Source organism: Enterococcus sp. DIV2402, assembly GCF_017426705.2.
GTDB lineage: Bacteria > Bacillota > Bacilli > Lactobacillales > Enterococcaceae > Enterococcus_F > Enterococcus_F lowellii.
Genome location: NZ_CP147251.1, coordinates 461371 through 576713, shown reverse-complemented (window position 1 = coordinate 576713; position 115343 = coordinate 461371). Strand labels below are relative to the sequence as shown.

The following is a 115343-nucleotide window of genomic DNA, read 5'->3' as shown; positions in this document are numbered from 1 at the left end:
CTGGTCCATAACCTTCATAAACAACTTCATCATAGTTTGCGCCATCAGTTGAGCTGGTAGCTTTTTTGATGGCACGTTCCACATTATCATTGGGCATATTGGCTGCTTTGGCTTTGTCTAAAGCTAAACGCAATGCCGGATTTGAAGCACTGTCTGCCCCACCATTTTTTGCCGCAATATAAATTTCTCTTGATAGTTTTTGGAAAATTTTGCCTCGTTTTGCATCTTGAGCATTTTTTCTTCCTTGAATATTTTTCCATTTACTATGTCCCGCCAATTCTATCCTCTCCTTTTAGAAAATTCGTTGTTGTCGAAAGCCAATGAATATCCAACATAACAGAACTGCTGTTAACGCGCCAACTGAATCTAACATCACATCTTGAAATAACGGCGTGCGTCCATTGGTCATCATTTGGTGAAATTCGTCCATTCCTGCATAACCCGTTGCTGCCATCCAACCAAAGAAAGCCGACAAACCTAATGAGTTTAATTTAGGAAACAATCCCAAGAAAAAGCTACCACCTAAAACAAAATACGTCCCAAAATGCGCAAATTTCCGCACAAAAAATTCAATAAAAGCAAAATAACCTTTTGCTTGGATACTAACTTCGCTATCTGCATAGATAAAAGAAATTTTACTTAGCCACTCTTTGAACGGTTCATTTTTTAACAACACGGTAAGTAAACCAATTTGAGACTGCTCCTCATAGGATTGCGAAGAGCTATAAAAGAGAACTGCTATCACAACAAAACCGATAATTAAATAGGTATTTCCATTTTTCATACCTTTTTTCACTGTTTCATCACCTCAATATCTCATCTTAGCATTTTCTGTTTAGCAAAGAAACAGTTATGTTATACTGTATACGGAAAACAGAAGGGAGTTTTTTTCATGACTTATGCAATCAACTGGGATTTAGAAACTATTTTTCCAGGAGGAAGCGATTCAGAAAAATTAACACAACGTATGGCACAATTATCAGATGAAATTCATGCGTATCACCAAGCAGTAACGGCTTGGTCACCAACTGAAGATGCAACAGATGCCTTGGTGAAATTGTTACAATTAGCTGAAACCATTAGCAATGGCTTTGGGCAATGTTCGAGTTTCATCAATGCCCTACTTTCAAGTAATGTCAACGATAGTAAAGCAAAAATATTATCTGGCGACTTATACAGTAAATTACCAGAATATCAATTAGCACGTACTATTTTCTCTAAAAAATTAACAGAAATTGACGATAATACATGGACCACACAAATGGCAACGGAACAATTACAACCAGTTGCTTTCCGTCTAACAGAGATTCGTCGTGACGGGAACGAACTATTATCTGAAGCTGAAGAAAACATTATTAATACATTGAAATTGGATGGGTTAAATGCTTGGAGCGAACATTACGATACAATTGTCGCTAGTATCACGATTCCATTTACGCAAGAAGATGGAACAAAAATTCACTTATCAGCAGGACAAGCCTTTAATAAAATGATGGGTGATCCTGATGCCAACATTCGTCAAGAATTATTTGAGAAATGGGAGCAAGCTTGGAATGAAAAAGCTGATTTATTTGCAGATACTCTTAATCACTTAGACGGCTTCCGCTTGTCCACTCAAAAATTGCATGGAATTGATAACTACTTAAAAGAACCATTAGAATATAATCGTTTAGAACAAGCAACGCTAGATACCATGTGGGCAACGATTCAAAAAAATAAACAACCTATCGTTGACTTTTTAACACGTAAGGCGCAATTATTTGGGAAAGAAAAAATGGATTGGCAAGACCAAGATGCGCCTATTATTTTAGGCGAGATGCAAGAACGTACCTATTCGTTTGATGCTGCAGCGACATTTATCGTGGAAAACTTTGAGAAATTCAGTCCAAAAATGTCCAAATTTGCGCAAATGGCATTTGATAACGCATGGATTGAAGCGGAAGATCGTCCAGGCAAACGCCCTGGCGGTTATTGCACTAGCTTACCTGAAACGCAAGAATCACGTATTTTCATGACTTATAGTAATTCTGTCAATGAAGTAGCGACGTTAGCACACGAATTAGGACATGCGTTTCACAGTAGTGTGATGTGGGACTTGCCTAGCTTAAATCAAGACTATGCGATGAATGTTGCCGAGACAGCAAGTACTTTTGCCGAGTTAATTGTTGCTGATGCGACATTAAAAGAAGCAACGACCAAAGAAGAAAAAATAAATTTATTAGACGCTAAAATGCAAAATGCAATTGCAATGTTCATGAATATCCATACCCGTTATATTTTTGAAAATAATTTCTACCAAGCGCGTCAAAAAGGGTTGGTTTCTGCTGAACAGATCACTGAAATGATGTTAGCTGCTCAAAAAGAAAGTTATTTAGATAGCTTAGGTACGTATCATCCCCATTTCTGGGCTGCGAAATTACATTTCTTTATTGATGATGTCCCATTTTACAACTTCCCGTATACATTTGGTTATCTATTCAGCATGGGTATTTATGCGTATGCCAATCAAAAAGGCTCAAACTTTGAAGATGAATATATTGCCTTGTTACGCGACACAGCGTCTATGACAACCGAAGAATTAGCACAAAAACATCTACAAGTTGATTTAACAAAACCTGATTTCTGGCAAGCAGGTATCGATATGGTCTTAAAAGATATCAATGAATTTATGACGTTAACAGAAGAATATATTTAGACAAAAAAATAAACTATCCGGATCATCGAGAAAACGGCTGCGCTTTCGCACCTTTTTCTATCATCTGGATAGTTTTTTTATCTACTTTTTTTAATTTAAAATAGCAATGCCAATACATAAATAGCCTGCAAAGATACACCATAAGAGATACGGAACAAATAAATAACTTGCGAAAGGCTGAATCCGATAAAAAACTTTGATGCACGCTACAATTAAGAGAATCAGCGCAACAATCACGACACTCGCAAGCCAATAGTGACCGCCACCAAAGAAAATAATACTCCATGAGAAATTTAAAACTTGTTGAATAATAAATAACACAATTGCTGTTTGTTTGCCTTTATTAACTTTTGACGTAATTAATAGAAACAAGGCTGTCCCAATCATCGCATAAAGAATCGTCCACATAATTCCAAAGACACCGCCTGCTGGAGACAAGGGTGGCTTTTGCAACTCTTGGTAGACCGTTTGAATATCCCCCGCAAAATAACTAGAAATAAAACCCGTTAACTCAATTCCAATCACACTCAGTAACCAAATAAGCCATTTCATCCAAATGACCTCCTCTTTTCTAGAGTAACACAAGCAAAATAAGAAACCTATCGATAACTATTAATAGAAATACTGGACACACATCAACAACACCATTATGAGAATTCCTGGTAAAAAATTCGACACTCGAATGTAGCTGATTTTCAAAATATTCATTCCAATCCCCAAAATCATAATACCACCAATGGCACTAATTTCACCCATTAATTCGGTCATCAGTTCAGGAGGAATCAAGCGGACTAATACGCTTGCCGCTAAAACAATAGCCCCTTGATATAAAAGAATAGGAATCGAAGAAAATAACACACCAACACCTAAAGAGGCTGTCAACATAATGGATAAAAAGCCATCCATGACTGCTTTTGTGTACAGTGTTGCATGATTTCCAGAAACACCACTTTCAATCGAACCGACAATCCCCATGGAACCAATCACAAAAATAAGCGATGCCGTCACAAAGCCTTCAGCAAAATTACTATTAGAACGCGCAAATTTCTTTTCTAAAAATAGACCCAAGCGATTCATACCCTTTTCAATTCCAAAAAATTCACCAATCATTGCACCAATACACAAACTAATAATGACCATTGTAAAAGATTTGGTTTGAATAGCCATCTGGATTCCCAACGCAACGACCCCTAAACCAATTCCTTTTGTAACCGTATCTTTCATTTCTTCACTAATATTTCGCAACACCGCACCTAAGCAACCACCTAAAATAATTGCTGCACTATTGACGAGTACCCCATTTAACATCGATCTTCTCCTTTACATAAAATAAAAAAGGAGTAAAAATACTCCTCTTTTACACTTGTTCATTTAAAGCTTTAATCCCCGGAATTGTCATTAATACTGTCAAACTAACTAAGTAAATCAACGATAAGAATAAAACAACTGCTTGTAAATCATAATTATCCATTAAAAAGCCAATAACAATTGACGAAAAACCACCGACAGCTCGTCCTAAGTTCATAATGAAATTATTTGCTGTTGCTCGAATGGCTGTTGGGTATAATCGACTAATAATTGCGCCATAACCACCATACATTCCATTAATAAAATAACCAACTATAACTGCTGCGGTAATTAACGTCCACTGATTTCTAGCTAATACTAATAAATAAACTGAAAGTGCGGAACAAATTAAAAAGATTACGTATGAACGTCTGGCACCAATTTTATCCATGATTGTTCCAAAGGTTAACATTCCTACTGACATCCCTAAAATAGTACTAACCATCCATAAAGAAGAACCTGAAACCGACAAGCCCAAACGCGTTTGCATAATTGACGGTAACCAGTTCATCAGACCAAAGTAACCCGCAATTTGGACAGTAACCATTGCAGTTAAACCAATCGTTTGCCATGCTGTTTTAGGATTAGCAAACAATGACCATAAACTCGTGTTACGACCGCTTGCTTTTGTTTCTTCAAACGCTTCGGGTTCTTTCAAGTCCCGACGAATAAACAAGACCATAATGACTGGTAACACACCAATTACATAAAGCATTTCCCAACCAAATGTCGGAATAATCAATGAAGCTAAAATAGCAGCTAACATAGCTCCAACTTGTCCACCAATACCAGCCATTGACGTTGCTTTTCCTAAATGTTTCTTAGGGAATGTTTCGGAAATTAATGACATACATGCGCCATATTCACCACCTGCACCAATCCCAGCGATAAAGCGGAATAAATAGACTAAATAAATATTTGATGCAAAATACATTAATAATGATGCCACTGAAAATAAAATAACTGTTTGTGAGAAAACTTTGACCCGACCATATTTATCCGCCATTAAACCAAAAAAAATCCCACCAACTAACATTCCTAAATTGGTGATTGTTGCAATTAAACCTGCTTGCGTACCTGAAATCCCAAAGGTCGAAATGATAGAGGAAAGTGAAAAAGCCAGAAACATGATATCCATGTTTTCTAATGCGATTCCAGCAGAAGTAGAAACTAAAACTTTTCGTTGATACTTAGACATTGCAAAACCATCCCCAACTTTATAAAATTAATTAAACCTTCAAAATTCTACATGAATTTTCTGAAACTTTCAAGTACTAAAAAGAATTTTCATTATTATTTTCGAATAAAACCACTCAAAAGGAGAAGAAAGATGCATATTCGCCCCATACAAGAAAAAGACAATGCTGCCATTGCTAAAATTATCCGTGAAAATTTAGAATATTACCACTTAGATATTCCTGGAACAGCTTATTTTGATCCTGAGCTAGATCAGTTATCTCAGTTCTATTCGCTACCAAATGCCATTTATTGGGTTCTCGTAGAAAATGAGCAAGTGCTTGGAGGTGTCGGCGTTGCTCCATTTAAAGAGCATGTGGCAGAATTACAAAAACTCTATCTCAGTCATACAGTCAAAGGCAAAGGCTACGGACAACAGTTGATGACTCAAGCTCTTGAATTTGCCAAAGCCCACTATCAAGGAATCTATTTAGAAACATTTTCCACAATGGACAAAGCCATCCACCTATATGAAAAAAATCATTTTGAAAAACTCACCGCACCGTTAGGGTCAAGCGGACACGACACGATGGATTGTTGGTATTTGAAACAATTTTAAAGAAGGAAATTCCTTCTTTTTGCATTATAAGTGACAAAATGTCACTTTTTCGTTACACTCTTTCTAGAAGTGACATTTTGTCACTATAAAACACAAGGAGGAATACCCATGTTTTTAGCAATCAAAGAAATGCGTTACGCTAAATTGCGTTATGGACTAATTATTGGCATGATGCTTTTAATTGCTTATGTCGTCTTTATGCTCTCTGGCTTAGCGCGAGGATTAGCAGAAGAATTTAAAAAAGGAGTGGAAGATTGGCAAGCCCAAGAAATCATTTTATCCGAAGAAGCCAATAAAACACTCACGGCTTCCCAACTGACCATGGATGATTTTGATCAAATTACAGCTAAACAAAAAGCACCAGTTGGTATCTATAATGGTGCCATCAAAGGAGCTGAACAAAATGTTACTGTTTTTGGTACAGCAGAAAAAGCTTTTTTACTCCCTACTCTTATCAAAGGGACAAGATTCAAACAGAACAATGAGATTATCATTCCTGAAAATTTAGCAAAAGATGGCTATCATCTTGGTGATACCATCAAAATTGGTAATTATCCAGAAGCGTTAACCATCGTTGGCATTACTTCAGAAAATTATTACACAGTGACGCCTGTTATCTATACGAATCTTGAAACGTGGACGCAACTCAAATTTGGAGATCAGCCCTTGAATAACCAACCCATTAATGCTGTGGTAACCAAAGAAAAGGCGCAACTTCCGTCTACAAATGAAAAGATGACATCCTTAACAACGCCTGAACTAATTGAAAATATTCCAGGATATTCTGCTCAAAATCTTACCTTGGATGCGATGATTTATTTCTTATTTGTGGTTGCAACCGCAGTGGTGGGAATTTTCATGTACGTAATTACGTTACAAAAAACTGCCATTTTCGGTGTGATGAAAGCTCAAGGGATTCGTAATAGCTTTCTTGCAAATTCCTTAATCGCACAAGCTTTTATCGTAGGGGTAATCGGAGTTGGATTAGCCATTTTCTTGGCATTTGGTACCAGTTTAGTATTACCAGATGCGATGCCTTTTGCCATTATTTGGTCACAGTGGGGCTTATACAGTGGGCTATTGATTAGTGTCGCAATAATTGGCGGGTTATTTTCTATACGAACAGTTACCAAAGTCGATCCCATTACAGCAATAGGAGGATAAAAAATGAAAGATATTTTAGTTATGAAAAATATTGTTAAGAGATTCGGTACCGGACATACTGAGGTGACCGCCCTAAAAGAAATTAATTTTACCGTCAAACAAGGGGAGTTCGTCAGTATTATTGGGCCTTCTGGTTCAGGAAAAAGCACTTTTTTAACAATTTCTGGTGGATTACAGACCGCAACTTCTGGAGACATTTTGATTAATGGACACGCCTTTTCAAATTTAAATGAAAAAAAACGTGCGGATTTACGCTTTAAAGAAATTGGATTTATTTTACAAAGTTCAAATCTCGTTCCTTTTTTAAAAGTTCATGAACAGTTTACTCTAGTAAAAAAAGTCGCTAAGCGAAAAGAAGATAATACACGCTTGGATTCCTTGCTTCGTTCATTGGATATTTATGATTTAAAAGAGAAATACCCACGTGATTTATCCGGTGGAGAACGACAACGAGTTGCCATCGCGCGTGCCTTGTTCAACGAACCAAGTTTGATTTTAGCAGATGAACCTACAGCGAGTTTAGATACTGAACATGCCTATGATGTCGTCAATTTATTGATTAAAGAAGCGCATGAAAAACAAAAAGCGACTATCATGGTCACGCATGATGAACGTATGATTCAACATAGTGACCGCATTTTTCATATGCAGGATGGACAATTAGTAGAACAGCCTTTCCAACAGTGACAAAGAAAATCGTTGCGAGTATAATACAAGGAGACTGTATTGAAAAGGAGAAACATCATGCCAAAAGAAACCTTCCAAAATTTGTCTGTTGAAAAAAAGGCGCATATCGAACAAATTCTCTTGGAAAATTTTTATAATCGCCATGTCAGTCAAGTAAAAGTCTCTGAAATTGTTGAAGCCATGCAAATGTCACGAGGGGCTTTTTATAAATATTTTCAAGATTTAGAAGATGCGTATACGTATCTTATTCATAAATGTTCTATAAGTGTTCATAACGCCATTCTCTCGTCGATTCAACAACATGCGCAAGATTTTTTCTTAGGAATTGAACAATTTCTCATTCATTGTAGCGAACTTGATCGTAATAGTGACTATTGGAAAAAATTACAACTATTAACCCAAAATAACGAATTACAAGCAATGAAGCGTGCTCAGATGTCTCCAAATTCTCCAATGGTTAAGCAATGGTTAACGCTACTTTCTGCGAATCATTTTGTGATGAATTCATTAGAAGAAGCCCTAAGTTTTTTATATTTCATTATGGCTTTAGTGATGAACGCCTTGACTGATTGTGTTGTTAATAACTGGTCAACCGAAGAACTAGTTATTGATTTTCGCTTTAGAAAAGACTGGTTATTGCAAGGAGTTACCAAATAAAGCAAAACGACTACTGAAATTGGCAGTAGTCGTTTTTTCATTGCTGTACATATCTGCGAAATTGAGAATCCCCATTTTTGATTTCTAATAGACCCTTGGATATATCTAGAAAAACAAATTGTAAGCTACTAATTTTTTTCCCACGAACGAAGACAGGTTCGGCAAAACGAAAAATAAAATAGCGATCTTCCATGGCTTCTGTCGCAAATAAATTCAGTAATTTATTAACTGATGGATGGCTATAATCAGCTGTGTTAATTACCATCTCAATAAATTTTTGAAATGTTTCTTGTGGCATATCAGGATGATAGTTGGGAAGTCGCCATAAATAATCACTAATTTGTAAAACGATCTCTGAAAACGTACCTGTTAATTCAATAATTTGTGGATGAACGAGATAATTAATTACTGAACCAAATTTTCGTTTTGAAACAAAAACACGTGACCATAACAAACTAACAAAATTATGGCTTAAGAAAAAGTCAAAAGTCAAAGTGGGAATGGGAATTTTAGAAGTATCATAGTGGTAAGCCTCTGATAAAAAAACAAAATCATAGTTTTTAAAATCTAGGTTTTCTAATTCATAAAAATAATGATAGTGATAGTGTACATTGTATTGACTGTATTGTTTTAATTTATTCATTAAGGTTTCGTTAGCAATTTTTCCGCCCTCATTAATGATAATAATACGAGTTAGTTCATATTCATTTTTTAAACGACAAGCCAAATTGTACAAGTGCATAACAAAGTCGAAAAATAAACGGTCATAAAAATCCGCTTCTTGCCATTGAGGTAGCTCACAGTAAATAGTACTTGCCAATGCAACAGAAGAAGAAAATTTTTTAACAACATGCTGTGTTGACCTTAAGACTTCTAGTTCTGTAAAATGATATGTTTTACGCAATTGAAATTGGTAAAAAAACTGTAATAAATAATTGGAGAAATCTGGATAAGCTGTCAACTGTAAGCCGTATTGCTGATAAATTCGTTGCATAATACGTTGATGCATCGCTGAAACTTCTGGTAAAAGTAATTTGACTGTTTCATCTGTCCATTGACTAACTTCACTATTGTTAAAAAGAAACAAGGCAAATATCTCAATTTCTTGTGGTATGGTTAGCGGTAAAAGCTGTTGAGCAAGAGCGTATGTTGGTAATTGGCGAATCAGTTGGCTTTCTTTTTCAGAAAGGGTGGATTGCAACCCTTCACGTAATGGAAATATCAGTAAATATTTGATTACACGCCGAAAACCACTATCTGTTAATGGATAATTAGTTGCTGCCAAAACACTTCTTGCTTGTGCCATGACCTTTAATACTTCTTCTTTACGTAATCCATATTGCTCCAAACTCATCTCAAAAAACAATGGCGCTTCTGAATAACTATAAATATCTAATAAATCAATCATACATGAACGAATTGCTTGCTCTTGACCTTCGATAATCATGCCATAATAAGGCATCGATTGTAGAGATAGACCATAAAATTTTAAAAAATGACGAACGGCACGCATATCTTTATTTACCGTAGCAACACTCACGTTCATTGCTAGAGCAATATCTTCAATTTTAGTATATTCTCTTGTAGCAAAAAATTCGCGACAAATAAATGCGATTCGAAGGTTTTCACTAAAACGTTTATTCAAAGAAACATTTAAATAGTTTTTGCAATGACGATTGAGCTTTTCAATCCAATTAATTTGCTCCATTGGATAATCTAAAGCATATCCTTTTCCACGCTGATTAATAATTTGAATATCAGGTGATTGCTTAGCGAGAGCATCGTTAATAAAACTAATTTCTGCGTGTAAGGTTCGCAATGATATATTTGATGCTTGCATCAATTCTTCTGCTGAAACAAACTCTTGTGTTAATAAGATATTTAAAAGCTTAATTTCTCTAAATGTGAGTTTTTTCATTGTTACCCCTTTCATTTTTTTAATAAAATAACTGATGAAAGTCGACTTATTGTTCTCAGTCTGCTTCCACCAGTTATTTTAACCTTATTCTTCTTCTAAAAACAACTCTTCTAGAGCAGAAATTTCTTCATCGGAAAGTTCAAGAACGATTTGAGCATATTGCCGAATTGTTCCATAATTTGTAACTATTTTTTCAATTGATGCACAGATAAATTCTTCTTTTGTATCAAAAAGTGAGTATAAATATTGTGCAATTTTTTCATTCCCAGTTTCTTCTAAAAAACGATTATAATAACTGACATTTTTCTTCGCTCGAGCGCGATTCGTTAACATATAATCATAAACTAGAGAAGACGTTGGCACGCCTAAAAGTCCTTCTAAAACCATTAAAGCAAACCCTGTGCGATCTTTCCCACCGCGACAATGTTGCATCGTAGGAATATTTTCTGCTTGTGCAACAGTTTTTAACGTTTGTTTAAAGGCTTCAATACTTGTTGGACTGTCAACAAACGCTAATTGTTGATCAACCATCTGTTGCGCTCCTGTTTCACCGCTGGCAATTGCTTTTAATGCACGCTCTTTCATATCCTCACTTGTATCAAGATTTTGTGCTGATCCAGCAGCCATCGCTACGTGTGCTTGTGGATCAAAATTAAATGCCTGAGCTGCCTCACTAAAGAATGGATTCGGATCCTTATCCACTTCAAATGGACTTCTAAAGTCAATGACTGATTTCAATCCAATACTTCGTAAAAACTCAAATCCATCATCATTCAAATTTTGTAAATGATCTGATCGAAAACCAACACCCCACTTAATACGTTTACCTTCCTCAGTGCGATAGCCACCAATATCTCGAAAGTTATACATTCCTGACATTGGTAAAATTCGATAACCAAATAACAATGGTCGATGGTTTTCAAATTCAATAATAAAATAATTCACACGATCAGTATTATATGCAAATTCAAATGTTTGATTTTTTTGATCAGATTCTAAAATAAATTCTTTATCTTCTGTAAGAGCATTCCTCTCATATGTCCAATAAAGCTGATATTTGCCGATATCTTCTATATCTGTGACAATATTCAATTCATTTTGATTGTCTTCTAAAAAAAATGCTTCAACATAATCAATTCGCATATCTACTCTCCTTTTTTCACTTGACTTATATACGTCAATAACGGTGTGGGTGCATCATAGGCTGCCATTTGATAGTCGATTTTTACGCCTGAATCTACTAATGTTTTTAAAGCTTCTTCTTCTTCTGCGGTAAAGCATAAATCATGATCATAACGAATTGTACGATCATTACGCTCACGCATGCCGCCATAATTCACTTCGGTGATATTCACACCACCTTCTTTTAATTTCAATAAATCCGCCGTACTACCTAAAATTAAAAAAGTAGATTTTTTTATTGGGTTTTTTTGATATACCCGAATGAATTTATCAACTCCAAAAACATGTACCATATAGCCTGGTGCCGCCATTTTTAATACTTGTGCTTGTACCGGATTACTTGCGGCACTATCGCTCACACAAATAATTTGTTCTGCTCCCACATGTCGTAACCATGAGCTTGCTACCTGTCCATGAATTAAACGATCATCAATACGTATCCATTGAATCGCCATCTTCTCCCATCCCCTCTTTAGCTTTTGCCGTAATATCTACTAATGAAACCCCATGTACACTTTCAATAATGTTTTTAGCTTGCTCCATATTTTCTGGATTGCTTAAAAACAACTCTAATAACATCGGGATATTCAAACCTGAATAAACTTGAACATCCTCTTTGGTCAATGTTAAATACGTGGCGATATTTGCTGGTGTTCCCCCAAAAATATCGACTAAAACCAACGTACCATTTCCTTTTTTACTTTGTTGATTGTATATATTTGTTAATTCCTCTAAACATTCTTCAGACGTGCGCCCTGCAGTAATTGATACAACAGCAGCATTTTCTTGTGGCACGCCTAAAATCATTTCAGCTGATTTTAATGCCTCTTGGGCAAACAAACCATGACTTGCAACGATTAGATTAATTGCCATGTAAACCTTCCTTTCTACTCCCTACACTAAAATTCCCATTACTGCTAACACTGTACCAATAGCTAAAATAGCGAAGATTAAATAAGTTAAATATTTTCTTGGCATGTAGCTGTGTAATTTAAATAAACTAATCGTGAATATTAATGGTAATAGTTTTGGTAAAATACCGTCTAATAGACTTTGAATACTGATAACCGTTTCATCCATCTTAATTTCAGTACCAACATTAATTTTCACGTATTGAGCAATTAATGCCCCTAAGACGATAACCCCTACCATGGTAGAAATGTTGATAATTTTTTGCATGACTTTTGCTTGTTCACCACTTTGGATAAATTCCATGCCCTTTTCATAACCAGCAATGATTCCGTAGTATTTTACGCCAATATTTAATCCGTTATAGATTAGAAACATTAAGATAGGCCCTAAGATACTCCCCTGCATCGCATAAGCTGCACCAATACTACCCGCAATGGCTTGAATCGTAATCTTAAATACGCTGTCTCCAATACCAGCTAAAGGCCCCATCATACCTGCTTTAATTGCTACAACAGCTTCTTTTTCATCTTCTTTCGTCGTTTCTTCGACCGCAGCAGTTATCCCTAAAATCATACCCGTCGCAGTGATTTGTGATAAAAAGTAAAGTAAATGTCGACGCATCGCTCTTGCACGTGTTTCTTTGTCTGCATCACCATATAAACGTTTCAATACGGGTGTCATTGCATTTAAGAACCCATTTGCCTGTGTATTTACCATCGTTGACGTTAAATTTAATCCCCAAATTTGTAAACGCCAGAAGACTTTATTTAAATCTTTACGAGTCAATTTTTCATAAGCCACACGTTGAGAACCATTATTCAATTGTTTTTCTTCACTCATAAGTCATACCCCTCATCTTCATCGATCGTTACTTTTGCGTTGGGCATAGCTGCCATCTCATTTTGACGATCGATAATTTCCATAATATAAGAATAAACGATTGCAAATGACAAGGAAATCAACGTAATTGGTAAAATACCTAGCTCAAGATAAGCTGATAGCACGAATCCTAATAATAAAAAGGGCCATAAAACACCTTTCATCATTAGTGTCATCAAAATAGATAAACCGACAGCAGGTAGAATTGCTGAAGCAGTACCTAAACCACCTAAGATATTGTCTGGCACGGCTGATAAAATTTTATCTACGATTCCTGCTTGGAAGTAAACAACAAGAAATGTTGGTACTGCTCGTAATAAAAATTGAATGATAAATGCAACAATATTGATTTTCATCATACCATCCAAGTCACCTTCATTGGCCAATCGATCTGCCCAAGGCTCGAAAAATTGTTTTAAGACACGTGACATCACTAGTAATTGTTGGACTAAAATTGCTACAGTTGTCGCTGCGGCTACACCCGCTGCAATTCCTTCTGGCGTAGCACCTGTCCCTGAAGTAATCGAAACGGTCACCCCTAAAATAGTCCCAACAATCATATCCGGTGTTTGATAACCTGCCATGTTTCCTAAGCCCATCCACATTAACTCTAATGTTGCCGAAATAATTAAACCTGTTGTGATATCTCCTAAAATAATACCGACTAATGGACCAACTAATAATGGTCGACGCAGCATCTGTGGCGCTACATCATCATATGAACAATATCCCGCCCATGCAGCTATTAAAAGCGCTTGAACTAATGTCATGCTTGTTTCCTCCTTAAATTTGATACACTCAGTATATAAATGAAAGCGCTAAACCTCCATGTGGATTTTGTATTTTTTTATTAGCAATTAATTCTAGGGAAGTTTTTGCACATTAATAAGCAAAAAAATATCGCTAAAAAAAAGACATTCACCAATCAGATACTTGATGAATGTCTTTAAGCTTATTTTTTTGGTTTGAATCCTTTTAAACGCAACGCATTTAGCAAAACAGAAACTGAACTAAAACTCATCGCTGCTCCAGCAATCATTGGGTTTAATAACGGTCCACCAAACAGATGTAAAATTCCCATTGCTACGGGTATTCCCAGTACATTATAAGCAAATGCCCAGAAAAGATTTTCTTTAATATTTTTGATGGTCGCACGACTTAACTCAATAGCCGTCGGAACATCCATCAAATCACTACGCATCAAAACAATGTCCGCCGATTCAATCGCAACATCGGTTCCTGAACCAATCGCAATGCCCACATCGGCTTGTGCTAAAGCCGGTGCGTCATTAATGCCATCGCCAACCATCGCAACATGAAGGCCTTCATTTTGTAGATTTTTTACTTCTTTCGCTTTGTCTTCTGGTAACACTTCACTAAATACGCGGTCAATTCCTACTTGTTTCGCAATCGCTTCGGCAGTTCGTTTGTTATCGCCAGTAATCATCGCTACTTGAAGCCCCATTCGATGTAATTTATCGATGGCAGCCACACTATTTTCTTTAATCGTATCTGCAACGGCTACAATACCAATCAATTGCCCCTCTGCTGCCACAAACATCGGTGTTTTTCCATCATTCGCTAATTGATCAGCTCTAATTAGTGCATCTAATAAATCAATGTTGTTTTCTTTCATTAATTTTTGATTTCCTAGCAGTAAGCTCTGATTTTCGACTTTAACAGCAATCCCATGTCCAGGAATTGCTTGGAAATCGCTAGGAGTTTTTAACGACAATCCACGTGTTTGCGCACTTTCGACGATTGCTTCCCCTAAAGGATGTTCTGAACCTGTCTCTGCCGAAGCTGCTAATACCAAAACTTCTTCTTCTGCACTATGATTATAAGTAATGATATCAGTCACAATTGGTTTGCCTTCTGTAATGGTACCTGTTTTGTCAAAAACAATCGTTTGAATTTTTTGCGTTGCTTCTAATGCATCACCACTTTTGATTAAGACCCCATTTTCAGCACCCTTTCCTGTTCCTACCATAATCGCAGTTGGTGTTGCTAAACCAAGCGCACATGGACAAGCAATCACTAACACAGAAATTGTAATGCTTAATGCAAAGATCCACGATTCTTGTCCAAAGAAAAACCATGCCAATCCAGATAAAATTGCCAAAATAATGACTACTGGTACAAATATTCCTGAGACTTTATCGGCCAATTTGGCAATCGGCGCTTTTGAGCCTTGCGCATCTTCCACTAAACGAATAATTTGAGATAAAGTGGTGTCTTTTCCTACTTTCGTTGCTTTGAAACGAAAAGAACCATTTTTATTGATACTCGCTCCAATGACATTGTCTCCTTCACGTTTTTCAACTGGGATACTTTCCCCAGTTAGCATCGATTCATCGACTGTCGAATTTCCAGAAAGTATCCTCCCGTCGACAGGAATTTTATCACCTGGACGTACTACTACAATGTCGCCTGTTTGTACTTGTTCAATTGGTAGCTCAACTTCTTTGTCTTGACGAATAACACGAGCGGTTTTTGGTGCTAGCCCCATCAATTTTTTTATCGCATCAGATGTTTTACCCTTTGAGACTGCTTCAAAATATTTTCCTAATGTGATTAATGCCAAGATAACCCCTGCTGATTCAAAATATAAATCAGGATGGTTTCCATGATGTACGACAATCTTCCCCATTGCTAAAAGTGTCGTCATAACAATTCCCTGTAAAATAGCGGCTGACGTACCAATCGCAATGAGTGAATCCATGTTGGGATGTCCTTTAATTAATGCTTTAAATCCAACTGTGTAAAAAGAACGACCGATATAGACAATTGGCAAAGTTAAAATTAATTGCAACACCGCAAAAGCTGTTACGTTATGATCTGGATGAATAAAATTCGGCAGTGGTAATCCGACCATTGGCCCCATCGCGATGTATAGCAACGGCACCGCAAAAATTGCTGACCACAAAAAACGAGACCACATCTCTTGAATGTGCGCGGCTTTTTTATCAACTTTCGCTGATTCTTCACCAATAATTGCCTTGTAGCCAGCATCTGCAACGGCATTTGCTATCGTTGCAGTAGTCGCTTCTTCTGGATTAAAACGAACCACCATTTTTTCTGTTGCCAAATTGACGGATGCTTCTTTGACTCCTGCTACTTTTTTTGTTGCCTTTTCAACGGTTTGAACACACGAAGCACAGGTCATCCCTTCAATACTAAACGTTTGCTCAACCGTCGAATCAGCGACTTGATAACCCGCATCAGTGACCGCTTGTGCAATTTGTTCTTCACTGACATCTTCTGCGGTTACGCTAAGTTTTTCTGTTGCTAAATTGACAGTTGCTTCTTGTACCCCTTCAATTTTTTGAACAGCTTTTTCAACAGTTTGCGCACAAGATGCACACGTCATTCCTTCGATACTATAGGTTTCTTTCATTATTCTCTCTCCTAACATTGATGGTTTTCAGGAAGACAGTCACAAGTAATTTCTCCAACAACCTCTTTTGCTTGTAAAGCTGTCATCAAATCTGCTACGTCCTCAGCCGTTAATTCATTTTGTTGAATCAAATCCATAATAACTAAAGGGATTTTTTTCGTACACACTTTATTAGAAACGTCCTGACTGATTGCTAACACACTTGCTTCTTCCGTGATTAATGGACTATATAAATAACGATTGCCTGTCTTCTTAGTCGTTACAATATTTTTTGCCACCAAACGCGTCAATAACGTCTTGACTGTGGAAGCCGTCCAATGAAATTTTTCTTGTAGCAACTGCGTAATTTCTTTACTAGTCGTTTGTTCTTGCGACCAGATAATACGCATCACTTGCCATTCTGCATTTGAAATTTGCATACCAAATACCTTCCTTTGTTTACGAATGTAATCTTTATGTATTCACTATACAACTATCGTCTACAACTGTCAACAATTAATATCCCAATTTCTATTTGCTTTTTAAATTATTTCATAGTAGGATATATATAAATTATATATATAAAATATTTATATATATAAAAAGGCTTATCTATCAAGGATGTGAAAGAAATGTATTATCCCGTATCATCTGTTTTGATTGAATGTATCATTTTATCCGTTGTAGAAACAACAGATTCTTATGGCTATGAAATTAGTCAAACCGTTAAATTAGTCGCTGATATTAAAGAGTCTACGCTCTATCCAATTTTAAAAAAATTAGAAAAAAATGGAGACTTAACGACCTATACCCAAATTTTTCAGGGTCGAAAAAGAAAATATTATTCACTGACACCCGTTGGCAAAGAACACTTACAGTTTCTAAGACATGAATGGTCAAATTACCGTGATAGTCTAGATGCAATTATTGAAGGAGGCATTCGAGAATGAATCGAGAAAGCTATTTACAACAACTAAAAAAATACTTAAAAAAACTTCCACATGAAGATTATGTTGATGCCATTGATTATTTCACTGAATATTTCGATGAAGCCGGAATTGAAAATGAACAGATTGTCATTAAAGAACTAGGCACACCCAAACAAGCTGCCAGTGAATTACTCAATCAATTAGTAGAAAAACAAACTCACGCGCCAGTCAAAACTTGGTCAATGAAGCGGACCTTCTGGCTAGCTCTTTTAGCAATTTTTGCGGCACCTATTGGGATTCCGCTTGCATTGACCGCTATTTTATTATTGTTTTCAGGTATCCTCGTTTTGTTTAGCTTGTTAGTAGCATTTATTTCGCTACTCGTTGCTGATTTCCTAGTAGCCGGTAAATTAATTTTGCGTGGTTTGGTGGCATTGCCTGTTTCATTTTCAGGTGGTGTGTCCTTGATTGGCTTAGGCGCTCTATTGATAGGCATTGGACTTTTAGTCTTACCCGTGATTCCTACAATTTGGAAAATTACTAAGCGTTGGAGCTTAAGCACCGTTACTCGTTTAACTAGAAAGCAGGTGATTCGTTCATGAAACAATTTTTACATCGACGAATTGCGTTAACCTTTATCGGTATTGGTTTTGTTTTGATTGCTTTGGGATTTACATTAGGAGGCAGAGAGTATGTCGCATATGCAAATTTGAATGATTTCAGTTCAAAAGGAAAACAAACTGTCACAAAAATTGAGTTAGTCAAAGAACCTTTGAGCACCTTCCAAAATTTGGAAGTCAATTTAGATCTGGCTAACTTTAGTATTGAACCTTCCACTGACAATCAAGCGTATCTTTCCTATAGAAGTACCAATCGTGATGTTGCTTCTCCTTTGAATTACGAGGAAAAAGACAATACATTGATTCTTGAAAAAACACATTCGCGCAACTATTTTATTGATATTTCATTTTTTAACCATTTATTTAATCCTGATAATATCGCTCGGAGCGATCAAATCTCAGTCACTTTATATCTTCCAGAAAAAATGCTTGAAACTGTGACAATGAATATTGAGGCTGGCTCGGCCACAATCCGTAACTTACAAGCCAAACAGGCAACTCTTAGTTCACAAAAATTAACATTGTCAGATTCAAACATTAATTCTTTACAAGTGCTTAACGAAATAGATCATTCTATCTTTAACAATACCCAGATTGAAGAACTGACTATGCGTTCTGAATCGGGAAACTTAACTTTTGAAGAAACAACTGTTCAAAAAGGTGACATACACACTGAATTCGGAACTATCACTTTGACTGATAGCGCCTTTAAAAACACCAAATTTCAAACCGAAAGTGGAAATATCAAAGGTGAACAATTAACCTTTACCGGTGAGAACCATCTAAAAAGCGAATATGGTGACATCACCCTAGGTTTAACTAAAGAAACACGCCAACACACACAATTTTTCTTACAGACAGAATATGGAAAAGTAACCGTGCCTCATTTAGAGGGCAAACAAACCAACACTTCTTTTACAAGTGTAGAAACAGCTAAAAATATTTTTAATGCCACTATTGAAAGTGGCAATATTACGATTAAATAGCAAAAAGCGTGGAATCTCTTCCACGCTTTTTGCTATTTTACTTCATTTAATAAATCTTGCATCATTTGATTTTGTAATTCAACTGTCCATTGATCAATCATTGTTTGTTGCTTTTCTTTATCCGTTGCTAATGATGGATCTTTTTGAATAGCTTCCATCATTTTCGCTTGAATTTCTTTTTGAGCAGCTTCTTTAAAAGAAGCTTGGCGTTCTTTAGCTAATTCGCCAAATTCTTTCATTTGATCGACACTCAACACTTCCCAAGTTTCAGGAATGTTAAAGGTGTTCTCTGCTTCGATAAATTCATGATTATTATTGACAATTCCGAAAAATAATTTATAAAAATCATTTTCATATTCCCAATAACTTTTTTCTGTAACTAATTCTGGGGGCGTACCTTCTGTTACTGTATTCGTCACATAATCTGTATCTGTTGGTTTTAGTTCTTTTGTGTCAGGTGTTTGATACAAATAAACTTTCTCAGAGCCATCTCCTAACGGCTGATAAAGTAACACATCTAGTCCATCCGCACTAGAAACCAACTCAATGGACTGTGTTTCTACTACTTTTTTCATTCCAAAATGACTGACGAAATTGGCCGTAACTAATAGTAAAGATAAGATAAAAATCCCACCGCAAACGACACCCACACCAGTTTGCCAAGATTTTTTCGCAAGTACAAAGGTAAACGCAAAACCGATCACGCTTAAAAGTAGAATAAAAATAATCATGCGTTAACCTCCTTTGGTTCAATTTCGATTGTTTTCTTATTATCTTTAATGAAGAACGCTACAACCACACCAATTAACCCAAAGATAATCGCAACCATGAAGGCTGAATGGTAACCAGACAATGTTGCATTCACAGCTTGTTCTTTATAGGCAAGTGGTGTTTTATCCAACATCGCTTCATCAGGTAAGTTTGCAGTCGTTACATTGGTTAACACACTAATTAAAATAGCTGTTCCAATCGAGCTAGCAACTTGACGGAACGTATTATTGACAGCTGTACCATGACTAATTAAATTCATTGGTAAAGCATTCATTCCAGAAGTAGTAACTGGCATCATTACCATTGAAATCCCAAACATTCGAATCGCATATAATACCATGATATACATAATTGGTGTCTCTGCTGTTAAAAAGGCAAATGGCGCTGTAGCAGCAGTTAGAATAATCATCCCAACAATTGCTAGACGACGAGCACCATATTTATCAAAGATAGCACCAGTTACAGGCATCATAACCCCCATCACTAAAGCACCTGGTAATAACATTAAACCAGAATGGAAGGCAGTCTCCCCATGAATATTTTGAATATATAATGGCACAACCATTTCTGCACCAATCATCGCCATATTAGTGACACCTGATAAAATCGCAGCAATGGTAAAAATAGGTGATTTAAATACGCGTAATTCTAAGAATGGTTGTGGTAAACGTAATTGTCTCCAAACAAAGAGTCCAATTACGACAACACCCAAACTAATATACCCTAAGACTTCTACACTATCCCAGCCTTTGTTTCCGACGCTTGAAAAACCGTAAAGTAAGGCACCAAAACCAACACTTGATAGCAACGCAGAGAAAATATCAATGCTTGGATTGGACAACGGAATCACACTACGCATTAAGAAAAACGCCAAGATTAAGACAATTACGGCAATCGGCAGAATCATGCCAAATAATTCACGCCAAGAATAATGGTCAATAATCCAACCTGATAATGTTGGTCCTAAAGCTGGTGCTAAACCAATAACGACACCAGACATTCCCATTGCCGCTCCACGTTTTTCTGGTGGAAAAATAGATAACATAATATTTTGTAGCAAAGGCATTGAAAGCCCGACACCACAAGCTTGGATCAAACGACCAACTAATAATATCGAAAAATTTGGTGCCATAAAACATGTCAATGTTCCTAATAAAAAGACAGACATTGCAAATAAATACAAGCTTCGTGAGCTAAATTTATTGATTAACCATGCACTAATCGGAATCATAATTCCATTTACTAATAAAAAGCCAGTTGTTAACCATTGAACATCGGATGCTGTAATATCAAATGCCTTCATTAATGCTGGAAAGGCAGTTGTTAACAATGTTTGGTTCAATACCGTACAAAAAGTACCAATTAATAAAATTGCCACTAATAACGTACGGTTATAAGGTTTTCCATAGATATCTAAAGGTTGTTTGTTGCTCATTTGTTCATCTCCTTTTTTCTTGTTCAGCATTGCATACTTTATTCCTTTTTTTTAACTTTGTCAACCAACTTGACACAGATGTAATTAAAAGTACAATAAAGAGAGAGACACGATAGAAAAGAGGAAAAAAAATGAAATCTTCTCTGCTAAAACAATTATTAGATAGTGATCATTTATTGGTAGGTATTAGTGAATTAAGCGACATGAGTGGCACGTCACCCAGACAACTACGCTATTGGGAAGAAAAAGGCTGGATTACTTCAGTTGCTGACAAAAATCACGCGGCCCGTCGTTACCGATTACCAACTGTCGTAAAAGTCGAGCTAATTAAATATTATTTAGACGAAGGTTTTACATTGAAAAAAGCAGTAGAAAAAGCAGATGAACGCATCAAAAAAGTGCATCATATCCGGAAAGTATTGTCTCAATCATTACGTGACATCGAAATTATTGATGACCGCTTTACAGTCTTTTCAATTAATCATTTTGAACCTGAACAAGAGCGTTTAGTTATTTTACATGATGGAAATGACGATACGTTACACTATCGTTTATTCTCCGCAGATCAAACCGTCAATTATGAACAATTGTGTAACGAATTGCATTAAAAAATATCTGAACGAAGGGAATGACACTCCTCTCGTTCAGATATTTTTTCTACCTCACAGTTCGAGGTTTACATCCCGTACACAACGAAATCCCATATTATTACTGGCCGACATGCCGGTATTGCCATTTCTAGCAGCAATTCGGTATCTTTTACAATAAGAAGCATAACATAAAAATGATCCTCCACGAATCCCGTACGCTGCATCGTCTACTTGCTGATACTTTTGCCAAAACTCTGCACCAGTTTTCGTTTGAAATTCTGTCAATGCTATTCTTTGAGGATTGACACACCATTCCCACACGTTACCAATCATTTGATAAAGTCCATAGCCATTTGGTTCAAAGCTTTGAACTGGAGCTGTTGCTAAGAAGCCATCTGCTTGGGTATTTTCATGAGGAAATTTTCCTTGCCAAATATTGCAATGATGCTGATTGTTGGCTAAAAACTCTGCGCCCCACGGATAGCGTTCAAAAGTCGTACCGCCTTTCGCTGCAATCTCCCACTCTACTTCTGTTGGCAAGCGTTTATTCGCCCATTGACAATAAGCCAATGTATCATTACGTGACACATGAACAACAGGGTGATCGAGACGGTTGGCTAAAGTAGCTTCTGGACCTTCTGGATGCCGCCAATTTGCCCCACGGACGGCAAACCAATTGGGATTTTGAGCAATCGAACGCTGCTTATCTTTCTCGGAAACAAAATAAGCAAAAACTGACGACCAACCAAAACGTTCGGAATCCGTTACGTAGCCTGTTTCTGTCACAAATTTTGCAAACTCTTCATTCGTGACGGTTGTTTCATCTATCCAAAAGTCCGTCACTTGTACAAGTATTTGCGGACCTTCGCGATCTTGTAAAAAACCATCGGGACGATTCGTTCCAATCTTGTATTCACCACCAGCAATCAGCTTCATGGGCGCACACCACGCATACGTAATGCTTGATATTCAAAAATCAAGTTATCATTATTTTCTATCATCCAATTATACAAGGCTTGGCGCATTTCTTGGACGATTGACTGATAGGCTTCTTGTTCGATTTTATTATCCATTTCATAAGGATCACTGGCTAAGTCGTACAATTCATCCACATCCCCACAATTAAATACATATTTGATGTCTTTTTTACGAATCATCCGTTGTGAAAATAAAATACTGCCAATCCCTGAACATTCCGTAACAACAGTCTCTGGCCAAACTAGATGGACATTTTCCATCAGTGGACGCATCGATTGTCCGTCGCGTTCGCGTTGTGCTTCCGACACACCCGCATAATCTAAAATTGTCGAATAAATATCGCAGCTCGTCACAAATTCCGTCAATTCTTGGCGAGTTTGTGATTTCGCTGGTTTAACAAACAGGGGAATACTCACCGTTTCATCATACATAAATATCGCTTTATCACAAAGTCCATCATGAATACCTAAAGATTCTCCATGGTCTGCGCTAAAAATAATAACTGTATCATCATATAAGTCATTGTCTTTCAAATAGCGAATAACTTCACCAATTTGATAGTCAATGTGCGACACACCAGCAAAATAATGCTTGACTACAGGTTCAATTTCTTCCCATGTAGTAAAATCTCCCCGTTTAACATCATGAATGCGGGGTTTCAATACGCCTTTATCTTCAAAATTTTCCCATGCAGGAATAGCGACATCTTTATATGGTTCCAAAAATTCTTGTGGCACAAAATAAGGTTCATGTGGTCCCCAAAAATTCAATTGGAAATACCACGGTGCTTGTTCTTTTTGAAATTCAGATAAAATCATCTTGGTCCGATGAACTAAAAAGCTTTCGATAGTCGTTTCAACACCAGTTGTTACTATCCCTGCTTGATGTTGTTGATAAAAACCATTGATAATTTGTTCAATTTTAAAATCTAAGTTGTTTTCTGCTAAATACTCTTGAAATTGTGGGTAATAGTGACCACCAAAGCCATGTCCGGGAAAATCATCGCCCGTATAACCTACTGTCGTGGGCAACGCATCATTGCGCAATCCAAATTCCGCAAATTGAATATCTCCCATATATTTTTGAATATACGCATCTTGTTTCACATTATCTACGCCTGATCCTAAATGCCATTTGCCAGTATAGCCTACTTGGTACCCCATTTTCACCAATTGACGACTCAATAGCTCAGGTGTATCTGCTAGTTCTTGAACCATATTGCCATAGTTATACGAATTCGTTAGCATGCCATGATGCATCGGATATAACCCCGTTTGTAAGGACGCTCTAGCAGGCGTACAAATTGGACAGGTTGTGTAGGCATTCTCAAAAATGTACGATTCCTCACTTAATTTATCCAAATGAGGGGTTGTACACGGTAGATTTCCATAGGCTGATAACGTATCTTTACGCTGTTGGTCAGTTAAAATAAATAATATATTCGGTTGCATTCTTTTTCCTCCTTACTCAGTAACCGCTTTCTATTTATTATCTAGCGTGCCAAGAAATTAGACAACCCTTTTACACTATGTATCTTTTGCATACAAAAAAACTGTCAAACAGAAATTCTGCTTGACAGTTTGATTTTTCGGCTTAATGATATAAATCAAAACGGCCTTTCGCCATTACTTCTTTCACGCCACCTGTTTCAAGTAATGATTTGTTCATAATCATTTTTTTGATGAATGAAGCTGGATAGCCTTTAACGCCAGTTTTTCCAACCATACCAAATGCATGTGTGTTACCAATTGAAGCGACAGAACCTGCCGATTTGAAAACAAATCCTGGTAATGTTTGTCCTTTTGAACGACTAATAATGTGTTTTGCTGCATAATCGCCCATTTTCAACGCAATTTGCGCAGTTGTTGGATAAGGACGATTTGATTCTTTATCCATTACAGCAGCAACGTCACCAATGATGTAAATATCATCTTGTCCTGGTGCAGTTAAGTTATCGTTAACCATTACGCGACCACGACGTTCTTCAAAGCCAGATTCACCCATAACAAAACTTCCACTTACACCTGTTGTCCAGATAATTGTTGCTGCTTCTAATTCTTTTTCAGTGTCGCCATTTGCATAAACAACATGCTCTGGTTTGATCCCTTTAATTGCGCAACCTGTCATCAAATGTACATTCCATTTGTCTAAGTATTTCAAGCAATAGTTAGTTAATTCATCATTAAACATTGGTAAAATAGTTGGCGCTGCTTCCACGCAATAAATTTCGATAGCATCTGGATTGACCCCAGCAATTTTTGCGTAGCCTTTTTTCGCTTCAACAAGAGAACCAACTAATTCGATTCCTGTAAATCCAGCACCACAAACAACTAATTTTAAGTATTTTTTATCTTGTGTTGCTTTGTATTTCGCCATTGCATCTTTGATATGTTCATAAATTTTTACTGCTGATTCGATGTTAACCATTTCTAGGGCGTTTTCTTCTGCACCTGGAATACCGAATGTTTCTGAACGGAAACCTAAACCAACAATTAAGTAGTCATAATGTAAAGGTTTGTTGTTTTTTAATGTAACTTCTTTTTTATCTGAATCAATTTTTACGACTTCATCTTGAATGAATGTTGTTACTTTAGGGTTAACAACATCTTTAATGTCATACGTGATTTTTTCTTTTGGTTGTGTACCGGCAGCAACTTCATGTAAATCGGTTGCTTCATAGTGATACTCATTACGATCCACTAATGTGATGTGAAATGCTCCTGTTGCTTTCTTTTGTAACTCATATAAAGCTCGTAACCCAGCGTACCCAGCGCCTAAAATCGCTACTTCCTTCATAACTTTTCCACTTCTTTCTTTTCAATATTATTTATTATATAAGGATACCTAGCAAGTAGGTGATTACTTGTGCTGCTGAACCTACAGCGAGAATTCGCACGGCACAAATAAATGTTTCCCGTTTTACCTGTTTGTTTCTAAAAAGAGTTATTTGTTTCCAAATAAATGGTGCGACTAGAAATGTTAATAAGACTGTCACCGGTGCAATCTTTAGCACAACGGATAAGATAATTCCTAGAAAAGCTAGGATATTCATGCCCACAAACAAATTAATTGAACGTTGTTTTCCTAAATAATGAACTAAGGTGTAACGTTCATTTTTTTCATCTTCTTCTTTATCACAAATGTTGTTTGCAAGCATTAAATTCGCAATCCACATTGTATTAGGCAACGCAATTATAAAGATACTGAATATTTCAGAAAAATTCCAATGAAATGTTTCGAAAGTATTCAAATACACACAAATAAATGAAATCATAATACCCATAGTCGATCCAGAGAAAAATTCTCCAAGTGGTAGACTTGATAATGGTCTAGGTCCGGAAGAATAAAAAATACCGACTAAGTAGCAATACAATCCCATCCATAATAATGGCCAGCCCACGACAGCTGCTAGTGCAATCCCTAAGATTGCTGAAATAATAATCATGCTCGTCATTAACCAAAACACCAAGCGTAACGATAAATTTTCACGCCCAATAATATTGGTTTTTTGTTTGTAATCATGTCCTTCTGTTGCATGGTGATAGTCATTATAATTATCTAAAATATCTACTGCCATATTAAAAATAAACATTGCAACAAAATAAACGAGAACATAACCAAGATGCAGCGTACCATAATGATACCAACTATAACAAAGTCCTATCAAAAATGGCAGGACACTTGCCGTCTTAGCTTTCATCTCAACGAGCTCAAAAAAAACAGATAGTGACATCAGACACTCCTTTCTAAATTTGGACAGCATTACATTGCCTTTTTAAACGAAAATAAGTTAAAATAGAACTACTATCTAACATCGAAAGGGTTATAAACATGCTATCTTACTGGAACGATTATCCCACTATTCAAAATAAACTCCAAATCGTTTGCTCACTAATAGAGAAACAAATGCGAGTTCGCAATAAAGATATCCAAGAAACGCTGATTGATTTTTCACAAGCTGGCGGAAAATATTTACGCCCGGCTTTCTTTTTGTTATTCGCTTCCTTAGGAGACCCTGAAAAACAAGACGAAGAGCAATTAATCAAGATTGCAGCATCTCTTGAAATACTTCACATGGCAACGTTGATTCATGACGACATTATTGATGATTCACCATTGCGCAGAGGGACGAAAACTGTCCAATCACGCTATGGTAAAGATATTGCCGTTTATACCGGCGACTTATTATTCACAGAATTCTTTAAATTAATCATTGAAGCGATGAATGGCTCGAAATTTTTAGCCATTAATGCTCGTTCAATGCACCGTTTGTTATTGGGCGAACTCGATCAAATGAACACCCGTTATAACAAAACAGAGACCATTCGTGATTATTTACGCAGTGTGAATGGCAAAACCGCTGAGTTATTCTGGTTAGCTTGTGCACAAGGCGCACATTTTGGACATACAGAAGCGTATGTCCAACGTATCGCTGGTCGTATTGGTCGAAATATCGGCATTGCTTTTCAAGTTTACGATGACATTTTAGACTATACCGCCGATGAAGAAACTTTAAAAAAACCAATTTTAGAAGATTTGGCACAAGGTGTGTATACCTTGCCTCTACTCTTAGCGAAAGCCGAACATCCTTCTGTTTTCTTGCCTTATTTAGAAAAAGAAGACAAAATCACCCCTGAAGAATCACAAGAGGTAGCAGATTTAGTTGTAAAATACCAAGGTGTCGAAATGGCAAAAGACATCGCCCGTCGCTATACACAAAAAGCGCTTGTTGATATCGAGATCTTACCTGATGGTGAAGCCAAAGAAATGTTGCAATTATTAACGACACAATTATTGTTACGCAGCTATTAATCAATTTATAGAACAAGACACTATGACAAAAATATCCGAAGATCGAGCGTAAGAAACAATCTGCTCTATCATTCGGATATTTTTTATTTAGATAAACTTGGCAACTATCTTCTTCTATTTTATTGAGAAAAATGGCTAAAAAATAAATAAGCTACCATGATTGAAAAACCTAAATCAACAATCAGAAAAGACATCCCCTCATATAATACTTGTGGCAATAGAATTTTGCCTAGGTACATGACAAAAAAGAAGACAACAATCCCTACAACAACACTTACCATTTGTACAATCAAGTCTTTCTGCTCGATTTTCTTACGTTTTCTATCAGAGGGCAATAAATTTTGTCCGCGACCAATTGGATTTGCTTGTCTTGTCATATTTGTATTATGGCGATCAAACTCACTGCTTTTAAGATACGATTGCTGCTCAAATTTCTTTTGCCGTTCTCTATCACTCATAAGATCAACGCTCCTTTATTTTCTGAACGAGATTTTCCATCAAATAATACCGCAACACCTAACACTGCCTACATTTTGCCTCACTTGTCTTATTTCAGATAAATAACTTTTACGAATCAACAATCTACCGAAACCGATTCTTTGCCAACAAATAGCATGTATATAAAAAATAGTTCTTTTTATCCTATAGAGAAAAATAGTTTCTAACAAAAAACTGCTTGATTAGACATCCTGTTCGCTGTCTAATCAAGCAGTTTCTGATTCTATACCAGGTTAGTTTAACAAATTTTTGTTGCTTATAACCAAAAATACCCTAAACGTAGCAAATTCGTGCCTGAACGTCGTAATTTTGATATTTGTAGCCAAATCAAGCAGAATTAATTGCCTTTTAAATGAAAAATGAGAGCAATAAAGAAACTTTTAGTCGAAACCTTCAAAATTCCCCTTTATTACGCACAAATCATGATATAATTTTGTAAATTGATTCCTTTAATTTCTATAAGAAACAATAAATGATTATATGGAGGAAAAAAATGATTAATGTATTTATTTGTGAAGACAATTTAATTCAGCGAACAAGATTAGAAACAATCATTAATAACTTCCTTTTAATGGAAGATATAGATATGAAATTAGCGTTAAGTACAGCGAATCCGGAAGAATTACTGACCTATTTACATCGCCATCCCCAATCACAAAGCATTTTCTTTTTAGATATTGACTTAAATCATACGCTAGATGGCATTCAACTAGGTTCACAAATTCGCGATTTATGTATTGATAGTAAAATTGTTTTTATTACGACACACAGTGAGTTAGCACCACTAACATTTAAATATAAAGTCGAAGCGATGGATTACATTGTCAAAGATGATCCTGAAGAATTAGCTTCTCGAGTGAAAGACGCATTGAATCAAGCAAAAAAACATTATTTAGCTGAACATAAAAAAGATGAAACACATATCCGCTTGCGAGTGGGTAGCCAAATTCGCTTATTCGAATTAGCAGATATTATGTTTATTGAAACATCGCCTGGTTCTCACAAGCTTGTTTTACATTTAACAAATAGTTTAGTGGAATTCTATGGTACGATTACCGAAGTTGAAAAATTATCCTCAGACTTTGTAAGAGTTCATAAATCATTTGTCGCAAATCAAAAAAATATTTTGCAAGTCGACACTAAGAATCGATATTTAACTTTTATAAATGGTGAAACTTGTTGGGCATCTTTTCGAAAACTGAGCCAGTTAAATAGAACCTTAACAGAAACATAGGCTATTTATATTGCACGCTATATACTAAAAAACATGATTCTGTTGCTTCCGAATCATGTTTTTATTATTGATATATAAACTGTAAAAAAATCATGCTATAATTTCGTAGCAACTGAATTTAGATTGGAGGTAAGTTTGATGTTTTATTTATTGGTGGCTTCAAGTGTTATTCAAATTTTTTGTAATTTTCTTATTTTAGATAAACTTCCTATTTTAAAAAAATATAACCTGTTTTTATCAAGTATTATCCTAATTATTTCATTTAACTTGAGTATTTATATTTCACAAATAGACACACTTGTTTTGTTTGTTCTACTTTTTTCTCTTTCTTACATGAATAATCGAACACAAATGTTTGGAAAAATATTATTTCATTTTGCAATAGCTTATTTTGTAGTCTTCTCCTTTAATTATTTATTCACCGATATAGTTATTAAAATCATATTGAGTGAAAATAGTTTATTAATGTTTCTCTGGTTTTGTTTTACTTTAACCCTCAATATTTCTCTTGCATTTTTTATCCGTCGTTTCTTACTATCCAAACTTACAAATAAGTTAAGTTTATTTGGTGGATACATATTATTCACACTAGTTTTTAGTTATCAGTTATATAAATTAAGTGAGTATGTCCAAATAAGTCCAACTGATTTGAAGCTAGATACACTTTTGCGTATTTTTAACATTTTTATTATTTTGCTAGTTATCAGTGGAATTATTAGTATTGTAATGGTAAAACGTCATCAAAAATTAGCTTTGGAAACACAGAAAAAAGAAATTGAATATCAATCGATGCAACTCTACACAGCAGAATTAAATAAACAGTATCAAGAAATACGAAAATTTAGACATGATTATATTAATATTTTGTCCTCCATGGAAAGCTATATGGAACTGGAACAGATGTCTGAATTAAAAGACTATTATCATCAACATATTCAACCAACGCGAGCCATTTTTTCCGAACACTTTACTAAATTAAATGACTTACAGAAAATTGAAGACCCAGCTATTCGAAGTATTTTTATGACAAAATTAGTATTAGCACAAGAAAAAAATATCTCTGTGCAATTAGAAATCAGCGAATTAATTCAACTTCCGGACTCAATAGATCCCGTCATTCTTGTCCGTATTTTCGGTATCTTATTAGATAATGCTATTGAAGAACTCACTATTTTGAACAAAGGCGAACTAGAAATTGCTATCTTTAAATTAGAACAAGATACTATATTCATAATTCAAAATACAGCACGTGTGAATATTGAACCGTTACATCAACTTAAAACAAATGGTTTCTCAACCAAAGGAAATCATCGTGGTATTGGATTAAGTACTGTAGATAATTTAATTAAACAAGTTCCAAATCTTTTATTAGAAACAATAATTGAGAATCAGTTATTTACGCAAAAATTAACGATTTTAACAGATAGATATCACAAATTACCTAACTAATTTGACGTTCAGGACAGAATAAGCGACGTTTACGACAAATTTCGTTTTTGGTATCTAATCTATAGTACAATCAGCTCAAATATATAAGGAGCTGAACAAAATGAAGAAAATCGTTATTGCTGCACTCATGTTTTGTATTATTGGTGGTAGTCAAGTAGCTCATGCTGAAGAGGTTACTTCTGCAGAAGATGTAACAACACTTTCACTTATCACACCCTTTGACTTTAAGAATTATCCACCTTCTACTTATGCTGGCAAAACTTTAGTAAAAGTAGAAAAAATCAAGAATGGTTATCGAGGCTGGTATATATGATTCGTGCAGTTCTTTCTGTTCTGCTGATTCTCTTGATTATAATGACTGTATTTCAACCATTTAATAGCCATATACAAATATTAATTATGATTGGAATTGCTATATTTGTAGCACTTCTTATGTTTAGAATGGCGCATCTGGAAGAAAACGATAACTAAAAAAAACCAAATGATTTCCCTTGTATTCAAGAGTAATCATTTGGTTTTTTTATATCCCAATCAATGTCGCAAATACGGGTACGACAATAACTGTAATTACGCCAACAACCACAACTGAAATACTTGCCATTGCTGCTTCGGTTTCGCCCATTTCTAATCCTACTGCTACACCAAGGGCATGGCCTGCTGCACCTAATGCTAATCCTTTGGCAACCGGATGCTGGATATGGAACCACTTCAATGCTATGCGACCTAATGCGTACGTCAATACGCCATTAAAGATAACTGTAAATGCAGTGATTGAAGCCACACCACCAACTGATTCAGAAATCGGTACGGCAATTGCTGTTGTTGCCGCTTGGGGTAAAATAGAAGCAATAATACTTGGATTCATTTGAATCAATTTTCCTGCAAGTACTACCGCAATTAATGAACCAAATGAACCGATTGTTAATGCTGTTAAAATTTCAATCCAGTATTTCTTCAAGACATCTCTTTTTTTATACAAAGGAATCGCAAACGCAACGGTTGCTGGTTCTAAAAAGAAACTGATAAATTTCCCCCCTTCATTATATTGTTCGTAGCTGATGCCAGTGACTTTCAAAGTTAGAACACCTAAAATCATCGCAACAAATAAAGGCGTAAATAAGAAAAATCCTTTGCTTGTTTTAAATGCCCAACTTCCAATCCCAAACACAACAAATGAAATGATAATACCTACGTATGGACTCATAATGACACGCCTCCTTTATGCTCTGTAGGAACGTGTTTTTCTGTTTTTTCAGTCGTTCGATTATCTTTAATGTGTAATAAGAACGCGCCTGTCCAACCTGTAGAAGCTAATAATGCTAAGGTTGCGACTAGGATGACAAACAGAATTTGAAAACCATATTGTTTCATAATATCCAATGAATTAATTAACGAAATTCCAGAAGGTACAAATAAGAAAGTAATGACTCGCGATAACGAATTACTCAAATCTTCTACTTGTTCTAATTTAATAATCTTGGTACATAATCCTACAAAAAGTAAAATCATTCCAATTACTGATGCAGGTACGGGAATCGGCATGATTTTAGTTAAACCATTGGCAATTAACATAATCAATGCAAAAATAAAGGCTTGTTGTAAAAATGAATATACTTTCTTTTCCATAAATCCCATCTCCTCTTGTTTTCTACATGTTTAGTATAGAATGGAAACGAATTTTTGGATGCAAAATTTCACGAGTTGCACGAAATCCAACATGAAATGCAAAAATAACCTCCTCACTTGCACAAAAAAACAAGTCTACCTAAATAGACCTGCTTTTCATTACTCCAAACCGACTTGCTCTCTAAAAATTTTCACATACGAACGACTGACAGGAACCCGCGAACCATTTTCCAAAATCACTTGAAGTGTATGATTGAACCACGGTTGAATCTCTTGAATTTTGGTACGATTTAAAATAAAACTACGATGCGTTTTCAAAAATAATTCAGACGGCAGTTTTTGTTCAATTTTATTTAATGTGCCGGTCATTTGATAATGTTGTTCTCTGGTTTCAATATTTAATTGTCTTTCCTCGACAGAGATTAAATAGATGTCTTCCGGCGCAACTAAATAAATACGGTCATTCCCTTGAATCGGAATGGCTTCAAATTTGGATGTTGCGACAACGTGTTGCGGAGTGATTTCTTTCATTGCTTTATCCAAGGCTTGATGAATTTTCTTTTCTTCAAATGGCTTTAACAGATAATCTTTCGCATTTACTTGAAAAGCTTGGAGCGCATAAGCATCATACGCTGTCGCAAAAATTAAATACGGCGCTTTTTTTAAATGAGTTAGTTTTTCTGCCAGTTCAAATCCACTTTCATTTGTTAAATGAATATCTAAGAAGATAATATCAGGTTTTTGGTCCATCATTTCTGCCATTGCTTCTTCGACAGATTCTGCTTCTGCCGTAGAGGTAATTTTTGGATGTTGCAGCACTAAGTAACTTAATTCTTCACGTGCTAACGGTTCATCATCCACAATTAATACGTGCATTTATTTCTCACCTCGGGTCTCTAATTGGAACTGCTAAACGCGCATGACTGCCACCAGTTGGACGATTTTCAATTTGAAATTTTCCATCGCCACCATAAAGATTTTCAATGCGTCGTGCCAAATTTTCCAATGCGGTTCCAGTTCCTTTTTCAGATTTCACTGGTTCTCTACCTAATAATACACGTCTATCTTCGGGAATACCAATGCCATTGTCCCAAACATCAATAATCAAATTTTTTTCAATTTTACGAACAACGACCTTTACATGATTATTCGTTTTTCGATTGCCAAACGCATGTCGGATTGTATTTTCTACCAGTACTTGAATGGCATATGGAGGTACATAATACTCGTCTGTTCCTGTTTCAATATCAAATTCTACTTGATAACGGTCTGGAAAACGAGCCTGTTCTAAAGACAAATACGCACTCACCTGATCAAGTTCTTGCTCTAAAGGAATCGTGGTTTGTACCGCACCTTGTAAATTCCCTCTAAAATACGTGCTTAATTGTAATAACAAACGTCGTGCATGCTCACTGTCTTTACGCATCAGTGCAGAAATTGTATTGATTGCATTGAAGAAGAAGTGCGGATTGACTTGTGCTTGTAAACTTTTAATTTCAGCTTCTTTTAATAATTTCGATTGCAGTTCAGCTTCTCCTAACTCGATTTGTGAAGAAAAAATCGTTCCTAAGCCTTCTGCTAATTGTTCTTCCACGTGTGTTAAATGTGTTGGATCCGTGAAATACATTTTTAATGTACCAACAATTTTTTGATGCGATAATAGCGGAATGACAATAGCCGCTTGCAGGGGACAATCAGGATGAGAACAACCTACCTCTGCTTTAGAATGAGCAATTGTCATCTTGCCAGTTCGTAAGACTTCTTTTGACAACTCCGTAATCACTTCAAGCTCAGGAATGTGGTGGTCATCACCAGCGCCAACATGTGCCAAAATTTGATGATTGTCTGTCATGCTAATAGCGCTAACTTTCGTATAATGTTGAATGATACGAGCGACTTTCTGACACGAATGCTCATTAAGCCCTTCCCGAAAATAAGGCAACGTTTCGGCAGCTAGTTCTAAGACATCATGCGTTTGCACAGCTTTTGCTTGTTCTTCTTGCTTTAATGTTGTGGTTAAAATAGATAGAAAAATAAAGGTTCCCACGCTGTTTAATAAAATCATTGGCAACGCAATTAAACGTACCAGCATCACCCCATCCATGAAACTACCACTAAAAAATAAAATAAAGAGCATTTGAATAACTTCCATAATAATACCCACCATTGCTGCTTGTGTGGCTTTGGGAAATTGATAATCTTTTGTCAATTTTTTCCCAAGAATTCCGGATAAAATACCAACAAGCAAGGAAGCTGGAATATAAAATAGTCCCGTTCCTGCTCCTTGAATCACTCGGTGAATCCCCGCAATTAAACCAACCGCTCCCCCAACAAATGGTCCCCCTATTAAACCAGACACACCAATGACTAAGGTTCGTGTATTGGCAATTGACGCATCGCTACTCAAATACGTTAAAACATTGCTTGGAATAATCTGATTAGCCGTAATCTCAATCCCTGTAAAATTAGAAATAATAGCAAAAACACCAAAAATAAGTACCAATCGAATTTTAGAATGAATGGTTTCTCTACTCAATAAAATCTTTTTAAAATAAGACACATTGACCAATAAAAAAGCTAATAAAATAATTAATCCTACACGTTCCATCATTAAAATAAATAATTCAAACATTCTCACCGCTCCCCCTTCCTTATATTATCATTTAAACAAGGAGATTTAAAATGAACCTATTAATTATATGTGATAAAAATAATTTTTGATAATTGACGAAATTTTCTGTCAATTTAATAAATATATGTTATACTCTTAGTTATTATTTTGATATTAGGAGGAGTCAACATGAAAATTGTTAGTATTGACTTCCAAACACAATCCATTGCGTTGAAAAAACCATTTACGATTGCCTTAGGAACGATTACTCAAGCAGACAATATTTTTGTCAAAATCACTACGGATGAGGGCATCGTCGGACTGGGCGAAGCAGCTCCCGAAACGTTCGTCACTGGTGAAACATTAAAAAGTTGTACAGCAGCGTTAGAACTGCTGACACAAAAATTAATTGGCGAAAATCCTCTAAACATCGCTAAAATTCATGAAATCATGAACCGAGCAATGCTAGGAAATGGTGCCGCCAAAGCAGCAATTGATATTGCTTGCTACGATATTTTAGGAAAAACTGCAAACTTACCATTGTATAAATTGCTTGGCGGACATAGTGACTTTGTACAAACGGATATGACAATTAGTATTGACACACCTGCTGTGATGGCAGCTGAAGCTAAAAAATATGTCGACTTAGGATTTGAAGCCATAAAAATTAAAGTGGGTGTTGATCCAATTGAAGATGTTGAACGAATCATCGCTATTCGAAAAGCGGTAGGACCAGACGTTCAACTCCGTGTGGATGCTAACCAAGGCTGGACACCTAAAGAAGCTGTGCGTGCGATTGAACGAATCAGTCCGTACAATATTGCATTTATTGAACAACCTGTTGCTGCTAAAAATATCGATGGGTTAAAATTTGTGCGTGACCATGTAACCGAAAACATTATGTCTGACGAAAGTGCGTTTGTGCCACAAGACGCCTTTTTATTAGTTAAAAAAGATGTGGTTGATTACGTCAATATCAAGTTAATGAAATGTGGGGGAATTTACCCCGCATTAAAAATTGCGGCAACTTGTGAAAGTGCAGGTGTTGCGTGCATGATTGGTTGTATGAGTGGCGAGACAAATATCAGTGTCGCCGCAGCTGCTCATTTAGCCGCAGCACAGCCAATTATTCGCTTTGCTGATTTAGATGCAACATTTGCTTTGAATCAATTAAACTATTCAGGTGTTATTGCTACTACCCCTGTGCCAGTTATTGATTTAAGTGCGAGTCCCGCTGGCTTAGGGATTCAATTGTAACAAAATTATTAGGAGGTTTTTTTATGGAATCATTTGAGCTAAACGAAATATCTTATCTATCTACCCCGATTCCAGAAGATATTCAACGTGCGAAAGACTATGGCGATACCGCTTTAGCAAAAAAATTAATCGAGCATAAACTCGCAAAAAAAGAAACTAGTCAGACTTTAAAACGTCGCTTAGAAGGTGAATTAGCCATTCTTTCCGTTTTAGAAGCCGATCAATTCCCATTTGATGAGCAAGAAGCCTTACGTTTGATGGCTGATGCTTTTGAAGATTTTGATACACAGGAATTAGAAGATATCGTTGTTTCTGCGGATGTCGAATGGACGTATAAAAACGGACAAAAATATTATCATCGTCGTTTTATCGAGAATTTAGTCAAAACGCGCCGTGATTATTACGAGCGTTACCGTTATGAAGAAGGAAATACTATTGATAACGAACGACAAACAGAGCTAGATGACAATGTTGATTTAATGAAACAAGCCCAAAAACGCACTGCGCGGATTCGTTTCAAACAATCGATTGCTCCCAAAGAAACGCTAAGTAAAGTAGAAGGGCCTTTTTTAGCCCACTTACCTTTACCTCGTAGCAACGGCAATATTCATCACACAAAAATTATTGAAACAAAAGGGAATGTCGTCCATATTGATGATGAAACAGCGATTCAACGAACGATTGCTTTTCAGACTGATGATCCAGAACAATTATTCTTTGAAGTGGTTCATGAATATGAAATTGAAGCAGTCTATCATGATTTATTTGCTTTAATGGAAGATAAATCCTTTCCAAAAAAATTATCTGAACATGAAAAGTTACAATACCAAGACGCATTACAAGAAAAAAGTCCACATATTATGTTTACCGATTTCTTGAAAACTTTATTAGCAGAAATCACTACAGAAGACATGACACTTGTCGAAAAAGCCTTCAAAATTTACGAATTTGTGACTACGCAAGTGAATTATTCCTTTATGCGTGAATATTATACGATTCCAAATATCAGTGAATTTTGTGCGATGAATCAAAAAGGTGATTGTGGTGTGCAAGCCATTTTATTTATTACGTTAAGTCGCATGGCAGGAATTCCGGCTAAATGGGAGTCTGGTATCTATATATCAGAATATACACAAGGCTGTCATGACTGGGCAAAATTTTATCTGCCGACTGTTGGATGGGTATATGCCGATGCGTCATTTGGAGGAAGCGCATACCGAGGAAATAATGAATCGCGCTGGAAATATTACTTTGGAAACTTAGATATTTTCCGGATGCCAGCAAATGATGACATACAGACAGATTTCACGATTAGTAAAAAACAATTACGTGGCGATCCAATTGACAATCAACGCGGAGAATTCGAGAGCAGTCAACGAGGGTTCCGCTACAATGAACTTGATTGGGAAATGTCTTTAGTAGATTTTACATTATTATAAGGAGGAAACAAAAATGAAAAAAAAGGCGATTTGGTTATTCGCTAGTTTGCTGATGGTCGGCTCACTAGCAGCTTGTACAACAGGCAAACAAACAGATGATTCCGGCGAAGCAGCTGGTGAAGAAAAAGTAGTTAATTTAATGGAAGCAAATGAAATTGCTTCGATGAATACTTTAGTAACTCAAGATACAGGAAGTATTAATGCACAGGTTCACGTTTTTGAAGGCTTGTATCAAATCAACGATCAGAATGAGGTTGTTCCGGCAGTTGCCAAAGAACTTCCTGAAATTTCAGAAGACGGAAAAACCTATACTATTCAATTACGTGATGATGCAAAATGGAGTAACGGAGAAGATGTGACTGCAGATGATTTTGTCTATGCATGGCAACGTTTAGCTGACCCAGCGAACCAAGCAAACTATCTATTCTTATTAGAAGGTACAATTTTAAACGGAACACAAATCATTAATGATGGCATGTCACCAACCGAGTTAGGTGTCGAAGCAGTGAATGAAAAAGAATTAAAAGTACAATTGGAAAAACCGGTACCTTACTTCACGTCACTATTGACATTCCCAGCCTTCTTCCCGCAAAATCAAGAATTTGTTGAACAACAAGGGAAAGAATACGGTAATTCAAGCGAACAAATTTTATCAAATGGTGCTTTTAACATTGAAAATTGGGATCAATCATCAATGAAATGGGACCTGGTTAAAAATCCTGAATATTACGATGCAGATAAAGTAAAAATCGAAAAAATCCATGTAGATGTAGTCAAAGAAGCGGTTACTGCCTTTAACTTATTTGAAGATGATCAATTAGATATGGCGGAAATCTTTGGAGAATATGTCAAACAAAATCAAGACAATCCATTGATGCACACTGCACCGATGTCTCGTGTTTATTACTTTAAAATGAACCAAAAAATTGATGGTAAAGATACGATTTTTGCCAACAGTGATGTTCGTAAAGCCTTAGCTTACGCGCTTGATAAAGAATCATTGATTAATGATGTATTGGCTGATGGTTCCGTTGCAAGTTATGGTTACATTCCAAAAGGATTTGTTTACAATCCAGAAACGGGCGCTGACTTCCGTGAAGATGCAGGGAACTTGATGGAAACGGATAAAGACAAAGCGTTAGAACATTGGGATGCAGCTAAAAAAGCAATTGGTGATAACATCCAAATTGAAATGCTAACTTCAGATACCGATGCTGAGAAAAAAGTTGCTGAATTCATCCAATATCAACTAGAAGATGCTCTACCTGGTCTAAAAGTTGAAATTAAAGCTGTACCATTAAACAACTCGATTGAACTTACACGTAACAGCGAATACGAATTAGCAATTGGACGTTGGGGACCAGACTATCAAGATCCAATGACTTACCTAGCAAGCTTACGTTCACCAAACAACACGAATTATGAAAGTAAAGAATACAATGATTTGTTAGATAAAATTGAAAATGATTATGCCAATGATTTAAGCGTACGTTGGGATGCGATGGTTGAAGCTGAAAAAATTCTAGTCGAAAAAGATTCAGCAATCGTACCACTATACCAACAATCACGTGCATTATTGATTAATGAACACCTAACAGGGATTTATTACCCAAGCTTTGGTGCTTCAACCATTTTCAAATATGCTGAATACAACTAATCAAAAAAGAAATTAAATAAATACAAAAACATCCGAGCAATAGGCGACTTGTTAATTTACGACTGCTAAATCACAAGTCTTGCCTCTATTGTTCGGATGTTTTATCTTTTCATGTTAACGACCATCATCAATTGCTTTAAGTTTTTGATAACGGACATTCGTTTTGGCGAGTTCTTGAGGAGAACCGCTCATTTCTAATTGACCATCTTCAATGAAGATAACTCGTTGCATCTTCTCAATGCCTTGTAGATGATGCGTAATCCAAATAACTGTTTTCCCAGCTAATTCTCCAAAGAAGGTATCAATTAACGCTTGTTCGGTAATTGGGTCTAGACCTACAGTTGGTTCATCTAATAAAACAATCGGTGTATCTTTTAATAAGATACGCGCTAATGCCATCCGGTGACGTTCACCACCAGAAAAACGTAAGCCTGCTTCATCTACCATTGTATCCAAACCAGCTGGTAAGTTTGCAACTAACTCTTTTAAGCCAACTCGTTCAAGAACTTCCCACACCTCTTCTACGGTTGCCTGTTCATTACCAATGCGTAAATTATTCAAAATCGTCGTATGGAATAAATACGGTGCTTGCTGGATGACCCCAATATAATCTGAAATCGTATCTCCTAAGCGATAGGTTTCTACACCAGCTAACGTTAACTTTCCACTATTTGGAATCAAATCGCCACGAATTAACGTAGCTAGGGTACTTTTTCCTGAACCGCTACGTCCAAGAATCGCAATTTTTTCCCCTTGAGGAATTGTCAAACTCAAGTGATCTAAAACTTGACGTGTCCCCTGTTCATAACGAAACGAAAGAGCTTGCACCTCAATATCCAATGGACCATTTAGCTTGGTGACTGGTTCACTATCTGTTTTATCAGGTAAATTGTTTAATCGTTCCAACGAATCTTTATAAATATTCGTTTCTTGCGCTGCATCAGGTAACACTGCAAAGGCATCAACTAGCGGGAACACACATAAAACAAAGGCTGCAATCCAGTTCGCTGCGCCTCCATGGTCACCGACAAATTGTTGACTTGTCCAAAAGATGAGTAACACAACGATGAGACCAAAGACACTTTGTAACAATAAATTACGACGACGATTAAATCGGCGCAACTTATCTTGTACATTTAAAAGTCCAGCTTCTGATTCTTCATGTAATTGCACATATTCTTGTCCACGTTGACTGAAGATCCAATCTGAAATCCCTAAAACATTATCAGTTAAATCTGTATATAAGGCATTTTTCAATTGTTTTTCTTTTTCTTGTCGTGCACCATTCACTAAAACTGACCACAACGGCAGCAAGAATGTAACAATAAACAACATCAATGCCATCACTAAAGCAAACCACCAAGAAAAATAACCTAAACCAATAATCAAGAAAGCATACAAAATCCATGCAATGACTGTTGGAAAAATCGTACGTAAATACAAATTTTGAATATGGTTAATATCTTCTGCTAATAACCCTAAAATATCTCCCATTCGGTAGTTACGTTTAAAGAAAATAGCATCTTTTTCTAATGTGGTATACAGCTTCAAACGTAATTCTGAGGTCATTCTCAACACCCAGTTATGACTAACTAAACGTTCTACGTAACGAAAAACTGGTCGACTAACACCAAAGCCTCGTGTGAAAACAATCGGTACATAAATCATCAAAATATTTTCCGGCAACGATGCTGCACGACTAATCAAATAACCTGAGTTAAACATTAATGCTCCCGCAGAGAAAAAGGTTAGAAAACCTAAAACTAACGCAAGAACTAACGCTTTTTTGTATTTTTTCAAAAATGGTTTCACCCAAGTATCTTTTTTGAAAGCTTTAAATAGAGGAATATTATGCATGCTCTTCCCTCCTCATTTGTTGCGTGAGGGCGTAAAAATGACCCTTTTGTGCCGTTAACTCTGCAAAACTTCCTATTTCTACAACTTGTCCTTTTTCGATAACAATAATTTCATCCATTTGATGCATCCAATGCAAACGATGGGTTGCAAAAAAGACTAAACGGTTATCCATTAAAGGCAACATGCGCTCTTTTAATTCTACCTCAGTTTCAATATCCAAATGGGCGGTTGGTTCATCCAGCAAGAAAATTTTACGTTCTTTATCTAAGAATGCTCGTGCTACTGCAATTCGCTGTGCTTGTCCACCGCTTAATGCTCGCGCACCACCACCTAATTGCGTATTCAAACCATCTGGTAATTCGGCAACCAATTCAGATAACCCAGCGACATGCACTGCTTCTAAAATCTCTTCTTCCGTTGCTTCTGGTGTATAAAAGGCAATATTTTCACGTAAAGATGTTTGGAAAACGTAAGGATTTTGTGGAATATAAATCATTTGTTTTTGCCAATCTTGTTGTGCAAAGTTGTTCACTGATTGACCATCCAGCATAATCTCTCCAGAAGTTGGTTGTAAAAAACCACTCAACGTATTGATAAACGTTGATTTGCCAGAACCACTCATGCCGATAATTCCAATTTTTTTAAAGCCCTTCACTTGATAATCCACTGCTAATGCTTCTTGTTCCTCATAAGCTACTTTGACATCGGTTAATGCCAAGGTGGATTTGTTAGACCAGGTTGCCACAGCAACTTGTTCGCCTTCAATTTCAGGATCTTCTAAAATTTCACGAATAGCTGTCATCGCATTTTTTCCATCTAACGTTGCATGATAGTCACTTGCAAAATCACGTACTGGTAAGAAATATTCTGGTGATAAAATTAAAACCGTTAATGCTGGAAACAATAAAATGCCACCTTCAATTAAACGTAGCCCTAACAATACCGCCACAATCGCCACTGATAACGTCGTAAAGAAATCTAACGCAAAGGTTGATAAAATCCCAATACGTAAGGTACTCATTGTTGCCTTACGAAATTGCTCACTTGTTTTAAAAATACTTTTGCCATATTTTTTACTCAAACCAAACATCTTCAATGTATCAATTCCTCGCAAAGAATCGATAAAATGATTGGATAAAATTTGAAAAGCTTTGTATTGTCGATCGGCTTTGGCTTGTGCGGCGTATCCTAAAATAATCATAAAAATAATAATTAATGGGAAAACCAACAACAAGACAACTCCCGATTCAATATCTAAAAAGAACACCACTGCCAAAATTGGCCAAGGAATAATCGTCATATTCATCATTTTTGCTAAAATCAAGTGAATATAATTTTCAACTTTACCAATTCCGTCTAACGCCATGGTAGTCATATTTCCTGTTCCTTGTTTTTGGACAATTTGGGGCCCAACACGGAAGATTTTTTCTAATAACTGCTGACGCAAATAACTCGCTTGTTCAGCTGAATAATGATCCAATAATTTATCACGTAAAAAAGTCACACCATGGCGTGCAAAATAAATCACAGCAAAAGCACCAATCATCAAATATTGATCGGTGATTTTTTCGCCACTCCATAAATTCGTGATAACTGTTGCTAATGTATAAGCTTGCCCAATTATAAAGAGGGCTTGCAAGGCTGAAAGCCCTGCAAGCATCCCCATAATTTTTCGAATATTGGGCAAACCGAGAATCGCTTTGTCCATCATAAGATTAGTACCCCGCTACATTTGTGTGTTTAATACGTTTTCTAAAGATATAATATGACCAAATTGTATAACCTAAAACAAATGGTAATAAGCCAATTGCTACAAAGCTCATAATTTTTAACGTATATGGTGAAGAAGAGGCATTTTCAATTAATAAATCGTATTCTGGACTAATTGAACTAATAATCAAACGAGGGAACAACCCTGTAAATAACAATGCCACTAGTGACACCAATGTTAAACCACTTGCAAGGAAAGCTGTTTTTTCTTTTCCTTTAAACAAGGCTAAGTTTGCGACAACTGTTAAAATAACCATTAACGCTAGGAAGATAACTGTTGATGTCAAACGAACTTCAAAGAAATCAGTGTTAAAGTACAACAAGATTGCAAAAGCCGCAAGTCCAACATACGCAACTCCATATAACGCTTGGGCATAGTTACGCGCACGCGTACGAATTGGTCCAGTTGTTTTTAATGAAATATAGTTTAATCCATGTAAATAAGATAATAAGGTTAATGCTACCCCACCTACAATTGAAAGAGGATTAACGTAATCCGTAAAGGTTGCACTTAAATCACCGTTGGCATTAATCGGCATACCTTGCACTAAACTAGTGAAAAGTAAGCCAAAACAAAATGGCACAATTAAACTCCCAATACTTAATGTCCAGCCCCAAATCCAACGTTTGTCAGCTGGCATGTGGTGACGGAATTCAAACGATACTCCACGAATAATTAAACCGACTAATACGAGTAACAAAATCAGATAATAACCACTAAATAGCGACGCATACCAGTATGGAAACGATGCAAACATTGCGCCTCCTGCAGTAACTAACCACACTTCATTTCCATCCCAAACCGGTCCAATTGTTTCAATCAATTGATCTTCTTCTTTTTCATTGTGTGCTAGTGTTTTCACAGACATCCCAACCCCAAAGTCAAATCCTTCGAGGAAGAAGAAGCCTGCAAACAAGACACCAATTAAAATGTACCAAAATAATTGTAGATTACTCATTAAAAGCACCTCCTGCAAATGGATCGATTGTAGGTTCTTCATGTTCTGCAGCTTCTAATGCATCGGGTCCTTTTTTCAATGTACGAACAACTAAATACACCATAATAGAACCTAGAATAGTAAATAACGTAAAGTACGAAATATTTGAAATGAGTAAGGATGTTGCTGAAACGTTTGGTGACACACTTTCTTCAATTGTAAATAATCCGTAAGCAGTCCAAGGATAACGACCTAACTCTGTTAATAACCAACCAGCTGTATTTGCTAAGAATGGTGCAAAAGTAGTCAATGCCACAATCCAAAGCATCCACGGCTTTTCGTAGAGAATTGGTTTCTTCTTCCGTGTGAAGAATAAGCCAACTATTGAGACCATCAACATTAACATCCCAAACCCTGCCATTACGCGGAAGTTCCAGAATAAAGCATTAACTGGTGGGAAGTAATTTCTTTCTCCATATTCTTCAATTAATCGTTCATTGATGGTGTTCATTCCATCTACTGAACCTGATAATTCATGATAAGATAAAATACTTAAAATATACGGTACTTCAATACCAAAGACACGTTCTTTTTCTTTTTCATTCATCCATGCAACTAGCGTCCAGGCTGCGGGATCTTCTGAATCTTCATACAATCCTTCTGCTGCTGCAAATTTCATTGGTTGTGTTTCCAACATTGCTTTCATTTGGAAGTCTCCTGCTGCTAATACCGCAACTGAACCAACTAAACCGACCCATAAACCGACACGTAATGATTTTTGATATACGGTACGACTAAGCTCTGTTAAGCTGTTTTTCTTCAATAAACGAAAAGCCGCCATCCCAGCCACAGCAATCCCACCTAACGTAATCGCCCCTGCAATAACATGAGAGAACTCATACATTACTTTCGGATTAGTAACTAAGGCCACGAAATCATTCATTTCCGCACGACCATTGTTGATTGTATAACCTACTGGATGTTGCATGAAACTATTGGCAACTAAAATCCAGAATGCTGACATCATTGACCCTACGAAAACCAACCACATAAAAACAACGTGTAATTTAGGGCTAACTTTATCCCAAGTAAACATCCACAAACCTAAGAATGTTGATTCCAAGAAGAAAGCAAGTAAGGCTTCCACGGCTAATGGTGCACCAAAAATGTCTCCCATAAAACGAGAATATTCTGACCAGTTCATGCCAAATTGGAATTCTTGAATAAGTCCTGTCACTACCCCTACTGCAAAACTCAGTAAGAATATATTTCCCCAAAATTTCGCCATTTTTTTGTAAAATTCATCTTTTTTCGTCACATAGAGAGTTTCCATAATTGCAACAACTAATCCTGTACCGATAGAAAAGGGTACAAAGAAATAGTGGAATACAGTTGTCATCGCAAACTGGATTCGAGCTAATGTAACAATATCCATAATGATTCCTCCTCTTCTTTATTTTAATCAAAATAAAGATAATTAAATCTGTGCGTGAACCCATGAAATAGTACTAAAATTACGTAATTTGTTACAAATTACTCTTGCTAATAATTTCTTTAAAAAATAATCGTTTCTCAGTAATTTTTTCCCTAAATCGTTCACTCACACTTCTTCATTATCAATGATATTCCTTTTTTGCGGAATTGCAATAAATAGGCTTAAAAAAGTGCTTTCTTTGCGCATTTATTTTAACTTTGTGAAAAAATAATATTATTTTTATTAAAATAAACGACTTGCGTTATAAATGTTAATTAATAAAACACATAAAATAATTCCTTGAAAGATAATCGTCACCTTTTTGGCAGAAAACATGCGACTCGCTCTTGCGCCCAATAAACCACCTAAAATAGCTGCTGGCACAACAAACCACAGCATGGTTAAATCATATCTCGCGAAACCTGTCGACGAAGCAATCGTGACTAATTTAGAAAGCTGTGAAAAGAAAATCGTACAAATCGAATACACTGTTGCATCTTTAATCGGCATTGCAAACATTAACATCAAAACTGATACATTGATCGGTCCCCCACCAATTCCTAAAAAACTGGCAAGAAATCCTAAAATCAATCCGCACAAAAGATACCAAGGAATGCCCTCCAACGTAAAATTTTTCCATTCATAACGAGAATAGAAAAAAGCAAATAGCAAGGTGATTATTGTCAAAATGATTTGAAGCAATTGAACCAGCTTTTCGTCTGCTACATGCAACAACGCTTCAAATAAAAGATTTCCAAAAATACCACCCAAAACGGCACCTAATGAAATCCAACTAACTAAGTCAAAACGCATGGACATCCCGTTTTTAACTTGGCGATAGGTTGAAACAATCGACATGACAAACACAGCGACTGTCGAATAAAAAGAAATGGCAACCACTGAATCCAGTGCTATAAAATCCAACACCGGTTTGATAATTACGCCACCGCCCATACCTGAAACAGAACCAATCGTGTTTGCAAAGATAATGACTAGAAAATACAAGAGACCTTTCATTCTTTCTTCCTCCTTTCCTTTAAAATGCTTCAAAATAAAGCCTTTTCTTTTAATGATACTCTTTCAAAAATAAAAAGCCAATGGTCGAAAATATTTATCTTGATGGAATAAAAAAAACAGAAAATTTGAATAATTCACAAAAAAATAGATTGAAAAATAAAAAATTGCGTGTTAATATAGCTGACAATGAGAATCGTTCTCATTTAAAAGAAGGAATTCTCATTAAGTTAAGCAGAACAGAAGGTGACTCTTTGCAATTAGCAAAAACAATTAATAAACCCACTCTCCCACGCAATGCGCAGTTTTCTATCACATTGGGATTCGTTGCACTTTTTATTTTTTCCATTTTGTTTTCATTAGGAAATGGCCAAGCCGATATTTCGTTTACTGATATTTGGCAAATCCTTTTATATAAAACAACTCACGGAGCACTCGGTTCGATTGATAATGTCAATCAATCCGTAATCAATATTATTTGGTTTGTTCGTACGCCACGAGTTTTAGCTGCCATTTTTATTGGCTGTGGGTTAGCGATTAGTGGCACGGTCATGCAAGCGGTGGTCCAAAATCCTTTGGCTGATCCGTATATTTTAGGAATTTCTTCTGGAGCTTCTCTGGGAGCGACCTTTGCTATTATGGTTGGCTTTGGAACGGCTAGTATTTTTTCACAAATTAGTTTATCGTTTAGCGCGTTTCTAGGCGCACTATTGGCAACTTTTTTTGTTCTTTTGCTTTCTAGTTTTGGCGGTAAAATGACTTCAATTAAGCTGGTCTTATCAGGTACCGTGATCAATTCTATTTTCGGATCAATTTCTAGTTTGATTGTCTTTTTAGCAAATAATGCAGAAGGAATGAAAACAGTCACGTTTTGGTCGATGGGAAGTTTGGCTTCCGCAAGTTGGGGCAAATTACCTCTTCTAGCTATCGTCACAATGTTGGTGAGTGTATTCTTTTCCTTCCAATTTCGAGTGTTAAACACGATGCTTTTAGGTGATGAAGCGGCCGTGACCTTAGGCATTCCCTTAGCAACCTATCGCAAGCTTTATATGGTGATTGCTTCATTGCTAACAGGTCTAATTGTAGCGAACTCCGGCATGATTGGTTTTGTTGGTTTAATTATTCCCCATATCGTGCGTGGTGTGTATGGTTCCGACCATAAAAAATTATTGCCAATGTCTGGATTTGTAGGTGCTTTATTTTTAGTTTGGACCGATTTATTGTCTCGTGTGTTATTACCAAATACAGATTTACCAATTGGTATCTTAACAGCAATTATCGGCGCACCGATTTTTATCTATATTATTCTTAAAAAAGAATATCGTTTTGGAGGTTAGGGATGTTAGAAATACAAAATTTGTCAGTCAAATTAGGGAAAAAAGATATCATTCAACAACTCTCTCTTTCCATGGAGACTAATCAGTTCGTAGGCATCATTGGTGCAAATGGGAGTGGCAAATCAACCTTGCTAAAAACAATTTATAAAGGTTTAGTACCGACAACAGGAAAGATTGTTTATAACGAGATGGATTTACTGCATACCCCTGCTAAAAAGGTGGCGCAAAAACTGAGTGTGGTTGGTCAATTTAATGAATTAAGTTTTGATTTTACGGTTTTTCAAATGGTTTTATTAGGTCGAACTCCTCATAAACGTTTGTTAGAAACTGATTCTCAAGAAGATTACGACATTGTTGAACATGCCTTACACGAAATGGGCTTAACAGATTACCGTGATGAAAGCTTTCTTTCTCTTTCTGGTGGTGAAAAACAACGGGTGATTTTAGCACGTGCACTGGCACAGCAACCAGAATTTTTAATTTTGGACGAGCCTACAAATCATTTAGATATTCGTTACCAATTAGAATTGATGGAAAGCGTCAAAAACCTGAATATCGGTATTTTAGCGGCTTTACATGATTTAGATTTAGCCGCAGCTTATTGCGATTACGTTTTTGCGATGAAAAATGGTGAAATTATCGCTGCCGGTACGCCGGAAGAAATTTTTACAGAAACATTAATTGAAGAATTGTACGGGATTCGCTGTGTCGTTTACCGCAACCCAATTACAGAACATTTAGCATTTCATTATTATATTTAGAATAGGTGGAACTTAGATGAAAAAAACATTAACTCTTTTAGCAACAGCCTTTGTCTTTACATTAAGCGGCTGTGGAAATACAAATGATGCAACAGATAGCACAAGCTCAACGGATAACAAGTATCCCCTAACCATCAAAAACGTCACAAAAGTTGAAGGTGGTACAGAATGGACTGAAAAAGATCAAGTGTTTGACAAAGCGCCCGAACGCGTCTTAGCAAATACTCGCCCAGCAGCAGAGTTATTGTTACACTTAGGTTTGAAAGATAAGATTGCCGGTGTGGGAGCCGTGTTTGGCATGGATGATCCAGATGTGAAAGCTGAATTTGATGAATTAAATCATCTATCAGATGGGTACATCAATAAAGAAACGGCCTTGAGTGTTGACCCTGATTTGATTTTTGGTCGTGGTGGTTTATTTGATAACGCCGAATGGGGTAATGGAACTGTCGACTCCATTAATGAAATGGGGATTCCAACTTATGTACAAGAAACATCTACTCAAAATGCTACCTTCGAATCTGTTTACAATGACATTGATAACTTAGGAAAAATCTTTGATGTCGAGCCTGCTGCCGAAAGCTTCAAAGCAGATCTAAAAGAGCGTGAACAACATTTAAAAGATCGTGTCAAAGAAGTTGGCAAAGATCAAAGCTTTGTTATATTGTTTATGAGTGATCCAAGTGAAGTATCTATTTATCCTGCTTATGGCGAAAGTTTCTTTAACTCGATGTTTGATATGATTGGTTTAGATAACGTATTGCGTGATGTGCAAGGCGATGTTTCTTTAGAAACATTAATTGAAACAGACCCTGACGTGTTAATCGTTCCTGACTGGACAACAACGACAGCCGGCACGAAAAAGAACGACATGATTGATGCTGTGTTAAGCAATGAAAAATTATCAAGCATGAAAGCAGTTAAAAATAAACAAGTGTATTCAGTTGATTACAACTACATGTTTGGTTATGGCTACCAATCATTAGCGGGTATGGAATTATTAATTGACGAAATGTATGGTGAGGAATAGAAAGAGGGATTCGATGACACAATCAATGGTTGATGTGGTAATTATTGGTGGCGGTCCAGCTGGGTTGTATGCTGCCTTTTATGCAGGTCTTCGTGATTTAACTGTAACAGTGCTTGAAGCACAAGACGAGCTCGGTGGAAAAATCAATTTTTATCCAGAAAAATTTGTTTGGGATGTCGGCGCACTTCCTGCAACACGTGGGATTGATGTACGTACGAACTTAATCCAACAAGCCCAAACGTTTAACGCAAACTTCTACACAAGCTCCAAAGCTGTAGAAATTACTAAAGAAGAGAACGTCTTCTATGTTGAAGATGAACAAGGACGCATTCACCCTTGCCGTACGGTGTTATTTGCAATTGGTGGTGGGATTGTTTCCCCTAAAAAATTAACTGTACCGATTGATACAGCCGTTCAAGACCATGTCTATTACGCCTTTCCAGACTATCGTATTTTAAAAGATACACATATGATTGTTTCTGGTGGTGGTGATGGGGCGGTTGATTATGCTAATGAATGCTTAAAATTTACAGATAATGTGACCATTATCTATCGTGGTGAAAAGCTAAAAGCCCATGAAGCTTCTGTCACCTCTTTTAAAGAAAATGGTGGAAAAGTAGTTCTAGCAAGTGATATTCGTGCGATTCGTCAAAATCCTGCGCAACGAATGGAACTCTTGTTAGACGATCATACCACTTTAACTGCTGATCATCTTTTAGTACAACACGGACATGATCGTGATAGTTCATTTTTAGATAAGCTTTCTTTTGAATTTAACCGCGAGCAAGATTTTTATTTGTCTTGTGATGAGCCGACAATTACTAATATTCCTGGTTGTTTTGCAGCAGGTGATATTCAATTTTCAAAAGGAAAAGTCTATTTGTTAGCTGGTGCCTTTCAAGAAGCAGCTTTGAGCGTCAATCAAATCAAGCAATATCTTGACCCTGAAAGCTATGGACATGGCATGGTTTCTTCTCATAATGAAAAATTCGATGACTTAAATCAAGCCTTAATTGATTAATGAATGGAGTTAGAACTTCTAAGTAAGAACGTTCTAACTCTTTTTTTGTATAAAAATTTACCTTTTCTTTATACTTTATTGGGAGAGTTTTTATTGCTAGCTGATATAGTCAGTATAGCTATTAATCAAAGGAGAATAACATATGGCAGAAATTATTTTAAAAACCAATCAATTAACTAAGACCTATAAGCACCAACATGCTCTAGATAATGTCAATGTCACTGTTCGTCGAGGCATGATTTACGGATTAATCGGTGAAAATGGTGCTGGAAAGTCAACCTTCATGCGCGCTGTAATGGGTTTGATTCATCCAACCAGTGGGGAGCTTAGCCTATTTGGCGGGCATACGCGCAAGGAGTTATTAGCTGCTCGCAGAAAAATCGGTCAATCTATTGAAACACCGGCATTGTATTTAGATTTAACAGGCAAACAAAATATGCAAATTCAAGTTGCTTATGGTGGCGTCAGCGAACGTCAAATTGAGGACCTCTTAGCTTTAGTCAAATTAAATAGTGCTGAGAAAAAGAAAGTCAAAAATTATTCACTTGGTATGAAACAACGGTTAGCGATTGCTATGGCCTTAGTAACTAATCCAGAGTTACTCATTTTAGATGAACCAATGAATGGCTTAGATCCTTTAGGAATTGTTGAAATTAGAGAGTTGCTAAAACAATTAGTCACAGAAAAAGGCTTAACGGTTATCTTGTCTAGCCACTTATTAAGTGAATTATCTGAAATCGCCACTCATTATGGCATTATTCACAATGGAAAATTAATCAAAGAAATGTCAAAAGAACAGTTAGAAACAGAAACAAAAAAATACATTGCTTTATGCGTGGACAATCCCGAACAAGCAATTGTAGTTTTTAACCAATTAAATATTCAAAATTATCGTTTAGTTGATACAGGAACTTTTCGGATTTTTGATCATAACGAACAGATTAGTCAAATCAACCAAGCCCTAGTACAGCAAGATATTGCGGTGACAAAAATCGATGTAGTTAATCAAACGTTAGAAAATTATTTTATGGATTTAATTGGAGGTGCCCAATGAGTCGTTTATTAGTTGCAGAAAAAATTAAATTAATTCACAGTAAAAAACTACTCTTTATTTTAATTCTATGTATACTAACACCCCTACTAGAAGGCATAAATAGCTTTTTTCTGGTGGAAAATGGCAACAGCTTAGAACTAACGACAGACGTTGTTATCAATGGTGCTACTGGGATTTTAATGGCGAAAAAAAATAGTTTTGTTCTCTTTACTATTTTTGCAATCTTTATTAGTTTTTCAGTAGGTGAAGAATTTCAAAATGGAACAATTCGCAATGCTCTTTCCTTAGGTGTCAGTCGTGAAAAAGTTTATTTATCGAAGTTTCTAACGGTTATTTTCATTATTTTATTGAGTCTATTCATCATGACAACTCTAGGAATCGGAATATTTAGTCTCCTTTTTGGGTTTGGTCACAATCCTGTTTCCTTCAATTACTATAGTTATGCTTTTTATACATTAGTAGTCCAATTATTTATTTTATTAGCTAATTCATCCATTTATTTGATGATTGCATTTGGAAGTCGCCATATCGGGGTTTCTATGATTTATTGTCTGTCTTATACTGTAATCATGGGTTTTTTACCAGGACTCTTTTATAAAATTCCGCAATTAACTTTTTTAGTTGATTGGGTTGTACAAACTCATTTATTATATAAAGATTTTACACAATTAGCGACAATCGACCAATATCCAATGATTCTGCTTGTAGCAATTTCAACAATTGTGCTATCGTTTTTAGTAGGCGTCCTATTATTTCATAAAACAGATATCAAGTAGGTGAACAAATGACCAAAATTTTAGTCGTGGAAGACGATCCAGCGATTCAAGAAATGTTAAAAGCATGCCTCGAAAAAGCCAATTATCAAATTTTATCCGCTTTTTCTGGAACAGAAGGCAAACTCTTATTACAACAAACAGCCGTTGATTTAATTTTATTGGATTTAATGCTGCCAGGTATGACTGGTGAAGCCTTGTTAACAAACATTCGTCAATTGTCTTCCGTACCAGTAATTGTAATTTCAGCCAAAAAAGATGTTCAAGAACGTGTCCATTTGTTGCAAAATGGCGCAGATGATTATCTGATCAAACCATTTGATTTAGCTGAGTTACTCGCTAGAATTCAAATCCAGTTACGCCACCAAAGATACACTCAAAATACTCAAAAAATCGTCTACCAAGACATCGAACTAGATCTAGAAACCCATGAAGTGAGCGTAGCGAATCAACCCGTCAATCTAACAATGAAGGAGTTTCAATTACTCACGCTTTTTTTAACTTATCCGCAAAAAGTTTTTAGTAGACAAAATATTTACGAAACAATCTGGGAAGAGCCGTATTATGATAGCGACAAAACGATTAATGTACACATCAGTAATTTAAGAGCAAAGATTAATTTATCCAATCAATCGTATATTAAAACTGTTTGGGGAATTGGATTTAAATTTGACTAGTCTGGAGGCAATTATGGTTGTGATTTTAAGTTTATTACTGATTGGATTAGTGCTATATCTTTTTTTCTTAAAAAGAGAGATACGCTTATTAACTAAATCTGTTCATAATATCCCAACAACATCAAAATATGGCAGTCGTCTTTTTAATACTTTTTATGAACCTGATTTGGTGAATTTAGTTGATGAATTAAACACGATGATTGATACCTATGAAGCAGAAAGAGAACAGCTAAATGTGACTGAACAAACGATTCAACATGCCATTACCAGCGTTTCCCACGATTTACGAACGCCTCTAACTGCGATTAAAGGATACCTGCAGTTATTGCAAAATGAGCAAGAGCTAAATCCAACACATCTGATACAAATTGAGACATCGGTTGAACGGTTGATTGTACTGACGAATGAATTCTATGAATTAGCTAAATTCACCATTGATTCAGAGCAAATGAATTGGCAAAAAATTGAAGTCATTCAAACAATTGAAACCATCTTTTTAAGCTATTACGAAAATTTTGAAAAACAAGGTATTCAAGTTGATTTTCCAACAGATTGCCCTACTTATTGGCTCATTACTGATGAACAAAAGTTTCAACGAATCATCGAAAATCTCATCCAAAATATTTTACGTTACGGACAAAGCAGGGCTGCCCTTCACTACGAAGAAGAAAATAACCACTTGAAAATCTCCTTTTGCAACGATACCGACCGTTCTACCTTAGCAACTAATCGCATCTTTGAGCCTTTTTATACGGATAACATTAGTCGAACCAATCAAAACGGTTCGGGATTAGGGTTGTTTTATACCAAGAAAATGGTGACTGAATTACATGGCACGATTACCGCTTCTTCAAAGGAAAACCTATTTTGTCTCACCCTACGCTTTGAAAGTACTTCTGATTAAACCATCAGAAGTACTTTTTTCTTTTACGCAAGACGCATTATGAGGAAATTTTATGCCTTATGAAATCTAAGAAAAAAAGAAAAACCGCGTTATCTTCGTATTTATAGAATGAGTCGCTAAAAACAAACCCCTGGAAATTCGCTCTTACTAAGAGAAAATAGTGCTTATTGGCTATAATTTCTTGCTTTTTTGGACTAAAAACTACGTAATTAAACGAATTACGATTAATTAAGCAGGTTTTTAGCACATTAAGTGTGCAAAATAGCCGTTAAGGAATTTTTGTCTAGAAAACATCTTATGATATGTTTGCAATGAGGTGATGATATGTTCAAGTTATTGTTAGAAAAACCCGATCAATTAATCTATCAAATTTTTGGTTATTTACAAGAAACGAATCCATATTCGTTAACAACTTTAGCCTTCCACGTCAATAAAAAACCTGGAACTATCCGTCGTGCCTTACAAGAGTGGCAACAAGATGCGTATAATCGTTCAACAGGAATTGGCTTCTACATAAAAAAAGACGAAATCCACGGTATCTATGCCAAAGAACATGCGCAGCTTTTTTTTAGTACCTTGTTGCACCGTAGTGAGTCCTTTCAACTTCTATTGAAAGTTTTACGTCATCCGTATCGTTCTGCGACTCAGTTACAACAAGAAATGCATTTAAGTGCAGCGACTTTTCAACGACGTGTGCACCAATTACAACCAATTTTACAAAATTATCATTTAGAATTGTCCTTTATGCACCATCCTGTTTTAAAAGGCGACGAAATGCAAATTCGTTGGTTAACTTTTTTTGTCTCGTTGCTTGCCGATCCACCTTTTCATTTTTCACCCATCGATTGGTGGCATCGCTATGAAGAAATTTGTACCATTCGTCCACTCTGGTTAGAGATCTGGCAACCACCTAAAACTGCCTATTATCAGCCAACATTCCAGTTAAATGAACGCGGCAGTATGTTTTTATGGCGACAATTAATTGGGTTAGAACCACTCTGGATGAAAAAAGAAATGGCTGAGACACTGTCTTTTGCTTTATACGCACATACCAACCTAAATCCTATTAATTTTAGTGAGGTACTGCAAGAACTTCATCGCATTCATTGCTGTTGTTCTTTATTCAGTGGTACATTATTTTTCCCACCAATTGCTGTGTCAAAAGAAGCGCACTCGTTGACGCAAAGTTTCCGTTTATTATTGCCACAATATAATGATTTGTTAACAGAACATCCTGAATTACCAATGTTGTATCAAGGGGTTTTAGAGAAATATTATTTTTTAGAACGTGGACTAATGATTTCAGAAGAATAAAAAAAATGACAAAAAAAACTAAATTCATGTAATGTACGAATGAAATGCAGCATGATACTATTTTAGTGTAGAAAAAGAACACTATTATAACTTTTACTTTTCTCTACAACTTGACCTCTAAACATTTAGAGGTCATTTTTTAGTTAAGTTCACTAAAAATAAGCCGCTATCTTGTTCTAAAAACAAACTAGCGACCTATTTTCATCCTAAGTAATCACTCAGTAACTACCTATCATTTACCGATATCTCTCAATAAAATATTGATTTATCAACATTTAAAAAGAAGTAAGCACCTCGGAAATACCAAGATATTGCCTAGGACTCTACTTTTTCTATTGTCCAAGTAATTCTTTGACACGCGGTACAACTTTTTCACCATATAACTGAATCGTACGGAAACGATCTTTTTGTAATTGTCCCCCAGCACCATAAACCAGGTCAAAACGATTAACTCCCACTGTTTGAATCATATGAGCAATTTTTTGTGCGACTGTTTCAGGACTACCTACATAATACGAACCTTCTATCACTTCAAAATCAAAACGCTCCCGAGTCATTGGTGCCCAACCACGTTCAGAACCAATTTGATCCATCGATTTTTTCATGTATTTCCAAGCAATTTCTTGTGCTTCTTCATCCGTCTCAGCAATTACACCATGCGAATGCATACCTACTGGATGATTAGGTTGACCAAATTTTTTCGCCGCTTGTTGGTATAAATTAATATACGGACGGAAACGTGCTGGTTCACCACCAATAATAGCTAGCATGACTGGAAAACCATATTTTGCTGCTCGAATAATTGAATCGGGTGAACCACCTACGCCTACTTGAACGTCTAATCTTTTTTCCGTTTTTGGATAAATGTGAACATTAGTTAGTGATTGGGTAAAGTTGCCTTTCCAAGTGACGGATTCATTTTTTAATAGTTCATTAAACATTGCGATTTTTTCTTCAAATAATTCATTGTAATCATTTAAATCATAACCAAATAACGGGAATGATTCTGTAAATGAACCGCGTCCTAAAATAATTTGCGCACGTCCATTAGACAATGCATCAACTGTCGCAAAACGTTCAAATACTCGTACTGGATCGTCTGAACTTAAAACTGTTACACCTGTCCCTAAAATAATATTATCTGTGACAGTAGCTAACGCAGCTAAAACAGTATCTGGACTGGAAATTGAATATTCCTTACGATGATGTTCACCTAAAGCAATCACATCAATTCCTAGTTGATCTGCCAGCTTCCCTTCTTCAACAATCATACGTAACGATTCTGCGTAACTCAAACTTTCTTTGGTTTCATCGTGATACGCAACATCACCAAATGTGTCTAATCCAAATAGAATCTTATTTTCATTCATTGTCATATCTCTAACCCCTTTTAATCTTTTCTTCCTTTAACTATAACTAATTTTTCAATAAAGCCAATAAATATGCTTACTAATTGTAAGTCAATCTCGGAATATTGTTCAAAACTAATCTTTTTTGTTAGACTAAAGACAAGATGGATGTTAGATTAGTCACTTAATTTAGGAGGAATTTGATATGCCTTGGAGTATGCAAGATTATCCGGCTTCAATGAAAAATCTAGAAAAGTTGACCAGAAAAAAAGCCATTGCAATTGGGAATGCTTTATTAGCAGATCATTATCCTGAAGAGCGTGCCATTCCAATTGCGATTAGTCAAGCAAAAAAATGGATAGCTGACGCAACCGAACAAGAACGACATGACTTTGCACAGGAAAAAAATCCGACGAAAACCGACAAACATGAGGCAAATCCAGAAAATGCACGATTATTAGACGCAGCCGTTACGGTGAAATACCAAGATAATGAATGGCTTGTTATTTCTGAAGGTGCGAAACGAGCAAGTGAACGTTTCGATACTAAAGAAGAAGCCATTAAACGTGGAAAAGAAATCGCTGATAACAAAGAGAGCCACTTGAAAATCTATAAAATGGACGGTAGTTTACAAAAAGAGCAATCGTTTGAATAAAAAAATCGCGTAACCTAATTATTTGGGTCACGCGATTTTTATTTATACGTTTTGCAACACTTTATCTGTCTTTGGTTCTTTTACGTTTAAGGTAATTGTTCCTTTTGACGCACCAATTGTTACTTGGTTGCCTAAATGTATTTGTCCAGAAAGTAAGGCTTCACTCAAGCGATCCTCTACTTCTTTTTGCAATGCACGACGGATTGGACGAGCACCGTATTCTGGATCAAAACCAGCTTTACCAATCACATCAAGTGCAGCTGGCGTGATTTTTAATTGAATGTCTTGTTCTGCCAAGCGTTTAATAATTGAACGGCTCATGATTTTCACAATCTCATGAATTTCGTCTTTATCTAATGAACGGAATACCACTGTTTCATCAATTCGATTTAAGAATTCTGGTCGGTAAGCTTTCTTCAACGCTTCTAAGATACGTTTTTGCATTGCGGTATAGTCTTTAGAAGCATCTACTACATTAAAGCCGACATTTTTCTCTTCACGTAATTCTGTGGCACCGATATTGGAAGTCATAATCAAAATTGTATTTCTAAAATCAACCCGACGACCTTTAGAATCGGTTAAATGTCCATCATCTAAAACTTGTAACAAAATATTAAAGACGTCTGGATGTGCTTTTTCAACTTCATCTAGCAAAATTACTGAATACGGTTTTGAACGAACTTTTTCAGTTAATTGTCCACCTTCATCATAGCCGACATAACCTGGAGGTGACCCAATTAAACGGCTTGTACTATATTTTTCCATAAACTCTGACATATCTACACGAATTAAGGCATCTTCGCTACCAAACATCGCTTCGGCTAAGGCTTTAGCTAATTCTGTTTTACCAACACCAGTTGGACCTAAGAACATAAAGGAGCCGATTGGACGATTCGGATCTTTCAAACCACTACGTGCACGGCGAATGGAACGAGAAACAGCTTGTACTGCTTCATCTTGACCTACCACACGTTGATGTAAGATTTTTTCTAAATCTAACAAGCGTTCACTTTCCTTTTTCTCCATTTGTTGTAATGGAACACCTGTCCATTGTGATACAACGGCTGCGACATCTTCTGCTGTCACGCTGTTTTCATAACCAGTGGCTTCTTTAACTTCTACAAAAGTTACTTCAGCCAAGTTTTGGCTAACTTCTTTTTCACGATGGCGTAAACGTGCGGCTGTTTCAAAATCTTGTTGACGAATGGCAGCTTCTTTTTCTTCTGCCAATTTCATTAATTCTTCTTGCAATAATGCCGCCTCAGAAACTTCATCTGCTTTATCCAAACGAACTTTTGCAGCTGATTCATCCATTAAATCAATCGCTTTATCTGGTAGTTGACGCGAATTAATGTAACGAACCGATAGTTGAACTGCTGCATGGAGCGCATCATCAGTAATTTCCACACCATGATGTTCTTCATAACGAGGGCGCAACCCTTTTAGAATTTCTTCTGCTTCTTCTGGAGTTGGTTCATCGACTTGTACTCGAGCAAAACGACGTTCAAGTGCTGAATCTTTTTCAATATATTTTTGATATTCATTTAACGTTGTTGCACCAATGGTTTGTAATTCACCACGGGCTAAGGCTGGTTTTAAAATATTCGATGCATCAATCGCACCTTCTGCTCCACCAGCACCAATTAATGTGTGTAATTCATCAATAAAGAGAATGATTTGACCATCTTGATAAATTTCATCAATGATTTTCTTCATGCGATCTTCAAATTCACCACGATATTTGGTACCTGCAACTAATGCACCCATGTCCAACATCATCAGACGTTTTTGCTGCATGTCTTTTGGTACTTCACCATTTACGATTTTTTGTGCTAAGCCTTCCGCAATGGCAGTTTTACCAACACCTGGTTCGCCGACTAAAACAGGATTGTTTTTGGTACGACGGCTAAGAATTTGAATCAAACGTTTGACTTCTTTGCTACGTCCGACTACAGGATCTAAGCGTTGTTCACGAGCTAATTTCGTTAAATCGCGAGCCAATGAATCTAAGGTTGGTGTCCCTTCTTGTTGCGGTTGTTGACGTTGTTGCGGGCGACGTCGGCTTGCATTGCTTTTTGATTGTACGCCCATTTTTTTCTTCAATAGTTGGCGCATTTTTGCCAAGCTCATTCCTAAATTCAACATAATACGTGACGCTAAAATTTCTTCATCACGTAATAAACCGAGGAGTAAGTGCTCCGTGCCAATTTGTTGGGCACCCAAACGTTTTGCTTCATCGCCAGCATAGGCAAAAATTTGTCTTGCTCGTGGAGAATAGGGTAAAAAGCCCCCTGTTGGATATTCTTTCATTGAACCATAACCGGTTAAATGTTCGATTTCTTCCCGAATATCATTTTCATTTACACGCATTTCGCGCAATGTTTTGCCGGCAATGCCATCTTGCTCGATAATTAATGCTAATAAAATATGTTCTGAACCTACAGATTGATGTTTAAAGTATTTTGCTTCTTCTTGAGCAATGGCCAGCACCGCTTTTGCTCGTTGTGTAAATAGTTCATCCATCGCACTCACTCCTTATCTTCATAACTTAATCGTTCTAAAATCCCGTGCATAATTGACGCACGAATGATATTTTCTTCCGCTGATTTTCCTAAAACGGCTTTGCTAATTGTCGTCAGTAATAAATTACCTTCTCGTTTTGACAGAATACCTTCTTCGTATAACTTCTGAATAATTGATACCGCATCTTTTTCAGAGATTGTTTTATCAAATAATTGATTGACTTGTTCTAAAAAATGATGATAATTCGCAATTTGAATTTTCTCAATTCGAATATAGCCTCCACCACCACGTTTACTCTCAACCGCATACCCACGTTGAATAGTAAAGCGAGTATTGATGACATAATTGATTTGCGAAGGTACACAGTTAAATAAATCTGCCATCTCTGCACGACGAATTTCTATCATTTCACTTTCCTCAAGAATCTTCTTCAAATATGCTTCGATTAAATCAGAAGTATTTTGATGACCCATTTAAACGCGACCTCCCTTGACTAATATTGACCTTAATTATAGCGAATTTTCAGAAGTTTGAAAAGAAGAAGGACTCTAAAGAAAAAAGGATAAAACAAAAGTTTAAACTTTCGCTTTATCCTTGCCCTTATTATTCATCTGTGGATGTTTCGCCAGTTACATTTGAACTCTCAGAAGTTGTCGTCTCACTGCTTTCTGAGTCAGAGCTAGAAGAACCATCGTCTTCTTTCCCGCTAGAAATAATTAGATGAACTGTCTCGTCTTTTTCTACAGAGGTTCCTGCAGAAGGATCCATTGAGATTACCCGTCCTTTATCTACAGAATCACTATATTCTTCTGATGTGGATACAGAAAGGTCTTGGTTTTCTAATAAAGATTTTGCAGCCGATTCAGTCATATCTGTCACATCTGGTAAATCAATTGTTTCAGGTGGCTCTGGACCTTTACTAATTTCTAACGTAATGGTCACATCTCCTGGTGAAATATCTGAACCAGCTTCTGGTGATTGTTTGACAATAGTGCCTTCCTCATTGTTGCTATAGACTTCACTAATATGCACTGAGTTATTGCCTAAACCAGAAGCATCTAGTTCACTTCGGGCATTGGTTTCTGTGTAACCAATTAAGTTAGGCATCTTCACTGTTTCTGGCCCTTTACTGATTGTCAACGTAATCTCTGTTTCTCCAGGAATAATATCAGCATTGGCTTCTGGTGTTTGCTTGATAACTAGACCTGCACTCATGTCACTAAATTCTTCGACAATCGTTACTGAATTATTCCCTAGACCATAATTCGTCAACTCTGCACGAGCATCACGCTCTCCATAACCGTATAAATTCGGCATCATGACAGGTTCTGCTCCTTTGCTGACAGTTAATTCAACTTCTGTCTCTTTAGGAACAACTTCTTCACCTTCTGAAGGGGTTTGGTCCATAATTTCATTAGCAGGTGTATCATTATCATAAACTTCTTCGATTGTTATTTGACTCTCGTCAAAACCAAGTTCTTTTAATTCTGCAATCACTTTATCTTTTTCTTGGCCAACGTAATCTTTCATTGCTACTTTTTTACTACCGGTACTAATATATAAGAGTACTTCTTTAGTTCGTTTAATAACCGCGCCTTCTTCAGGATCAGTCTTCACTACATGATTTTCAGGAATTTGATTACTTGGAAATTCTTTGGTTTCTGTGGCTACTTCAATTCCGGCGTCATGCAATGTTTCCCGTGCAGCCGCTTCTGTTAAACCTGCGACTTCTGGAATAGTTACTTGATTGCGCCCACCGCCAAATACTAAGTAATAAGTCAAACCCGCTACTGCTAAAAAGAGTAAGAGAGGTAAAAGCAACCAGCGTTTTCTTCTCTTTTTCTTCACCGGTACTTGCGGCTCTGGTTCTGGTATTTCTTTTTTAGGAGTCGGCATTTCTTTAAATGAATCCGGCATCGGCGTGTCTTCTGAAATAGGTGTTAAAATTTTGGTTTCATCCAACATCGCATGTGGTTCCCATAATGGTTCATTTAAGCGCTCTGGAGAAAGAGCTGTTTCAATGTCACGACGCATTTCATCGGCTTCTTTGTAACGATCACTTTGTTCTTTCGCAGTGGCTTTTAAGACAATGTTTTCAAGTGATTGCGGGACTTCTTTATCGTAAATACGAATCGATGGAATTTCATCTTGAAAATGTTTTAAAGCAATGGTTACTGCTGATTCACCATCAAATGGCACTCGACCTGTCAACATTTCGTACAAAATGATTCCAATAGCATAAATATCGGATTGATTCGTTGCCATGCTACCACGTGCTTGTTCAGGTGATAAATAGTGGACAGAACCAAGCATCGTATTGGTTTGCGTAATCGATGTTTCTGATAAAGCAATCGCAATCCCAAAGTCCGCAATTTTAACCACACCATCTTCGTTAATCAAAATATTTTGTGGTTTTAAATCACGATGAATAATCCGATGTTGATGTGCCAAAGCAACAGCTGAAAGAATTTGTTGCATAATATCCACAATTTCTGGATATGGAATAGGGTAGCGGGTTTGGATATAACGTTTTAAATCCATGCCTTTAACATATTCCATGACTAAATACTGCATATTGTCTTCTTCGCCTACATCATAGACAGAAACAATGTTAGGATGTACAAGTTCGGTTGCAGCTAGTGCTTCTCGCTGAAAACGACGAATAGCATCAGTGTCTTCTCGAAAGTCGTAGCGTAGGACTTTAACGGCTACTTCTCGATCTAAAATCAAGTCACGCGCTAAATAAACATTTGCCATGCCACCGCTACCGATATTACCTAAAATTAAATAACGACCGCTTAGTTTTTTCCCCGTCTCAATCATTGACTGACACCTCCAAGGTCCATCAATAATACCGTGATATTATCTACGCCACCACGCTCATTTGCAGCATCAATTAAACGTTCAATTGCTTCATCTAAGCAAGCGCTTGTTGCAATATATTCATAAATCAATTCTTCGCTGACCATATTTGTTAAGCCATCCGAGCATAAAATTAAGTAATCATTGTCAGCGATAAAATGCGTGGCAACATCCACTTCCACGGTTCCCGGCATTCCTACTGAACGAGTAACTACATTTCTGCGAGGATGATTAGCAGCCATTTCCAGCGTAATTTCCCCTGATTTTACCAAGGCATTCACTAGGGAATGATCTTCCGTTAGTTGAATTAGCTCATTTTCACGTAATAAATATGTTCGACTATCCCCTACGTGTGCCAAGGTAAACTGATCGTCTAAAATGACAACTGCTTCCAATGTCGTTCCCATTCCACTTAATTCAGGTGTAGCTTGTCCTCGTTGATAAATCGTTTCATTTTCAGCTTGAATGTGCTGAATTAGCCACTGGGCAGCTTTTTCACTATCTGAAATATCTGAGGCTTGCCATTTAGCGCCTATCTCTTCTACTGTATCGTGGCTGGCAACATCCCCAGCTTGATGTCCACCCATGCCATCTGCTAATAATGCTAACGTATATCCTTTTTGATTGGTAAATACGGCAGCGTAATCTTGATTAGTATTACGCCTTTTTCCTACATCACTTTTATAACGAATCTCCATATTTTTCACCTCATCATTTTTTGCGTAAACAGCTGATAAAAAATCCATCTGTCATATACTGGTGCGGATAAATTGTCAGCATCTTGTTCTCAATACTTGGTTTTAACACATCATTCACTGGAATATCAACTAATGTGAATTCTGGATGCTTTTGTAAGAAACGATAAACGACTGCCTGATTTTCTTCTGGTGCAAATGTACACGTACTATAAACTAACAAACCATTAGATTTCAAGGTAGGGGCGACACTTTCTAAAATGGCCAATTGAATCTCAGGTAATTTTTCAAAATCAGCTGGTTTTTTATTGTATTTAATATCCGGTTTGCGACGCATTAGTCCTAGACCTGAACATGGAGCATCCACTAAAATACGGTCAAATGTTTCTGACGAAAATTCTTCGGCTACCTTGCGAGCATCTAATTCTAACGCACGTACTACATCGGCAACGTGAAGACGTTCTGCATTTTCTTCAATTAAAGCTACTTTATGACGATGGATATCTAATGAAGTCACCATCCCACCTTTTTGTGCTTCTAAAAAGGTAGCAATATGTGTCGTTTTTCCACCAGGAGCTGCACAAGCATCTAACACTTGGTGGTTTGCTTCGATTTGCAAGGCTGGTGCTACTAGCATGGAACTTTCATCTTGAACAGTTAACACGCCTTCTTTAAATAAACGACTCCCAGCAATAAAGCCTTTTTCTGCAATGATGCCATACGGTGAAACACTGCTGACTTTTGCCTCGATACCTTCTTCAATTAATACTTGAACCACTTCTTGACGCGTCATTTTGCGAGTGTCCACCCGACAACTCACATGACTGGCTTCAAATAGAGATAAGCCTAACTGACGAGTACTTTCTTCGCCAATTTCTTTCACTAATTTTTCAACTAACCATTTAGGCATACTAATTTCTGTCGCTAAACGATCGATTGGGTCTTTAATCGTGGTTAATTCAGGTATTCCTTGACGTTGCACATTGCGTAAGACGCCATTTACAAATTTCCCAATTCCAATGTTCCCGCGCACTTTTGCAATTTCAACTGCTTCGTTTAAAACAGCATGACTGGGAACTTTGTCTAAATAAAGTAATTGATATAAAGAAAGCTGTAATAATAATTTCACCCAATCATCCACTTTTTTCGCTTTAGCAATAAACGGTTGTAGATAAAATGAAAGTAATAATTGACGACTAACTGTGCCATATACTAATTCAGTGAGTAAACGACTATCTTTTTCATTTAATTGACCTCTATTAATACTCTCACGCAATAATAAATTTGAATAAGCGCCCCCTTTTTGTACACGCTCTAATGCATCTAGCGCGACAAAACGGACGGTCTTTTTGACATTGTTTTTCATGTTACTTCACCTGTTGCCCAACTGCGACTTGTTGCCCACTACCATTTAAAAAAGCACTAATAAGTTGTTTGCCTTTGCCAGCTGGTTGTAACTCATTAATCGCTAATACTGTCTGCTTACCACAAGCAATCCAAAGCTCTTTTTTACTACGATGGATAATTGTTCCAGGTTCAGCCTCGGTTGTTTCATCCAAAGGGGTAACTGACCATAATTTCCAGCGTTGGTCTTCATACATTGTAAACGCAATGGGCCATGGACGCATACCACGAACTTGACAGTCAATTTCTGTGGCAGTTTTATGCCAATCAACAGCTTCTTGCTCACGAGTAATATTAGGTGAAAATGTCACTTGTTCTTCATCTTGCGGAATTGGTTTTAACGTTCCATCCAAAATTTTTGGTAAGGTCTCTAATAACAACTCTTTTCCCAATAAACTCAATTTATCAAACATCATTCCTACGTCATCTTGATGAGTGATTGGTAGACTAGCTTGAGAATAAATGCCACCTGCATCCATTTTTTTAATCATTTCCATAATCGTTACGCCAGTTTCTTTTTCACCATTCATAATCGAGTAATGCACAGGTGCACCTCCACGATATTTAGGCAGTAATGACGCATGGACATTAATTGCGCCATGAGTTGGAATTTGTAATAAACGTTCTGGTAAAAATTGACCAAAGGCTGCCGTAACAATCAAATCTGGTTGTAATTCATCAATTTTTTCCATTTCGGGTGAACCTGAAATTTTCTCAGGTTGTAAAACCGGAATAGCTAAACGGACAGCTGCTTCTTTTATAGGTGTGGGCGTAATGATTTTTTTACGTCCAACAGGGCGATCTGGTTGGGTAACTACTGCTACCACTTCATAGCCATGCTCCACAAGTCCTTCTAAGATTGGTACTGAAAATTGGGGGGTACCCATAAATACAATTTTAGTCATGGTCATGCTCCTCTACATAAGCTTCTAATTCTTCTTCGGGAATTCGATCAATCATCGTATCAATAAATAATTTACCGTTCAAATGGTCAATTTCATGTTGAAACGCACGCGCTAAATAGCCAAACGCTTGAACTTCCATTTCAATTCCTTCACGGTCATAATAACGGACAGTAACTTCTTCAGCACGTTCCACCGTTCCATACATATGCGGAATGCTTAAACAACCTTCAACATCGATATCGCTGCCTTTTGCTTCGACGATTTCTGGATTAATTAGTTCAAATAACTCACCCTCTTCAACTTCCACTACGGCTACTTGAATATTTTTACCAATTTGTGGGGCAGCAATCCCAATACCATCATGTGCTAACATTGTTTCATACATATCTTCTAGTAACTGCACTAATTCATCCGTCACCACCGTAATCGGTTCGCATGGCTGGCGGAGCTTTTCATCAGGGTTAATAATAATAGGATATCGCATAATTTCTCCTTTAGTTTAAATAAAATTAAGTGGTTCATTGTCAATTGATACATAAAGATTTTTACGCTGATCTTTTTGGCTTTCTTCCAAAATTTCACGCAACAAGCCTTGCAGCAAGGGTTCTCTTTTATATTTGATAATAAGTTGGTAATGGTAACGATTTTTCACTCGTGCCACACCACTAGGAATGGGGCCTAATAAAATACTTTGCGGACTCAATGTTTGTCTAACCTGTTGTGCAATTTGAAACATTTTTTTGGCAACCACTTGTTCTTCAGGATGGCTACAAGAAATTTTCACTGTAAAATAATACGGTGGATACCCGCTTTGATGACGCATTTGCATTTCTTTTTGATAGAACTGTTCGTAGTCTTGGGCTTGCGCCAATACAATGGCATGATGGTCGGGATTGAAGGTCTGAATGATGACTTCTCCTGCTTTTTCAGCACGACCAGCACGACCACTCACTTGCGTTAACAATTGAAAGGTTCGCTCACTCGAACGAAAATCAGGTAAATTCAATGCCGTATCCGCATTTAACACACCCACCAACGTAATATTAGGAAAATCGAGCCCTTTGGCAATCATCTGTGTTCCTAGCAAGATATCTGCCTTTTGTTCTCCAAACGTTTGTAGTATCTTCTCATGAGCACCTTTGCGACGAGTCGTATCAACATCCATCCGGACGATACGTGCTTCTGGAAAAAGAGCTTGCAATTCTTCTTCAACTTTTTGTGTTCCCGTACCATAATAGCGAATCTTATTACCACCACAATCCGGGCAACGATGTGGAATCGCTTCTTCATGTCCGCAATAATGGCAGCGCATCGTTTTCGTATCCATATGTAAAGTTAAAGAAATATCACAGTTCGGACAAGGCAGAACATACCCACAATCACGACACATAACAAAAGAAGAATATCCTCGACGATTTAATAACAAGACAATTTGTTCTTTTTTTGCTAAACGATCGGTAATTTTCTCTTGTAAAATTCGAGAAAACGTACTGGTATTTTTTTGCACAAATTCATCTTTTAAATCCACTACTTGCACGCTTGGCAATGTCGCATTTGGATTTGCTCGTTGACTCAAATGTAACAGGTGATAGACCTTTTTTTGTGCCCGAGCACGTGATTCCAAAGAAGGGGTGGCGCTACCTAAGATTACCGGACAGTGATGGTATTTCCCACGCCAAATGGCTAAATCACGCGCATGATACCGCGGAGCTTCCTCTTGCTTATAGGAAGCTTCATGTTCTTCATCAATAATAATCACACCGATATTTTCCAAAGGGGCAAAGATAGCTGAACGTGCTCCAACCACTACTTGCGCTTCTTTTCGTTCGATTTTACGCCATTCATCGTATTTCTCACCATAAGATAAGCCACTGTGTAAGACTGCTACAGCTTCGCCAAAACGACTCTTAAAACGTTCAACCATTTGAGGCGTCAACGCAATTTCTGGCACCAGCATCATCGCCGTTTTACCTTGAGCTAATAAAGAAGCTATAGTTTGCAAATAAACTTCTGTCTTCCCACTTCCAGTGATTCCTTCTAATAGGAAAACATCAGACTTCTCCTGCGTGGCTGAAGATAAAATCGTCTCTACGGCTTGTTGTTGCTCATTATTTAAAGCCAACGAATGGGTCTGTTCGAATGTGCGATGCTTGTAAGGATCTCGATAAGCTTCGACCTCTTCGAAGACTAACCAACCATTATCAACTCCTTGATTTAAAATCGAAGTTGTCAGTCCCTGTTCTTTATAAAACGAAATGGGTTGGGTTGGATGCTCTACCAATAATTCGACTAGCTGTTTTTGACGTTTCGCTGTTTTTTTGATGGTCTCTATCACGCTTGAAAGTCGGTCGGGATTAATCAAACTTTTCACATAACGAATGGTTTTTACTTTATTTTTATTTTTTACAACGTACTGAAGCTCAACAACATTTTCGGCACGTAATTTTTTGAATTGATTTAATAAGCCGAGTGATTCTACTTCTTGCCAAGCGAGTGATTCACTCTCTGAAAAATACGTATGAATCGGATGATTTCGGTCGATTAACACGAAATTTTTTTGATATTCTGCTTTCATAACACTAGGTAGCATCGTTTGAAAACAGGTAATTTTAAATGCAAAAGTGGTTTCTTTCATATAATCAGCTAATTGCAGTAATTCCTGATTTAACACTGGAGCTAAATCCAAGGTACGAATAATCGGTTTTAAGGTGGTTTCCGCTTCTGTATCTAATAACCCAGTCACAAACCCTTGAATATGACGATCCGAATTACCAAATGGTACCTCGACGCGCATGCCAACTTCAATGACTTCTGCTAGTTTATCTGGTACAAAATAAGTAAAGGGTTGATCTGTCTGCATTGTCGGTACATCGACAATGATTTCTGCTAGCAATGACCTCGTCCTCCCTTCATGGTTTCCTACATTTTACTAAACTTGACAAGTTTTGTCTGTAAAGCAAAAAAAATTTAACTTTTACAACCAAAAGGAGTCTGGAATATTTCTTTTCCAGACCCCACACTCATTATAATTTTTGTTCTTGGCGAATACGTGCTTCTAATTCTTTTTGTTCTTGTTCTTTTTGAGCACGACGTTCTTCTGCTTCCATTTTCAAACGTGCGCGTTTTACTTCTGGATGTGGATCACTGATAACTGTCTCAGCTTCGATTTCTTCTAATGCTTGACCCACGCTTTTTACTGAGTCAAAATTATCTAAGGTCGCTTGTGCGCCAGCGTCTAATTCATGCGCACGTTTACTAGCTAAAATAACTAATGAATATTTTGAATTCACACGATCCAACAATGAATCGATTGATGGTTTTAACATCATTATTTCTACAACTCCTCTAACATTTTTCTATATTTTCCAATTACGCGTTCTACGCGGAAGTGTTCGCTTGAAATGATATCTTTAATTCGTTGTACGGCTAAAGGAACTTCATCATTGACTACGGCATAATCATACAAGGCCATCATTTCAATTTCCTCACGAGCAATCCGCATACGTTCATCAATAACTTCGATTGAGTCAGTCCCACGTCCAGTAATTCTTGAACGTAATTCTGTTAAATCTGGTGGTGTTAAGAAAATAAACACTCCATCTGGCACTTTCTCTTTTACTTGTAAGGCACCTTGTACTTCGATTTCTAAGAAAACGTCTTTTCCTTCGTCTAGTGTTTTTTGCACATAAGACAATGGCGTACCATAATAATTTCCTACATATTCTGCATACTCTAGCATTTCACCAGCAGCAATTAGTTCTTCAAATTCTTCATGACTGCGGAAATAATAATCCACACCCTCTACTTCTCCGATACGTTTTTTACGTGTTGTCATTGAAATAGAATATTGAAAATCGTTATCTTCACTATCAAATATTGCTTTACGTACTGTTCCCTTACCAACGCCGGAAGGTCCAGATAATACGATTAATAATCCTCGCTCTGTCATATTGACGTCCTTTCACTGTTCGATTTGCTTAACGTCTATTTTGCACTTTTTTTCAACAACTTTCAAGAATTACTTTATTATAACGAGAATTTTATTAAAAAACTACTTAAATGCCCGTATAATCGAGTGATTTGACTATTCCCTTACTCCACATTTTGCACTTGCTCGCGAATTTTTTCAATAATTGTTTTCATTTGAACGACTGCATTTTTAATAACAATTGGACTTGATTTCGAACCAATGGTATTGACTTCCCGATTCATCTCTTGAATCAGAAAATCTAATTCACGACCCACTGGTTTGTCTGATTGAAGCATGGTTGCCATTGATGCTAGATGAATCGTCATTCGGTCTAATTCTTCATGAATATCGCCACGCTCCAATAAGATAGCCATTTCGGTCAACAAACGGTCTTGATCAATTGTGGCACCCAACCAGTCCGTTAATTTCTTCTCAAATTTCTCTTTATAATCTGCTTCGTATACGTCAACGAATGCCGATAATTCCACAATTTTTTGTTGCAATGCGTGGCTATTTTCTGCTAAGATTTGTTGAATTCCAGCACCTTCCACTTCACGACTAGCATTGTTGGCTTCTGCGGCTTCTTTAATCGCAGCCAGTACTGAAACTTCTAAATCTTGGTCTTCTGTTTGCTTTTCTTGAATATCGATAAATTCTTGATGATTAATTAAACGTTTTAAAATGGATTTTGCAGGCAAGTCTGTATCAAAACGTGCATGCGCTTCTGTTTGCATATTTGTGACTAATTCTTCCATTAAGTCCCAATGGATAGCCACTTCTTTATGGCTGTCACCTTTTTCTTTTAACGTGATATAAACTTCTACTCGTCCACGTTGTAAGGTTTCTTTAATCGTTTGACGAATTGCTTGTTCGTAGGTATTTAATTGACGCGGATTGCGTAATTGAATATCTAAAAAACGATGATTCACACTTTTTATTTCTACTTCAATTTGATAATGTTCTGACTCACACCGTGCTTTTCCAAAGCCTGTCATACTTTTCATTGCCAAAAAACTCCTTTACATTGATGTTAGGGTTTGTTTCAATGCCGCAAATTCTTCGTTGGATAACGCAACCCCTTTACCCATTTTTTCATGACCGGGGCTCCAATCACGCAAATCAAATTTTGGTGCTCGTCCATTCCAGCTCACCAAATTTAGTTCTTTTCGCCAACCTTTTGGATTTTCTGACAACACGGCGATTTCTTCAACGATTTCATAGGAAAACTCACTTGCCATTTCACATGCCTCTTTTCTAGGTTCATTTCTTTTATTGTAACGTATTTGTTGGATCGTGTACAAATTCTGTTGTCTCTAACAAATACACTAAAAACTTTGCTGTCACTAACATCACAGGTGCCAATGAAGCAATTTGTTGAGGAACTGCTTTGTTTTCTTTGATGATTTGATATAAATGGGACAGTTGATTTTTTTCAGATAATACAAAACGCTGTGTATGATGCGTCGCTACCCATTCAGTAATGGATAAGGTCCCAATTGCTAGCCGTTCCTGATTGAATGTCTGTTGCATTTTTTCTAAAAATAGTTCTTTAGTATAAACATGCGTGGCTTCTAAGCCAAAAAAGCGCCCAGCTAGCTCTACTAAAATCAGACCTCCTTGTTCAAAGGGAGCTTTATGATGGTAAAGTTTACTCACTTTTTTCCAAAAATCCGGGCGTTTCATTAAAGTTAAATACAGTGGGTCATTTTGTAAATAACGCAAAAATGCTCGCCATTCTTTTTTCCACGCCGTAGCTAACGTAAAGGTATACCAATAACCGTTAAATTGTTCGAAAGCTTTCATCGTTTCCAAGTATCCTAAACGATAATTGCTTTCCGAACGATTGCTATCAAAAACCAAAAGATTGCCCAATGACCATGGCGAACAATAATTGACTACCGCTACTTCTTCTGGAATCGTCAGTTTTTTGGCAATTCCTGGACCTTTAATGTCCACACAAATACATTCTGTTGCGCCATGAGCTAAAGCAACATCTATCGGTAAATTATTACGATAACCGCCATCAACGTATTGTTCTTGATCGATTTCCATCGGGACCATGCCTGGATAAAAAGAAGCTGAGGCCGTTAACCATTTTAATTCCTCTAATCCATTTGTTATATCATAGTGATGAACAACTTCTTGTAGGGACGGAAAACGTGTCGTACAGACAAATAATGGGATTTGGCTTTGCTGCATTTTTTCTTCATCAAACGTTTGCATCAATAAATCTTGTAAAGGCTGTGAGCTGGCACCATTTTCCTTTAAAGCAGTGGTTGCTAAGGAACTAACTTGTTGAATCAGTTCTTTAAATGTTTGATTCGTCGCACACGCTTCAGGAAAAGCTAACACTTTGTCTGTACTAATAGTTAGCCACAATTCACGTGCTACTTCGACATCATCCATCAAAACTAAGGCCCCATTCAATGCACCAACGGATGTTCCTGTAATTAAATCTATCGGTATTCCTACACTTTTTAACGCTTGCCACACACCAATTTGGTAAGATCCTCGTGCGCCACCCCCACCTAAGACTAAAGCGGTGCGATAAGTAAAAACTTTTTTTAAGCCTTGCGCTGTTTGTTCATAGCCATTTGCGCACAACCATTGCGTCATCATTTCACCCAATTGCAACGGAACAACAAATTCTTCCACAAAGCGCTGACGTAAAAAAGTTTCAATTAATACTAAACTTTTTTTCCAAGAAAATTTTTCTATTGGCACATACAATAAATTACGCAAAATCGCTTGTTTGCTATCAAATTCTATTGCTAAAAAAAGATGTTCTGAACCAATTAATTGCCACGCTTGATTTTTTTTGGCTTGTTTTAAAAATGCTTCCCTCGCTACAGAATGAGAGGTATAAAAAGGGACAGCTAATTGACTTATCGAAAAGGTTGTCGATTGCTTCAAATCAGATAAAAATAATTTTTCGCTATGCATTCTCTCTTCCTCCTAAAATCAATAGGCTTTTTTCTCCATTTGAAAGGCAGCGAGCATCGCTTCACTTCCTTGTTCTACTGCGGTGACTTCAGTCAATTCGCCTTGCACCATCCAACGTGTCACAGCACTTGCCTCACCACAAGTAATCAGTGTAACCAGTTTTTTATCAGGCACATCTTCAATTACCTCTACTTGAGTAGGATCGATACGCGTCGAAACAGTCACTTGATACGTATAAATATTTTCTAAATCCGTTAAATAAACGACATCACCGACTGTTACTTGATCCAAATGAGAAAATAATAAATCGGATTCTTCCAAGCGATGACTAGCTAAAGCATAATTTCCAGTTCCTAACGTTTGATCGGGATGGAAGGTTCCTGCCCCATACCATAAACTTTCATTGTCTAATCCCTTAAAGATCGGTAAATTAATGCCTACACCGGGAATTGCCACGCCCGCAATAACGGGTAAATCCGTTTGCTGCAATTGCGCTTGTAACACTTTTTCTGTGCTTACTGCTTCAACCGCTTCAAAATCAAAACTAGTTTCCTTTGCTTCATTTGCTACGATTTTTTCACGTGAAACCTGCGAAATAGTATAGTCGCCACTCTTTTTTTCGATGAGGACATTTTTTATTTTGTTATTGAAAATTAGTGCTAATCCTAGCAGAATTAATAAGACAATCAGCAAATTAATGAACAAATTTTTTATTTTTGATTTTTTTTTCATCGCGATTCGCTCCATTCATTTTCTCTTCCCATCATATCACAGAACTTTTGTTGGATAAAAATCATAAAAGATTTTTTGCAAAACGCTCCATTTTGTAATCAATTTTTAAAGGAAAAGAAACAAGCTTTTTTAAATCCTTTATTGTAGAATATAGCTATGGCTTAACAACACAATGGGGGAGGTTGGACATGACGAATTTGGTTTACGTACATATTGATACAATTAGTAATGCGGTATTAACGCAAGGAATTACCATACAAGATTTTCATCAAGGGATTGTTCACCAACCCAAGAATTTATTACTCTTAAATCCATCAAGTGATTTAGGAGATTACGAATCACACACAGCCATGAAAGTGATTCGGGGGAACGAAGCCGTAGATAATTATTTTCGAACAATTGAAAAGATGCGCTTAGTAGAAGAAACCAAATGGATTGATTTTACCGACTTAGCAATGTTAAAAGAACTGACACCATTAGAAATTTCCGAATTGCTTTATTTCGGACATATGAAGACCCATTTACATTCACCATTTTTTTACAAATTACAAAATAACTTTGTCTATTTTGATTTAAAAGATAATATTGCACGCACATATTATCGTTATTTAGATGAATTTTATCGAATTCTAGCAAATAAATTGACGCAAATTGTTTTTGAAATTATGAATCAAAAACGTGGTCTCTTCAGAAAACCACAACCAATTGAAAAATTAAATGTCGACTTAGTAAAATCTTTACGTGAATTTATGCGAGAAGGTCTAGTTTTTTCATTTACGCAAGCCGTTAAAACAGAAGACATCTTCCAGATTCCTATTTTTGTGGTTGAAGATACCCGTTTTCGGATAGCAACACCACCCTTTAAAGACGACGCGTTAATTGGTCATTTGTCGTATCATTTAACAACTAATGTTTGGCAATTAGATATTGATGAAGACCATCTCGCCTTTGCTTCATTATCAAGCACTCATTTTTAAATTATCCAAGTAGACTGTGACAGCTGTCGTAGTCTATTTTTTTATAAAGAGGAACCTCATAAAAACAGTACTAGAATTATTGATCTCAAAAAAGATTTTCGCTTGAACCATTCGCTGCTACATCGATGAGTCATTCAGTCTTACAACAAGACAAGATGTATTATTGAACAAACGGATTATTGGGAATAAATAATCGCTATCTATGTAATGAATGAATACTTGAAAAAGGCTATTCTGCAACAGATGATACCGATTATTTACCATAACAATTGTCGAAAAAAAACGCGAGCGAGACATTTAATATGTCTCATTCGCGTTTTCTTCTACTCGAACATCTTCGCTCAATTGTGCCCAATGATTGGTTGGACCATGACCATGACCAACAAAAATCCCTTCTTGAATAGCTCCTTGAATGAATTTTTTGGCAGTAATAATCGCTTCTTTGACGGTTGCTCCTTTTGCTAATTCAGCAACAATACAAGAAGAGAAAGTATCGCCTGTACCATGGGTATTTTTGGTAGCAATTCGTGGCGTACGTAACCAGAAACTAGTTTGATCTGCCAAAAGAACGTAGTCAGCAGACTCAATACCTTCTTTGTGTCCACCTTTCATCACAACATGTTGTACACCCAGTTGTTGTAAATCACGAGCGGCACGTTGCATATCGGCTTCTGTTTCAATCGCATAACCGACTAAAACTTCGGCTTCAGGTAAATTTGGTGTGACAATGGTTGCTAATGGCAATAGTTCTTCCTTAATTAATTGAATCGCATCTTCTGTTAATAAAGGATGTCCTCCTTTAGCAATCATCACCGGATCGACAACTAATGGACCAAAATCATATGTTTTCAAATTTTTAATAACTGCGGCAACATGCTCGCTGTCGGCTAACATACCTGTTTTCGACGCTTTAATGGCAAAATCAGCAGCTAAAGAAGCAAACTGCGCATCAATGAATTCACAGGGGATGGGATAACTTTCTTGTACCCCCAATGTATTTTGAGCGGTTAACGCAATGACAATGCTCATACCAAAAACTTGTCGCGCTTGAAAAGTTTTTAAATCAGCTTGAATACCTGCACCACCACCGGAATCTGAACCGGCAATCGTTACTACTTGCGGTGTGCTATTTTCCATTTATTTCCCCTCCCATTCTTGAATTTTTTTACGCATGTTTTGAACTTTTTCCGCAACAGATTCAGCCTTCATAATTTCGCTAACGACCGCCACACCAGCAATGTTAAGTCCATTAAAGCTTGACAATCGATCTTCAGTAATTCCTCCAATAGCTACTACTGGGATGGTAATTGCCTCGGTAATTTCTTGTAATGTTGCCAGCGAAGTTAAGGGCGTATCTTTGGTTTTTGTTGGAAAAATTGCTCCTACTCCCAGATAATTTGCCCCTTCTTGTTGCGCTTCTTGCGCACGGTCAATCGTTTTAGCTGAGACTCCTAACCACTTATTGCCAATGAGTTGACGAGTAATTGCTACAGGTAGTTCATCATCACCAATATGCACACCTGCCGCATCAACGGCTAAACAAATATCCACACGGTCATTAATTATCAGAGGTACACTATAACGATCGGTAATCGCCTTGACTTGTTGCGCTAATTCATAAAATTCACGTGTAGAGAGTTTTTTTTCACGTAGCTGCACTAAAGTTACGCCATTTTGACACGCCTCTTCAATAATTTGTAGAAACTCTTCGGTATTGCCATAACGTTGTGTCACTAAATATAAAGCTAATTCCTTCATCGTTTTCTCCCCTTCACTTGTTGGCTCCAAGTAATATCTTGTGATAATAAGGACAATTGATTCAATGTTTCATGACGAAAATCCGCTAAGCCAACTGTTGGTACTAATTTTTCTTTCGCTCGTTCACCACAACAGTTCAAATAACTAACACCTAAAATAGTTGCTTCTACTGCCTCATAGCCCGCACCTAAAAATGCCGTAATTAGCGCACCGACTAAATCCCCTGTTCCAGTAAAGCAATCCAACTCTGGGACGCCATTTTCTAATAACCACACTTGCTCCCCTTTAACAACGATATCTTTTTTACCTGTTGCTAAATACGTAATCTCTGGGTCTTGCTGTTGCAAGGCTTGGATTAATTCGGTAATTGCTGTGTCTTCTTGATCAAACGCGCTGCCATCAACACCTCGGCCAGCAGAAGTTAAGCCACAAAATGCGCGCAACTCTGAAATATTGCCTTTTAACACACTTGGTTGTTGTTTAGCTAGTAGATGTGCTAAATCAAAGCGTAAAGGCGTCGCTGCAGCCCCAACGATATCAACCACTGCTTTTTTGGCTGATTTGTTGGCTAATTTGCTGGCTTTCACGAGTGCTTCTTCACGGGCAACTGACATTCTTCCCATATTTAATAATACGCCATCTGTGCTTTTAAATAAATCTGGAAATTCCCGAATGTCTTCTGCCATAATCGGTTTGGCACCAACAAACAATAAACCATTTGCTAGTAGTTCATTGGTAATTTCATTCGTAATACAATGAACCAAGGGCGCTTTTTTCAGAGGTAAATAGTGTGCGAGTGTTGCTTGCCAATTTGTCATATCGAGACTCCTTTGTATAATCGTTGAATTTTTTGAATCACTGCAATCGTTTTGGCTTTTTGCCAAATGAGAAAGGCAATCACTGAACCAATACAAGCTGCACCGATAAAACGAGGGGTATACATCAACCAATAAAAATCACTGCTACTACCTGTGAACCAAACCATTACAGGATAAGACAATAATGAACCAATGATTCCTGTACCAATAATTTCTCCAACCATCGAAGAAACGACAGAAGGATACAAACGATAACCCAGCCCTGCAAAAAAAGCACCGAATACTGCCCCAGTAAGAGCCAACGGGGGAATTCCTAATAAAGTTATCCGAATCACACCACAGACAAATGCCATGATTGTCCCATAAAGCGGTCCTAATAATACACCTGCTAAGACATTCATCACACTCGACATAGGTGCCATGCCTTCAATTCGAAACAGTGGTGATAACACAACATCTAACGCAATCATCATTGCTAGATACGTTAATTTCTGTAATTTTTGGTTTCCCATAATGGACTCCTTTATCTATTGAAATAATACGCCATATCCCAAAAAGCTTCTTCCATTTTGACACTTGTCACAAATGCTTCTATCATCTGATGGCGTTCGCTTGCTGTTGCTTTTTGATATAACTGATTCAATAATTCTTTTTCTTGAGCAACAATTGCCATACTTTCTGGTGTAATACAGGTTTCAATCCAACGCTGATACACTGGGTGTGGTGACCCCGAAGACAACGCTAAACCAATTTCTTGATACAACCAAGCACAAGGTAATAAACTTGCAAAAGCAACAGAAACAGAGTGCTGTAATTGCTGATGCATATGTGCAACATAACGTTTTGGGACCGTTGCAAGCGGCGTTTGTTGAACTTCTTGTTCCGTAATCTGCAATCGTTCAAAAAAAGTTTCGCGAATACTTATTTCGCCCGCTACTAAACGCTTCGCACCTTGTTCCATCATCATTTTTATTTGTGGAAGTTCTGTTTGTTGACCAATAGCTAGGTAAACGGATTGTAACGATTCCAAATAATAGCGATCTTGTAATAAATAATAACGAAAACAACTTTCCGATAATGTTCCTTGATGTAATTCCTGAATAAACGGGTGTGCCAAGCTATTTTCCCAGCTTCTCTGAGCAGCATCGCGGGCAATTGTTACAAAATCCATCAACTACTCCTTATCTCAAGGTATCTTTAGGAACGAAAATCGTTGGATTCATGCGATAAAGCACCAATAAAACAATTGTCGTCACAAGCGCCGTTGCCAAGCCACTAATGCCATTCATTACTAAAGAAAAGACGACTGGACTCATGCCCCATAACGCATACATTCCCCAAAAGACCCAACCAGCTACAAAATGCCAGAAGTATCGTGCCAAAGCTCCGATAAAGACTCCTGAAACAATTTGTTTGCGAGCAGTTATCGTATCTCCCGCAGCAATTGCTTTTTGTAATTTAGTTGCTGCAAGACCTGTTAAACCAGCAAAAGTAAAGGCAATAGGGTATTCGATTAAGACTTGAATGACACTTAAAAAGTAAACTTTGGCAGCTGGGAAGTGCAAAATCCCCCAAATGAACGCTGCTAATAAACCGGCTTTAGGACCACGTCGCAACGCATAAACGGCAATGGGAATTTGTCCGAGTGAAATAGAAAAACTTGAACCAATGTCTAAAGGAATAAATGATAAGACCATCGCTAAAGCGGCCAAAATAGTTCCTTCCACCCAAATTTTTGTTGTTGATGAACGCATAAAAAAACTCCTCCTTCAGAATCTTTACAATTCACAAAGGAGAAGTGGATGATATATCTAATGTACACTTCAACTCGTCACAATTCCTACGCTCGAATGATCGAAACAGGTACGGAGGGTTTAGAGTAAACTCAATCTCAGCCCAAATGGACTCCCCTTTGCGAGTAGATTCTATTTAATTTTAACTACAGCAAAAGCATAGCATAGTTTTTAGGTATTGAAAACCTTAATGCAATTTTTTTCTCTTTTAATCCGTTAAAAACTTTTGAACGATTGACATTGTAACGGTTTCAAGTATTATTAGGTGTAATAAAGAGAGGAGCGCTGCTATGATTATTAAACCAACTCTGGCTGAAAAGATGACTATCTTTTTTGACCAAAAGAACCAACCAAACGAGCGTGTCACGATGGGCTTAATTACGCTACAACCCGGTGAAAAAAGTCCAGCAGAAGGTTTTGCTCGCCACGACCAAGATGAATATTCGTACGTCATCTCTGGCACGGCACATACAATCTTGGAGGATGGACAAGATTTACTTGGCAAACCAGGTGATGCGCAATTAATTGAAAAAGGCGAAGGTCACATCAATTATAATGACGGCGATGAACCCGCAGTAGTTGTCTGGATGTTAGTCGACCGTAACTAGGAGGAATAAAATGAATAAAAAGGGAATTTGGTTAGGTGCCCTTGCTGCTTTCGCACTAGTAGGGTGTTCAACAGGCGCACCAAAAGAAGAAGAAGCAACACCAATTAATTTGATGTCTGCATCAGAATTAACAACGTTAGATACCTCTAATATGTTAGATTTTCCAGATGCAATTACTCACACAGCAGCTTTTGAAGGTTTATACGCGTTAGATGAAAATGATGACGTCATTCCTGCCGTAGCGAAAGAATTGCCTGAAATTTCTGAAGATGGTAAAACTTATACGATTACTTTACGAGACGATGCTGTTTGGAGTAATGATGAACCAGTAACTGCACATGACTTTGAAACTGCTTGGAAAAAAATGATTGATCCAAAAAATGCTTTGATTTATAGCTTTTTATTAATTGATACGGTTGAAAATGCCGCAGCGATTTCAGCAGGTGAAAAAGAAGTGGATGAACTAGGGGTAAAAGCTTTGGACGACCAAACTTTGGAAGTTCATTTAAGTGAAGCCAAACCTTATTTTACGTCATTGCTCACTTTTCCAACATTCTTCCCACAAAATCAAACAGCATTAAAAGAATTTGGAAATAATTATGGGAAAGATAGTGAAAGTGTGGTTTATAACGGACCCTTCATCGTCGAAAACTGGAAACAATCTGAAACAAGTTGGGATTTAGTGAAGAACGACAAGTATTGGGACAAAGCCAATGTCAAAGCCGAAAATATCCATTATGATGTCATCAAAGAAGCTTCAACTGCTTTGAATTTATTCAATGATGGTCAATTAGATGTCGCTACCTTAACTGGTGAGTTGGCAAAACAAAATTTAAATAATGAAGACTTCCATTCCTATCCAACTGCAACGATGAACTATATCCGCATGAATCAAGTTCGCGGAGGCAAAGATACCCCACTTAAAAACATTCATTTACGTAAAGCTCTTGCGTTGGGTATCGACAAAGAAACCTTAGTGAACAATGTCATGGCAGATGGTTCAAAACCTCTGTATGGTGCGGTAACAGAAGGATTTGTTAGCAATCCAACCACCGGCATTGATTTCCGTGAAGAAGCGGGCAATTTGATGGAATACAACAAAGATGAAGCCTTGAAGTATTGGGAAGAAGCCAAAGCCGAATTAGGCAATGACATCACACTTGAATTAATGGTTACGGATGATGGTGGTTACAAAAAAATGGGAGAAAGTATCCAATATAGTCTCCAAGAAACATTCCCTGGTTTAACTGTCGAACTAAAAGCTTTACCAACTGAAACAGCCTTGAACTTAGGACGAGACAGCGATTACGATTTATTCTTGATTTATTGGACACCAGATTATAAAGATCCAATTTCAACATTAAAGACCCTATATTCTGGCAATGACCGTAACTACTCAAACCCAGCCTATGATCAATTACTTGACGATGCTTCTATCAAATACGCGAACGATTTAGAAAAACGTTGGGAAACATTGATAGCAGCTGAAAAAGAAGTCATTGAAACAAACCCGGGCATGATTATTATCAGCCAAAATCAACAATCTGTCTTACAAAATGACGCAATTGAAGGCTTAAACTACCATACTTTTGCCGCACCATTAACATTGAAAAATATTTATAAGAAATAAAAAGCAGTGAGATGCTATAGACGTATTTGTAGTGAACGGTTTTAAATGATGACGTCATCACTCTTTTTAATAACAATAATCCGAACGATACAAAGAGTTTCTAATAGCTCTCATTTTGTATCGTTCGGATATTTTTTTATTTTATTTGTCTTTCTTCCTATTACAGTATCATACAGTAACAATTGTTTCTTAGTATCTTCAGCATTTGATTCTACAAACTGAATATATTTATAGACTACTTTCTCCTTATACGACTATCTAACTAAATTGTAACTAATTTTTGTTTGGCAATTGGATTTAAACTATTCCAAACACCGTTAACAGTTTGCCCTGTTCCTTTTTTTACAGATTTAGGATTACTATAATACGAACATATATCTTCCGTAATAGTTATCATCATATATTAATCATTATCAAGATAAAAAAATAAAAAAATGCCAATCATGAAACCCAAAATATCGCTGCCATTTTCTTTTATTAAATAAATGAAAGACCAATTGCCATCTATTCCGTTTGAAATTAACTGTGCCATCAAATAAAAAATATACAGGATAAATATGTTTTTTTTCTTCTTATAGCTCATAAAACAACTCCTTTTACTTAGAAAAGACCATTTAGTTTTTAGTAAGTTTATGCACTGAATTTCGTCGTATTCTTTCGTTACAAAAATAATTTTTTCTTCACTCGATAGTGCAACCATCATCCTATTTGGATTATAATTAAAGGACCCATCCTTTAAACTTACATGTCCTATTTTTTACGTACGCTTATATATTTTCATTATAGTAACATAAATTTTTAAACAAAAATCGTTTTTGCCCAAACGTCAAGAATTTATGCTTGAACGTCCTATTTTTAAGAAAACAAATAAAAAACACTCCTCTTGTACTTGCCAAACTTTCACCTGTAGTAAGAATAAATACGTGCCGTTTTTGAATTATTTTAACATTGTCTATCAATTTTACTTTTAATGATTCTAGTGACTCTATTCTTTAATTGGTTAAAATCTTCGGATGCAACTACGTTTTGAAACGCAAAAAAAGAGGCCTTTTGACCAGCCTCTTCGTTCTCATTCTTATTTATATCTATTTTGCTGCCGCTTCGCCTGCTTCAGCGTAGCTCATATCATTAACAGATTCTAGTGTATATTCGCCATCTTTGTATTTGATGATATTCACACTAGCATTTTTCAATCCACCTTCTGGTACTTCAAAATCTTCAAACAACGTATCCAATAAAGCAGAAATACTTAAACCATGAGATGTAATTAAGATATTTCCTGTACCTGGATTCTTAGCTTCTTCATCAACAATTGCATCTAATCCTTCTGTTAGACGATCGGTAATTGTTTGGTAATCTTCCGCAGGCCAATTGATACCTTCTTCAATACCTTCTTTTTTCATGTGTTCTTTATCTAATTTAGCCACACTATCAGCAAATTCTGCTGGATCCAAATTCGCCAAAAATTCTTCTAGAGTTACGCCACGATCATCAGCAATATCTTGCCACATAGTATGATTTAAATCACCTTCATAAGTGCCAAAATTGAACTCACGTAAACGGCGATCTGTGTGAACTTCTAAATGATCAGATGCTGTATTTTCATCCATAATCAAGTTTGCTGTTTGAACTGCACGACCACTGTCACTGCTGTAAACTGCTTGGAAATCAACATCTTTCAAACCAATACCTGCTGCGGTAACAACTTCTTCACCTGCTGGCGTTAACACTGCATCTGACCATCCTTGAACACGGTCTGTCGTATTTAACATTGTTTTTCCATGACGGACAACATATAATGTTAGCTCATCAGCAACTTCATCTTTCACAGTTGTCGACTCAGCAACCGTTTCGCTTGTAGTGGTACCACCACTTTGACAACCTGTTAACACTAATCCAAATGAAAACAATACACCTGCAGCAACCAATAATTTCTTCATATTCTTCTTCCTCCTAGTTTTCCCCAGATTAAAAATATTTTTCCAAAACAACAAAAAAAGCCCATAACTGTCCCTTGTAGCTTGGATGCAGTTATAGGTTATGCTCTTTACAGATAACATTCCTAATCAAATTTTATGTACATTTTCGTTTGACGAAAACCTACAATGAAAAGGCTATCATAATTTTTATTGACTGTCAAACACATTTTTGAAAAGGGTTGCATTTTTTTGTTTTTGATAAAAATAGCTTTATAGAAAGTAAAATACCCAAACTATATAGAGCCAATGCTCGATAGTTTGGGTATTTCTATTTTATTTCAACTTATATTGTCAGTCGATATTTATTTGATAAACGCTTCTTTTGATTCAAATAATGGGCTGACTGGTTTGTTCTCATGGATACGTTTGATTGCTTCTGCCATTAAGTTGCCAACGCTAATTTCGTCAATCTTATCAATTTTGCGTTCTTCTGGTAAATTAATTGAATCAGTTACAACTAAACGTTCAATTGCTGATGCTTCAATACGTTCTAAGGCTGGACCAGACAAGACTGGATGTGTACAAGACGCATACACACTTTTGGCACCAGCTTGTTTCAACGCATTGGCTGCTAAAGTAATTGTTCCTGCTGTGTCAATAATGTCATCAATTAATACACAAATTTTGCCTTCAACATGACCAATGATATTCATCACTTCTGCAACATTCGCGCGTGGACGGCGTTTGTCAATAATAGCAATTGGTGCTTTTAAGAATTCTGCTAATTTACGAGCACGTGTCACACCACCATGGTCTGGTGATACAACTACGACATCATCGCCTTGAATATTATTTTCTAAGAAATAATTTGCAATTAATGGTGCACCCATTAAATGGTCCACTGGAATATCAAAGAATCCTTGAATTTGTGATGCATGCAAGTCTAGTGTTACCATACGGTTTGCACCGGCTTTTTCGATCATATTTGCCACTAATTTTGCTGTAATTGGTTCGCGAGAGCGTGCTTTACGGTCTTGACGAGCATAACCATAATAAGGCATGACAACGTTAATTGTTTTTGCACTAGCACGTTTTAAGGCATCAATCATGATTAATAACTCCATTAAGTTATCATTTACAGGGTTGCTTGTTGATTGAATGATGTATACATGCGCACCACGAATACTTTCTTCGATGTTGACTTGGATTTCACCATCACTGAATTGTTTGACTGAACATTTACCTAGTTCTACACCTACTGCAGCAGCGATTTTTTCGGCTAATGGACGATTAGAGTTTAGCGCAAAAATCTTTAATTTTGGATCAGAATATTGATTCGACATGAGAACCTCCACTTTCTATACATTCGACTAGTAAAAAGACTACAATCTACTAGAATCATCTTCCTAGTAAATAGTAGTCATTTTTTACAAATAAATCAAGACTTTCGGCTAACTTATTGCATATAAGGGAAATTTTTTGCGTAATCTTCTTTAATTACTTGGCGTGCACGTGCAATGGCTAACGCATGTTCTGGTACATCTTCTGTGATTGTTGAACCTGCCGCAATACAACTATTGGCTGCCACATTGACTGGTGCAATAATGTTAGCACCTGAACCAATGAAGCTATGGTCACCAATAACCGTTTGATATTTGTTTTTGCCATCATAGTTCACGAAAACAACGCCACAGCCAACATTGATGTCTTTGCCTAATGTCGCATCGCCAACATACGTCAAGTGGCCTACTTTGGTGCCTTCACCAACAGTGGCGTTTTTCACTTCGACAAAGTTACCGATATGCGCATCTGCCATGATTTCGGCTTTTGGACGTAAATGCGCATACGGGCCCACATCTGCTCCGGAATGAACCGTGCTTTCTTCGACTACTGATGATTTGACCACTACATTGTCCCCAATGATACTGTCAATGATTTGTGATTGTGCGGTAATCACACAGTTTTCACCAATGACTGTATTGCCTTTTAAGTACACACCTGGTTCAATGACCGTTTCTGCACCAATTTCAATGCCTGCATCGATATATGTCGCTGCTGGATCAACAAAAGTCACACCATTCAACATATGTTGATGATTGATCCGCGTACGCATAATACGATTGGCTTCTGCGAGTGCTACACGATCATTCACCCCTAATGATTCGTCAAAATCTTGGGTTTGATACGCAGCTACATTTTTGCCTTCGTCTTTTAAAATTTCAATAATATCGGTTAAATAATATTCACCTTGCGCATTATCGGTGTTTAATTTTGTTAAGGCATCGAATAATAATTCGTTATCAAAACAATACGTCCCAGTATTGATTTCTTTGACTTGTGCTTCTTCTGGAGTCGCATCTTTTTGTTCCACAATACGGTCCACAATGCCCACATGGTCCCGCAAAATCCGACCATACCCTGTTGGATTTTCTGCATGAGCAGTTAAAATGGTCGCAGACGCACCTTTTCCTTGATGGTATTCAAATAAATTGTCCAAGGTTTCTGACGTTAATAATGGCGTATCGCCACTAATGACTAACGTGGTGCCTTTTTTACCTTTTAAGAAATCTGCCGCTTGCATGACTGCGTGTCCTGTCCCTAATTGTTCTGCTTGTAAGGCATATTGACTACGCTCGCCCAATTGCGATTGAACTTTATCTGCTCCGTGACCAACAATTGTCACGATTTCTGTTGGTTTCGTTTCTTCCACACGATTAATAATATGTTCCACCATTGGTTTGCCGCATACAGGGTGTAACACTTTATATAAAGTTGATTTCATACGAGTGCCTTTTCCTGCGGCCAAAATAATTGCGTAACGTGTATCCACGTAACTCACTCCATTCGATTTTTGCTTTTTTAAGTGTAGCCCAATTATGGGAACTTTTCAACTATATCGGTGCATTTACAGCTAGACCAATTTATTTCCCAAAGAAGCGGGCAATTTCAATTTGTGCAGCTTCTGGTGAATCTGAAGCATGAACTAAATTACGGGTTTGATTCACGCCGTAATCACCACGAATCGTGCCAATGTCTGCTTGTAATGGATCGGTTGCGCCAATCAGTCTTCGCACACGGGTCACCGCTTGCTCTCCTTCTAAAATAAGTAACAAAACTGGTCCCTCTGTCATATATGCGACTAACTTCGGAAAAAACGGCTGATTAATGAGATGACTATAATGTTCGTTTAAAACAGTCTCTTTCAATATCGTCATAGTGACTGCTTTCATTTTTAGGTTCGCAGCTTCAAATCGTTGAATAATTGAACCAACTAACTGACGTTCTACGCCATCGGGTTTGATAATTACAAGTGTTTGTTCCATAATGTCATGCTCCTTCGCTTAGTATTAGCTCTAGTTTACAAAAAGCCTCTCATTATGTAAACGTATTCTTCTTATCTCAACTTACTGAACCTATCAAATATTACTATGTCCCACGTTTTCTACTCTTTTTTTATCTTATTAGCTTCATCGTCACACTGTTCAAAAAAACTGAGTTCCAACACGGCATGTTGGAACTCAGTTTTTTATTCTTCATCAAAATAATTTCCAGGTACTACAGAAATTGTTTTGGTTTGCGTATTTACATCTTCGACAAATAATAACGAATTGTATTCTTTTACCGCGCGTTCTCCACGGAATTTCGCCTCAGCAAACACGGTTACTCCAACTAACTCAGCTTCGAATTCTTCAATCAATCCTTGCATTCCGTTAATTGTTCCACCGCCTTTCATAAAGTCATCCACGACTAAAACACGTGAACCTCGTTTTAGACTGCGTTTCGATAACTCCATTTTTTCGATGCGTTCAGACGAACCAGATACGTAATTGACACTTACAGTCGAACCTTCTGTAATTTTTGAATCACGACGCACAATTACAAACGGAACGTTCAAATAATAGGAAACTGCTTGAGCAATTGGAACACCTTTTGTTGCAACGGTCATCACAGCATCAATTTTTTCTCCTAAATATTTAGAGGCAATAATTCGCCCGACTTGGCGTAATAATTCTGGTTCTCCCAATAAATCAGATAAATAAACATAACCACCTGGAAGCAGACGGTCTTGTTCTGACAAACGTTCAGATAAGGCAACAACATATTCTCTGGCTTCTTCTTTAGAAATCATAGGTACAAAAATAACGCCGCCTGCTGCACCAGGAATGGTATCTAGCAGTCCTGTTCCTCTTTCTCTAAATGTTTTTTTAATGATGGCTAAATCTTCACTAATTGACGACTTCGCTGACTCATAACGTTTCGCAAAAAAAGTCAATGAAATCAATTCATGAGGATGATCCAATAAATAATGGGTCATATCAATTAATCGTTCACTACGACGAACCTTCACACACTTCAACTCCTTTTCTAAATTGTTTCTCCTTATTATAAAGCTTTTCACAGATTTTTTCGAGTATTTTCTTGTTTATTTAAAAAAATGTTCGTACTTTATTAACAGTAAATAAAAAAAGTGCAAGAAATTTTCGTTTCTCACACTTTTTGTTAATTTTTTGCTTGTTTTTTCCGTTGAATCATAATAATCAGACGACGAATAAGATTCACAACTAAAAAGAAGGCAATGAAAACCAGGGTAATCGTTGCTCCTGGTGGGGTTGATAGATAATAAGAACTCGTTAAACCAGTCATCATTCCCACTAATCCAATAATCACACTAATCAAAATCACCATATTAAAGCTCTTTCCTAAACGCATACTAATAGCTGCAGGTAAGACCATAATAGCTGAAATAAGTAATGCACCCGCAATCGGAATCATCACAGCAATCGCAACACCCGTTAACACATTAAACATCATTGACATCCAATGAACAGGTAAACCATCGACATGCGCTGTATCTTCATCAAAGGTTAAGACATACATTGGTTTTTTAAACAATAAAAATAACACTGTAGTAATTACAAATAAGATACCTAAGAAGACCACTTGATCTGAAGTAATCGTGACAATCGAACCAAACAGATAGGATTGTATACTTGTCGATGAGTTACCACCACTCAGGTTCATCAAGACTAAAGCTAAAGCTAAACCACCCGACATTAAAATAGCAATCGAAATTTCTGAATAACTTCGATACATCATACGCAGATATTCAAGCAAAATCGCAGCTAAAATAACAACTAACATCGTAGTAATCGTTGGATTTAAATTTAAAAAGAAACCCAATGCTACACCAGCTAAAGAGACATGCGACAAAGTATCTGCCATCAGTGATTGACGACGAATAACTAAAAATACGCCTAGCATTGGAGCAATCCCAGCAATAAAAATAGCGGCTAAAAAGGCCCGTCTCATGAATTCATATGAAAGCATCTCCATTGAGAATCCTCCTTTCGTACTAAGCGAATTTGGCGATCAGCATAGTTTTTAATATCTTCATGATCATGAGTAATCATCAAAATCGCTTTTCCATGTTGATGCGCACTGTGACGCAACAAACGATAAAAATTATTACGTGACTCTTCGTCCATTCCTGTGGTTGGTTCGTCTAAAATAAATAAATCTGGATCCGTCGCAAAAATACGTGCCAAACTAATACGTTGTTTTTGCCCACCGGATAATTCACCAATTCGTTTGTGGCGCATTTCCCACATTCCCACAGCTTCTAACGCTTTTTGCACATGGTCATGGTCGCGTTGCGTTAATTTTTTGAACCAACGATTTTTCGGATAACGTCCAGAACGGACTAATTCCAAAACTGTACTAGGAAAACCAACATTAAATGAGGCGATTTGTTGCGGAATATACCCCACACTTAGACGTTTGCCTTCTGTATTTTTTTTGGCAATCGTCACTTGACCTTTTGCTGGTTTTAACAATCCTAATGTTGAGCGAACTAGTGTCGATTTGGCTGCACCATTTTCACCTGTTAAAATAACAAATTCACCTGCATCTACATGATAATTCACGCCTTCTAAAACCGGCTCATCATCATAGTAAAATGTTAAATCTTTTACTTCTATATAATGCACACGCGCGCCTCCTTATTGAATACTTGCTTTTAATGCGTCCAGATTGTCACGCATCACACTGATATAATCTTCGCCTGCTTTTAGTTGTTCATTTGTTAAACTTTCCAATGGATTTAACACTTCCAATGAAATACCTGTTTCTTGAGCTAAGGTTTCTGCAACTTTTGAAGAAGCATTTTCCTCAAAATAAATAACTTTGACATTATGTTCTTCTACGTAATGTTTTAATTCTGCTAAACGGCTAGGACTTGGTTCTTCATCTGGCGAAATTCCTGCAATGGATTCTTGCGTTAATCCATATTGTTTTGCTAAATAAGCAAAAGCTGCGTGTTGAGTCACGAACGTTTTGTTTTTTGCATCTTTGAAAGCCGTTTGGAATTCTTGATCTAACGCATTTAGTTCTTCTAAATACGCTGCCGCATTTTTTTCAAAAGTTGCTTTTTTCTCTGGGAATTTTTCAATTAATGCATCGCGAATCGTTTCAACTTCTTTCATTGCTAATACTGGATCCACCCAAACATGTGGGTCATGTTCATGGTGATGTTCTTCGGTTTCATGGTCATGGTCGTCTTCTGCGCCGGCTTCCATTAAATCAATTTGACCAGCCGCTTCGATAAAGGTTGTTTGTTGTATATCAACACTTTCACCTAAACGTTCCACCCATGTTTCCAAGTCTTCACTATTGTAGACAAGCGCATCCGCTTCTGAAATTTTAGCAATATCTTTGGCACTTGGCTCGTAATCATGTGCTTCGGTACCAGCAGGAATTAATAATTCCACTTCACCTTCATCGCCAACGACCTGCTTACTAAATTCATACATGGGATAAAAAGTTGTCATAATTTTTAATTCATCAGTTGTTTCTTGACTTTGTCCACACGCACCTAACAGAAAGCTACCAATTAAAAATATGCTTGTTAAAAGGATTTTTTTCATTTTTTTACGATCCTCACTTTTTCTTTGAATAAACAAATCGTAAAGTTTACGATTTGATGACAGGGAATAATGTATCAAACAGCGGGCATTTCGTCAAGGAAAAGGCGAGCAAATAAAAAACGAAGCCTTCTTATCAAAGAAGGTTCGCTTTTTTTCTAGCATCATTTTAAGGTGCGTACAAGATACACTTCGTCACAAAAGCCTTTTAGACCGTTAACAATGCGCTGTGCACGCGAATATTTCTTGCATAAAGCAAAGACGGTTGGACCACTACCACTCATCAAGGCTGCATCAGCGCCATATTTTAGCATACGGTCTTTAATTTGCTGAATCACGGGATGTTTCGGAATCGTCACATCTTCTAAACTATTGCCCATATGCGCTAACATCATCTCATAATCTTGGTTTAAAATTGCTTCAGATAATTGATGCATGTCGGGATGAGACAGTTGTTCCAGTTCGACTTGTTGGAAAATTTTACGCGTAGATACACTGATACGTGGTTTAACTAACACCACCCAACATTGGGGCATCGGAATCAATGGTCTAACAATTTCTCCTTTACCTGCAATAAACGAAGTCGTGCCGTACAAACAATAAGGAACATCTGTACCAACTTCTACGCCCATCGACACTAACTCATCCATAGATAAGTCGAGTTGCCATAAACGATTCATTCCTCTTAAAGCCGCCGCACAGTCGGTACTGCCACCACCTAAGCCAGCAGCTACTGGAATATGTTTATCAATAGAAATTTTAATACCTTCTTGAATCCCGTAGCGTTCTTTTAAAATTGCCGCTGCTTGATAGACATTATTACGTTTATCAATCGGCAAAAATGCTTTATTTGTCTCCACAATGATTTTATTTTCAGGGAGCGTTTCAAATGTTAAACGATCCGCTAAATCTACACTAGACATGACCATCTCAAGTTCGTGATATCCATCTTCTCTTTTACGCAGAATATCTAAGCCCAAATTGATTTTTGCGGGTGCTTTCTCTATAATTTCCATATTTCCACCTACTCGAAAATAGTCGTGTTGTATTCTATCATAGCAAATTTCACTTGTATAGGCACTGAGAAACTTTTATTTCTAGAAATATTTTTAATAGATTGTAATTAAACCTAGTTCTATCAAGCTATTTTAACTAAAAAAGAGGTCGTAACGTAAAAAAATAGCCGAACTATATAGAGTGAATGACGCACATTCTAATGAATTTGCGACCAGGTTCTGCTGGCAAGCTCTAATATAATTCGGATATCTCTCGGTTAAATAGGCTTATACAATCCCCTGCCCTATCGAATTTTCACACCCATCATCGCCATCATCTGTACTGCTTGATATTGAGAAATGACCGCACCCTTCATTAGTTGTGGTGAGAAATAGAGTGTCTCAAACTCACTAGTTGAAAAATCAACTTGTGCTAACTTCGTCTCGGAAAAATCTGCTTGATTCATTTCACATTGATCAAAAAGCAATTTTTTCTTAATTGTTACCTGTTTAAAAAAGGCTTCTCTTAAAGAAACTTGCTCAAATACATTTTTCTCCATCACAGAATCGCTAAAATTGAGATAATCGCCACGTGAGTCAATAATTCGAGTTTCTTTCCAACGATTATGTGAGAAATTTGTTCCTAAAAGTTGACAATGGTTAAATGAACAACGATAAAAGACACTATCTGAAAAATCTTGATTTGAAAACACACTATTTTTAAACGTGCAGTCTAACCACTCACTGTATGTAAAGCGTTGTTTTTCAAACTCACAGCAATCAAATACTATATCAGAAAATGAGATACCCTTTCCAGATGGTAGCAAACGACAATTTCGGTATGTCTCGCCGGCTTCTAGTTGATCAATCGTTAACGTTTGATTTTCAATCATCTACTTCTCCTATTGTGATAAAAAGTCTTCAAGCACCTGTAAAACGCCACTTTCATTATTCGAAGGTGCGATAAATTTAGCCGTTTGTAAAACTGCTGGAGCCCCATTGGCCATCGCATAACTGTGTCCTACATACGCCAACATTTCTAAATCATTATGGCCATCGCCAAATGCCATCATATCTTGTGGGTCGATTTGCCAATAGTCAGCTAAAAATTTTAAGCCATTCGCCTTATGATAATGGGGCAAAATAATATCGACGCTCCCATGACCACTGGAAACAGCCTGTGCTTTGTCTGGAAATGCCGCCGAAATCGCTCGTGCAATTTCTTCTGTTTGTGCAGTTGGCACTCCTAAGGCAAATTTTACGTATTTTTCTTTTTCAAAATCTAACGCTAATAAATCATCAACTTTCTCTAACGCATGACAATAAAATGCCACAAATTGCTGAAATTCTGCGGGCAGATGGCGTTCCATATACGCACTTTGAATACTATTTAATACCATATTGACTTCGGGATAATTTTCTCGTAAAAAATGAATCATCGAGATCAGTGTTTCTTTTTCAAAATGACTTTCGCGAATCAACTCATTTTGGTCGTAAATCAACACACCATTTTCTGCCACAAAGGTCAATTCTTGACTCTCTGGAAAAAAAGAAGTCAATTGTGCGTACTGATTCCCACTAGCAACCACAAATTTAATCTGGCGTTGCTTTAGTTCGGCTAAAATTTTTTCAAAACGTCCTCGGTCATACGTCTTATCGGCCGTTAAAAATGTCCCATCCATGTCAACTGCAACTAATTGAACCATAAGCGCCTCCTTAAAGTTATTACTCAAACCATAGCATAGACGTCAGTGACAAGACAAGATAAAAAAAATAGATTTTAATCTTGAACGAGATTATTCAATAAATAAAAATTTACCATGTTGGCCCCTAGATATTGTTAAAATTTATTAACCAAATAAAATGCATTTGTTTTCTATCCTTCTTGTAACAACAAAATATGCTAGAAAATCTTTGAGTTAAAGATTTTCTAGCATATTTGTTATTGTTATGAAATTTTGTTTAGCTTAAAATTTCGGCTCTACCAATCGGTGTTTTAGCAGTAGCTTCACCTAACGTTACAGTTAGACCAGCAACACGATCTGCATTCGTAATGACGGTTACAATATCGGTTGCTTTTCCAGCAGCTATTACTGCTTCCAAATCCATTTCCGCTAATTCAGTTTCAGACGTAACATTGTCACCGGCTTTGACCTTAACAGTAAATGGTGCACCTTTTAATTCAACTGTATCCAAGCCCATGTGTACAAGTACTTCCGCACCTGCTGGGGTTAAAATTCCAATTGCATGTTGCGTATCAAAAACACTCGTAATTGTTCCAGTAACTGGAGAAAAGACATGTATATCGGTTGGTTGGATTGCAAAGCCATCGCCCATCATTTTTTGAGCAAATACAGGATCATTCACTTCGCTAATTCCGATTACTGTTCCATTAACTGTAGCAAATAATTCTTCTGTTACCACTTCATTTGATGCAGTTGTTTCTGGTGTTGCTTCTACTGCAACCGGTACGTCTACTGCGTCACCTGCTGCAACAGCTTGTTCACCAACACGATCGATTTTGTTGAACCATCCACGTTGACGGAATACAATCGTTAAGATAAATGGCACGACAATCGCAATAGCCATCGCAATCGTAAAGGCGAACCAACCACCACCGATATTTCCGTTAATAGCTAAGATACCTGGTAAACCACCAACCCCAATTGCATTGGCACGAACGCCCATGATATTACTGAACATTCCAGCAATACCTGAACCAATCATCGCTGCGACAAAAGGATACACATATTTTAAGTTAATCCCGAACATCGCAGGCTCAGTAACGCCTAACCATGAAGAAATCCCTGATGGTAATGAAATTTCTTTTTCTTTTGTATCTGTACGGTGCAAGAACAATACCGCAAATACTGCTGCACCTTGTGCGATATTTGATAAAGCAATCATTGGCCACAAGTTCGTTGTACCAAAATCAGCAATTAATTGTGCGTCAATCGCAAGCGTTGTATGGTGCAATCCAGTAATAACTAATGGTGCATAAACTGCTCCAAAGATAGCACTAAACAACCATGAAATCGGTGATTCTAATCCAGCGTTTACGACATAAGAAATTCCTGTACCAATCTTCCATCCAATCGGACCTAAAATAGTATGAGCGAAGAAAATGGCTGGCAATAAGGAGAAGAGTGGGACAAAAATCATTGAAATAGCTTCAGGAATTCTCGGTCTAAAGAATTTCTCCAAATAAACCAGAGTAAATCCGGCTAGCATCGCTGGAATAACTTGCGCTTGGTATCCAATCATATTGACATGAGCAAAACCAAAGTCCCAGAATGGAATATCTGCTGCCGCTGTACTATTCACAGCGTAAGCATTTAGCAATTGTGGTGAGACTAACGTAATCCCTAGGACAATCCCTAGAATTTGAGTAGTTCCCATTTTACGAGTAATACTCCAGGTAATTCCTACTGGTAAGAAGTGGAAAATGGCTTCCCCTGGTAACCATAAGAAACTATTTACGCCTGACCAAAATTGTGAGACATCAACAATTGTCTGATAAATAGGTGTACCGTCCACATTGGTTGCGGCTACACCGTCAACAATTTTTTGACCAAGTGCTGCAATTTGTACACCTTCTAATAAATTACGAAAACCTAAAATCAAACCTCCGACAATAATAGCTGGTAATAATGGTGTAAAAATTTCGGCTAAAACAGCAATCGCTCGTTGTAACGGATTTTGATTTTGTTTTGCCAAAGCCTTTCCTTGTTCTTTTGAAACGCCTTCAATTCCTGAAATTGCTGAAAAATCATTGTAAAATGTTGAGACATCGTTTCCAATGATTACTTGGAATTGTCCAGCATTCGTAAACATACCCTTAACACTTGGTATCTCCTCGATTGCTTTTTCATTCGCTTTTGCTGGATCATTTAAAACAAAACGCATCCGTGTTGCACAGTGTGTTACTGCTGCAATGTTTTCTTTTCCTCCAACAAATTCAAGCAATTTCTCGGCATCAGCTTGATATTTTCCCATTGTTGCATCCTCCTAACACTTAATTTGTATATACATGTGTATTTACAAATTAATCATAACTTGTGACTCTTTATAATGCAAGCGTTTTATTATCTTTTCACAAAAAAAATTTATTAAACTCGTTAAAAACATTGATATATCAACTTTAATAAACAATTTTTCCATTCATAAAATTTAGATTTTTAAACCTTTTTCCCATTTTTATAAATAAAAAACAAATAAACTCGTTGTAAAAGCTTTCATTTTCCGTTATACTTTGGTTGCATGTATAGACAAGTAGAAAGGGGAAATAAAATGAAAATAGATGTACAAGCTACAAAATGGACGGTTACTTTAGCAAATGACACAACAATTGGCTTAGAGGGAGATATTACAGACCGTATCAAGCAATTAACTGAAATAATCAGCAAACATGAGGTCACTCAAGGTTCAATTAACAAAGAAGAAATCGTTAAAATCGATGGACAAATCGTTGAATTAGCTCAATATTTAACTGAAAAAACCAACCGTCCATTTGTTGTAGGAGCAATTGACAATGCCACAAATATTCCATGGGAGGTTGTTTATCACGGCTATATACCAGGAAAAGATGAATATTCTGTTGAATCATTATTAACAGTCGGCAATGGTTTTTTAGGTTTACGTGGAACCACACCAGAAATGGAAATTGCGGATGAAAACTATCCAGCACTTTATTTAGCAAGCTTATACAACACTGCTGCTTCGCAAGTCGCTGATCGTACCATTTACAATGAAGATTTCGTTAATGCACCCAATCTACAAAAAATCTTTCTAATCGTAAATGATGAACGGGTAGACATTGCTAATAACCAAGTACTTTCAATGAAACGTCGCTTAGATTTAAAAACTGGTTTATTTGAATCTTGGACTACGGTTCAATTGACGGATGGGAAAGAATTAGCCATTCATACGAAAAAAATTGCCAGCATGGCAAATGTGCACCAATTTAACCTTTCTTATACCTTTACACCGTTGAATTTTTCTGGAGATATTACAGTGGTATCAGAAGCAGATGGTGCCGTTTATAACTATAATGTTGCCCGCTACCGTAGCTTGTCACGTGAACATTTAGAAGTAACCAAGCGACAAACAAATCACAATTATGTGGCATTAACAGCCAAAACAAACACATCAAATATCACAATTGCCCAACAAGCTAAATTATATTATGACGAAACGTTAGCCGAATTAACAACCGAAGAAACGGATACCAAAATTAGTCAAACATTAACCCTTCAAGCACAAGAAGGAACGGCTTATACCTTTGAAAAAACCGTTCTTGTCGACCAATATCGCGAACATGAAGACATCCCAACGATCGATTTTTCTGCTGATTTTCCTACTTTTGAAGAAAGTTATCAAGCATCAGCTGCAGCTTGGAAAGCTTTGTGGGCGACCGCTGGCATTGAAATTGACGGCGATCTAATGTCACAAAAAATGTTAAACTTACACACGTTCCATTTATTAGCTTCAGCTTCACCAAATGGCAATAAGAATTTAGATGCCAGTGTGACAGCTCGTGGACTTCATGGAGAAGCCTATCGTGGACATATTTTCTGGGATGAATTATTTATTTTACCGTTTTATATTATTCATTTTCCTGAAACAGCCAAAGAATTATTGCTCTATCGTTACCGCCGTTTGGAAATGGCGAAAAAAGATGCGAAAAAAGCCGGATATGAAGGTGCTATGTTCCCTTGGCAATCTGGTTTAGATGGAACAGAACAATCGCAAGAGCTACACTTAAATCCAATCAGTGGTGAGTGGAAAGAAGATCATAGTCGCTTGCAACGTCATGTTTCCTTAGCGATTGCTTACAACGTATGGCAGTACTGGCACAATACGAATGATGTTGCATTTATGGAAAAATATGGTTTAGAGCTAATGTTGGAAATCGCACAGTTCTGGCAAAGTGCCGCAACTTTCGATGAAACAACACAACGTTACTTTATCGACCGTGTGATGGGACCAGATGAGTTTCATGAAAGCTATCCAAATGCTGAAAAAGGCGGTTTGAAAAACAATGCCTATACAAATATGATGGTCGTGTGGTTATTTGAAGAAATTGAACGTCTTAACGAACAACTCTCATCAGAAATTGTCCAATCCATTCAAGCCAAAGCAGGGATTACACAACAACAAATAGAAAAAATGGCTGCCATGAAACATCAATTAGGTTTAGAAATTAACGAAGACGGGATTATCGCTCAATTCGAAGGGTATTTTGACTTAAAAGATTTAGATTGGGATCACTATAAAGAAAAATATGGCAATATTTACCGTATGGATCGCATCTTAAATGCAGAAGGCGAATCAGCAGACGCATATAAAGTTGCTAAACAAGCGGACAGCTTAATGATTTTCTATAATTTCTCCAAAGAACAAGTGCGCTTAATTTTAGAAGATTTGAACTATCAATTGCCTAATGACTACGTAGAACGTAACTTAAATTATTACTTAGAACGTACGTCTCATGGTTCTACTCTTTCTCGTGTCGTTCATGCTCAATTAGCCGCAATGGTGGATGACCAAGATTTAGCTTGGAAACTTTATCAAGAAGCTCTATACTCAGACTATCGTGATATTCAAGGCGGTACTACTGCTGAAGGAATTCACGCGGGTGTAATGGCAGCAACCTTATTTATTCCATTAACAACCTTTGCTGGATTAGATATTCGCAAAGCTATGATTAGCTTTGAGCCAAATTTACCAGCAGCCTGGAATGCTATTACATTCAACTTAACTATTCGTGGCATTCATTTACACGTCACAGCTACAAAAACAGCTTTACAAGTTACTGCAGACCAAGCAACAACAATTGAAGTGAACGGTCAACCAATTGAATTAACAGCCAATAAACAAGCAACTATCAACTACTAAGGAGCATATTATAAGATGAAAAAAGGATTTGTATTTGATTTAGATGGTGTCATTACTGACACAGCCAAATTCCATTACTTAGCATGGAAAGATTTAGCTGATGAAATCGGCATTGAAATTGATTTAAAATTCAATGAACAATTAAAAGGCATTAGTCGTATGGATTCATTGGAACGTATTTTAGCTTATGGAAACAAAGCGGATGCTTACACAACAGAAGAAAAAGAAGCCTTAGCAGAAAAGAAAAATACACACTATGTTGAATTGTTACAAGACTTAACGCCAGACGATTTATTGCCAGGAGTCCAAGAATTTTTAAATGAAGCAAAAGCTCAAAACGTACCATGTGCCATTGCTTCAGCTTCTAAAAATGCGCCATTTATCTTAGAAAAATTAGGCGTTCAAGAGGCATTCGATGCAATTGTTGACCCTGCCACATTAACAAAAGGAAAGCCTGACCCAGAAATCTTTATCCGTGCAGCAGAAGCTATCAAGATTACCCCAGCTGAAGCAGTTGGCTTTGAAGATGCTCAAGCTGGTTTAGATGGCATCAAAGCAGCTGGCATGTATGCGGTGGGTGTATATTCTGGTGAAGAATTACACGGTGCTGATTTAATTGTCAATAAATTAACAGATGTTTCTGTTGCTGAATTATTACAAAAATAGTGGTTTGCTTTCCTAACTCCCTGTCGCTATAATGGATTGGAGGAGGGTGAGTGATGAATAAATTCAAAGAAATTTTTCTAGATTTAGAACAAAAAATATTAGCCAAAGAATATCCGCCCCATACACTGTTACCAAGTGAAAACCAACTGATTAAAATGTATAGTGTTTCTAGAGAAACTGTTCGTAAAGCCCTAAATTTATTACGTGATGCTGGTTATATCCAAAAAAAACAAGGCAAAGGTTCGATTGTCTTAGACTTAAATCGTTTTGATTTTCCAATTTCTGGACTAACCAGTTTTAAAGAATTACAAACAGCTCAGCAAATTCCTAGTGAAACCAGTGTGGTAGAGATTCGCAAAATTGCGGTCTCTCCTTCGTTACACGAGATTACCGATTGGCCTGTCGCAGCTGAAGCATGGCGCCTCATTCGTCAACGTCGAATTGATGGCGAGGTCGTGATTTTAGACAAAGACTATTTGATTGCTGATATCATCCCTGAGCTACCTGAAAACAAAGCGGAAAAATCAATTTATGATTACTTTGAAAATGATTTAGGCTTAGAGATTGCCTACGCACAAAAAGAAATTACAGTGGACCCTGTCAATAAAGAATTACGTGATTTGATGAATCTACATCCAGAAGATCAACACGTTGTTACTGTCCGTAGTTTAGTGTATTTAGAAGATACTCGTTGTTTTGAGTATACCGAATCGATTCATCGTTTAGACAAATTCCGCTTTGTAGATTTTGCGCGACGCCGAAAAGTATAAAAAAGTTCTCTGAGACTGTAAACAAATAGATTGAGAATCTCTCATTTAGAGATTTTCAGTCTATTTTTTTAAAATTGTCAAAAAAAAAAATAAAGATCTCTTACCCTTTTACTAACCACGTCGCCAATTTTTTCAGGTTCATGGCAGCAAACGTAAGCATCGTGTGTACGGCAACTTTTTCCAAGGATCGGTATTTTGTCCACCGCAAACCATGCTTTTCTTTCGCATCGGCAAAGACTCGTTCAATTGTTTCTTTGCGTCGCTTATATAAGTGTTTATTGGTTTCTGTATAGCGTAATTCCTCTGCCTGATCCAACGAATCTTGCCAGATATGACGAGTAATGATTTTTTGATGTTTTTGACTCCGTGTACATTTTTCTAATAACGGACAGTGTTTACAAATAGAGGGTTTTGATTTGTATTCTCGGTAGCCGTCACGTGAAATCGTTGAAAAGGACAACACTTGATTTTCTGGGCATAAATAACAATCAAAAAATTCATCATAAACAAAGTCATTTTTTCGAAAGAGTGGTTTATCTCCTCGAGGTCTTGTATATGGTAATACAGGGCGTAATCGATTAGATAACAAGTAACGAGCAATCGCTACTTGGCTATCATTTATATTTCCAAGAGTGACGATTGTTCCAAGATAATGGACGTTTATGAGTTGGAGATTGCTAGGCTAATCGATACTGAAATCAGTAATTTATAAAAAATATGACGTTCAAGCATGAATTTACGACGTTTAGAACAAAAGTGGTTTTTTATAAAAAATTAAATATATAATTAAGCCATATTAAATATAAGGAAATGAAAAAGAAGTTTTGGGTAAGTGTGGTTGCAACAATAATGTTTATTAGGAGTAATTTCTCCATCGTTTCAAACTATCGTATTAGCTAATGAAATCGAGGAAGAAAGAGAATTAGTAGAAGAATTTCCAGAAGGACAACAAACTTTTTATTCTGCTGAAGAATTAATTATGTATCAAGAAGAAATAGCAAGAAGTGAAGCTGCATTGAGGTTTTTAGAAAATAAATATGAAGATGTCTCGTTGGAAGATACTCTTAATGATTTAGATGATGCAGAAAATGTTGAAGAATACACGTTAACTTCTGAAGATGCAGCTTTAGTTATGAAGGTAGACAATGCTACAGGAGGTGATAGCAAATTTCCGTTGGATCCTTAAATTTTACGGTTCAGAAACATTTTGATTAAAAAGTATTAGACAAAAATTATTTTACGAGGAGGTTAAAATATGAAAAAGAGAAAAGTTGTTCAAGTTATACTTATTATCGTGTTGGTTGCCCAGATATGCTTTCCTATTTTTTCAAGTAGTAATGTAGGAGAAAAGGTTTTGGCGGATGCTCTAGCAAACGTGGAAGAGGGAATTCTCTCAGATACTTCTAAAATGACTGATGAAGAGTTAGTTTCTATGATTTCAGAAACGGAAACAAATAACCCAGAGTTAGTAGCGGTGCGTGAGGAAATAGCAGAAGTGTTTGATGAAAACACAGAGCTAGATATTCAAGTCCTGAACAATGAACAAATTGAAACATTTGAAAATTTAATTGAGGTAGTAGTTGATGACACTGCTTTCCCTACACAAGAAGATGCTCACGATGTCAAATCCGTCTTGATGGATTTTTTTAATTCAGAAAGCAATCTTTATAAAGATATAGAAGCAACTAGTGAAGAGATGATTGATCGAATTGATGAAAATCATTCCAGTATTTTTGACCCAATTAGTGGAGAGGATGTTTTTGCGGCTTCACGTGGATGGTTGTCTGTTTGGGTGTTAAGCGTAGCTACTAATCTCGCAATTAATTTTGTCATTGGTGGCATAGGTGGTAGCCTTATGGGAGCAATAAGAAAGTATGGAGTAAATTGGGTGAGAAATACGTTCAAAAGTAGAGTAAAGGCGCGACTTACTAGAGTGGGATTGGGAATTGTTGCTGGATATTATGGCGTTGTTTGGGAATTCGTTATGGCCGCTTGGGATCCGGGTACAGCCTTTGCGAAATGGGTAGATAGAAGAGATAAGATTAGAAATAATGGATGGATTGAGTTATGGTAAGTAAAAAATGGAAAAAACAATTTCTTTTTAGTGGTATAACAGCTGGAATAGCTTATCTTATTTTTTATATAACTAAAATTAGTGGATCTCATCTTTTATTTGGGGTAGGAATACTTGTGAGTATTTTTTTGTATTGGATTGCATTTGTTAAGGATTGGAAATGAAAGATGTGAACTACTCACCACTTCAAGCATTAAGAACCAATAGGTTTAGCTAAGGGGTGAGTAGTTCACATATCTATTGAAGAATACTCCATTATAAACATATAAATCCATGATATAATCAACTTTGGCATTTAGCCTACTAACGCTTCTATAGGTTAGGGGGTGACATCTGCATGCTTGAAACTATTCTAACGTTGGTTATCGCCACCGAACCTGTTCCTAAAAAGACCAGAACGAACGTGCCAATAAATTCTGCGCAATATTTTCGCATAAAAATCACTCCTTTGTTATTCTATTTTACTGAAGTGTAGCATAGATCAAAAAATTAGTAAGCCTTGATAAATCAATGATTATAAGATGATTAATCGGACATTTTTTTCGTATAGTTGTATAAAGTCTGACGAAAAGGAAATAAAAGACTATAGACAAATAGATTGAGAATTATCTTATTCAGAGATTTTCAATCTATTTTTTTTAAATTAGCAACATGGTTAGATAAAGGCAGAAAGCCTTTTTCGCTATTTTTGAGTAAAAACAAAAATAAAATGTATAATCACTATTTTTTAGGATTATACATTCTATTTGTCTACAGTCTGAGTTCTAACGTTCAAATTGAACGTTAGAACTTTTTTGTTTATAACCCACCTAAACTTGCTAAATAGAAATCTAACATGTAATAACGATGGTCACTTTTTGAATAAATCGATTTTTTATCTTTTAATTGTTTAATTAATTGGTTTCGTTGTTCAGAAGTCACTTCTTCCCAATCATTTGCTTGCATACTGCAATAAAAACGAAATGGCAAAGCTTGCTCTACTTTGACTTCTAAAAAATCTTTCGGATACCCCGATGCCACATAATCCACATCCGTCATCAATTCACCAACATAATTTAAATATTTTTCAACCATAGTAAGAACCTCCTTGAACTTTTGTTATAACACAATAAATATTGTACTATAACAAAAGCGTTTTCACAAGACCTTTTGAGATTCAATTCAACAAAAAACAGCGCATATTCTACTAAATACACGCTGCTTGTTTTGTCATTAAATTGCGTTTTCTCCACGTTCTTTGGTACGAATACGAATAACTTCTTCCACATTATAGATGAAGATTTTTCCATCGCCCACTTCACCAGTGTGACAAATCGCAATGATTTCATCAGTAATTGCTTCTACTTGCGTATCTTCCACTATTAACCAAATCGCAATTTTAGGCAATAATGTTGGAATCACTTTTTGTCCACGAACAAATTCTGCCACACCTTTTTGATTTCCGTGACCTAAAACTTGAGTGACTGTCATCCCGCTAATTTGAAAATCTTTATCTAAAGCAAGTTTTAATTCTTCTAATTTCTCTTGACGAATAATCGCTTCAATTTTTTTCATACGCGCACTCCTCCTAAGAATCTAAGCCCATAAATGTTGGGTAGGCTGTCTCATCGTGTTCTGTTTTATCCATACCTAATGCTTCTTCTTGTTCAGTTACACGGATTGGCATCACTAACTTAATAACAAAGATAATGATGTAACTGATAATTCCTACATAAACGAGCGTAAACACAATACTTAAGATTTGTGAGATAAATAAAGACGTTTCTCCATAAATTAAACCACTATAACCACCTACTGCTGGATCAGCGAAGATTCCTGTTAAAATTCCTCCAATGATACCACCAACACCGTGACAGCCGAATGCATCTAAAGAGTCATCTAAACCTAAGCGATGTTTTAATTTTGAAATGAAATAATAACAAATCGGACTAGTAATGGCACCAATGATAAATGAAGACCATAGAGAAACAAAACCAGCACCCGGTGTAATTGCAACGAGACCAACAATCGCACCTGTACATGCTCCAACAATTGTTGGTTTACCAATCGTTAATTTTTCAACTAATATCCATGATAGCATCGCACTTGCAGCAGCCGTGTTAGTTGTTAATAACGCATGAACTGCCAAACCATCTGCAGCTAGAGCTGAACCGGCATTAAAACCAAACCAGCCAAACCATAACAAACCAGCGCCTAATACGATAAATGGAATATTGTGTGGACGGTATTCCGTTTGATGAAACTCACGACGTTTGCCAACGACAAGCGCTAATATCAACCCAGCAAACCCTGAACTGATATGCACGACATTTCCACCCGCAAAGTCAATTGAACCAATTTCATGTAAAAATCCGCCGCCCCATACCATATGAGCCATTGGATAGTAAATTAAAATCAACCAAAAAGCAATAAAAGTAAAAATTGCTGAAAAGCGCATACGACCGACAACTGAACCTGTAATAATCGCTGCGGCAATAATTGAAAACATCATTTGAAATGCTGCAAATAATGATTCGGGAATCCCACCTGCATCTTCAGCTGTGACGCCATTAAAGAACATTTTATCAAAATTTCCAACAAATGAGTTCTCTCCACTAAATGATAGTGAATAACCAATAATAATCCATAAGACGGATGCTAATCCGATTGTTGCGATGACCATCATCATCGTGTTTAAAATATTTTTTCTTCGTTCTAATCCTCCGTAGAAGAATGCTAATGCTGGCGTCATAAGAAAAACTAGTGCCGCACATAGCAAAATAAATGCAATATTTCCTGTATCCATAGTACCGCCTCCTTTTATGTTAGAAATCATAACATCACTTTTTTAGTAAATCTAGTGTTTTTGTAAAAAAAGTGAAAATAATCTGAAAATTATAACTTTTAATGTTATGTTTTATTACATGGGAAAGCGATTTTTATTTGAAATAAGTCTTCATCATTTATTCCAATACGTTACCTCTTAAAATGACACGCCCATCTCCTAATCCGGAAGAAAAAACCTCTCCCTTTTCGTTAAATTCTAATTCCAACACATATTTCGTTTCCATTGAATCAATATAGGGAAAACCTTGTAAACGATGCGTTTCTCCAGAGAATTTATAATCTATAATCACAGACATATCTTGATCATTAGGCAAAATATTTTGGTTGGTTACACTGTGAATAGTGTGCGGTGCTACGTTCATTGAAAACAAAATTTGTTCCGCTTCTGATTGTAAGACATTAATCTGCAACGGTTGGTTGGTTTGATTTTGAATGGTTATACTTAATCCATCTTGATAGTATTTGAAGCGACCTTCTTTATTACCAAATACAATAAAACCTAACGCCCCACTAATTATCATTCCCCAGGTTAAGATTAAGCCGATTTTACTTTTCATGTGATACCTCCTGCCTATTACACTGAAAAAGCATGGCAAGTCTTAAAAACAAAGCCACGCTCCTACTTCTGTTTATCTAGTTTGTGATGTGTCTCTTTTTTTCGTTTTTTTCGTATTCGCAACATTTCAATCAGTAATAAAATGAGACTTGTAAAAAAACCCGAACCAATAAAATCTTGATTGATGACATATTCAATCGTTATGCCAATAAGACTAGCCATAATCATCACCAAAATAAGATGGAGATACGGATGAGTTTTAATGAATTGTTGGTCGTTTTTACGCATAAAATCACCTCTTCTTGTAGTATAACATGAAAAAAGACACCCTCTTTTAAGAGGATGCCTTTTTGACTATTTAGCGTAATCTGTTGCACGTGTTTCACGAATAACAATTACTTTAATATTTCCTGGATAATCCAGTTCATCTTCAATTTTCTTACGAATGTCTCGTACTAAACGAACAGCATCCATATCTGAGATTTCTTCTGGTTTAACCATTACACGCACTTCACGACCGGCTTGAACAGCGAAACTGTAATCAACTCCGGCAAAGCTGTTAGAAATATTTTCTAAGTTTTCTAAACGACGAATATAGTTTTCAAGTGATTCACTACGCGCTCCCGGACGAGCCGCAGATAATGCATCCGCCGCTGCTACCAAAACAGAAATGACAGATGTTGCTTCTGTATCTCCGTGGTGAGAAGCGATGGCATTGATTACCACTGGATTTTCTTTGTATTTCGCAGCTAGTTCTGCACCAATTTGTACGTGAGAACCTTCAATTTCATGATCTAGTGCTTTTCCGATATCATGTAAGAGACCTGCACGTTTTGCTAACTGAATATCTTCACCCAACTCTGCTGCAAGAACACCTGTTAACTTCGCAACTTCAATTGAGTGATTCAAGACGTTTTGACCATAACTTGTTCTAAAGCGTAAACGTCCTAAAATCTTGATTAAATCTGGATGTAAAGTATGCGCACCAACTTCAAAGGCTGCTTGTTCACCATATTCGCGAATGCGTTCATCCATTTCTTTCCGTGATTTTTCAACCATTTCTTCGATTCTTGCAGGGTGAATCCGTCCATCTTGAATCAATTTCTCTAAAGTCATCCGCGCAATTTCACGTCGGATTGGATCAAAACCAGATAACACTACTGCTTCTGGTGTGTCATCAATAATTAAATCGATGCCTGTAAGTGTTTCTAATGTGCGAATGTTTCTTCCTTCGCGACCGATGATACGACCTTTCATTTCATCATTTGGTAAAGTCACAACAGAGACAGTTGTTTCAGATACTTGATCTGCTGCGCAACGTTGAATAGCTAATGAAAGTAAGTTTTTCGCTTTGCGATCTGCTTCTTCTTTTGCACGTTGTTCAGATTCTTTTACCATAACCGTTAATTCATGATTCAACTCTGCTTCGGTTGATTTCATAATGATTTCTTTTGCATCTTCTCTAGACAATGCAGCAATTCGTTCTAATTCTGCTTGTTGTTCGCCAATTAGTTTTTCAACTTCTTTTTCTCGCTCGTCTATTAATTGTTGTTTTTCACTGACTTTATGTTCCTTATTAGCCAACGAATGTTCACGTTTTTCCAAAGAATCATCTTTGCGATCAAGTAATTGTTCTCTTTGTAGTAAGCGATTTTCTTGTGATTTTAACTCAAGTCTACTTTCTTTCAACTCACTTTCAATTTCTGATCGGTACTTTTGAGTTTCTTCCTTAGCTTCTAACAACGCTTCTTTTCGTAAAGTCTCTGCTTCTTTTTTGGCAGTATTTAAAATACTAGCTGCAGTATTTTTCGCGCCGTTCACAGCTTTTTCATGGCGAGAATTTGTGACAAAAATACCAGCGAATAGACCGACAATTAATCCGATGATAGCGAGGAGAATGTTAAGTCCCATTGATGAATCACCTCCATACTATCTTTCTTATTTTCAATTTGTAGTTTTTTGATAAACAAACATTAGAATAAAATTATCAATATGCCTACTTGCATATGTGTGCTATACACACAATTTTATTCTAATGTTTGTAAGGAAGAGTGTCAACTTAAAAAAGACGAGGTGCCTCGAAAACGCATGCGCTACCATTGTTTTAATTTCGCTTTTTTTATATAAAAAATTACGGTAAGAAAACTAAACAAGTTCTTACCGCAATCTTATTTGCTTATTTTCCTAAAGGAAGTTCTTCCTGTCCTTCTTCCTCTAATGTTTCACCTGTTCCAATACCATACGCATCACGGACGCGTGCGGATACTTCAGTAACCATTTCTGGATGATCTTTCATATAATTTTTGACATTTTCACGACCTTGTCCAATTCTGTCACCTTTATATGAATACCATGCACCACTTTTATCAATGATGTCTTTTTCTGCTGCCATATCTAATAGCTCACCAACTTGAGAAATTCCTTCTCCATACATAATATCTACTTCAGCTACTTTAAATGGTGGTGCTACTTTATTTTTGACAACTTTAATTTTAGTACGGTTCCCAATAATATCCGTACCTGATTTTAATTGTTCGGCACGACGCACTTCTAAACGAACAGTCGCATAAAATTTCAATGCACGTCCACCAGGTGTTGTTTCTGGGTTACCAAACATAACACCGACTTTTTCACGAATTTGGTTAATGAATAACGCAATTGTTTTCGTTTTGTTGATAGTACCTGACAATTTACGTAACGCTTGAGACATTAAACGTGCTTGCAACCCAACGTGAGCGTCACCCATTTCGCCGTCAATTTCGGCACGTGGTACTAAAGCTGCTACGGAGTCAATTACGACAATATCTACCGCGCCACTGGAAACTAACGCATCGGCAATTTCTAACCCTTGTTCACCTGTATCTGGTTGTGAAAGTAACAATTCATCAATGTTCACGCCTAATTTTTCAGCATATTGAGGATCTAGCGCGTGTTCCGCATCAATAAACGCCGCGGTACCGCCTTGTTTTTGAACTTCTGCAACAGCATGTAAAGCAACCGTTGTTTTACCAGAACTTTCTGGACCGTAAACTTCTACAATACGTCCTCGTGGAAAACCACCTACACCTAAAGCGACATCCAATGCTAATGAACCACTTGGGATTGTTGAAATACGTTGGTCTGCTTTTTCACCAAGTTTCATTACTGCGCCTTTACCGAAGTTCTTTTCAATTCTTTTTAATGCAGCATCTAAGGCTGCTTTACGATCATCTGCCACTCGGATAATCCTCCTTATATTCAAATCATGTCAATTACATGGTTTTTCTTCATGTATCTATAATACCTTGTCTTCTAACAAAAAGCAAGAATTATGCGAACAAACATTCGCCTATCGATTCAATAATGCTCGCCGTATTAAATCCAAGCCAGTCATCACTGCGCTGTGTCGAATATAACTACGATCTCTTGTAAAATGATAGTTTTGACTATGGACTCCTTGTTCGTTAGCTAAGGCAATCCAAACCGTGCCAGCTGGCTGTCCTTCTAATTCATTGGGTCCTGCTACCCCACTAAAGGCAACTGCATAATCGGTTTGCGCTAATTTCCGAGCATTAATTGCCATTTGTTCAACACATTCTTGACTAACAGTTCCCACTTGTTCTAAAAATTCTTTCTCAATTCCTAAAAAATTAGCTTTCGTTTCCGCTGAATACGTAACAAACCCGCCAGGAAAAACTTCAGAAACACCGGAAATATCACCCAACGCTGCTTGAAAAGCTCCAGCGGTTAAACTTTCTGCAGCAGTCAATGTCTGTTGATTTTTTTTCAATAATTCAACGACAACATTTGCTAACGAATTTTCTTCTCCGTAACCATAGAAAAATTCACCCACACGTTCTTGAATAATTTTTTCTAAGTCATCAAGTTGTGCCAATCCCTGAGCTTCATCTGTCGTTTTGACTGTTAAACGCAACGTTACTTCATTTGGTTTTGCATAAGGAGCAATCGTTGGATTTGTTTGCCCTTGAATTAAATCAGCTAAATCAGTCACTAACTGTGATTCACCTATACCATAAAAACGCAATACACGAGAAATCAATTGATCTTTCTTTTGGAATTTTTCTTTGAGTAATGGAACTACTTCATTATAAAACATCGGTTTTAGCTCGTTTGGCGGCCCAGGAAGTAATAAGTAATGATTTCCCTTATCAGAAGTATAAAAGATACCTACGGCTAAACCAGTGCTATTTTGTAAGGAAATACCGTCTTTAAAAATTAACGTTTGCAATAAATTATTTTCGGTCATGGGACGTTGACGCTTCTCAAAAAAAGAAAGCAGCTTTTGATAGCCTAATTCATCACGTATTAATTCTTGACCTACATGGGCTGCTGTGACCTGTTTCGTTAAATCGTCCTCAGTTGGACCTAAGCCTCCACACAGAACAATGAGTTCACTACGTTGATCCGCTAACGCCAATAACGATGCTAAACGTTCTGGATTATCTCCAACAACGCTATGATAATACACATCAATCCCTAAGCCTGCTAACTCTTCTGATAGAAAAGTGGCATTGGTATTTACTACTTGCCCTAATAACAATTCAGTTCCTACTGCAATAATTTCTGCCTTCATGTGTCACGCTCCTACTCTAATATACGTCATTTATCCTTTTTTATTTTAAATCATTAAAGAATTTTCTCAAAGAAAGTCGTTTGCATCAAAAAAAGTCAAACATCCTAACGATGCCTGACTTTCTTTTTACATTGAGCCCTTAAATACTGCTGTATTTTTTGCAAAGTAATCTACACCCGAATAAATCGTGAAGATTAAGCAAATATACAACAGGATTTGGTCTACTGGTACTCCAATTAAATTAAATGGTACATTGTCGATTAACAAGAAAATAATCGCTAGCATTTGTGTCGCTGTTTTGATTTTCCCAGGCCAAGCAGCCGCCATCACTTCGCCACCTTCGACTAATAATAGACGTAAACCAGTAACTGCTAACTCACGACAAATAATAATTGCTACTACCCATGCTGGAGCTTTTCCTAATTCAACTAGCATAATAAAAGCTGTCATGACTAACATTTTATCTGCTAGTGGATCAGCAAATTTTCCAAAGTTGGTCACTAGGCCTTGCGCACGCGCAATGTAACCATCTAGCCAATCCGTAAAGCTTGCTATGGCAAAAATAATAGTAGCCACTAGATGTGTCACTGATAGGTTAACGGAACCTATAGACAATGTTCCCCAGTCTAGCGACGGTATGGCTAAAATTAAAATAAAAATCGGTATCATCAAAATTCTTAAAACAGTTAACTTATTTGGTAAATTCACTTACGTTCCCCTTTTCTTTCGCTTTGGCTATAAGACATAGTTACTCTTGATAAGAAATAGTGAAATGAAGATTTTTTTGTAACAATTCAAACCTTGAATCACTAAAATCAACAACTTCTCCATCGGCTTTCACTTCAATGTTTGCACTCTCGCCTAAGATAACCATGGCTTGTGTCACGCCTTCTGGTAAAGTTATGTTCGCTTCTTCTTCTGGTTGTAATGTTTGTTGAAATACGTAATTATTATCTACCAAAACGCCTATCCAGCAACGATCCGTTTTCCCTACAAACGTCAACTCAAGAGGATCATTTGCTTCTGAAATGGTAAATATTGCATCAGTTTGTGTTGATTCTTCACGTTTGATTGACAGCTTTTTTTCAGGTTCTGACTCGCTTGATTGCTGCTCACTGGAAGCATGAGTTGATGCTTCGGTATTGGAAACAAGAGATTGGTCTACAGTGATAGATGGTTGACTTTGATTGCCAATAATCGGTGTTGCATGGCGATCTTGCCATGTCATATACCCAACAATTGTAATAATTGTTAATGCTACCAAACCTAATAAAACCATTGGCGTATATTCAGTTAGTGTCTTTCTACGTCGTACAGTCTCTTCGTGTTGCGCTTTACGTGAACCACTTATTTTTTCAGGTTCAGGGCGCTTAGGGGGTTCTTTTTCAAAACTATCTTTCCCATCAAATACTGCTACTAAATAGTCCCCATCTTCGCCTACTACTGCTGCATATTCACGAATAAAAGAGCGCACATAATACTCTCCCGGCAATACATCAAACGCACCTCGTTCAATTGCTTCTAAGTAACGTCTTTGAATTTTGGTCTGCTTTTGCAATTCATTGATGCTGATATTTTTTTTTCTTCGGGCTTGCCGTAAACGATCTCCAATAATTAGTTCATTGCCCACTCGTCCATCTTCTCCAGTCTTTAAAATCAATATAACCTAGAATACCATAAATAAAACCCGTTGAGGATAGCTAATTGTGCAGTCTCAAACAAATTTTAAAACTTATTTTTCTAATGGTGACAAATAAAAACGACTAAATGCTTCTTTTTTAATAAATTGATGACCTGCATGTAAAACATCTTCTAATTGAATCGATTGAATCACTGATGGTACATCAAATAAGGTGACATCGCCAAACAAGTCTTGTGTAAACTGATTGGCGATAAATTCTAATGAGTTTAACGATTGGAAGTATTTCCCAAGCATTTTTTTCTTCAAAAGAATCAAATTCTCTTCGTTGACTTCCGAATCTCGGTCGAAGTTCAAAAGTAGTGCTTCAATTGCTGCGGAAAATTCATCTGGATGGTCGGAATCTCCAGAAAAGTCAGCAAAATGAAAACTGCGGTCTAATGAAAACTCAAAGCCAAATGTATCGTCAATCACACCGTCATTGTACAAGCGTAAATAATTCTTACTTGTATTCCCAATTAACAATTGGAACAATAAATTAAGCGAGGTTCTAAAGCGCAATAACTCCACTTCTTCTTTTGGTAAATTTTCTTGAAATCCTTTGATTCCTACAACTACTTTTGTACGATTCACCGGCATTTGCACCGTGCTAAACGGAACAATATCTGCTACGGTTTCTTCTGGGAAATAACGTTTGATTTCACGAATTTCTGCAAAAGATTTTGCGGCTTGATTGTCACGAATCAACGTTAACATCTCTTCTGGATCAATATTTCCAACAACAAATAAGGTCATATTACTTGGATGATAAAACGTATGATAACACGCATATAGATCTTCAGCGGTAATGTCAGCAATACTTTCAACCGTTCCCGCAATATCAATGTGTAACGGATGTTTAGGATACAGATTTTTAAGAATGCCAAAAAATTGTCGCCAACTTGGGTCATCATCATACATTTGAATTTCTTGTCCGATAATCCCTTTTTCTTTTTCGACTGTTTCTTTTGTAAAATAAGGATCTTGAACAAAATCAATCAGCGTCAACAAGTTTTCTTCAATGTTATCCGTTGCCGAAAAAAGATAACTAGTTTTAGTGAAACTCGTAAAAGCATTCGAAGATGCACCTTGTTTTCCAAATAATTGGAAGACATCCCCATCTTCTTTTTCAAATAATTTATGCTCTAAAAAATGGGCAATTCCATCAGGCACACGTCGCGGTTCGTCACCGACATACCCGAATTCATTATCGATGGACCCATAATTCGTACTAAATAATCCATATGTTTTGTGAAAACCTGGTTTTGGCAAAACATATACTTTCAATCCATTAGGTAAAACCTCTTTATAAAGTACTTCATTGAGTTGCTCGTAAACTTTTTTCTCCATGTTATTCCTCTCCATCTAAAACAAAAATTGCTTGTAAAGTGATGTCTTGTGCCACAGCTTGGATTTCTTCTTTAGTGACTGCCATCAAGGCCGTCAGAAATTCTTCTTCAGTTAATTGCGTGTCTGGTAACCACTGATTCAAATAAGCCGTTTCGATTAATGCTTGCGGACTATCTAAAGACAATAAAAATTGATTGCGTAACATCGCTTTTGTTTGGGCAATTTCTTCTTCAGTGAACTCACCTGCACAGAGACTTGCCAATTGTTCGTTTACCAATTCCAAGACACGGGTCCGATTTTTTCCATCAATTCCTGTTTGGACAGTGACTAATCCGCGAAAGGTATCAACACTACTTGACGCATAATAGGCTAAACTTTCTTTTTCACGGACATTTAAAAAGAGTTTCGAGTGCGGGAAACCACCAAATAATCCATTAAAAACCATTAAAGCAAAGCGACGATGATCGCCATAATAAACAGAAGTCTGAAAGCCCATGTTTAATTTAGCTTGCGTGACTGGTTCATAAACTACTTCTTCATTTACAGTAGCAAGCAATGGTTGATGATAATAAATATCTGGATGTTGACGCTCGGTTTTAGGAAATTCCCAGTTGGTAAAAGCTTGCTGCACCTGTTCTTGCGTGATGTCGCCTACCACAAAAATATCAATTTGATCGTTGTGCAACATCTCGTGATACGTTGCCACTAGCTCTTGCGCAGTAACATTTTCTAAATGCTTAAAGTCACCAAAGCTTGGTACTTTTTGGTTTTCATTTTCATTAAAATATAGTTCTTGTAAACGTAGTGAAGCCATTGTTTGCTTGTCTTCATACAAGCTTTTCAAATAGGCAATTAAATTTTCTTTTTCCAAGCGAAATGTCTCTTCCTCAAAGGCATCTTTTTTGATATTAGGATAAAAAAGGATGTCTTTTAAGAAATCCATTCCCTCGGTAAATACCTGGTCATTACCAATGTATTTACCATTTACTAAAGATAACGCAACATTTATTTGATGTAGGTTGCCTTTTTTTCCTACATTTAAACCAAAACTAGCACCATATAATTCAGCTAATTTAGCACTTAAATCAGTTTGATTTGGATAATGTAAACTATTTGTTTCAAGTAGACTTGTTAATAATGTTCGTTTCGCTGCTGTATCTTTGCTATGTGATGCTGAAAAGCGAATAAACGTTCGAATCGTTTTATATTTTTCAGTTGGAATTACCGTTAATTGAATACCAGGTTGTAATTGGATCGCCATCTTTTTGCTCCTTTGTCTTTGTCATTCTTAAAGATTATAACATAGGGGACTGATTACAGAAAATTAACAGAATTCTAGCTTTATTGTTTTTCAATTACTTACGATTCCGTTATACTACACTTATCAATAAAGAAAGGAGAATTCATATGAAAAAATTATTTACAGAATTTAAAGAATTTATCGTCACTGGTAATGTTATTGATTTAGCAGTCGGGGTTGTTATCGGTAGTGCGTTTACAGCAATAGTTACACGAGTCGTTGAAGGTTTAATTACCCCATTAATTGCATTAGTTATCAGTTTATTTACCAACTCTACAAGCATGGACGATTCTATTGGCGCGTTAGTATGGTCACCAAGAAAGGGCGTAGTCTTTGATTTTGGTAGTGTGATTACAGCTATTATTACATTCTTAATTACTGGTTTCGTTTTATTCGCAGTGGTTAAAGGCATTAATAAACTACAAAGCTTCAACAAAGCCCCTGAAGAAGAAGAGGAAGAAGAAGTAACTGCTGAAGATTACTTAGCAGAAATTCGCGATTTATTACGTTTACAATCTGGTCTACCAGTTGACGTTGAAATTGTTGATGAAGATAAAAAAGAGGATAACGTCTAGCACGCCTCTATCTTATAATCAAAAAAAGCCAAACTATGCTCTAATAGTTTGGCTTTTTTTGCATGTCTAGATGTGGAATACCGTCTTCTAAATATTCATTTGAAACGGCTTGAAAACCAAATGCACCGTAAAAGTCTTGTAAGTGCGCTTGTGCACTAATTTTAATCGGTTGTAAGGGATAATTTTTTTCAATAAAAGTCATGACTTCGGTAATAAGTCTCTCACCTAGACGTTGGCCACGCATTTCTTTTGCGACTAAAACCCGACCAAAATGAAGACTCTCGACTTCTTGATAAATCCGAGCATATGCCAATACCTTTCCTGTTTCATCAGCAAACCACAGATGAATGGCATCCAAATCAATGGCATCAACTTCTTGATAAGGACATTCCTGTTCAACCACAAATACTGCTACTCGAATTTCCATTAGGCGATGATATTCAAGCGTTGTTAGTTCTGAAAAGTTTTTCATTCTAATTTGCATTAATTTCCTCCACTAAAAAAGAGCTTGCGTATGCGCCAAGCCCTTTTAATTTCTTATTAGACTGCTTCAGATAGAAATTCAATTTCGACTGTTTTAGTCAAAATATCTGAGTAACTATATGAAACACGTTCAAACGAATTTTCATCTGGATCAAGATCCACCACAAATACTGATGGGTATGTTTCTGTTAAGATTCCGCGACGTTCTGTTTGACGTTTTCTTCCAGTCTGAGCAACCAGCATGATTTCGCTGCCGATACGACCTTCTAAGTCTTTTTTGATTGTAGCTAAAGTTGTTGGCATCCCGTTCACCTCGAAATCTATTTTAACATAATTGTCTAAAAATTTCAAGTTTACCACAATACAAATAAAATTTCAACTTCAATATGCTGAGAAAGAGAAAAAATAATGCACAAAATTTTATCATTTTGCAGGTACGTATGAAAACAAGACGGAAAAACTAGTCTGTTTTTAATTTTCTCAAGTGCTGTGTAATTTTACGTTTGGAACGGTCATAGGCACTGCGCAAGGCTCGTTCTGAAGTAATGCTAGCATGATTGCCTAAGACATATACAGCAAACGCTTCTTTCTCTAGTGCCGACAAGAGGTCTTGACATTCCTCTAACGTTTCCTGCACGAGAATATGGTCTAAAGGATTAGCTGACATGCTATAATCTGGCGCTAGTTCGTTGCCTTCTTGTAAAAATTTCT

113 protein-coding genes, 1 pseudogene and 1 riboswitch (2 of these 115 only partly in view) are annotated in these 115343 nt (G+C 36.8%); of the genes and pseudogenes, 35 read left to right on the top strand and 79 right to left on the bottom strand.

Features of this window, described 5'->3' with window-relative positions:
- Nucleotides 1-277 carry the beginning of a YebC/PmpR family DNA-binding transcriptional regulator gene (locus DOK78_RS02745; protein ID WP_207942025.1) on the bottom strand. Its footprint begins 446 nt before the window's first position, so the window shows 277 of its 723 coding nt (coding positions 1-277); its start codon is at nucleotides 275-277; the stop codon falls past the left edge of the window.
- A 15-nt stretch (nucleotides 278-292) separates the two neighbouring features.
- Nucleotides 293-796 carry a VanZ family protein gene (locus DOK78_RS02740; RefSeq protein WP_207942024.1) on the bottom strand — a complete coding sequence of 168 codons (504 nt, stop codon included), beginning with the start codon at nucleotides 794-796 and terminating at the stop codon, nucleotides 293-295.
- Nucleotides 797-892: 96 nt separating this feature from the next.
- Here DOK78_RS02740 and DOK78_RS02735 point away from each other — a divergent pair, with 96 nt between their 5' ends.
- Nucleotides 893-2695 carry a M3 family oligoendopeptidase gene (locus DOK78_RS02735; RefSeq protein WP_207942023.1) on the top strand — a complete coding sequence of 601 codons (1803 nt, stop codon included), beginning with the start codon at nucleotides 893-895 and terminating at the stop codon, nucleotides 2693-2695.
- 90 nt (nucleotides 2696-2785) lie between these two features.
- On the opposite strand, the gene DOK78_RS02730 is transcribed toward DOK78_RS02735, so the two are convergent.
- From DOK78_RS02730 to DOK78_RS02720, 3 genes are read right to left on the bottom strand one after another with little or no spacing between them, the layout of a single operon-like run.
- The gene (locus DOK78_RS02730; protein WP_207942022.1) at nucleotides 2786-3247 is read right to left on the bottom strand and encodes a TspO/MBR family protein; all 462 of its coding nucleotides are present in this window, start codon (nucleotides 3245-3247) and stop codon (nucleotides 2786-2788) included.
- A gap of 60 nt (nucleotides 3248-3307) precedes the next feature.
- The gene (locus DOK78_RS02725; RefSeq protein ID WP_207942021.1) at nucleotides 3308-4003 is read right to left on the bottom strand and encodes a DUF554 domain-containing protein; all 696 of its coding nucleotides are present in this window, start codon (nucleotides 4001-4003) and stop codon (nucleotides 3308-3310) included.
- 49 nt (nucleotides 4004-4052) lie between these two features.
- Nucleotides 4053-5240 (bottom strand): MFS transporter, encoded by a 1188-nt coding sequence (locus DOK78_RS02720; RefSeq protein ID WP_207942020.1) that lies wholly within the window; start codon nucleotides 5238-5240, stop codon nucleotides 4053-4055.
- Between the two features lie 132 nt (nucleotides 5241-5372).
- Here DOK78_RS02720 and DOK78_RS02715 point away from each other — a divergent pair, with 132 nt between their 5' ends.
- The 4 genes from DOK78_RS02715 to DOK78_RS02700 all read left to right on the top strand — a co-directional run bounded on the left by DOK78_RS02715 (nucleotide 5373) and on the right by DOK78_RS02700 (nucleotide 8345).
- Nucleotides 5373-5837 carry a GNAT family N-acetyltransferase gene (locus DOK78_RS02715; protein WP_207942019.1) on the top strand — a complete coding sequence of 155 codons (465 nt, stop codon included), beginning with the start codon at nucleotides 5373-5375 and terminating at the stop codon, nucleotides 5835-5837.
- A 108-nt stretch (nucleotides 5838-5945) separates the two neighbouring features.
- Nucleotides 5946-7001: an ABC transporter permease gene (locus DOK78_RS02710; protein WP_207942018.1), complete on the top strand. Its 1056-nt coding sequence runs from the start codon at nucleotides 5946-5948 to the stop codon at nucleotides 6999-7001.
- A gap of 3 nt (nucleotides 7002-7004) precedes the next feature.
- Nucleotides 7005-7688, top strand: a complete 684-nt coding sequence (locus DOK78_RS02705; protein ID WP_207942017.1) for an ABC transporter ATP-binding protein — start codon at nucleotides 7005-7007, stop codon at nucleotides 7686-7688.
- A gap of 57 nt (nucleotides 7689-7745) precedes the next feature.
- Nucleotides 7746-8345, top strand: a complete 600-nt coding sequence (locus DOK78_RS02700) for a TetR/AcrR family transcriptional regulator (RefSeq protein ID WP_207942016.1) — start codon at nucleotides 7746-7748, stop codon at nucleotides 8343-8345.
- Between the two features lie 37 nt (nucleotides 8346-8382).
- Here the strand turns inward: DOK78_RS02700 and DOK78_RS02695 are convergent, their stop codons facing one another.
- The 8 genes from DOK78_RS02695 to DOK78_RS02660 all read right to left on the bottom strand — a co-directional run bounded on the left by DOK78_RS02695 (nucleotide 8383) and on the right by DOK78_RS02660 (nucleotide 17052).
- Nucleotides 8383-10263 carry a BglG family transcription antiterminator gene (locus DOK78_RS02695; RefSeq protein ID WP_207942015.1) on the bottom strand — a complete coding sequence of 627 codons (1881 nt, stop codon included), beginning with the start codon at nucleotides 10261-10263 and terminating at the stop codon, nucleotides 8383-8385.
- 84 nt (nucleotides 10264-10347) lie between these two features.
- Nucleotides 10348-11406 carry a tyrosine-protein phosphatase gene (locus DOK78_RS02690; protein WP_207942014.1) on the bottom strand — a complete coding sequence of 353 codons (1059 nt, stop codon included), beginning with the start codon at nucleotides 11404-11406 and terminating at the stop codon, nucleotides 10348-10350.
- Between the two features lie 2 nt (nucleotides 11407-11408).
- Nucleotides 11409-11900, bottom strand: a complete 492-nt coding sequence (locus DOK78_RS02685; protein ID WP_207942013.1) for a PTS system mannose/fructose/N-acetylgalactosamine-transporter subunit IIB — start codon at nucleotides 11898-11900, stop codon at nucleotides 11409-11411.
- Entirely contained in the window at nucleotides 11875-12318 is a 444-nt protein-coding gene (locus DOK78_RS02680; protein WP_207942012.1) for a PTS sugar transporter subunit IIA, read from the bottom strand. Before DOK78_RS02680 ends, DOK78_RS02685 begins: the two co-directional genes overlap by 26 nt.
- A 21-nt stretch (nucleotides 12319-12339) precedes the next feature.
- Nucleotides 12340-13197 carry a PTS system mannose/fructose/sorbose family transporter subunit IID gene (locus DOK78_RS02675; RefSeq protein WP_207942011.1) on the bottom strand — a complete coding sequence of 286 codons (858 nt, stop codon included), beginning with the start codon at nucleotides 13195-13197 and terminating at the stop codon, nucleotides 12340-12342.
- On the bottom strand, nucleotides 13194-14006 hold the full coding sequence (locus DOK78_RS02670; protein ID WP_207942010.1) for a PTS mannose/fructose/sorbose/N-acetylgalactosamine transporter subunit IIC: 813 nt from the start codon (nucleotides 14004-14006) through the stop codon (nucleotides 13194-13196). The genes DOK78_RS02675 and DOK78_RS02670 overlap by 4 nt, the downstream gene beginning before the upstream one ends.
- Before the next feature lie 182 nt (nucleotides 14007-14188).
- Nucleotides 14189-16636 (bottom strand): heavy metal translocating P-type ATPase, encoded by a 2448-nt coding sequence (locus DOK78_RS02665; protein ID WP_207942045.1) that lies wholly within the window; start codon nucleotides 16634-16636, stop codon nucleotides 14189-14191.
- Nucleotides 16637-16644: 8 nt separating this feature from the next.
- On the bottom strand, nucleotides 16645-17052 hold the full coding sequence (locus tag DOK78_RS02660; RefSeq protein ID WP_207942009.1) for a CopY/TcrY family copper transport repressor: 408 nt from the start codon (nucleotides 17050-17052) through the stop codon (nucleotides 16645-16647).
- A gap of 192 nt (nucleotides 17053-17244) precedes the next feature.
- Here DOK78_RS02660 and DOK78_RS02655 point away from each other — a divergent pair, with 192 nt between their 5' ends.
- The 3 genes from DOK78_RS02655 to DOK78_RS02645 are packed head-to-tail and all read left to right on the top strand — an operon-like array spanning nucleotide 17245 to nucleotide 19147.
- On the top strand, nucleotides 17245-17562 hold the full coding sequence (locus tag DOK78_RS02655; protein WP_207942008.1) for a PadR family transcriptional regulator: 318 nt from the start codon (nucleotides 17245-17247) through the stop codon (nucleotides 17560-17562).
- Entirely contained in the window at nucleotides 17559-18143 is a 585-nt protein-coding gene (locus DOK78_RS02650) for a DUF1700 domain-containing protein (protein ID WP_207942007.1), read from the top strand. Before DOK78_RS02655 ends, DOK78_RS02650 begins: the two co-directional genes overlap by 4 nt.
- Nucleotides 18140-19147: a DUF4097 family beta strand repeat-containing protein gene (locus DOK78_RS02645; RefSeq protein WP_207942006.1), complete on the top strand. Its 1008-nt coding sequence runs from the start codon at nucleotides 18140-18142 to the stop codon at nucleotides 19145-19147. The genes DOK78_RS02650 and DOK78_RS02645 overlap by 4 nt, the downstream gene beginning before the upstream one ends.
- Nucleotides 19148-19179: 32 nt before the next feature.
- Here DOK78_RS02645 and DOK78_RS02640 read toward each other — a convergent pair whose 3' ends face one another.
- Together DOK78_RS02640 and DOK78_RS02635 are read right to left on the bottom strand one after the other, a co-directional pair.
- Nucleotides 19180-19878 carry a DUF4811 domain-containing protein gene (locus tag DOK78_RS02640; protein ID WP_207942005.1) on the bottom strand — a complete coding sequence of 233 codons (699 nt, stop codon included), beginning with the start codon at nucleotides 19876-19878 and terminating at the stop codon, nucleotides 19180-19182.
- Entirely contained in the window at nucleotides 19875-21353 is a 1479-nt protein-coding gene (locus DOK78_RS02635) for an MDR family MFS transporter (RefSeq protein WP_207942004.1), read from the bottom strand. Before DOK78_RS02635 ends, DOK78_RS02640 begins: the two co-directional genes overlap by 4 nt.
- Before the next feature lie 131 nt (nucleotides 21354-21484).
- On the opposite strand from DOK78_RS02635, the gene DOK78_RS02630 reads away from it, so the two are divergent.
- Nucleotides 21485-21961 (top strand): MerR family transcriptional regulator, encoded by a 477-nt coding sequence (locus DOK78_RS02630; protein WP_207942003.1) that lies wholly within the window; start codon nucleotides 21485-21487, stop codon nucleotides 21959-21961.
- Nucleotides 21962-22015: 54 nt separating this feature from the next.
- Here the strand turns inward: DOK78_RS02630 and DOK78_RS02625 are convergent, their stop codons facing one another.
- The 4 genes from DOK78_RS02625 to DOK78_RS02610 all read right to left on the bottom strand — a co-directional run bounded on the left by DOK78_RS02625 (nucleotide 22016) and on the right by DOK78_RS02610 (nucleotide 26654).
- Nucleotides 22016-22879, bottom strand: a complete 864-nt coding sequence (locus tag DOK78_RS02625; RefSeq protein WP_207942002.1) for a formylglycine-generating enzyme family protein — start codon at nucleotides 22877-22879, stop codon at nucleotides 22016-22018.
- Nucleotides 22876-24372 carry a sulfatase-like hydrolase/transferase gene (locus DOK78_RS02620; RefSeq protein WP_207942001.1) on the bottom strand — a complete coding sequence of 499 codons (1497 nt, stop codon included), beginning with the start codon at nucleotides 24370-24372 and terminating at the stop codon, nucleotides 22876-22878. Before DOK78_RS02620 ends, DOK78_RS02625 begins: the two co-directional genes overlap by 4 nt.
- 142 nt (nucleotides 24373-24514) lie before the next feature.
- Entirely contained in the window at nucleotides 24515-25717 is a 1203-nt protein-coding gene (locus tag DOK78_RS02615) for an NAD(P)/FAD-dependent oxidoreductase (RefSeq protein ID WP_207942000.1), read from the bottom strand.
- A gap of 34 nt (nucleotides 25718-25751) precedes the next feature.
- Nucleotides 25752-26654, bottom strand: coding sequence for a prenyltransferase (locus tag DOK78_RS02610; RefSeq protein WP_207941999.1), 903 nt, complete (start codon nucleotides 26652-26654; stop codon nucleotides 25752-25754).
- Nucleotides 26655-26752: 98 nt separating this feature from the next.
- On the opposite strand from DOK78_RS02610, the gene DOK78_RS02605 reads away from it, so the two are divergent.
- Nucleotides 26753-27733, top strand: coding sequence for a polyprenyl synthetase family protein (locus DOK78_RS02605; protein ID WP_207941998.1), 981 nt, complete (start codon nucleotides 26753-26755; stop codon nucleotides 27731-27733).
- 119 nt (nucleotides 27734-27852) lie between these two features.
- Here DOK78_RS02605 and DOK78_RS02600 read toward each other — a convergent pair whose 3' ends face one another.
- Entirely contained in the window at nucleotides 27853-28191 is a 339-nt protein-coding gene (locus DOK78_RS02600; protein WP_207941997.1) for a hypothetical protein, read from the bottom strand.
- Between the two features lie 533 nt (nucleotides 28192-28724).
- Between DOK78_RS02600 and DOK78_RS02595 the strand changes: the two genes are divergently transcribed.
- The 3 genes from DOK78_RS02595 to DOK78_RS02585 all read left to right on the top strand — a co-directional run bounded on the left by DOK78_RS02595 (nucleotide 28725) and on the right by DOK78_RS02585 (nucleotide 31227).
- Nucleotides 28725-29465, top strand: a complete 741-nt coding sequence (locus DOK78_RS02595; RefSeq protein WP_207941996.1) for a LytR/AlgR family response regulator transcription factor — start codon at nucleotides 28725-28727, stop codon at nucleotides 29463-29465.
- Nucleotides 29466-29603: 138 nt separating this feature from the next.
- Nucleotides 29604-30914, top strand: a complete 1311-nt coding sequence (locus tag DOK78_RS02590; protein WP_207941995.1) for a sensor histidine kinase — start codon at nucleotides 29604-29606, stop codon at nucleotides 30912-30914.
- Between the two features lie 100 nt (nucleotides 30915-31014).
- Nucleotides 31015-31227, top strand: coding sequence for a hypothetical protein (locus DOK78_RS02585; protein ID WP_207941994.1), 213 nt, complete (start codon nucleotides 31015-31017; stop codon nucleotides 31225-31227).
- 207 nt (nucleotides 31228-31434) lie between these two features.
- Here the strand turns inward: DOK78_RS02585 and lrgB are convergent, their stop codons facing one another.
- The 4 genes from lrgB to DOK78_RS02565 form a co-directional block, all read right to left on the bottom strand.
- Nucleotides 31435-32118, bottom strand: a complete 684-nt coding sequence (lrgB, locus tag DOK78_RS02580) for an antiholin-like protein LrgB (RefSeq protein WP_207941993.1) — start codon at nucleotides 32116-32118, stop codon at nucleotides 31435-31437.
- Entirely contained in the window at nucleotides 32115-32540 is a 426-nt protein-coding gene (lrgA, locus tag DOK78_RS02575; RefSeq protein ID WP_207941992.1) for an antiholin-like murein hydrolase modulator LrgA, read from the bottom strand. Before lrgA ends, lrgB begins: the two co-directional genes overlap by 4 nt.
- Nucleotides 32541-32699: 159 nt before the next feature.
- Complete coding sequence (locus DOK78_RS02570) at nucleotides 32700-33416, bottom strand: LytR/AlgR family response regulator transcription factor (RefSeq protein WP_207941991.1); 717 nt, start codon at nucleotides 33414-33416, stop codon at nucleotides 32700-32702.
- A gap of 7 nt (nucleotides 33417-33423) precedes the next feature.
- Nucleotides 33424-35172 (bottom strand): sensor histidine kinase, encoded by a 1749-nt coding sequence (locus tag DOK78_RS02565; RefSeq protein WP_207941990.1) that lies wholly within the window; start codon nucleotides 35170-35172, stop codon nucleotides 33424-33426.
- 168 nt (nucleotides 35173-35340) lie between these two features.
- On the opposite strand from DOK78_RS02565, the gene DOK78_RS02560 reads away from it, so the two are divergent.
- The 3 genes from DOK78_RS02560 to DOK78_RS02550 are packed head-to-tail and all read left to right on the top strand — an operon-like array spanning nucleotide 35341 to nucleotide 39504.
- Nucleotides 35341-36408, top strand: a complete 1068-nt coding sequence (locus DOK78_RS02560; RefSeq protein ID WP_207941989.1) for a dipeptide epimerase — start codon at nucleotides 35341-35343, stop codon at nucleotides 36406-36408.
- Nucleotides 36409-36431: 23 nt separating this feature from the next.
- The gene (locus DOK78_RS02555; protein ID WP_207941988.1) at nucleotides 36432-37847 is read left to right on the top strand and encodes a transglutaminase-like domain-containing protein; all 1416 of its coding nucleotides are present in this window, start codon (nucleotides 36432-36434) and stop codon (nucleotides 37845-37847) included.
- A 13-nt stretch (nucleotides 37848-37860) separates the two neighbouring features.
- Nucleotides 37861-39504, top strand: coding sequence for a peptide ABC transporter substrate-binding protein (locus DOK78_RS02550; protein WP_207941987.1), 1644 nt, complete (start codon nucleotides 37861-37863; stop codon nucleotides 39502-39504).
- A gap of 114 nt (nucleotides 39505-39618) precedes the next feature.
- Here the strand turns inward: DOK78_RS02550 and cydC are convergent, their stop codons facing one another.
- The 5 genes from cydC to DOK78_RS02525 form a co-directional block, all read right to left on the bottom strand.
- Nucleotides 39619-41361: a thiol reductant ABC exporter subunit CydC gene (gene cydC, locus DOK78_RS02545; RefSeq protein WP_207941986.1), complete on the bottom strand. Its 1743-nt coding sequence runs from the start codon at nucleotides 41359-41361 to the stop codon at nucleotides 39619-39621.
- Complete coding sequence (gene cydD / locus DOK78_RS02540; protein WP_207941985.1) at nucleotides 41354-43072, bottom strand: thiol reductant ABC exporter subunit CydD; 1719 nt, start codon at nucleotides 43070-43072, stop codon at nucleotides 41354-41356. Before cydD ends, cydC begins: the two co-directional genes overlap by 8 nt.
- Nucleotides 43073-43076: 4 nt before the next feature.
- A complete protein-coding gene (gene cydB, locus DOK78_RS02535; protein WP_207941984.1) occupies nucleotides 43077-44090 on the bottom strand; it encodes a cytochrome d ubiquinol oxidase subunit II in 1014 nt (337 codons plus the stop codon).
- Entirely contained in the window at nucleotides 44083-45507 is a 1425-nt protein-coding gene (locus tag DOK78_RS02530) for a cytochrome ubiquinol oxidase subunit I (RefSeq protein WP_207942044.1), read from the bottom strand. The genes cydB and DOK78_RS02530 overlap by 8 nt, the downstream gene beginning before the upstream one ends.
- A 279-nt stretch (nucleotides 45508-45786) precedes the next feature.
- Complete coding sequence (locus DOK78_RS02525; RefSeq protein ID WP_207941983.1) at nucleotides 45787-46560, bottom strand: sulfite exporter TauE/SafE family protein; 774 nt, start codon at nucleotides 46558-46560, stop codon at nucleotides 45787-45789.
- A 251-nt stretch (nucleotides 46561-46811) separates the two neighbouring features.
- On the opposite strand from DOK78_RS02525, the gene DOK78_RS02520 reads away from it, so the two are divergent.
- From DOK78_RS02520 to DOK78_RS02480, 9 genes are all read left to right on the top strand, one after another.
- The gene (locus DOK78_RS02520; protein ID WP_207941982.1) at nucleotides 46812-47894 is read left to right on the top strand and encodes a FecCD family ABC transporter permease; all 1083 of its coding nucleotides are present in this window, start codon (nucleotides 46812-46814) and stop codon (nucleotides 47892-47894) included.
- 2 nt (nucleotides 47895-47896) lie between these two features.
- The gene (locus DOK78_RS02515) at nucleotides 47897-48655 is read left to right on the top strand and encodes an ABC transporter ATP-binding protein (RefSeq protein WP_207941981.1); all 759 of its coding nucleotides are present in this window, start codon (nucleotides 47897-47899) and stop codon (nucleotides 48653-48655) included.
- A 16-nt stretch (nucleotides 48656-48671) separates the two neighbouring features.
- Nucleotides 48672-49685 carry an ABC transporter substrate-binding protein gene (locus DOK78_RS02510; RefSeq protein WP_207941980.1) on the top strand — a complete coding sequence of 338 codons (1014 nt, stop codon included), beginning with the start codon at nucleotides 48672-48674 and terminating at the stop codon, nucleotides 49683-49685.
- Between the two features lie 13 nt (nucleotides 49686-49698).
- Nucleotides 49699-50706 carry an NAD(P)/FAD-dependent oxidoreductase gene (locus DOK78_RS02505; protein WP_243430663.1) on the top strand — a complete coding sequence of 336 codons (1008 nt, stop codon included), beginning with the start codon at nucleotides 49699-49701 and terminating at the stop codon, nucleotides 50704-50706.
- Nucleotides 50707-50848: 142 nt separating this feature from the next.
- On the top strand, nucleotides 50849-51760 hold the full coding sequence (locus DOK78_RS02500; protein WP_207941979.1) for an ABC transporter ATP-binding protein: 912 nt from the start codon (nucleotides 50849-50851) through the stop codon (nucleotides 51758-51760).
- Nucleotides 51757-52536 carry an ABC transporter permease gene (locus DOK78_RS02495; protein ID WP_207941978.1) on the top strand — a complete coding sequence of 260 codons (780 nt, stop codon included), beginning with the start codon at nucleotides 51757-51759 and terminating at the stop codon, nucleotides 52534-52536. Before DOK78_RS02500 ends, DOK78_RS02495 begins: the two co-directional genes overlap by 4 nt.
- Before the next feature lie 8 nt (nucleotides 52537-52544).
- Complete coding sequence (locus DOK78_RS02490; RefSeq protein ID WP_207941977.1) at nucleotides 52545-53210, top strand: response regulator transcription factor; 666 nt, start codon at nucleotides 52545-52547, stop codon at nucleotides 53208-53210.
- 13 nt (nucleotides 53211-53223) lie between these two features.
- Nucleotides 53224-54114 carry a sensor histidine kinase gene (locus tag DOK78_RS02485; protein ID WP_207941976.1) on the top strand — a complete coding sequence of 297 codons (891 nt, stop codon included), beginning with the start codon at nucleotides 53224-53226 and terminating at the stop codon, nucleotides 54112-54114.
- Between the two features lie 324 nt (nucleotides 54115-54438).
- Nucleotides 54439-55428 carry a helix-turn-helix domain-containing protein gene (locus DOK78_RS02480; protein WP_207941975.1) on the top strand — a complete coding sequence of 330 codons (990 nt, stop codon included), beginning with the start codon at nucleotides 54439-54441 and terminating at the stop codon, nucleotides 55426-55428.
- A 332-nt stretch (nucleotides 55429-55760) separates the two neighbouring features.
- On the opposite strand, the gene DOK78_RS02475 is transcribed toward DOK78_RS02480, so the two are convergent.
- Nucleotides 55761-56804 (bottom strand): LLM class flavin-dependent oxidoreductase, encoded by a 1044-nt coding sequence (locus tag DOK78_RS02475; RefSeq protein WP_207941974.1) that lies wholly within the window; start codon nucleotides 56802-56804, stop codon nucleotides 55761-55763.
- Between the two features lie 178 nt (nucleotides 56805-56982).
- On the opposite strand from DOK78_RS02475, the gene DOK78_RS02470 reads away from it, so the two are divergent.
- Nucleotides 56983-57432 carry a DUF2188 domain-containing protein gene (locus DOK78_RS02470; protein ID WP_207941973.1) on the top strand — a complete coding sequence of 150 codons (450 nt, stop codon included), beginning with the start codon at nucleotides 56983-56985 and terminating at the stop codon, nucleotides 57430-57432.
- Nucleotides 57433-57474: 42 nt separating this feature from the next.
- Here DOK78_RS02470 and DOK78_RS02465 read toward each other — a convergent pair whose 3' ends face one another.
- The 14 genes from DOK78_RS02465 to DOK78_RS02400 all read right to left on the bottom strand — a co-directional run bounded on the left by DOK78_RS02465 (nucleotide 57475) and on the right by DOK78_RS02400 (nucleotide 73466).
- Nucleotides 57475-59955 (bottom strand): ATP-dependent Clp protease ATP-binding subunit, encoded by a 2481-nt coding sequence (locus DOK78_RS02465; RefSeq protein ID WP_207941972.1) that lies wholly within the window; start codon nucleotides 59953-59955, stop codon nucleotides 57475-57477.
- 5 nt (nucleotides 59956-59960) lie between these two features.
- Nucleotides 59961-60428: a CtsR family transcriptional regulator gene (locus DOK78_RS02460; protein WP_207941971.1), complete on the bottom strand. Its 468-nt coding sequence runs from the start codon at nucleotides 60426-60428 to the stop codon at nucleotides 59961-59963.
- 130 nt (nucleotides 60429-60558) lie between these two features.
- Nucleotides 60559-62778: a Stk1 family PASTA domain-containing Ser/Thr kinase gene (pknB, locus tag DOK78_RS02455; protein WP_207941970.1), complete on the bottom strand. Its 2220-nt coding sequence runs from the start codon at nucleotides 62776-62778 to the stop codon at nucleotides 60559-60561.
- Nucleotides 62775-63515 (bottom strand): Stp1/IreP family PP2C-type Ser/Thr phosphatase, encoded by a 741-nt coding sequence (locus DOK78_RS02450; protein WP_207941969.1) that lies wholly within the window; start codon nucleotides 63513-63515, stop codon nucleotides 62775-62777. Before DOK78_RS02450 ends, pknB begins: the two co-directional genes overlap by 4 nt.
- A 13-nt stretch (nucleotides 63516-63528) precedes the next feature.
- A complete protein-coding gene (gene rsmB, locus DOK78_RS02445) occupies nucleotides 63529-64878 on the bottom strand; it encodes a 16S rRNA (cytosine(967)-C(5))-methyltransferase RsmB (protein ID WP_207941968.1) in 1350 nt (449 codons plus the stop codon).
- A gap of 1 nt (nucleotide 64879) precedes the next feature.
- Complete coding sequence (gene fmt / locus DOK78_RS02440) at nucleotides 64880-65821, bottom strand: methionyl-tRNA formyltransferase (protein WP_207941967.1); 942 nt, start codon at nucleotides 65819-65821, stop codon at nucleotides 64880-64882.
- Nucleotides 65814-66305: a peptide deformylase gene (gene def, locus DOK78_RS02435; protein WP_207941966.1), complete on the bottom strand. Its 492-nt coding sequence runs from the start codon at nucleotides 66303-66305 to the stop codon at nucleotides 65814-65816. Before def ends, fmt begins: the two co-directional genes overlap by 8 nt.
- Nucleotides 66306-66320: 15 nt before the next feature.
- Complete coding sequence (gene priA, locus DOK78_RS02430) at nucleotides 66321-68681, bottom strand: primosomal protein N' (protein ID WP_243430691.1); 2361 nt, start codon at nucleotides 68679-68681, stop codon at nucleotides 66321-66323.
- Between the two features lie 163 nt (nucleotides 68682-68844).
- Nucleotides 68845-69150, bottom strand: a complete 306-nt coding sequence (gene rpoZ / locus DOK78_RS02425) for a DNA-directed RNA polymerase subunit omega (protein ID WP_207941964.1) — start codon at nucleotides 69148-69150, stop codon at nucleotides 68845-68847.
- Nucleotides 69151-69155: 5 nt separating this feature from the next.
- Nucleotides 69156-69770 (bottom strand): guanylate kinase, encoded by a 615-nt coding sequence (gmk, locus tag DOK78_RS02420; RefSeq protein WP_207941963.1) that lies wholly within the window; start codon nucleotides 69768-69770, stop codon nucleotides 69156-69158.
- Nucleotides 69771-69913: 143 nt separating this feature from the next.
- The gene (locus tag DOK78_RS02415; protein WP_207941962.1) at nucleotides 69914-70795 is read right to left on the bottom strand and encodes a YicC/YloC family endoribonuclease; all 882 of its coding nucleotides are present in this window, start codon (nucleotides 70793-70795) and stop codon (nucleotides 69914-69916) included.
- Between the two features lie 15 nt (nucleotides 70796-70810).
- Nucleotides 70811-71029: a YdbC family protein gene (locus tag DOK78_RS02410; protein WP_207941961.1), complete on the bottom strand. Its 219-nt coding sequence runs from the start codon at nucleotides 71027-71029 to the stop codon at nucleotides 70811-70813.
- 31 nt (nucleotides 71030-71060) lie between these two features.
- Nucleotides 71061-72734, bottom strand: a complete 1674-nt coding sequence (locus tag DOK78_RS02405; RefSeq protein WP_207941960.1) for a patatin-like phospholipase family protein — start codon at nucleotides 72732-72734, stop codon at nucleotides 71061-71063.
- Nucleotides 72735-72752: 18 nt separating this feature from the next.
- Nucleotides 72753-73466, bottom strand: coding sequence for a class A sortase (locus tag DOK78_RS02400; protein WP_207941959.1), 714 nt, complete (start codon nucleotides 73464-73466; stop codon nucleotides 72753-72755).
- Nucleotides 73467-73654: 188 nt separating this feature from the next.
- On the opposite strand from DOK78_RS02400, the gene DOK78_RS02395 reads away from it, so the two are divergent.
- The gene (locus DOK78_RS02395) at nucleotides 73655-74443 is read left to right on the top strand and encodes a hypothetical protein (protein WP_207941958.1); all 789 of its coding nucleotides are present in this window, start codon (nucleotides 73655-73657) and stop codon (nucleotides 74441-74443) included.
- A gap of 297 nt (nucleotides 74444-74740) precedes the next feature.
- Here DOK78_RS02395 and thiD read toward each other — a convergent pair whose 3' ends face one another.
- From thiD to thiT, 6 genes are read right to left on the bottom strand one after another with little or no spacing between them, the layout of a single operon-like run.
- Nucleotides 74741-75580, bottom strand: coding sequence for a bifunctional hydroxymethylpyrimidine kinase/phosphomethylpyrimidine kinase (gene thiD, locus DOK78_RS02390; protein WP_207941957.1), 840 nt, complete (start codon nucleotides 75578-75580; stop codon nucleotides 74741-74743).
- Nucleotides 75581-76201: a thiamine phosphate synthase gene (gene thiE / locus DOK78_RS02385; RefSeq protein WP_207941956.1), complete on the bottom strand. Its 621-nt coding sequence runs from the start codon at nucleotides 76199-76201 to the stop codon at nucleotides 75581-75583.
- The gene (locus tag DOK78_RS02380) at nucleotides 76198-77019 is read right to left on the bottom strand and encodes a hydroxyethylthiazole kinase (protein ID WP_207941955.1); all 822 of its coding nucleotides are present in this window, start codon (nucleotides 77017-77019) and stop codon (nucleotides 76198-76200) included. Before DOK78_RS02380 ends, thiE begins: the two co-directional genes overlap by 4 nt.
- The gene (gene thiW, locus DOK78_RS02375; RefSeq protein ID WP_243430689.1) at nucleotides 77016-77489 is read right to left on the bottom strand and encodes an energy coupling factor transporter S component ThiW; all 474 of its coding nucleotides are present in this window, start codon (nucleotides 77487-77489) and stop codon (nucleotides 77016-77018) included. The genes DOK78_RS02380 and thiW overlap by 4 nt, the downstream gene beginning before the upstream one ends.
- 53 nt (nucleotides 77490-77542) lie before the next feature.
- Nucleotides 77543-78190: a thiaminase II gene (tenA, locus tag DOK78_RS02370; protein WP_207941953.1), complete on the bottom strand. Its 648-nt coding sequence runs from the start codon at nucleotides 78188-78190 to the stop codon at nucleotides 77543-77545.
- Nucleotides 78191-78200: 10 nt separating this feature from the next.
- Nucleotides 78201-78773: an energy-coupled thiamine transporter ThiT gene (thiT, locus tag DOK78_RS02365; RefSeq protein ID WP_207941952.1), complete on the bottom strand. Its 573-nt coding sequence runs from the start codon at nucleotides 78771-78773 to the stop codon at nucleotides 78201-78203.
- A 66-nt stretch (nucleotides 78774-78839) separates the two neighbouring features.
- A riboswitch (TPP riboswitch) is annotated at nucleotides 78840-78941 on the bottom strand.
- Nucleotides 78942-79102: 161 nt separating this feature from the next.
- Between thiT and DOK78_RS02360 the strand changes: the two genes are divergently transcribed.
- Together DOK78_RS02360 and DOK78_RS02355 are read left to right on the top strand one after the other, a co-directional pair.
- Nucleotides 79103-79420, top strand: a complete 318-nt coding sequence (locus tag DOK78_RS02360; protein WP_207941951.1) for a cupin domain-containing protein — start codon at nucleotides 79103-79105, stop codon at nucleotides 79418-79420.
- A gap of 10 nt (nucleotides 79421-79430) precedes the next feature.
- Nucleotides 79431-81050, top strand: a complete 1620-nt coding sequence (locus DOK78_RS02355; RefSeq protein ID WP_207941950.1) for a peptide ABC transporter substrate-binding protein — start codon at nucleotides 79431-79433, stop codon at nucleotides 81048-81050.
- A 403-nt stretch (nucleotides 81051-81453) separates the two neighbouring features.
- On the opposite strand, the gene DOK78_RS02350 is transcribed toward DOK78_RS02355, so the two are convergent.
- The 13 genes from DOK78_RS02350 to treP form a co-directional block, all read right to left on the bottom strand.
- Entirely contained in the window at nucleotides 81454-81633 is a 180-nt protein-coding gene (locus DOK78_RS02350) for a hypothetical protein (protein ID WP_207941949.1), read from the bottom strand.
- Nucleotides 81634-82135: 502 nt separating this feature from the next.
- Nucleotides 82136-82990: a histidine phosphatase family protein gene (locus DOK78_RS02345; RefSeq protein WP_207941948.1), complete on the bottom strand. Its 855-nt coding sequence runs from the start codon at nucleotides 82988-82990 to the stop codon at nucleotides 82136-82138.
- Between the two features lie 341 nt (nucleotides 82991-83331).
- Nucleotides 83332-84312: a ribose-phosphate diphosphokinase gene (locus tag DOK78_RS02340; RefSeq protein ID WP_207941947.1), complete on the bottom strand. Its 981-nt coding sequence runs from the start codon at nucleotides 84310-84312 to the stop codon at nucleotides 83332-83334.
- 113 nt (nucleotides 84313-84425) lie between these two features.
- The gene (gene glmU / locus DOK78_RS02335; RefSeq protein WP_207941946.1) at nucleotides 84426-85799 is read right to left on the bottom strand and encodes a bifunctional UDP-N-acetylglucosamine diphosphorylase/glucosamine-1-phosphate N-acetyltransferase GlmU; all 1374 of its coding nucleotides are present in this window, start codon (nucleotides 85797-85799) and stop codon (nucleotides 84426-84428) included.
- Nucleotides 85800-85890: 91 nt separating this feature from the next.
- Nucleotides 85891-86292, bottom strand: coding sequence for a nucleoside-diphosphate kinase (gene ndk, locus DOK78_RS02330; RefSeq protein WP_207941945.1), 402 nt, complete (start codon nucleotides 86290-86292; stop codon nucleotides 85891-85893).
- Between the two features lie 203 nt (nucleotides 86293-86495).
- Nucleotides 86496-87317: a pur operon repressor gene (gene purR, locus DOK78_RS02325; RefSeq protein ID WP_207941944.1), complete on the bottom strand. Its 822-nt coding sequence runs from the start codon at nucleotides 87315-87317 to the stop codon at nucleotides 86496-86498.
- A 152-nt stretch (nucleotides 87318-87469) separates the two neighbouring features.
- Nucleotides 87470-88303, bottom strand: coding sequence for a metal ABC transporter permease (locus DOK78_RS02320; RefSeq protein ID WP_207941943.1), 834 nt, complete (start codon nucleotides 88301-88303; stop codon nucleotides 87470-87472).
- Nucleotides 88276-88956: an ATP-binding cassette domain-containing protein gene (locus tag DOK78_RS02315; protein WP_207941942.1), complete on the bottom strand. Its 681-nt coding sequence runs from the start codon at nucleotides 88954-88956 to the stop codon at nucleotides 88276-88278. Before DOK78_RS02315 ends, DOK78_RS02320 begins: the two co-directional genes overlap by 28 nt.
- 12 nt (nucleotides 88957-88968) lie before the next feature.
- Nucleotides 88969-89892 carry a metal ABC transporter substrate-binding protein gene (locus DOK78_RS02310; RefSeq protein WP_207941941.1) on the bottom strand — a complete coding sequence of 308 codons (924 nt, stop codon included), beginning with the start codon at nucleotides 89890-89892 and terminating at the stop codon, nucleotides 88969-88971.
- 161 nt (nucleotides 89893-90053) lie between these two features.
- On the bottom strand, nucleotides 90054-90905 hold the full coding sequence (ispE, locus tag DOK78_RS02305) for a 4-(cytidine 5'-diphospho)-2-C-methyl-D-erythritol kinase (protein WP_207941940.1): 852 nt from the start codon (nucleotides 90903-90905) through the stop codon (nucleotides 90054-90056).
- A gap of 284 nt (nucleotides 90906-91189) precedes the next feature.
- A complete protein-coding gene (locus tag DOK78_RS02300; protein ID WP_207941939.1) occupies nucleotides 91190-91777 on the bottom strand; it encodes a pentapeptide repeat-containing protein in 588 nt (195 codons plus the stop codon).
- Between the two features lie 9 nt (nucleotides 91778-91786).
- The gene (locus DOK78_RS02295) at nucleotides 91787-92590 is read right to left on the bottom strand and encodes a Cof-type HAD-IIB family hydrolase (RefSeq protein WP_207941938.1); all 804 of its coding nucleotides are present in this window, start codon (nucleotides 92588-92590) and stop codon (nucleotides 91787-91789) included.
- Nucleotides 92591-92846: 256 nt separating this feature from the next.
- Nucleotides 92847-94880: a PTS system trehalose-specific EIIBC component gene (treP, locus tag DOK78_RS02290; RefSeq protein WP_207941937.1), complete on the bottom strand. Its 2034-nt coding sequence runs from the start codon at nucleotides 94878-94880 to the stop codon at nucleotides 92847-92849.
- A 294-nt stretch (nucleotides 94881-95174) separates the two neighbouring features.
- Here treP and DOK78_RS02285 point away from each other — a divergent pair, with 294 nt between their 5' ends.
- Genes DOK78_RS02285 through treR form a run of 3 tightly spaced genes read left to right on the top strand, consistent with a single transcriptional unit; the run spans nucleotide 95175 to nucleotide 99217 of the window.
- Nucleotides 95175-97781 (top strand): glycoside hydrolase family 65 protein, encoded by a 2607-nt coding sequence (locus DOK78_RS02285; protein ID WP_207941936.1) that lies wholly within the window; start codon nucleotides 95175-95177, stop codon nucleotides 97779-97781.
- Nucleotides 97782-97796: 15 nt separating this feature from the next.
- The gene (gene pgmB, locus DOK78_RS02280) at nucleotides 97797-98447 is read left to right on the top strand and encodes a beta-phosphoglucomutase (RefSeq protein WP_207941935.1); all 651 of its coding nucleotides are present in this window, start codon (nucleotides 97797-97799) and stop codon (nucleotides 98445-98447) included.
- A gap of 53 nt (nucleotides 98448-98500) precedes the next feature.
- Nucleotides 98501-99217, top strand: coding sequence for a trehalose operon repressor (treR, locus tag DOK78_RS02275; protein WP_207941934.1), 717 nt, complete (start codon nucleotides 98501-98503; stop codon nucleotides 99215-99217).
- Nucleotides 99218-99332: 115 nt separating this feature from the next.
- Here the strand turns inward: treR and DOK78_RS02270 are convergent.
- Nucleotides 99333-99878, bottom strand: a pseudogene (locus tag DOK78_RS02270) (transposase); the annotation flags it as partial.
- 318 nt (nucleotides 99879-100196) lie between these two features.
- On the opposite strand from DOK78_RS02270, the gene DOK78_RS02265 reads away from it, so the two are divergent.
- Together DOK78_RS02265 and DOK78_RS02260 are read left to right on the top strand one after the other, a co-directional pair.
- The gene (locus tag DOK78_RS02265; RefSeq protein WP_207941933.1) at nucleotides 100197-100403 is read left to right on the top strand and encodes a hypothetical protein; all 207 of its coding nucleotides are present in this window, start codon (nucleotides 100197-100199) and stop codon (nucleotides 100401-100403) included.
- A gap of 69 nt (nucleotides 100404-100472) precedes the next feature.
- The gene (locus tag DOK78_RS02260) at nucleotides 100473-101291 is read left to right on the top strand and encodes a hypothetical protein (protein WP_207941932.1); all 819 of its coding nucleotides are present in this window, start codon (nucleotides 100473-100475) and stop codon (nucleotides 101289-101291) included.
- Between the two features lie 798 nt (nucleotides 101292-102089).
- Here DOK78_RS02260 and DOK78_RS02250 read toward each other — a convergent pair.
- The 12 genes from DOK78_RS02250 to yfmF all read right to left on the bottom strand — a co-directional run bounded on the left by DOK78_RS02250 (nucleotide 102090) and on the right by yfmF (nucleotide 113535).
- The gene (locus DOK78_RS02250; RefSeq protein ID WP_207941931.1) at nucleotides 102090-102365 is read right to left on the bottom strand and encodes a hypothetical protein; all 276 of its coding nucleotides are present in this window, start codon (nucleotides 102363-102365) and stop codon (nucleotides 102090-102092) included.
- Nucleotides 102366-102503: 138 nt separating this feature from the next.
- Nucleotides 102504-102845 (bottom strand): P-II family nitrogen regulator, encoded by a 342-nt coding sequence (locus tag DOK78_RS02245; protein ID WP_207941930.1) that lies wholly within the window; start codon nucleotides 102843-102845, stop codon nucleotides 102504-102506.
- A 13-nt stretch (nucleotides 102846-102858) separates the two neighbouring features.
- Entirely contained in the window at nucleotides 102859-104076 is a 1218-nt protein-coding gene (locus tag DOK78_RS02240) for an ammonium transporter (protein WP_207941929.1), read from the bottom strand.
- 157 nt (nucleotides 104077-104233) lie between these two features.
- The gene (locus DOK78_RS02235; RefSeq protein ID WP_243430659.1) at nucleotides 104234-104674 is read right to left on the bottom strand and encodes a hypothetical protein; all 441 of its coding nucleotides are present in this window, start codon (nucleotides 104672-104674) and stop codon (nucleotides 104234-104236) included.
- Between the two features lie 62 nt (nucleotides 104675-104736).
- On the bottom strand, nucleotides 104737-104961 hold the full coding sequence (locus DOK78_RS02230; protein ID WP_207941928.1) for a hypothetical protein: 225 nt from the start codon (nucleotides 104959-104961) through the stop codon (nucleotides 104737-104739).
- 66 nt (nucleotides 104962-105027) lie between these two features.
- Nucleotides 105028-106584, bottom strand: coding sequence for a ribonuclease Y (rny, locus tag DOK78_RS02225; protein ID WP_207941927.1), 1557 nt, complete (start codon nucleotides 106582-106584; stop codon nucleotides 105028-105030).
- A 265-nt stretch (nucleotides 106585-106849) separates the two neighbouring features.
- Entirely contained in the window at nucleotides 106850-107890 is a 1041-nt protein-coding gene (recA, locus tag DOK78_RS02220; protein WP_207941926.1) for a recombinase RecA, read from the bottom strand.
- Between the two features lie 111 nt (nucleotides 107891-108001).
- Nucleotides 108002-109246, bottom strand: coding sequence for a competence/damage-inducible protein A (locus DOK78_RS02215; protein ID WP_207941925.1), 1245 nt, complete (start codon nucleotides 109244-109246; stop codon nucleotides 108002-108004).
- Between the two features lie 126 nt (nucleotides 109247-109372).
- Nucleotides 109373-109954: a CDP-diacylglycerol--glycerol-3-phosphate 3-phosphatidyltransferase gene (gene pgsA / locus DOK78_RS02210; protein ID WP_207941924.1), complete on the bottom strand. Its 582-nt coding sequence runs from the start codon at nucleotides 109952-109954 to the stop codon at nucleotides 109373-109375.
- Nucleotides 109955-109994: 40 nt separating this feature from the next.
- Entirely contained in the window at nucleotides 109995-110876 is an 882-nt protein-coding gene (locus tag DOK78_RS02205) for a RodZ domain-containing protein (RefSeq protein WP_207941923.1), read from the bottom strand.
- Nucleotides 110877-110978: 102 nt separating this feature from the next.
- Entirely contained in the window at nucleotides 110979-112274 is a 1296-nt protein-coding gene (gene yfmH / locus DOK78_RS02200) for an EF-P 5-aminopentanol modification-associated protein YfmH (protein WP_207941922.1), read from the bottom strand.
- 1 nt (nucleotide 112275) lies between these two features.
- Nucleotides 112276-113535 carry an EF-P 5-aminopentanol modification-associated protein YfmF gene (yfmF, locus tag DOK78_RS02195; protein ID WP_207941921.1) on the bottom strand — a complete coding sequence of 420 codons (1260 nt, stop codon included), beginning with the start codon at nucleotides 113533-113535 and terminating at the stop codon, nucleotides 112276-112278.
- A gap of 146 nt (nucleotides 113536-113681) precedes the next feature.
- Between yfmF and mscL the strand changes: the two genes are divergently transcribed.
- Nucleotides 113682-114149, top strand: coding sequence for a large conductance mechanosensitive channel protein MscL (gene mscL / locus DOK78_RS02190; protein WP_207941920.1), 468 nt, complete (start codon nucleotides 113682-113684; stop codon nucleotides 114147-114149).
- Nucleotides 114150-114189: 40 nt separating this feature from the next.
- On the opposite strand, the gene DOK78_RS02185 is transcribed toward mscL, so the two are convergent.
- The 3 genes from DOK78_RS02185 to DOK78_RS02175 form a co-directional block, all read right to left on the bottom strand.
- Entirely contained in the window at nucleotides 114190-114633 is a 444-nt protein-coding gene (locus DOK78_RS02185; RefSeq protein ID WP_207941919.1) for a GNAT family N-acetyltransferase, read from the bottom strand.
- A gap of 56 nt (nucleotides 114634-114689) precedes the next feature.
- Nucleotides 114690-114935, bottom strand: coding sequence for a Veg family protein (locus DOK78_RS02180; protein WP_016176080.1), 246 nt, complete (start codon nucleotides 114933-114935; stop codon nucleotides 114690-114692).
- 157 nt (nucleotides 114936-115092) lie between these two features.
- A protein-coding gene (locus tag DOK78_RS02175; RefSeq protein ID WP_207941918.1) for an RNA polymerase sigma factor crosses the window boundary here: on the bottom strand, nucleotides 115093-115343 show its 3' portion. It continues 304 nt past the right edge of the window; only the last 251 of its 555 coding nucleotides appear in the window; its start codon lies off the right edge, out of view — the gene reads right to left on this strand; it ends in the stop codon at nucleotides 115093-115095.

Bases quoted from the DNA above. Each gene is read 5' to 3' on its own strand.
- DOK78_RS02735 (WP_207942023.1), top strand. From the start codon at position 893: ATGACTTATGCAATCAACTGGGATTTAGAAACTATTTTTCCAGGAGGA.
- DOK78_RS02730 (WP_207942022.1), bottom strand. From the start codon at position 3,247: ATGAAATGGCTTATTTGGTTACTGAGTGTGATTGGAATTGAGTTAACG.
- DOK78_RS02725 (WP_207942021.1), bottom strand. From the start codon at position 4,003: ATGTTAAATGGGGTACTCGTCAATAGTGCAGCAATTATTTTAGGTGGT.
- DOK78_RS02720 (WP_207942020.1), bottom strand. From the start codon at position 5,240: ATGTCTAAGTATCAACGAAAAGTTTTAGTTTCTACTTCTGCTGGAATC.
- DOK78_RS02715 (WP_207942019.1), top strand. From the start codon at position 5,373: ATGCATATTCGCCCCATACAAGAAAAAGACAATGCTGCCATTGCTAAA.
- DOK78_RS02710 (WP_207942018.1), top strand. From the start codon at position 5,946: ATGTTTTTAGCAATCAAAGAAATGCGTTACGCTAAATTGCGTTATGGA.
- DOK78_RS02705 (WP_207942017.1), top strand. From the start codon at position 7,005: ATGAAAGATATTTTAGTTATGAAAAATATTGTTAAGAGATTCGGTACC.
- DOK78_RS02700 (WP_207942016.1), top strand. From the start codon at position 7,746: ATGCCAAAAGAAACCTTCCAAAATTTGTCTGTTGAAAAAAAGGCGCAT.
- DOK78_RS02695 (WP_207942015.1), bottom strand. From the start codon at position 10,263: ATGAAAAAACTCACATTTAGAGAAATTAAGCTTTTAAATATCTTATTA.
- DOK78_RS02690 (WP_207942014.1), bottom strand. From the start codon at position 11,406: ATGCGAATTGATTATGTTGAAGCATTTTTTTTAGAAGACAATCAAAAT.
- DOK78_RS02685 (WP_207942013.1), bottom strand. From the start codon at position 11,900: ATGGCGATTCAATGGATACGTATTGATGATCGTTTAATTCATGGACAG.
- DOK78_RS02680 (WP_207942012.1), bottom strand. From the start codon at position 12,318: ATGGCAATTAATCTAATCGTTGCAAGTCATGGTTTGTTTGCCCAAGAG.
- DOK78_RS02675 (WP_207942011.1), bottom strand. From the start codon at position 13,197: ATGAGTGAAGAAAAACAATTGAATAATGGTTCTCAACGTGTGGCTTAT.
- DOK78_RS02670 (WP_207942010.1), bottom strand. From the start codon at position 14,006: ATGACATTAGTTCAAGCGCTTTTAATAGCTGCATGGGCGGGATATTGT.
- DOK78_RS02660 (WP_207942009.1), bottom strand. From the start codon at position 17,052: ATGCAAATTTCAAATGCAGAATGGCAAGTGATGCGTATTATCTGGTCG.
- DOK78_RS02655 (WP_207942008.1), top strand. From the start codon at position 17,245: ATGTATTATCCCGTATCATCTGTTTTGATTGAATGTATCATTTTATCC.
- DOK78_RS02650 (WP_207942007.1), top strand. From the start codon at position 17,559: ATGAATCGAGAAAGCTATTTACAACAACTAAAAAAATACTTAAAAAAA.
- DOK78_RS02645 (WP_207942006.1), top strand. From the start codon at position 18,140: ATGAAACAATTTTTACATCGACGAATTGCGTTAACCTTTATCGGTATT.
- DOK78_RS02640 (WP_207942005.1), bottom strand. From the start codon at position 19,878: ATGATTATTTTTATTCTACTTTTAAGCGTGATCGGTTTTGCGTTTACC.
- DOK78_RS02635 (WP_207942004.1), bottom strand. From the start codon at position 21,353: ATGAGCAACAAACAACCTTTAGATATCTATGGAAAACCTTATAACCGT.
- DOK78_RS02630 (WP_207942003.1), top strand. From the start codon at position 21,485: ATGAAATCTTCTCTGCTAAAACAATTATTAGATAGTGATCATTTATTG.
- DOK78_RS02625 (WP_207942002.1), bottom strand. From the start codon at position 22,879: ATGAAGCTGATTGCTGGTGGTGAATACAAGATTGGAACGAATCGTCCC.
- DOK78_RS02620 (WP_207942001.1), bottom strand. From the start codon at position 24,372: ATGCAACCGAATATATTATTTATTTTAACTGACCAACAGCGTAAAGAT.
- DOK78_RS02615 (WP_207942000.1), bottom strand. From the start codon at position 25,717: ATGAAGGAAGTAGCGATTTTAGGCGCTGGGTACGCTGGGTTACGAGCT.
- DOK78_RS02610 (WP_207941999.1), bottom strand. From the start codon at position 26,654: ATGTCACTATCTGTTTTTTTTGAGCTCGTTGAGATGAAAGCTAAGACG.
- DOK78_RS02605 (WP_207941998.1), top strand. From the start codon at position 26,753: ATGCTATCTTACTGGAACGATTATCCCACTATTCAAAATAAACTCCAA.
- DOK78_RS02600 (WP_207941997.1), bottom strand. From the start codon at position 28,191: ATGAGTGATAGAGAACGGCAAAAGAAATTTGAGCAGCAATCGTATCTT.
- DOK78_RS02595 (WP_207941996.1), top strand. From the start codon at position 28,725: ATGATTAATGTATTTATTTGTGAAGACAATTTAATTCAGCGAACAAGA.
- DOK78_RS02590 (WP_207941995.1), top strand. From the start codon at position 29,604: ATGTTTTATTTATTGGTGGCTTCAAGTGTTATTCAAATTTTTTGTAAT.
- DOK78_RS02585 (WP_207941994.1), top strand. From the start codon at position 31,015: ATGAAGAAAATCGTTATTGCTGCACTCATGTTTTGTATTATTGGTGGT.
- lrgB (WP_207941993.1), bottom strand. From the start codon at position 32,118: ATGAGTCCATACGTAGGTATTATCATTTCATTTGTTGTGTTTGGGATT.
- lrgA (WP_207941992.1), bottom strand. From the start codon at position 32,540: ATGGAAAAGAAAGTATATTCATTTTTACAACAAGCCTTTATTTTTGCA.
- DOK78_RS02570 (WP_207941991.1), bottom strand. From the start codon at position 33,416: ATGCACGTATTAATTGTGGATGATGAACCGTTAGCACGTGAAGAATTA.
- DOK78_RS02565 (WP_207941990.1), bottom strand. From the start codon at position 35,172: ATGTTTGAATTATTTATTTTAATGATGGAACGTGTAGGATTAATTATT.
- DOK78_RS02560 (WP_207941989.1), top strand. From the start codon at position 35,341: ATGAAAATTGTTAGTATTGACTTCCAAACACAATCCATTGCGTTGAAA.
- DOK78_RS02555 (WP_207941988.1), top strand. From the start codon at position 36,432: ATGGAATCATTTGAGCTAAACGAAATATCTTATCTATCTACCCCGATT.
- DOK78_RS02550 (WP_207941987.1), top strand. From the start codon at position 37,861: ATGAAAAAAAAGGCGATTTGGTTATTCGCTAGTTTGCTGATGGTCGGC.
- cydC (WP_207941986.1), bottom strand. From the start codon at position 41,361: ATGCATAATATTCCTCTATTTAAAGCTTTCAAAAAAGATACTTGGGTG.
- cydD (WP_207941985.1), bottom strand. From the start codon at position 43,072: ATGATGGACAAAGCGATTCTCGGTTTGCCCAATATTCGAAAAATTATG.
- cydB (WP_207941984.1), bottom strand. From the start codon at position 44,090: ATGAGTAATCTACAATTATTTTGGTACATTTTAATTGGTGTCTTGTTT.
- DOK78_RS02525 (WP_207941983.1), bottom strand. From the start codon at position 46,560: ATGAAAGGTCTCTTGTATTTTCTAGTCATTATCTTTGCAAACACGATT.
- DOK78_RS02515 (WP_207941981.1), top strand. From the start codon at position 47,897: ATGTTAGAAATACAAAATTTGTCAGTCAAATTAGGGAAAAAAGATATC.
- DOK78_RS02510 (WP_207941980.1), top strand. From the start codon at position 48,672: ATGAAAAAAACATTAACTCTTTTAGCAACAGCCTTTGTCTTTACATTA.
- DOK78_RS02505 (WP_243430663.1), top strand. From the start codon at position 49,699: ATGACACAATCAATGGTTGATGTGGTAATTATTGGTGGCGGTCCAGCT.
- DOK78_RS02500 (WP_207941979.1), top strand. From the start codon at position 50,849: ATGGCAGAAATTATTTTAAAAACCAATCAATTAACTAAGACCTATAAG.
- DOK78_RS02495 (WP_207941978.1), top strand. From the start codon at position 51,757: ATGAGTCGTTTATTAGTTGCAGAAAAAATTAAATTAATTCACAGTAAA.
- DOK78_RS02490 (WP_207941977.1), top strand. From the start codon at position 52,545: ATGACCAAAATTTTAGTCGTGGAAGACGATCCAGCGATTCAAGAAATG.
- DOK78_RS02485 (WP_207941976.1), top strand. From the start codon at position 53,224: ATGGTTGTGATTTTAAGTTTATTACTGATTGGATTAGTGCTATATCTT.
- DOK78_RS02480 (WP_207941975.1), top strand. From the start codon at position 54,439: ATGTTCAAGTTATTGTTAGAAAAACCCGATCAATTAATCTATCAAATT.
- DOK78_RS02475 (WP_207941974.1), bottom strand. From the start codon at position 56,804: ATGACAATGAATGAAAATAAGATTCTATTTGGATTAGACACATTTGGT.
- DOK78_RS02470 (WP_207941973.1), top strand. From the start codon at position 56,983: ATGCCTTGGAGTATGCAAGATTATCCGGCTTCAATGAAAAATCTAGAA.
- DOK78_RS02465 (WP_207941972.1), bottom strand. From the start codon at position 59,955: ATGGATGAACTATTTACACAACGAGCAAAAGCGGTGCTGGCCATTGCT.
- DOK78_RS02460 (WP_207941971.1), bottom strand. From the start codon at position 60,428: ATGGGTCATCAAAATACTTCTGATTTAATCGAAGCATATTTGAAGAAG.
- pknB (WP_207941970.1), bottom strand. From the start codon at position 62,778: ATGATTGAGACGGGGAAAAAACTAAGCGGTCGTTATTTAATTTTAGGT.
- DOK78_RS02450 (WP_207941969.1), bottom strand. From the start codon at position 63,515: ATGGAGATTCGTTATAAAAGTGATGTAGGAAAAAGGCGTAATACTAAT.
- rsmB (WP_207941968.1), bottom strand. From the start codon at position 64,878: ATGAAAAACAATGTCAAAAAGACCGTCCGTTTTGTCGCGCTAGATGCA.
- fmt (WP_207941967.1), bottom strand. From the start codon at position 65,821: ATGACTAAAATTGTATTTATGGGTACCCCCCAATTTTCAGTACCAATC.
- def (WP_207941966.1), bottom strand. From the start codon at position 66,305: ATGCGATATCCTATTATTATTAACCCTGATGAAAAGCTCCGCCAGCCA.
- priA (WP_243430691.1), bottom strand. From the start codon at position 68,681: ATGCAGACAGATCAACCCTTTACTTATTTTGTACCAGATAAACTAGCA.
- rpoZ (WP_207941964.1), bottom strand. From the start codon at position 69,150: ATGATGTTAAAACCATCAATCGATTCATTGTTGGATCGTGTGAATTCA.
- gmk (WP_207941963.1), bottom strand. From the start codon at position 69,770: ATGACAGAGCGAGGATTATTAATCGTATTATCTGGACCTTCCGGCGTT.
- DOK78_RS02415 (WP_207941962.1), bottom strand. From the start codon at position 70,795: ATGAAAAGTATGACAGGCTTTGGAAAAGCACGGTGTGAGTCAGAACAT.
- DOK78_RS02410 (WP_207941961.1), bottom strand. From the start codon at position 71,029: ATGGCAAGTGAGTTTTCCTATGAAATCGTTGAAGAAATCGCCGTGTTG.
- DOK78_RS02405 (WP_207941960.1), bottom strand. From the start codon at position 72,734: ATGCATAGCGAAAAATTATTTTTATCTGATTTGAAGCAATCGACAACC.
- DOK78_RS02400 (WP_207941959.1), bottom strand. From the start codon at position 73,466: ATGAAAAAAAAATCAAAAATAAAAAATTTGTTCATTAATTTGCTGATT.
- DOK78_RS02395 (WP_207941958.1), top strand. From the start codon at position 73,655: ATGACGAATTTGGTTTACGTACATATTGATACAATTAGTAATGCGGTA.
- thiD (WP_207941957.1), bottom strand. From the start codon at position 75,580: ATGGAAAATAGCACACCGCAAGTAGTAACGATTGCCGGTTCAGATTCC.
- thiE (WP_207941956.1), bottom strand. From the start codon at position 76,201: ATGAAGGAATTAGCTTTATATTTAGTGACACAACGTTATGGCAATACC.
- DOK78_RS02380 (WP_207941955.1), bottom strand. From the start codon at position 77,019: ATGACAAATTGGCAAGCAACACTCGCACACTATTTACCTCTGAAAAAA.
- thiW (WP_243430689.1), bottom strand. From the start codon at position 77,489: ATGATTGCGTTAGATGTTGTGTTATCACCACTGTTTCGAATTGAAGGC.
- tenA (WP_207941953.1), bottom strand. From the start codon at position 78,190: ATGGATTTTGTAACAATTGCCCGCGATGCTGCTCAGAGAAGCTGGGAA.
- thiT (WP_207941952.1), bottom strand. From the start codon at position 78,773: ATGCGTTCATCAACAACAAAAATTTGGGTGGAAGGAACTATTTTGGCC.
- DOK78_RS02360 (WP_207941951.1), top strand. From the start codon at position 79,103: ATGATTATTAAACCAACTCTGGCTGAAAAGATGACTATCTTTTTTGAC.
- DOK78_RS02355 (WP_207941950.1), top strand. From the start codon at position 79,431: ATGAATAAAAAGGGAATTTGGTTAGGTGCCCTTGCTGCTTTCGCACTA.
- DOK78_RS02350 (WP_207941949.1), bottom strand. From the start codon at position 81,633: ATGAGCTATAAGAAGAAAAAAAACATATTTATCCTGTATATTTTTTAT.
- DOK78_RS02345 (WP_207941948.1), bottom strand. From the start codon at position 82,990: ATGAAGAAATTATTGGTTGCTGCAGGTGTATTGTTTTCATTTGGATTA.
- DOK78_RS02340 (WP_207941947.1), bottom strand. From the start codon at position 84,312: ATGTCGAATCAATATTCTGATCCAAAATTAAAGATTTTTGCGCTAAAC.
- ndk (WP_207941945.1), bottom strand. From the start codon at position 86,292: ATGGAACAAACACTTGTAATTATCAAACCCGATGGCGTAGAACGTCAG.
- DOK78_RS02320 (WP_207941943.1), bottom strand. From the start codon at position 88,303: ATGGAGATGCTTTCATATGAATTCATGAGACGGGCCTTTTTAGCCGCT.
- DOK78_RS02310 (WP_207941941.1), bottom strand. From the start codon at position 89,892: ATGAAAAAAATCCTTTTAACAAGCATATTTTTAATTGGTAGCTTTCTG.
- ispE (WP_207941940.1), bottom strand. From the start codon at position 90,905: ATGGAAATTATAGAGAAAGCACCCGCAAAAATCAATTTGGGCTTAGAT.
- DOK78_RS02300 (WP_207941939.1), bottom strand. From the start codon at position 91,777: ATGATTGAAAATCAAACGTTAACGATTGATCAACTAGAAGCCGGCGAG.
- DOK78_RS02295 (WP_207941938.1), bottom strand. From the start codon at position 92,590: ATGGTTCAATTAGTTGCAGTTGACATGGATGGGACATTTTTAACGGCC.
- treP (WP_207941937.1), bottom strand. From the start codon at position 94,880: ATGGGAAAATATCAAGCTGATGCCGAGAAATTGCTTGAATTTGTTGGA.
- DOK78_RS02285 (WP_207941936.1), top strand. From the start codon at position 95,175: ATGAAAATAGATGTACAAGCTACAAAATGGACGGTTACTTTAGCAAAT.
- pgmB (WP_207941935.1), top strand. From the start codon at position 97,797: ATGAAAAAAGGATTTGTATTTGATTTAGATGGTGTCATTACTGACACA.
- treR (WP_207941934.1), top strand. From the start codon at position 98,501: ATGAATAAATTCAAAGAAATTTTTCTAGATTTAGAACAAAAAATATTA.
- DOK78_RS02265 (WP_207941933.1), top strand. From the start codon at position 100,197: ATGTATCAAGAAGAAATAGCAAGAAGTGAAGCTGCATTGAGGTTTTTA.
- DOK78_RS02260 (WP_207941932.1), top strand. From the start codon at position 100,473: ATGAAAAAGAGAAAAGTTGTTCAAGTTATACTTATTATCGTGTTGGTT.
- DOK78_RS02250 (WP_207941931.1), bottom strand. From the start codon at position 102,365: ATGGTTGAAAAATATTTAAATTATGTTGGTGAATTGATGACGGATGTG.
- DOK78_RS02245 (WP_207941930.1), bottom strand. From the start codon at position 102,845: ATGAAAAAAATTGAAGCGATTATTCGTCAAGAGAAATTAGAAGAATTA.
- DOK78_RS02240 (WP_207941929.1), bottom strand. From the start codon at position 104,076: ATGGATACAGGAAATATTGCATTTATTTTGCTATGTGCGGCACTAGTT.
- DOK78_RS02235 (WP_243430659.1), bottom strand. From the start codon at position 104,674: ATGAAAAGTAAAATCGGCTTAATCTTAACCTGGGGAATGATAATTAGT.
- DOK78_RS02230 (WP_207941928.1), bottom strand. From the start codon at position 104,961: ATGCGTAAAAACGACCAACAATTCATTAAAACTCATCCGTATCTCCAT.
- rny (WP_207941927.1), bottom strand. From the start codon at position 106,584: ATGGGACTTAACATTCTCCTCGCTATCATCGGATTAATTGTCGGTCTA.
- DOK78_RS02215 (WP_207941925.1), bottom strand. From the start codon at position 109,246: ATGAAGGCAGAAATTATTGCAGTAGGAACTGAATTGTTATTAGGGCAA.
- yfmH (WP_207941922.1), bottom strand. From the start codon at position 112,274: ATGGAGAAAAAAGTTTACGAGCAACTCAATGAAGTACTTTATAAAGAG.
- yfmF (WP_207941921.1), bottom strand. From the start codon at position 113,535: ATGGCGATCCAATTACAACCTGGTATTCAATTAACGGTAATTCCAACT.
- mscL (WP_207941920.1), top strand. From the start codon at position 113,682: ATGAAAAAATTATTTACAGAATTTAAAGAATTTATCGTCACTGGTAAT.
- DOK78_RS02185 (WP_207941919.1), bottom strand. From the start codon at position 114,633: ATGCAAATTAGAATGAAAAACTTTTCAGAACTAACAACGCTTGAATAT.
- DOK78_RS02180 (WP_016176080.1), bottom strand. From the start codon at position 114,935: ATGCCAACAACTTTAGCTACAATCAAAAAAGACTTAGAAGGTCGTATC.